The organism is Thiohalobacter thiocyanaticus, from assembly GCF_003932505.1.
Classification (GTDB): domain Bacteria; phylum Pseudomonadota; class Gammaproteobacteria; order Thiohalobacterales; family Thiohalobacteraceae; genus Thiohalobacter; species Thiohalobacter thiocyanaticus.
In genome coordinates this window covers 2053131-2168473 of record NZ_QZMU01000001.1, presented here as the reverse complement: position 1 = coordinate 2168473, position 115343 = coordinate 2053131, and the positions used below count along the sequence as shown (strand labels likewise).

The 115343-nt window shown below is 60.3% G+C and carries 96 protein-coding genes, 1 tRNA gene, 1 other RNA gene, 7 pseudogenes and 1 riboswitch (2 of these 106 cut by a window edge); of the genes and pseudogenes, 35 read left to right on the top strand and 70 right to left on the bottom strand.

Annotated elements, in window-relative coordinates:
- The 8 genes and pseudogenes from D6C00_RS10220 to D6C00_RS10185 all read right to left on the bottom strand — a co-directional run.
- A pseudogene (locus D6C00_RS10220) lies at positions 1-3186 on the bottom strand (DUF3683 domain-containing protein) (it extends 668 nt beyond the left edge of the window).
- A gap of 353 nt (positions 3187-3539) precedes the next feature.
- A complete protein-coding gene (locus D6C00_RS10215; RefSeq protein WP_125181629.1) occupies positions 3540-4541 on the bottom strand; it encodes a porin in 1002 nt (333 codons plus the stop codon).
- A 339-nt stretch (positions 4542-4880) separates the two neighbouring features.
- Positions 4881-5519, bottom strand: a complete 639-nt coding sequence (locus tag D6C00_RS10210; protein WP_125181628.1) for an OmpW/AlkL family protein — start codon at positions 5517-5519, stop codon at positions 4881-4883.
- 597 nt (positions 5520-6116) lie between these two features.
- Positions 6117-6255, bottom strand: a non-coding RNA gene (locus D6C00_RS10205) — RtT sRNA.
- A gap of 30 nt (positions 6256-6285) precedes the next feature.
- Positions 6286-6359, bottom strand: a tRNA-Gln gene (locus tag D6C00_RS10200).
- 38 nt (positions 6360-6397) lie between these two features.
- Complete coding sequence (rpsI, locus tag D6C00_RS10195; RefSeq protein WP_125181627.1) at positions 6398-6790, bottom strand: 30S ribosomal protein S9; 393 nt, start codon at positions 6788-6790, stop codon at positions 6398-6400.
- Between the two features lie 15 nt (positions 6791-6805).
- Positions 6806-7234: a 50S ribosomal protein L13 gene (gene rplM, locus D6C00_RS10190; RefSeq protein WP_125181626.1), complete on the bottom strand. Its 429-nt coding sequence runs from the start codon at positions 7232-7234 to the stop codon at positions 6806-6808.
- Positions 7235-7711: 477 nt separating this feature from the next.
- The gene (locus D6C00_RS10185) at positions 7712-8020 is read right to left on the bottom strand and encodes a (2Fe-2S) ferredoxin domain-containing protein (protein ID WP_125181625.1); all 309 of its coding nucleotides are present in this window, start codon (positions 8018-8020) and stop codon (positions 7712-7714) included.
- 113 nt (positions 8021-8133) lie between these two features.
- On the opposite strand from D6C00_RS10185, the gene coq7 reads away from it, so the two are divergent.
- Positions 8134-8781 (top strand): 2-polyprenyl-3-methyl-6-methoxy-1,4-benzoquinone monooxygenase, encoded by a 648-nt coding sequence (gene coq7 / locus D6C00_RS10180; protein WP_125181624.1) that lies wholly within the window; start codon positions 8134-8136, stop codon positions 8779-8781.
- Positions 8782-8829: 48 nt separating this feature from the next.
- Here the strand turns inward: coq7 and speD are convergent, their stop codons facing one another.
- From speD to D6C00_RS10165, 3 genes are read right to left on the bottom strand one after another with little or no spacing between them, the layout of a single operon-like run.
- Positions 8830-9630 (bottom strand): adenosylmethionine decarboxylase, encoded by an 801-nt coding sequence (gene speD / locus D6C00_RS10175; protein WP_125181623.1) that lies wholly within the window; start codon positions 9628-9630, stop codon positions 8830-8832.
- A 59-nt stretch (positions 9631-9689) separates the two neighbouring features.
- A complete protein-coding gene (locus D6C00_RS10170; RefSeq protein ID WP_125181622.1) occupies positions 9690-10091 on the bottom strand; it encodes a VOC family protein in 402 nt (133 codons plus the stop codon).
- Between the two features lie 36 nt (positions 10092-10127).
- A complete protein-coding gene (locus tag D6C00_RS10165) occupies positions 10128-10562 on the bottom strand; it encodes an OsmC family protein (protein WP_125181621.1) in 435 nt (144 codons plus the stop codon).
- Positions 10563-10689: 127 nt separating this feature from the next.
- Here D6C00_RS10165 and crp point away from each other — a divergent pair, with 127 nt between their 5' ends.
- A complete protein-coding gene (gene crp / locus D6C00_RS10160) occupies positions 10690-11334 on the top strand; it encodes a cAMP-activated global transcriptional regulator CRP (protein WP_241546847.1) in 645 nt (214 codons plus the stop codon).
- Positions 11335-11728: 394 nt separating this feature from the next.
- Here crp and trpC read toward each other — a convergent pair whose 3' ends face one another.
- The 6 genes from trpC to rpe form a co-directional block, all read right to left on the bottom strand.
- Positions 11729-12529, bottom strand: a complete 801-nt coding sequence (gene trpC, locus D6C00_RS10155; RefSeq protein ID WP_125181620.1) for an indole-3-glycerol phosphate synthase TrpC — start codon at positions 12527-12529, stop codon at positions 11729-11731.
- Entirely contained in the window at positions 12526-13557 is a 1032-nt protein-coding gene (gene trpD / locus D6C00_RS10150) for an anthranilate phosphoribosyltransferase (RefSeq protein WP_125181619.1), read from the bottom strand. Before trpD ends, trpC begins: the two co-directional genes overlap by 4 nt.
- Before the next feature lie 175 nt (positions 13558-13732).
- A complete protein-coding gene (locus D6C00_RS10145; RefSeq protein WP_125181618.1) occupies positions 13733-14311 on the bottom strand; it encodes an anthranilate synthase component II in 579 nt (192 codons plus the stop codon).
- Positions 14312-14650: 339 nt separating this feature from the next.
- The gene (gene trpE / locus D6C00_RS10140; RefSeq protein ID WP_125181617.1) at positions 14651-16135 is read right to left on the bottom strand and encodes an anthranilate synthase component I; all 1485 of its coding nucleotides are present in this window, start codon (positions 16133-16135) and stop codon (positions 14651-14653) included.
- Between the two features lie 250 nt (positions 16136-16385).
- Positions 16386-17066 carry a phosphoglycolate phosphatase gene (locus D6C00_RS10135; protein WP_125181616.1) on the bottom strand — a complete coding sequence of 227 codons (681 nt, stop codon included), beginning with the start codon at positions 17064-17066 and terminating at the stop codon, positions 16386-16388.
- Between the two features lie 125 nt (positions 17067-17191).
- Entirely contained in the window at positions 17192-17878 is a 687-nt protein-coding gene (gene rpe / locus D6C00_RS10130; RefSeq protein WP_125181615.1) for a ribulose-phosphate 3-epimerase, read from the bottom strand.
- A gap of 143 nt (positions 17879-18021) precedes the next feature.
- Here rpe and D6C00_RS10125 point away from each other — a divergent pair, with 143 nt between their 5' ends.
- The gene (locus D6C00_RS10125; RefSeq protein WP_125181614.1) at positions 18022-18828 is read left to right on the top strand and encodes a DUF3530 family protein; all 807 of its coding nucleotides are present in this window, start codon (positions 18022-18024) and stop codon (positions 18826-18828) included.
- Positions 18829-18841: 13 nt separating this feature from the next.
- The gene (locus D6C00_RS10120) at positions 18842-19297 is read left to right on the top strand and encodes a CopD family protein (RefSeq protein WP_125182437.1); all 456 of its coding nucleotides are present in this window, start codon (positions 18842-18844) and stop codon (positions 19295-19297) included.
- A gap of 217 nt (positions 19298-19514) precedes the next feature.
- Here the strand turns inward: D6C00_RS10120 and djlA are convergent, their stop codons facing one another.
- Positions 19515-20333 (bottom strand): co-chaperone DjlA, encoded by an 819-nt coding sequence (djlA, locus tag D6C00_RS10115; RefSeq protein ID WP_125181613.1) that lies wholly within the window; start codon positions 20331-20333, stop codon positions 19515-19517.
- Positions 20334-20542: 209 nt separating this feature from the next.
- On the opposite strand from djlA, the gene D6C00_RS10110 reads away from it, so the two are divergent.
- The 3 genes from D6C00_RS10110 (at position 20543) to D6C00_RS10100 (ending at position 21930) form a co-directional block, all read left to right on the top strand.
- Positions 20543-20833: a DUF6763 family protein gene (locus tag D6C00_RS10110; protein WP_125181612.1), complete on the top strand. Its 291-nt coding sequence runs from the start codon at positions 20543-20545 to the stop codon at positions 20831-20833.
- Entirely contained in the window at positions 20830-21552 is a 723-nt protein-coding gene (nfi, locus tag D6C00_RS10105; protein WP_125181611.1) for a deoxyribonuclease V, read from the top strand. Before D6C00_RS10110 ends, nfi begins: the two co-directional genes overlap by 4 nt.
- Before the next feature lie 189 nt (positions 21553-21741).
- On the top strand, positions 21742-21930 hold the full coding sequence (locus D6C00_RS10100; protein ID WP_125181610.1) for a hypothetical protein: 189 nt from the start codon (positions 21742-21744) through the stop codon (positions 21928-21930).
- A gap of 61 nt (positions 21931-21991) precedes the next feature.
- Here D6C00_RS10100 and D6C00_RS10095 read toward each other — a convergent pair whose 3' ends face one another.
- The 3 genes from D6C00_RS10095 to D6C00_RS16470 form a co-directional block, all read right to left on the bottom strand.
- A complete protein-coding gene (locus tag D6C00_RS10095) occupies positions 21992-22342 on the bottom strand; it encodes a Rieske (2Fe-2S) protein (protein ID WP_125181609.1) in 351 nt (116 codons plus the stop codon).
- Positions 22335-23210: a PfkB family carbohydrate kinase gene (locus D6C00_RS10090; protein ID WP_125181608.1), complete on the bottom strand. Its 876-nt coding sequence runs from the start codon at positions 23208-23210 to the stop codon at positions 22335-22337. Before D6C00_RS10090 ends, D6C00_RS10095 begins: the two co-directional genes overlap by 8 nt.
- A gap of 220 nt (positions 23211-23430) precedes the next feature.
- Positions 23431-27483 (bottom strand): cyclic nucleotide-binding domain-containing protein, encoded by a 4053-nt coding sequence (locus D6C00_RS16470; RefSeq protein ID WP_125181607.1) that lies wholly within the window; start codon positions 27481-27483, stop codon positions 23431-23433.
- 408 nt (positions 27484-27891) lie between these two features.
- Between D6C00_RS16470 and D6C00_RS10080 the strand changes: the two genes are divergently transcribed.
- On the top strand, positions 27892-28245 hold the full coding sequence (locus D6C00_RS10080; RefSeq protein ID WP_125181606.1) for an HU family DNA-binding protein: 354 nt from the start codon (positions 27892-27894) through the stop codon (positions 28243-28245).
- 110 nt (positions 28246-28355) lie between these two features.
- Here the strand turns inward: D6C00_RS10080 and D6C00_RS10075 are convergent, their stop codons facing one another.
- The 3 genes from D6C00_RS10075 to D6C00_RS10065 form a co-directional block, all read right to left on the bottom strand.
- On the bottom strand, positions 28356-28829 hold the full coding sequence (locus tag D6C00_RS10075; RefSeq protein ID WP_125181605.1) for a tellurite resistance TerB family protein: 474 nt from the start codon (positions 28827-28829) through the stop codon (positions 28356-28358).
- Between the two features lie 89 nt (positions 28830-28918).
- Positions 28919-29656, bottom strand: a complete 738-nt coding sequence (locus tag D6C00_RS10070) for a general secretion pathway protein GspB (protein ID WP_125181604.1) — start codon at positions 29654-29656, stop codon at positions 28919-28921.
- Between the two features lie 7 nt (positions 29657-29663).
- Positions 29664-31361 (bottom strand): ExeA family protein, encoded by a 1698-nt coding sequence (locus D6C00_RS10065; protein WP_125181603.1) that lies wholly within the window; start codon positions 31359-31361, stop codon positions 29664-29666.
- A 302-nt stretch (positions 31362-31663) separates the two neighbouring features.
- Here D6C00_RS10065 and D6C00_RS10060 point away from each other — a divergent pair, with 302 nt between their 5' ends.
- Complete coding sequence (locus D6C00_RS10060; RefSeq protein WP_125181602.1) at positions 31664-31843, top strand: hypothetical protein; 180 nt, start codon at positions 31664-31666, stop codon at positions 31841-31843.
- A 5-nt stretch (positions 31844-31848) separates the two neighbouring features.
- Here D6C00_RS10060 and D6C00_RS10055 read toward each other — a convergent pair whose 3' ends face one another.
- Positions 31849-32466 carry an alpha/beta hydrolase gene (locus D6C00_RS10055; protein WP_125181601.1) on the bottom strand — a complete coding sequence of 206 codons (618 nt, stop codon included), beginning with the start codon at positions 32464-32466 and terminating at the stop codon, positions 31849-31851.
- A 91-nt stretch (positions 32467-32557) separates the two neighbouring features.
- Positions 32558-32782: a hypothetical protein gene (locus D6C00_RS10050; RefSeq protein ID WP_125181600.1), complete on the bottom strand. Its 225-nt coding sequence runs from the start codon at positions 32780-32782 to the stop codon at positions 32558-32560.
- A gap of 517 nt (positions 32783-33299) precedes the next feature.
- Here D6C00_RS10050 and D6C00_RS10045 point away from each other — a divergent pair.
- Positions 33300-33647, top strand: a complete 348-nt coding sequence (locus tag D6C00_RS10045) for an MbcA/ParS/Xre antitoxin family protein (protein ID WP_125181599.1) — start codon at positions 33300-33302, stop codon at positions 33645-33647.
- Positions 33648-34252: 605 nt separating this feature from the next.
- Here the strand turns inward: D6C00_RS10045 and D6C00_RS10040 are convergent.
- From D6C00_RS10040 to D6C00_RS10025, 4 genes are all read right to left on the bottom strand, one after another.
- Complete coding sequence (locus D6C00_RS10040) at positions 34253-36130, bottom strand: TniQ family protein (protein WP_158675386.1); 1878 nt, start codon at positions 36128-36130, stop codon at positions 34253-34255.
- Between the two features lie 41 nt (positions 36131-36171).
- Positions 36172-37167: a TniB family NTP-binding protein gene (locus tag D6C00_RS10035; protein WP_125181597.1), complete on the bottom strand. Its 996-nt coding sequence runs from the start codon at positions 37165-37167 to the stop codon at positions 36172-36174.
- Between the two features lie 311 nt (positions 37168-37478).
- Positions 37479-39581 (bottom strand): Mu transposase C-terminal domain-containing protein, encoded by a 2103-nt coding sequence (locus D6C00_RS10030; RefSeq protein WP_125181596.1) that lies wholly within the window; start codon positions 39579-39581, stop codon positions 37479-37481.
- A gap of 10 nt (positions 39582-39591) precedes the next feature.
- On the bottom strand, positions 39592-40284 hold the full coding sequence (locus D6C00_RS10025; RefSeq protein WP_125181595.1) for a hypothetical protein: 693 nt from the start codon (positions 40282-40284) through the stop codon (positions 39592-39594).
- 182 nt (positions 40285-40466) lie between these two features.
- Between D6C00_RS10025 and D6C00_RS10020 the strand changes: the two genes are divergently transcribed.
- Entirely contained in the window at positions 40467-40727 is a 261-nt protein-coding gene (locus D6C00_RS10020) for a DUF6471 domain-containing protein (protein ID WP_125181594.1), read from the top strand.
- 340 nt (positions 40728-41067) lie between these two features.
- Here D6C00_RS10020 and D6C00_RS15775 read toward each other — a convergent pair whose 3' ends face one another.
- The 3 genes and pseudogenes from D6C00_RS15775 to D6C00_RS16100 all read right to left on the bottom strand — a co-directional run.
- On the bottom strand, positions 41068-41613 hold the full coding sequence (locus tag D6C00_RS15775; RefSeq protein WP_206609546.1) for a group II intron maturase-specific domain-containing protein: 546 nt from the start codon (positions 41611-41613) through the stop codon (positions 41068-41070).
- Complete coding sequence (locus D6C00_RS15770; RefSeq protein ID WP_206609545.1) at positions 41610-42122, bottom strand: reverse transcriptase domain-containing protein; 513 nt, start codon at positions 42120-42122, stop codon at positions 41610-41612. Before D6C00_RS15770 ends, D6C00_RS15775 begins: the two co-directional genes overlap by 4 nt.
- Before the next feature lie 899 nt (positions 42123-43021).
- Positions 43022-43561 (bottom strand): annotated as a pseudogene (locus D6C00_RS16100) (IS3 family transposase); the annotation flags it as partial.
- Between the two features lie 447 nt (positions 43562-44008).
- Here D6C00_RS16100 and D6C00_RS15765 point away from each other — a divergent pair.
- The 3 genes and pseudogenes from D6C00_RS15765 to D6C00_RS10000 all read left to right on the top strand — a co-directional run bounded on the left by D6C00_RS15765 (position 44009) and on the right by D6C00_RS10000 (position 46950).
- Positions 44009-44722 (top strand): VPLPA-CTERM sorting domain-containing protein, encoded by a 714-nt coding sequence (locus D6C00_RS15765; RefSeq protein WP_206609544.1) that lies wholly within the window; start codon positions 44009-44011, stop codon positions 44720-44722.
- 117 nt (positions 44723-44839) lie between these two features.
- Complete coding sequence (locus D6C00_RS10005) at positions 44840-45691, top strand: ice-binding family protein (RefSeq protein WP_125181593.1); 852 nt, start codon at positions 44840-44842, stop codon at positions 45689-45691.
- A 112-nt stretch (positions 45692-45803) separates the two neighbouring features.
- A pseudogene (locus D6C00_RS10000) lies at positions 45804-46950 on the top strand (IS3 family transposase).
- 203 nt (positions 46951-47153) lie between these two features.
- Here D6C00_RS10000 and D6C00_RS09995 read toward each other — a convergent pair.
- The 8 genes and pseudogenes from D6C00_RS09995 to D6C00_RS09960 form a co-directional block, all read right to left on the bottom strand.
- Positions 47154-47717, bottom strand: a complete 564-nt coding sequence (locus D6C00_RS09995) for a DUF4145 domain-containing protein (protein ID WP_125181592.1) — start codon at positions 47715-47717, stop codon at positions 47154-47156.
- A 1983-nt stretch (positions 47718-49700) separates the two neighbouring features.
- On the bottom strand, positions 49701-50354 hold the full coding sequence (locus tag D6C00_RS09990; RefSeq protein WP_125181591.1) for a Cap15 family cyclic dinucleotide receptor domain-containing protein: 654 nt from the start codon (positions 50352-50354) through the stop codon (positions 49701-49703).
- Positions 50355-50782: 428 nt separating this feature from the next.
- Positions 50783-51205 carry a Mov34/MPN/PAD-1 family protein gene (locus tag D6C00_RS16755; RefSeq protein WP_399361249.1) on the bottom strand — a complete coding sequence of 141 codons (423 nt, stop codon included), beginning with the start codon at positions 51203-51205 and terminating at the stop codon, positions 50783-50785.
- A 20-nt stretch (positions 51206-51225) separates the two neighbouring features.
- Positions 51226-52926, bottom strand: a complete 1701-nt coding sequence (locus tag D6C00_RS09980) for a ThiF family adenylyltransferase (RefSeq protein ID WP_125181589.1) — start codon at positions 52924-52926, stop codon at positions 51226-51228.
- Positions 52910-54022 (bottom strand): CBASS cGAMP synthase, encoded by a 1113-nt coding sequence (locus tag D6C00_RS09975; protein WP_305000424.1) that lies wholly within the window; start codon positions 54020-54022, stop codon positions 52910-52912. Before D6C00_RS09975 ends, D6C00_RS09980 begins: the two co-directional genes overlap by 17 nt.
- A 59-nt stretch (positions 54023-54081) precedes the next feature.
- Entirely contained in the window at positions 54082-55146 is a 1065-nt protein-coding gene (locus D6C00_RS09970; protein WP_158675383.1) for a CBASS cGAMP-activated phospholipase, read from the bottom strand.
- A gap of 200 nt (positions 55147-55346) precedes the next feature.
- A pseudogene (locus tag D6C00_RS09965) lies at positions 55347-56037 on the bottom strand (TSCPD domain-containing protein).
- 133 nt (positions 56038-56170) lie between these two features.
- Positions 56171-58280, bottom strand: a pseudogene (locus D6C00_RS09960) (adenosylcobalamin-dependent ribonucleoside-diphosphate reductase).
- Positions 58281-58883: 603 nt separating this feature from the next.
- On the opposite strand from D6C00_RS09960, the gene D6C00_RS09955 reads away from it, so the two are divergent.
- The 8 genes from D6C00_RS09955 to D6C00_RS09920 all read left to right on the top strand — a co-directional run bounded on the left by D6C00_RS09955 (position 58884) and on the right by D6C00_RS09920 (position 64884).
- A complete protein-coding gene (locus D6C00_RS09955) occupies positions 58884-59333 on the top strand; it encodes an Hsp20/alpha crystallin family protein (protein WP_125181586.1) in 450 nt (149 codons plus the stop codon).
- Between the two features lie 236 nt (positions 59334-59569).
- Positions 59570-60541: a DnaJ C-terminal domain-containing protein gene (locus D6C00_RS09950; protein ID WP_125181585.1), complete on the top strand. Its 972-nt coding sequence runs from the start codon at positions 59570-59572 to the stop codon at positions 60539-60541.
- A complete protein-coding gene (locus D6C00_RS09945; protein WP_125181584.1) occupies positions 60531-60854 on the top strand; it encodes a chaperone modulator CbpM in 324 nt (107 codons plus the stop codon). The genes D6C00_RS09950 and D6C00_RS09945 overlap by 11 nt, the downstream gene beginning before the upstream one ends.
- A gap of 33 nt (positions 60855-60887) precedes the next feature.
- Positions 60888-61388 (top strand): Hsp20/alpha crystallin family protein, encoded by a 501-nt coding sequence (locus tag D6C00_RS09940; RefSeq protein ID WP_125181583.1) that lies wholly within the window; start codon positions 60888-60890, stop codon positions 61386-61388.
- 321 nt (positions 61389-61709) lie between these two features.
- Positions 61710-62162, top strand: a complete 453-nt coding sequence (locus tag D6C00_RS09935) for a ligand-binding protein SH3 (RefSeq protein ID WP_125181582.1) — start codon at positions 61710-61712, stop codon at positions 62160-62162.
- A 184-nt stretch (positions 62163-62346) separates the two neighbouring features.
- Positions 62347-63036, top strand: a complete 690-nt coding sequence (locus tag D6C00_RS09930; protein WP_125181581.1) for a hypothetical protein — start codon at positions 62347-62349, stop codon at positions 63034-63036.
- Positions 63037-63082: 46 nt separating this feature from the next.
- Complete coding sequence (locus tag D6C00_RS09925) at positions 63083-63673, top strand: MlaC/ttg2D family ABC transporter substrate-binding protein (RefSeq protein ID WP_125181580.1); 591 nt, start codon at positions 63083-63085, stop codon at positions 63671-63673.
- A 149-nt stretch (positions 63674-63822) separates the two neighbouring features.
- Positions 63823-64884, top strand: coding sequence for an HD-GYP domain-containing protein (locus D6C00_RS09920; RefSeq protein ID WP_125181579.1), 1062 nt, complete (start codon positions 63823-63825; stop codon positions 64882-64884).
- Positions 64885-64890: 6 nt separating this feature from the next.
- Here the strand turns inward: D6C00_RS09920 and D6C00_RS09915 are convergent, their stop codons facing one another.
- Positions 64891-65238 carry a hypothetical protein gene (locus D6C00_RS09915; protein WP_125181578.1) on the bottom strand — a complete coding sequence of 116 codons (348 nt, stop codon included), beginning with the start codon at positions 65236-65238 and terminating at the stop codon, positions 64891-64893.
- 281 nt (positions 65239-65519) lie between these two features.
- Between D6C00_RS09915 and D6C00_RS09910 the strand changes: the two genes are divergently transcribed.
- On the top strand, positions 65520-67367 hold the full coding sequence (locus D6C00_RS09910; protein WP_125181577.1) for a SulP family inorganic anion transporter: 1848 nt from the start codon (positions 65520-65522) through the stop codon (positions 67365-67367).
- A gap of 25 nt (positions 67368-67392) precedes the next feature.
- On the opposite strand, the gene D6C00_RS09905 is transcribed toward D6C00_RS09910, so the two are convergent.
- Positions 67393-67641, bottom strand: coding sequence for a hypothetical protein (locus tag D6C00_RS09905; RefSeq protein ID WP_317623009.1), 249 nt, complete (start codon positions 67639-67641; stop codon positions 67393-67395).
- 83 nt (positions 67642-67724) lie between these two features.
- Between D6C00_RS09905 and modA the strand changes: the two genes are divergently transcribed.
- The 6 genes from modA (at position 67725) to hflC (ending at position 73569) form a co-directional block, all read left to right on the top strand.
- Positions 67725-68477 carry a molybdate ABC transporter substrate-binding protein gene (gene modA, locus D6C00_RS09900; RefSeq protein WP_125181576.1) on the top strand — a complete coding sequence of 251 codons (753 nt, stop codon included), beginning with the start codon at positions 67725-67727 and terminating at the stop codon, positions 68475-68477.
- Between the two features lie 7 nt (positions 68478-68484).
- Positions 68485-69165: a molybdate ABC transporter permease subunit gene (modB, locus tag D6C00_RS09895; protein ID WP_241546846.1), complete on the top strand. Its 681-nt coding sequence runs from the start codon at positions 68485-68487 to the stop codon at positions 69163-69165.
- The gene (modC, locus tag D6C00_RS09890) at positions 69162-70241 is read left to right on the top strand and encodes a molybdenum ABC transporter ATP-binding protein (RefSeq protein ID WP_125181574.1); all 1080 of its coding nucleotides are present in this window, start codon (positions 69162-69164) and stop codon (positions 70239-70241) included. Before modB ends, modC begins: the two co-directional genes overlap by 4 nt.
- Positions 70242-70285: 44 nt before the next feature.
- Complete coding sequence (locus D6C00_RS09885) at positions 70286-71272, top strand: serine/threonine protein kinase (protein WP_125181573.1); 987 nt, start codon at positions 70286-70288, stop codon at positions 71270-71272.
- Between the two features lie 306 nt (positions 71273-71578).
- On the top strand, positions 71579-72631 hold the full coding sequence (hflK, locus tag D6C00_RS09880; RefSeq protein ID WP_125181572.1) for an FtsH protease activity modulator HflK: 1053 nt from the start codon (positions 71579-71581) through the stop codon (positions 72629-72631).
- A complete protein-coding gene (hflC, locus tag D6C00_RS09875; protein WP_125181571.1) occupies positions 72628-73569 on the top strand; it encodes a protease modulator HflC in 942 nt (313 codons plus the stop codon). The genes hflK and hflC overlap by 4 nt, the downstream gene beginning before the upstream one ends.
- A 253-nt stretch (positions 73570-73822) precedes the next feature.
- Here the strand turns inward: hflC and D6C00_RS09870 are convergent, their stop codons facing one another.
- The 12 genes from D6C00_RS09870 to D6C00_RS09815 all read right to left on the bottom strand — a co-directional run bounded on the left by D6C00_RS09870 (position 73823) and on the right by D6C00_RS09815 (position 86430).
- Positions 73823-76039, bottom strand: coding sequence for a xanthine dehydrogenase family protein molybdopterin-binding subunit (locus D6C00_RS09870; RefSeq protein ID WP_125181570.1), 2217 nt, complete (start codon positions 76037-76039; stop codon positions 73823-73825).
- Complete coding sequence (locus D6C00_RS09865; protein ID WP_125181569.1) at positions 76036-76506, bottom strand: (2Fe-2S)-binding protein; 471 nt, start codon at positions 76504-76506, stop codon at positions 76036-76038. The genes D6C00_RS09870 and D6C00_RS09865 overlap by 4 nt, the downstream gene beginning before the upstream one ends.
- Before the next feature lie 476 nt (positions 76507-76982).
- Positions 76983-77387, bottom strand: a complete 405-nt coding sequence (locus D6C00_RS09860; RefSeq protein ID WP_125181568.1) for a TusE/DsrC/DsvC family sulfur relay protein — start codon at positions 77385-77387, stop codon at positions 76983-76985.
- A 536-nt stretch (positions 77388-77923) separates the two neighbouring features.
- Complete coding sequence (locus tag D6C00_RS09855; RefSeq protein WP_125181567.1) at positions 77924-78505, bottom strand: hypothetical protein; 582 nt, start codon at positions 78503-78505, stop codon at positions 77924-77926.
- A 94-nt stretch (positions 78506-78599) separates the two neighbouring features.
- Positions 78600-79337, bottom strand: a complete 738-nt coding sequence (locus tag D6C00_RS09850; RefSeq protein WP_125181566.1) for a hypothetical protein — start codon at positions 79335-79337, stop codon at positions 78600-78602.
- A 115-nt stretch (positions 79338-79452) separates the two neighbouring features.
- The gene (locus tag D6C00_RS09845) at positions 79453-79740 is read right to left on the bottom strand and encodes a DUF2695 domain-containing protein (RefSeq protein WP_125181565.1); all 288 of its coding nucleotides are present in this window, start codon (positions 79738-79740) and stop codon (positions 79453-79455) included.
- Positions 79741-80071: 331 nt separating this feature from the next.
- Complete coding sequence (locus tag D6C00_RS09840) at positions 80072-80689, bottom strand: tyrosine-type recombinase/integrase (protein ID WP_125182435.1); 618 nt, start codon at positions 80687-80689, stop codon at positions 80072-80074.
- A gap of 186 nt (positions 80690-80875) precedes the next feature.
- Positions 80876-83026, bottom strand: a complete 2151-nt coding sequence (locus tag D6C00_RS09835; RefSeq protein ID WP_125181564.1) for an AAA family ATPase — start codon at positions 83024-83026, stop codon at positions 80876-80878.
- A gap of 113 nt (positions 83027-83139) precedes the next feature.
- A complete protein-coding gene (locus D6C00_RS09830; protein ID WP_125181563.1) occupies positions 83140-83676 on the bottom strand; it encodes a lysozyme inhibitor LprI family protein in 537 nt (178 codons plus the stop codon).
- A gap of 79 nt (positions 83677-83755) precedes the next feature.
- The gene (locus D6C00_RS09825) at positions 83756-84487 is read right to left on the bottom strand and encodes a HEPN domain-containing protein (protein ID WP_125181562.1); all 732 of its coding nucleotides are present in this window, start codon (positions 84485-84487) and stop codon (positions 83756-83758) included.
- Between the two features lie 82 nt (positions 84488-84569).
- Complete coding sequence (locus D6C00_RS09820; protein WP_125181561.1) at positions 84570-84953, bottom strand: hypothetical protein; 384 nt, start codon at positions 84951-84953, stop codon at positions 84570-84572.
- Between the two features lie 283 nt (positions 84954-85236).
- Positions 85237-86430, bottom strand: a complete 1194-nt coding sequence (locus D6C00_RS09815; RefSeq protein ID WP_125181560.1) for a cation:proton antiporter — start codon at positions 86428-86430, stop codon at positions 85237-85239.
- A 29-nt stretch (positions 86431-86459) separates the two neighbouring features.
- Here D6C00_RS09815 and D6C00_RS09810 point away from each other — a divergent pair, with 29 nt between their 5' ends.
- On the top strand, positions 86460-86801 hold the full coding sequence (locus D6C00_RS09810) for a hypothetical protein (protein ID WP_125181559.1): 342 nt from the start codon (positions 86460-86462) through the stop codon (positions 86799-86801).
- 27 nt (positions 86802-86828) lie between these two features.
- Here D6C00_RS09810 and D6C00_RS09805 read toward each other — a convergent pair whose 3' ends face one another.
- From D6C00_RS09805 to D6C00_RS09770, 8 genes and pseudogenes are all read right to left on the bottom strand, one after another.
- Positions 86829-87038 carry a hypothetical protein gene (locus D6C00_RS09805; RefSeq protein ID WP_206609543.1) on the bottom strand — a complete coding sequence of 70 codons (210 nt, stop codon included), beginning with the start codon at positions 87036-87038 and terminating at the stop codon, positions 86829-86831.
- A 69-nt stretch (positions 87039-87107) separates the two neighbouring features.
- Entirely contained in the window at positions 87108-88172 is a 1065-nt protein-coding gene (gene fba, locus D6C00_RS09800) for a class II fructose-bisphosphate aldolase (protein WP_125181558.1), read from the bottom strand.
- Positions 88173-88326: 154 nt separating this feature from the next.
- Positions 88327-89773, bottom strand: a pseudogene (gene pyk / locus D6C00_RS09795) (pyruvate kinase).
- Positions 89774-89865: 92 nt separating this feature from the next.
- Complete coding sequence (locus D6C00_RS09790; protein WP_125181557.1) at positions 89866-91050, bottom strand: phosphoglycerate kinase; 1185 nt, start codon at positions 91048-91050, stop codon at positions 89866-89868.
- Positions 91051-91312: 262 nt separating this feature from the next.
- Positions 91313-92314 (bottom strand): type I glyceraldehyde-3-phosphate dehydrogenase, encoded by a 1002-nt coding sequence (gap, locus tag D6C00_RS09785; RefSeq protein ID WP_125181556.1) that lies wholly within the window; start codon positions 92312-92314, stop codon positions 91313-91315.
- A 154-nt stretch (positions 92315-92468) separates the two neighbouring features.
- Positions 92469-94457 carry a transketolase gene (gene tkt / locus D6C00_RS09780; RefSeq protein ID WP_125181555.1) on the bottom strand — a complete coding sequence of 663 codons (1989 nt, stop codon included), beginning with the start codon at positions 94455-94457 and terminating at the stop codon, positions 92469-92471.
- Between the two features lie 330 nt (positions 94458-94787).
- Positions 94788-95222, bottom strand: a complete 435-nt coding sequence (locus D6C00_RS09775; protein ID WP_125181554.1) for a hypothetical protein — start codon at positions 95220-95222, stop codon at positions 94788-94790.
- A 184-nt stretch (positions 95223-95406) separates the two neighbouring features.
- A complete protein-coding gene (locus tag D6C00_RS09770; protein WP_125181553.1) occupies positions 95407-95970 on the bottom strand; it encodes a thioredoxin family protein in 564 nt (187 codons plus the stop codon).
- 150 nt (positions 95971-96120) lie between these two features.
- Here D6C00_RS09770 and metK point away from each other — a divergent pair, with 150 nt between their 5' ends.
- The 4 genes from metK (at position 96121) to D6C00_RS09750 (ending at position 100675) form a co-directional block, all read left to right on the top strand.
- Complete coding sequence (metK, locus tag D6C00_RS09765; RefSeq protein ID WP_125181552.1) at positions 96121-97287, top strand: methionine adenosyltransferase; 1167 nt, start codon at positions 96121-96123, stop codon at positions 97285-97287.
- 39 nt (positions 97288-97326) lie between these two features.
- Positions 97327-97456: riboswitch (S-adenosyl-L-homocysteine riboswitch) on the top strand.
- Positions 97457-97471: 15 nt separating this feature from the next.
- The gene (gene ahcY / locus D6C00_RS09760; RefSeq protein WP_125181551.1) at positions 97472-98884 is read left to right on the top strand and encodes an adenosylhomocysteinase; all 1413 of its coding nucleotides are present in this window, start codon (positions 97472-97474) and stop codon (positions 98882-98884) included.
- A 103-nt stretch (positions 98885-98987) separates the two neighbouring features.
- Positions 98988-99845 carry a methylenetetrahydrofolate reductase [NAD(P)H] gene (metF, locus tag D6C00_RS09755; protein WP_125181550.1) on the top strand — a complete coding sequence of 286 codons (858 nt, stop codon included), beginning with the start codon at positions 98988-98990 and terminating at the stop codon, positions 99843-99845.
- A gap of 98 nt (positions 99846-99943) precedes the next feature.
- The gene (locus D6C00_RS09750; RefSeq protein ID WP_125181549.1) at positions 99944-100675 is read left to right on the top strand and encodes a 16S rRNA (uracil(1498)-N(3))-methyltransferase; all 732 of its coding nucleotides are present in this window, start codon (positions 99944-99946) and stop codon (positions 100673-100675) included.
- Between the two features lie 91 nt (positions 100676-100766).
- Here D6C00_RS09750 and D6C00_RS09745 read toward each other — a convergent pair whose 3' ends face one another.
- From D6C00_RS09745 to D6C00_RS09735, 3 genes and pseudogenes are all read right to left on the bottom strand, one after another.
- Positions 100767-101207 carry a DUF4168 domain-containing protein gene (locus D6C00_RS09745; RefSeq protein WP_241546844.1) on the bottom strand — a complete coding sequence of 147 codons (441 nt, stop codon included), beginning with the start codon at positions 101205-101207 and terminating at the stop codon, positions 100767-100769.
- Between the two features lie 227 nt (positions 101208-101434).
- Positions 101435-102842 (bottom strand): annotated as a pseudogene (locus D6C00_RS09740) (sigma-54-dependent transcriptional regulator).
- Positions 102839-104044 carry a sensor histidine kinase gene (locus D6C00_RS09735; protein ID WP_125181548.1) on the bottom strand — a complete coding sequence of 402 codons (1206 nt, stop codon included), beginning with the start codon at positions 104042-104044 and terminating at the stop codon, positions 102839-102841. The pseudogene D6C00_RS09740 and the gene D6C00_RS09735 overlap by 4 nt, the downstream one beginning before the upstream one ends.
- A gap of 511 nt (positions 104045-104555) precedes the next feature.
- On the opposite strand from D6C00_RS09735, the gene D6C00_RS09730 reads away from it, so the two are divergent.
- Complete coding sequence (locus D6C00_RS09730; RefSeq protein WP_125181547.1) at positions 104556-104771, top strand: hypothetical protein; 216 nt, start codon at positions 104556-104558, stop codon at positions 104769-104771.
- 4004 nt (positions 104772-108775) lie between these two features.
- Here D6C00_RS09730 and D6C00_RS09725 read toward each other — a convergent pair.
- The 4 genes in view from D6C00_RS09725 to D6C00_RS09710 are tightly spaced (at most 42 nt apart) and all read right to left on the bottom strand, a layout consistent with a single transcriptional unit that may run on beyond the window.
- The gene (locus D6C00_RS09725) at positions 108776-109213 is read right to left on the bottom strand and encodes a chemotaxis protein CheW (RefSeq protein ID WP_125181546.1); all 438 of its coding nucleotides are present in this window, start codon (positions 109211-109213) and stop codon (positions 108776-108778) included.
- A gap of 1 nt (position 109214) precedes the next feature.
- Entirely contained in the window at positions 109215-114071 is a 4857-nt protein-coding gene (locus tag D6C00_RS09720) for an Hpt domain-containing protein (RefSeq protein WP_158675382.1), read from the bottom strand.
- A 12-nt stretch (positions 114072-114083) separates the two neighbouring features.
- Positions 114084-114962 (bottom strand): CheR family methyltransferase, encoded by an 879-nt coding sequence (locus tag D6C00_RS09715; protein WP_158675381.1) that lies wholly within the window; start codon positions 114960-114962, stop codon positions 114084-114086.
- 42 nt (positions 114963-115004) lie between these two features.
- Positions 115005-115343, bottom strand: the 3' end of a protein-coding gene (locus D6C00_RS09710; protein ID WP_125181543.1) for a methyl-accepting chemotaxis protein. The gene runs 1683 nt beyond the window's last position; the window shows 339 of its 2022 coding nt (coding positions 1684-2022); its start codon lies off the right edge, out of view; the stop codon is at positions 115005-115007.

The window sequence follows — 115343 nt, the reverse complement described above, 5'->3', positions numbered from 1 at the left end:
AGCACAGGTAGCCGGGCGGCAGCACCGCCTGGGCACCGACCTCGTAGAGCATGGCCAGCGTGGCCATGCCGATCTGGCTGAACAGGCGTTCCGAGCCACAGCCGGGGAAGTAGAACACTGCATCGGAATCGTCATCGACCTTCGCCGGGTCGCGCAGGATGGGCACCAGCTTGTCGTCCTCCAGGCCGAGCTGGGCACGCATGGTCTCATGCGGGATGTCGTCCGGCATCGGCTTGCGGATGAAGTTAATCACCTGCTCGGTCACCGTCATCGGCTTGGAGGTCGCCGCCGGCGGCGCCTTGCTCTGCATCATGGGCAGGCGCTTCGCCAGCTTGTAGGCCCAGCGCTGGCCCTTGTAGCCCCACTCGATCATCAGCTTGCGGATCAGCTTGATGGTGCGCGGATCAGTGACGTTGAGATAGGTCATGGCCGCGAAGGTGGCCGGGCTGAAGCGCTTCTGGCCGCGGGCGCGCAGGATGCTGCGCATGGTGATGCTGACATCGCCGAAGTCGATGTCCACCGGGCAGGGACTGAGGCACTTGTGGCAGATGGTGCAGTGGTCGGCGACGTCGTTCATCTCGTCGAAGTGCTGCACCGACAGGCCGCGCCGGGTCTGCTCCTCGTACAGGAAGGCCTCGATGATCAGCCCGGTGCCCAGGATCTTGTTGCGCGGCGAGTACAGCAGGTTGGCGCGCGGCACATGGGTGTTGCACACCGGCTTGCACTTGCCGCAGCGCAGGCAGTTGCTGATGGAATCGTTGAGCACGCCCAGCTCGCTCTCCTCCAGCAGCAGCGCCTCCTGCTGCACCAGGCGCAGCGAGGGAGTATAGGCGTTGGCCAGCCCGGAGCCGGCCAGCAGCTTGCCGGTATTGAAGCGGCCCTCGGGGTCGACCCTGCGCTTGTAGTTGGTAAAGGCCTCGACGGCCTCCGGCTCCAGGTACTGGATCTTGGTCAGACCGATGCCATGTTCGCCGGAGATCACGCCATTGAGCGCGCGCGCCAGCTGCATCACCCGGTCGACGATCTGGTCCGCCTCGCGCAGCATCTGATAGTCATTGGAGTTGACCGGGATGTTGGTGTGCACATTGCCGTCGCCGGCGTGCATGTGGGTAGCGACGAACAGGCGGCTGGAACGGATGTCGCTGTGGATGGCGTCCAGCCGGCGCATGAGCGCATCCCATTCGCGCCCGGCGAAGATCTCGCGCAGGGGTGCTGCCACCTCATTGCGGTAGGAGATGCGCAGGTCACGGCGCAGCAGCAGGTTGAGCAGGCTGTCCGTGGAACGGCGCGCGGCGCGGGCACCTTCATCGAGCAGCGCATCCTGCTCCACGGCCGAAGCGTCCATGTGATCCAGGATGGCCAGCCAGCGCTCACGCACGGACTGCAGATGTTCGCGCGCGGCGGCCTTCTTGTCGGCCTCGATCTTGCGGTTCTCCTCGCTGTCCTCGAAGTCGGGATCGGCGCGCAGTTCCTCCAGATCGCCGGCGAGATATTCCAGCACGGCATCGATCATGCGCAGCTTGTTGCGGGTCGAGTACTCGATGTTGATGCGCTCGATGCCTTCCTGGTACTCGGCCAGGCGCTCCAGCGGTATGACCACGTCCTCGTTGATCTTGAAAGCGTTGGTGTGGGCGGCGATGGCCGCGGTGCGACTGCGGTCGGCCCAGAAGCGGCGGCGCGCCTCGGGGCTGGTGGCGATGAAGCCCTCGGCGCCACGGGCGTTGGCCATGCGCACCACCTGCGAGGCGGCCTCGGCCACCCGGTCGGCATCGTCACCGGAGACATCCACCAGCAGCACCATCTTGGGCAGCTCGCGGCGCGGCGCCTTGGTGCTGTAGTTGACCGCCTTCACATAGCGCTCATCCAGGTGTTCCAGGCCGGACAGGGTCACATCGGGATGGGCATCCAGGTAGTCCTTGGTCTCGACGATCGCCGGCACCGCCTTGTGCAGGTCACTGCCGAAGAACTCCAGGCACAGGGTGCGGGTGTGGGCCGGCATGCGGTGCAGCACGAAGCGCGCCGAGGTGATGATGCCGTCGCAGCCCTCCTTCTGCACCCCGGGCAGGCCGCCCAGGAACTTGTCGGTCACGTCCTTGCCCAGGCCTTCCTTGCGCAGGCTCCGGCCCGGCATCTCCAGCAGCTCGGGCTCGGCGATTTCGGTTTTCCCATCGGCGGCAAAACGGCGGATGCGGAATGCGACCGTCTCCTGGTCGTGGATCTTGCCCAGGTTGTGATTGAGCCGCTCGACCTCCATCCAGTTCGCATCCGGCGTGACCATGCGCCAGGACACCAGGTTGTCGAGCGTGGTGCCCCACATGACCGCCTTCTTGCCGCCGGCGTTCATGGCGACATTGCCGCCGATGGTGGAGGCGTCCTGCGAGGTGGGGTCGACCGCGAACACGAAGCCGGCCGCCTCGGCCGCCTCGGCCACGCGTCTGGTCACCACGCCGGCACCGGCGCGGATGGTGGCGACAGAACCCTCCACGCCCGCCAGTTCCATCTGCTCGACCGCGCCCAGGGCCTCGAGCTTCTCCAGGTTGATGACGGCCGCTTCGTCGACCAGCGGCACGGCGCTGCCGGTATAGCCGGTACCGCCGCCGCGCGGAATGATGGCCAGGCCCAGCTCCAGGCAGGCCTGGATGATGGGGCCGACCTCCTCTTCGGTGTCGGGATTGACCACCACGAAGGGCATCTCCACGCGCCAGTCGGTGGCGTCGGTGGCGTGCGAGACCCGGGCCAGGCCGCCGAAGTCGATATTGTCCCGGCGCGTGATGCGACCCAGCCGGCGCAGGATGCGCTTGCGCAACTCTCGGGTGCGCGGGAACCAGGCCTCGAACCGGCGCACCGCCTCGCGGGCCGCGCCGGCCAGGCGCAGGGCCTTGTCGTTGCCGTCGGCGCGCGCCTCGATCTGGTCCAGCCGGTGATGCAGCGCGTGGGTCAGCGAGCCCCAAGCGGCGGCGGTTGTCCAGCAGGTCGTCCTGGATATAGGGGTTGCGATAGACCACCCACATGTCCCCCAGCACCTCGAACAGCATGCGTGCCGAGCGCCCGGTCTGGCGCTCGCCGCGCAGGGCGTTGAGCACATCCCACATCTCCTCGCCGAGAAAGCGGATGACGATCTCGCGGTCGGAGAAGGAGGTGTAGTTGTAGGGGGATCTCGCGGATGCGAGTGGGTACATTGGTCATGGGTATCAGGGGATATCCGAGAGTTGCAAAGATTGGAAGCCGCTTATTGTAGCAAAGGGGCGAGGCGGGTTTCAGGCGGGGCGGTTAAAACCCTTCAATGCGCCACGGAATACACGGAAATCACGGAATATTATAAGTATTTCAGTAGCGTAGGCCGGGTTAGCGCAGCGTAACCCGACATGCCGGGGACAGGAGTCGGGTTACGCCCTTCGGGCCAACCCGACCTACAGAACGCAGAAGAAGCCGAAGCGATTTCACCTCGGCCCTAGAACCTGGTACCTCGCTCCTTTAACACAAAAAAAAACGGGGCCCGAGGGCCCCGTTCAAGTTCCTGCTATCGGCTTGCGCCGTTATTAGAACTTGTGCTTGATACCCACCGAGAACTGGTCGGCATCAGCGCCGCCCATGTCAGTGGTGTTCCAGCCGGTGTAGACCATGGTGCGCTTGCTCATGCTGTGAGTCGCAGCCAGGGTCCAGCTGTCGTATTCACCGGCGTTATTGCTGTTGTCGTCACCCTCGCCATAGGCCAGGTACAGCATGTTGTTACCCATGGTGAAGGTACCGCCCAGGTGCCAGACGTCACCGCCATCAACGGTGTTCGGCTTGGCAAAGCTGGAGAGCAGACCGTCATCCTTCTCGTACTGACCGAAGACCTTGAAGCTGCCCATGGTATAGGAACCACCCAGCTTCCAGGCGCTGTCTTCATCACCGTGGTCATTGGTGATGTAGGAGGCAAAGGCCAGGATCGGGCCGTTGTCGTACAGGCCGGTCAGGGCGTAGGTGTCGTCGCCATTGTCAGCGTCAGTGTCGTCGGAATCGAAGCTGTAGTCGACGATGGCCTTGAAGCCGCCCATGTTCATGGAGTCATAACGCACATGGTTGGTCATGCGGCCCTGGCCGTTCTCGCCGGCACCCAGGTGCAGACCGGACTGGATGCCGAAGCCGCGCGCCTGCAGGGCGGTGCGGTACAGCGGATCGATCATGGCGCCGGTGCTCTTGTAGCCGGTGCTGATGGTGCCGAACTTGACGGAACCGAAGCCGCCGCCAAGGCCCAGCCACTGGTCACGATCGGTAATGGAGTTAGTACCGTCAGAGGCGCGGTTGCGCTCGGTCATGTCGAACTGGAAGTCCAGCTTGAACATGGCCTTCAGGCCGTTGCCCAGGTCCTCGGAGCCCTTGACGCCGACGGAGCAGGTGGTGCAGTTCATGTTGATGTCATCACCACCGCCGGAAACGTCGGTGTAGTCCAGGCTGGTGTCGAGGTGACCGAACAGGGTGACGTCAGCGTTGGCGGCCACGCTCATGGTAGCAGCGAGGGCGCCGGCGATTGCGGTAGAAAGAAGCTTCTTTTCCATTGGTGTTTCCCCTTATCCATTACAGATGGTACGAAGGATTGAATTGAATCCGGAGTGAACTTACCCCAGTTTTCGCACTTGTGCAACAGTCTATATCAAAAAAACCACAGTGTTGTTTTTCTGTCGCAAAAACACAACACCAGATACTGTGTGTTGTCGGGTCAATAACGGCAGGGGATACAAAATATTGAGTTTTAATTATTTTTATTATTTATATGGGTATAAATAATTTCTAATACTGTAGATACAAAAAAGCCGCGGCGGACAGAGTTTGCAGGCAGAAAACGGCGATTTCCCGACTGCTTTCCGCGCCTTCCGCGGCCTTTTTAATCCCCGGTATCAGAAGCGATAGCCGATGCCTGCAAACAACACCACCGGGTCGATGGCAACCTCGAAGTTGGAATTCGTGGCGCCGCTGATGCTGGCATCGGTATTGATGTCCATGTACCAGACCGAGCCGTTCACGAACCAGCGATCATTGAGGTCGATATCCACGCCCGCCTGCAGGGCCAGGCCGATGGAATCATCCAGATCCAGGTTGCTGTTGGGCAGTACACCTGCTTCCAGGTCCTCGTCGAAGAAGGTGGTGTAGTTCACGCCGACGCCGACATAGGGACGCACTTTCGCGCTGGGCTGAAAATAGTACTGGAGCGTGAGTGTCGGCGGCAGGTGCTTGGTCTCGCCGACCTTGATGCCGTTCTCGGCCACATCGATGTTGTGCTCGAAGGGTGCCGCACCCAGCAGTTCGATGCCCATATGGTCGGTCGCCATGTAGGTCAGGGTGAAGGCGAAGCTGGCACCCGTGTCCGCCTCGACATTCAGCCCCAGGCCGGTCGGGTCGCTCTCACCGGTCGGCTGGATGTAACCGAGACCGCCGCGGACCAGGATATCACCCTGCTCCAGCGCATTTGCCGTACCCGCTCCCAGCGCCATGGCCAGTGCCGCGGTCAGTGCCGTTGTCTTGAACGTCCTGGACATTAGTCATCCCCTTAGAATATACATTTAAAATACATGTTATGCGCCTGTGCATCAGGGCATGGGAGGCAGACTATTCACAGCACGGTTTTGCAACCATGATGCACATCAACAGTTGGTGCAGGGGAATCAGGGCGTGCGGGGGTTTATTGATCTGGGGCAATTTTGAACGCGGCAGGTGCGCCGCGCAATACACGGAAGGAACGGAGCAAACGCCGGATCAGGTCAGGGGTTCACCGACACATCCTGCCGACGCACTGTCGGGTTACGCTTCAATAACACGGTCCACATGGGAACGGCCATTTACACCGCGGTCGGAAAAGTCAGCTACAACCTCGAAGATACCGTCATTCCCGCGGAGGCGGGACAAAAGCGCGAAGCGCGTTGAACGCTGGCACGGCGGCCCGTAGGGCGAGCGCAGCGAGTAACCCCCTGACCGCAACGGCACGTGGATCCCGGCCTTCGCCGGGATGACGGAATATGCGGTGATTTTCCTGTAGCCTGATATTCTGACTCTTGTGTAATAGTCATTGGCTTTAGTGGATTTCGTGGCCATCGACCCAACAAAAAAGCCCCGCCACAGGGGGCGGGGCTTCTTATTGGCTGGGGGACTAGGATTACTCGGGCCTGCGGCCCTCGCCCTCCGGGCCGTCCTCGCTTCGCTGCGGGCGTTCACCCTCGCTACCGCTCGGGTGTCGAACCTGACTAGCTTCTCACCCCTCGACCTCCAACCAATAAAAAGCCCCGCCACAGGGGCGGGGCTTCTTATTGGCTGGGGGACTAGGATTCGAACCTAGGTTGGCGGAGTCAGAGTCCGCAGTCCTGCCGCTAGACGATCCCCCAATAACAGGTCGCGGGCAGATGCCCGCAGCCGGTCGCGATCAGCGCTTGCTGAACTGGGTGGCGCGGCGGGCCTTGCGCAGACCGACCTTCTTGCGCTCCACCTCGCGGGCGTCGCGGGTGACGAAGCCGGCACGGCGCAGCGAGCTGCGGTTGTCTTCGTTGTACTTGATCAGCGCACGGGTGATGCCGTGGCGGATGGCGCCGGCCTGGCCGCTCATGCCGCCACCCTCGACATTGACGAAGATGTCGAACTGCTCGCCGGTGCCGGTGGTGTCCAGCGGCTGGCGAACCACCATGCGGGCGGTCTCGCGGCCGAAGTATTCATCCAGCGGACGCTTGTTGACGACGATGTTGCCGCTGCCCGGGCGCAGATAGACGCGGGCGGTGGAGGTCTTGCGGCGGCCGGTGGCGTAATGTTGTTCCTGCGGCATGGGCGCGTTCCTGTCTCAGAGTTCCAGTGCTTTGGGCTGCTGGGCAGCGTGGTTGTGCTCGGGGCCGGCATAGACCTTGAGCTTGCGGTACATGGCCCGGCCCAGCGGATTCTTGGGCAGCATGCCCTTGACCGCGGTCCCGATGATCTCCTGCGGCGCCTTGGCGCGCAGCTTGTCCAGGCTGATGGACTTCATGTGACCGATGTACCCGGTGTGGTGGTAGTACATCTTGTCCCATTCCTTTTTGCCGGTCACGGCGACCTTGTCGGCATTGACCACGATGATGTAGTCGCCGGTATCCACGTGCGGGGTGTATTCCGGCTTGTGCTTGCCGCGCAGGCGACGGGCGACCTCGGTGGCCAGACGCCCCAGGGTCTTACCTGCCGCATCAACCACATACCAATCACGCTTCACCGTTTCCGGCTTGGCAGTATAAGTCTTCATCGTAAGTCTTGCTCCACGGACCAGCGTTGGAAAGACGCGGAATACTACAGAAAACCGCCCTTGGATACAAGCCATGCAGGAGCGCCACGGAATACACGGAAGGCACGGAAGAAGCCGGGGCCGGCATTCACTGCCTGGCGCACAGCGCCATGGCAGTGAAAATAAGTAATTTCAGCGTCTTATGTGTATTCCGTGGCGCTCTTATCAAGAGTTTCAGGCAAAAAAAAGGCGTGGCCAAGAGGGAGGGCGCCACGCCGAAGTATAACCACCAAAGGAGGATGGAGGAGTACTGAATCGCCGGCTAATGAGGGGGATCCGGCAACTCAGTATGTGAGTAGTTTCTAATATGCCGATTCCCTTGTCAACCCCCGGTTCGGAAAATTTTCGGGCCCCTGCGGCAGACGCCGGAAACCGGCTTTCGGCCAGGATTCCGGCCTGCAGGGTGATAAATGAGACAGGGGATGGGGAGAGAAAGTTTCAGATCTTGAGGCGCTCGACCGGGCGGTCATTGAGCAGATGTTCCTCGATGATCTCGTCGATATCCTCCTGGTCCACGTAGGTGTACCAGGTCTCGTCCGGGTAGACGACCACCACCGGGCCCTCGGCGCAGCGGTCCAGACAGCCGGCGGTGTTGACCCGCACCTGGCCGGGGCCGGCAATGCCGAGCTCCTTGGTGCGCTGCTTGGCATAGTCCCGCATGGCCTGGGCGTTGAATTTCTGGCAGCAGGCCGTGCCGTCCTCGCGGAGGTTGGTGCAGAAGAATATGTGATGTTTGTAGTAGCTCATGCCAGTGCTCGCTGTTGCTACGAGGTGCTAGACTCCAGGTACCAGGCTACGAATGATCTGAACCTCGGCCCTGGCACCTGGAGCCTAGCACCTCCTATGCTATTATCGCAGACATGACGAGCGAGCGCAGTTACAGCCCCTTCGATCATCTCATCGCCAACTTCGACCAGGCGCTGCGGACCCTGTTCGGACGCCCGGACACGACCGGGCGTCCGGACCCGTCGGCGTCCGAACCGGAGGCTGAGCTGGCGGAGACCGAGCGGGTGGAATCGGCCCGGCTGATGCGGGTCAACCACACCGGCGAGGTCTGCGCCCAGGCGCTGTACCAGGGCCAGGCGCTGACGGCGAAACTCGAGGCGGTGCGGGAGAATATGGAACGGGCCGCGCGCGAGGAGAACGACCACCTGGTCTGGTGCGAGCACCGCATCGAACAGCTGGGCGGACACACCAGCTACCTCAATCCCTTCTTCTATGCCGGGGCCTTCAGCATCGGGGCCGCGGCCGGCGCGGTGGGCGACAAGTGGAGCCTGGGATTCGTCGGCGAGACCGAAAAGCAGGTCATCGCCCATCTGGACGGCCACCTGCAGCGCATCGCCTCCAATGACCACAAGAGCCGTGCCATCCTGGAACAGATGCGGGTCGATGAGGCCCAGCACGGCCACACCGCCATGGCCGCCGGCGGCGCCCCCCTGCCCGGGCCGATCCGGCTGGCCATGAGGCTGTCGTCGAAGGTGATGACGGGAACGACCTACTGGGTCTGAAACAGTAATAATGGGTTGCGCTTCGCTCCACCCATCCTGCCTCGCTCCTCACTTCAATTTGGTGATATTGCGCCCGTAGAAGATCTCCATCATCTCCTTCTGCAGCCGCAGGCGGATCTCCTTCTCCTCCTTCTGGCCGAGTTCCTCCACGCCGGTGCCGAACAGGTAATTGTCCAGGTCGAACTCCTTGAGGATCATCTTGGTGTGGAAGCTGTGCTCCTGATAGACGTTGACGTCGATCATCTGATAGCGATTGCGGGTGTCGCGCGACATGAAGTTCTGGATGGAGTTGATCTTGTGGTCGATGAAGTGCTTCTTGCCCTTCACGTCACGGGTGAAGCCGCGCACCCGGTAGTCGATGGTCAGGATGTCCGACTCGAAGCTGTGGATGAGGAAATTCAGTGCCCGCAGCGGCGAGATGCGCCCGCAGGTGGAAACGTCGATGTCCGCACGGAAGGTGCTGATGCCGCCGTCCGGGTGGCTTTCCGGGTAGGTGTGCACGGTGATATGGCTCTTGTCCAGATGCGCCACGACGGCATCGGGCAGCGGCCCGGGGCGCTCGACGTTGGCCAGTTCCTCCTCCGAGAGCACCGGCTCCTCGGAGATCAGCATGGTCACGCTCGCGCCCTGCGGCTCGTAGTCCTGGTGGGCGATGTTGAGGATATTGGCGCCGATGATGTTCGACACCTCGGTGAGTATCTGGGTCAGGCGCTCGGCGTTGTAGGCCTCGTCGATGTACTCGATGTATTCCTTGCGGTGCCGGGCGGTCTTGGCATAGCAGATGTCGTAGATGTTGAAACTGAGAGTCTTGGTGAGATTGTTGAATCCGTGCAACCGCAGCTTTCGCATCGAACCTCTCACCATGATCACACTCTCCTTGCCAGTGTCGTGCCAATAAAGGGCGCGGATTATGTCATATTCCCGGCGATGGGGGGATGGTAAATGACCTGTACCGTGTTGCCCTCGGGGTCGGCGCAGTAGAAGCTGCGGGCCCCGTCACGGTGGGTGCGGGGGGCGGCCCGGATCTTTACCCCATTTTCCACAAGGTAATCATGCCAGGCATCCACATCCTCCGCCCGGCGCAGGATGAAGCCGATGTGGTCCAGCCGGGTCTCACCGCCGCCCTTGCCGGCCTCCCGATGCAGGGCCAGATTGTCCTGGCCGGCGCTGCTGAGATAGACGTTGTCGGCATCCGGCTGCCACTCCAGTTCCATGCCCAGCAGGTCGCGGTAAAAGTGCAGGCTGGCGTCCAGGTCATTGACGTACAGGGCCACGTGGCGCAGGCCCAGGGTTGCGGGGGGTCGTTGCATGGCAGATCTCGCTCAGGGTTGCCGGGCGGCTGACGCTCAGTCCGTCTCCGCCGCGCCAAGCTCTATGATTTCATGATCATGGGTAATGGTAGCGGCCTTGCCCAGCATGATCGAGGCCGAGCAGTACTTGTCCGCCGACAGACTCACGGCACGGGCCACCTGGCGCTCGGCCAGTCCCCGACCGGAGACGATGAAATGGACATGGATGTGGGTGAACACCTTCGGCGGCTCGGCGGCCCGGTCGGCCTGCAGTTCGACCACACAGTCCTCGATCGGCTGGCGCGCCCGGCGCAGGATGTGAACCACGTCGAAGGCAGTGCAGCCGCCCATGCCCAGCAGCAGCATCTCCATCGGCCGCACGCCCAGATCGCGTCCGCCGCTGTCCGGCGGCCCATCCATGACCACGGCATGGCCGCTTCCCGACTCACCGATGAAGGTCGCCGCCTCCACCCATTTGACCCGCGCCTTCATAGCCTCCTCCGGGCATGACGATGAAAATTTCGTGAAGCCTATCACAGATCGACAGCCCACAGGACCTGCCCTAGACTGTATAGTCTCAGCCTCTCAAGGAGATAGGGCGCAAGCCCGATAAGCCGGCATGACTATGGAAAACAAGCCAATAAAATCCACCGGAAATCCGTCCATCGACAGATTCCTCGAGCACTGCCACCGGCGCCGCTATCCTTCCAAGAGCGTGATCATCTACGCCGGCGACGCCCCTGACGTGCTCTACTATATCGTGGAAGGCTCGGTGACGGTGCTCAACGAGGACGACGAGGGTCACGAAATCATCCTCGCCTACCTCAACAAGGGCGATTTCTTCGGCGAGATGGGCCTGTTCGGCGAGAATGTCACCCGCAGTGCCTGGGTGCGTACCCGCAGCGAGTGCGAACTGGCCGAGATCAGCTACGCCAAGTTCCGCCAGCTGGCCCAGGAGGACGCCGAGATCCTGTTTGCGCTCGCCACCCAGATGGCGGCCCGGCTGCGCACCACCAGCCGCAAGGTCACCGATCTGGCCTTCCTCGACGTCACCGGCCGCGTGGCCCGCACCCTGCTGGACCTGTGCAAGGAACCGGACGCCATGACCCATCCCGACGGCATGCAGATCCGGGTGACCCGCCAGGAAATCGGCCGCATCGTCGGCTGTTCGCGCGAAATGGTCGGGCGAGTACTCAAGAGCCTGGAGGAACAGGGCCTTATCACGGCCAAGGGCAAGACCATCGTGGTGTTCGGGACGCGGTAGACCCGACATCCTGGTGGCACTTCAGCCACGGATTGACACGGATGAACACCGTCTCGTAGGTCGGATTAGCCCGAAGGGCGTAATCCGACGCCGCACCCGAGCACTGTCGGGTTACGCTACGCTAACCCGACCTACAAGACTCAACACAAGAGAAACCCGCGTCAACCGGTACGTATTTCCCGTCATCCCGGCGAAGGCCGGGATCCAGATACCGCCACGGCCACTGGATTACTCGCTGCGCTCGCCCTACGGGCCGCCGTGCCGGCGTTCAACGCGCTCCGCGCTTTTGTCCCGCCTTCGCGGGAATGACGGGAAGAGGGAATAGTCGAGTTTTTCCTGGGTTTTTCTCTGCGTCTCCGCGCCTTTGCGTTCTCTGCGTTCCCTACCACCAAACTCAAGAGAACAACTCCGCCAGCTTCGCCCCAGGCTCCTCCGCCCGCATGAAGGCCTCGCCGACCAGGAAGGCGTGCACGCCGTGTTCGCGCAGGCGGGCGACGTCGGCCGGGGTGTGGATGCCGCTCTCGGTGACCACGAGGCGGTCGCCGGGGATCCCGGACAGGAGCTCCAGGGTGGTATCCAGGCTCACATCGAAGCTGCGCAGGTCGCGGTTGTTGATGCCGATCAGCCGGCAGGGCAGGTTCAGGGCGCGTTCCAGCTCGGCGGCATCATGCACCTCCACCAGCACATCCATCCCCAGTGCCTGCGCCTGCGCGGCCAGTTCCTGCATCCGCGCGTCCTCGAGCGCGGCGACGATCAGCAGGATGCAGTCGGCGCCGATCGCGCGGGCCTCGACCACCTGGTAGGGATCGAGCATGAAGTCCTTGCGCAGCACCGGCAGCGGACAGGCATTGCGCGCCTGCTGCAGGTAGTCATCCGCGCCCTGAAAGAAATCGATGTCGGTGAGCACCGACAGACAGGCCGCGCCATGGCGGGCATAGCTGGCGGCGATGGCAGCGGGATCGAAATCGGCACGCAGCACGCCCTGGCTGGGCGAGGCCTTCTTGATCTCGGCGATGACGGCGGCCCGGCCGGCCTGAATGCGCGCCTCCAGCGCCGCGGCGAAACCGCGGACCGCCGGGGCGGACGCCAGCCCGGCCTCGAGCTCGTCCAGCGGCAGCCGCTGCCGGCGCTCGGCGACCTCCTCGGCCTTGCGGGCCAGGATCCGCCGCAGGATGTCCGGCACCTCCGGGCTCATGCCGGGGTGTCCGTCAGACTGCGGCTGAACCCGGCCAGGGCGTCGAGCCGGTCGGCGGCCTGACCGGCGTCGATCACCTCGGCCGCGCGCTTCACGCCGGCTTCCAGCGAGTCGACCAGGTCGGCGGCATAGATGGCCGCCCCGGCATTGAGCAGGACGATGTCGCGGGCCGGGCCGGCCTGGCCGGCGAACACGCCGCGGATGATCGCCAGGCTCTGTTCGGCGCTGTCCACGCCCAGGACACTCACATCGCCCCGCACCAGGCCGAACTGCTCCGGCTCGATAAGGTATTCCTCGATCACGCCGTCCCTGAGTTCGGCAATGCGGGTCTCCGAGCCGATACTGATCTCGTCCATGCCGTCCCCGGCATACACCACCAGCACATGGGTGCTGCCCAGCTCCCTCAGCACCTCGGCCAGCGGCCGCAGCCAGGCGCGATCATAGACGCCCAATACCTGATGCGGTGCGCCGGCCGGGTTGGTCAGCGGCCCCAGCACGTTGAACAGGGTGCGCACGCCCATCTCCTTGCGCGGGCCGATGGCATGCTTCATGGCGCCGTGATACAGGGGCGCGAACAGAAAGCCCACCCCGACCTCTTCCACGCACGCAGCGACCTGGGCCGGGCTCAGATCCAGGTTGATCCCGGCCGCCTCCAGCACATCGGCGCTGCCCGATTTGCTGGAGACCGAACGGTTGCCGTGCTTGGCCACCCGGGCCCCGGCCGCGGCGGCGACAAAGGCGGTGGCGGTGGAGATGTTGAAGGTGCCGGCGCCGTCGCCGCCGGTGCCGCAGGTATCCAGCAGGTGCGGGCCGGCCACCTCGACCCGGGTGGCCAGTTCGCGCATCACCCGGGCCGCGGCGACGATCTCGTCGACCGTCTCGCCCTTCATGCGCAGGCCGACCAGAAAGCCGCCGATCTGGGCCGGCGTGGCCTGGCCGGTCATGATCAGGCGCATGACCGCGCTCATCTCATCGCGGCTGAGGTCGCGTTTTTCGGTCACGGCGCGGATGGCCGATTGCATGTCCATCAATTCATCCCCTTCACTCTCAGAAAACTCAAGAGCGCCACGGAATACACGGAAAAATTCATTGCTGACCCCTCTCATCGCCAGGCGCGCAGCGCCTCGGCGATGACAAACAAACATTCCGTGTTTTCCGTGTATTCCGTGGCGCTCTTCGTTTATTGCGGGTTCCAGACCACCATCAGGTTTCCAGGAAATTGCGCAGCATGGCACGGCCGTGCTCGGTCAGGATCGACTCGGGATGGAACTGCACACCCTCGATCGGCAGCTCCCGGTGGCGCACGCCCATGATCTCGTCCAGCCCGCCGGCCTCATCCAGGGTCCAGGCCGTGACTTCCAGACACTCGGGCAGGCTTTCCTTGTCGATCACCAGCGAATGGTAACGCGTCGCCTCCAGCGGGCTGGGCAGCCCCCGGAACACGCCCATATCCTTGTGATACACCTGCGAGGTCTTGCCGTGCATGATGGCCCCGGCATGAACAATGTGCCCGCCGAAGGCTTGGCCGATGCTCTGGTGCCCCAGGCACACGCCGAGGATCGGCAGCTTGCCGGCCAGGGCCTTGATCGCCTCGACCGAGATGCCCGCCTCGGTGGGCGTGCAGGGGCCCGGCGATATCACCAGGTGATCCGGTTGCAGGGCTTCGATCTCCGCCACCGTGACCTGGTCGTTGCGGAACACCCGCACGTCCTCCCCCAACTCGCCCAGGTACTGGACCAGGTTGTAGGTGAAGGAATCGTAGTTGTCGATCATTACCAGCATGGGGAAACCTGTTCAACGCAGAGGCGCAAGGGCGCAAAGAACGCAGAGAATACTATAAGGAATCCCTGATTACACAGCAGCCGGGAATACCGGCCACTATGACAAAGACGCCGTCATTCCCGCGAAGGCGGGAATCCAGTGACCGCAGCGGTGTCTGGATCCCCGCCTTCGCGGGGATGACGGAATCATCATGGCGCCCCTAAATTATTCATGACGCGCGATATTCTCTGCCGCATCAGAGGCGCATGGGAGTCTATCAACATTCGGACGAAATCCTGTTCTCATGCACGCGCATTCCTTAGCGCCTCTGCGTCTCCGCGTCCTCTGCGTTAATAACCGCTATCTGTGCCCCCCATCCAGCCCCGCCTCGGCCATGGCCACGGCGCGGAAGATGGCGCGGCCCTTGTTCATGGTCTCGTCCCATTCGTTGCGGGGAACGGAATCGTGCACGATGCCGGCGCCGGCCTGGATGTGCAGGGTGGCGTCCTTGATCACGGCGGTGCGGATGGCGATGGCGGTGTCCATATTGCCGTTCCAGGCCAGATAGCCGACCGCGCCGGCATAGACGCCGCGCTTGACCGGCTCCAGTTCGTCGATGATCTCCATGGCGCGGATCTTGGGCGCGCCGCTGACGGTGCCGGCCGGGAAGGTGGCACGCAGCACGTCCATGGCGCTCATCCCCGCGCGCAACTCGCCGGTGACGTTGGAGACGATATGCATGACATGCGAGTAGCGCTCGATGAGCATCTTCTCGGTCAGTTTCACGCTGCCGGTTTTCGCGATGCGTCCCACGTCGTTGCGGCCCAGATCGATCAGCATCAGGTGTTCGGCCAGTTCCTTGGGATCGGCCAGCAGATCGGCCTCGAGCCGCTGGTCCTCGGCCTCGTCGGCGCCGCGCGGGCGGGTCCCGGCGATGGGTCGCACGGTGACCACCCCATCCTCCAGCCGGGTCAGGATCTCCGGCGAGGAGCCCACCACATGGAAATCCCCCAGGTCCAGGTAGAACATGTAGGGCGAGGGGTTGAGGGTGCGCAGCGCCCGGTACAGATCCAGCGGCCGGGCCCTGAACGGAATGGACAGGCGCTGGGAAAGCACCACCTGCATCACGTCGCCGTCGACGATGTACTGTCGGGTGCGGTCGACCGCCGCCTCGAAGCCGGCCTGGGTGAAGCCGGAGATGAAATCGGTCTCCTCCACCGCGGTCGAGCCGGCGTTGACCGCGTGCCTGAGCGGGCGGTCCAGCTGCTGCACCAGCGCGTCCAGGCGCGCCTGGCCCTGCGCATAGGCATCCTCGCTGTCGGGCGCGACGTGGGTGATCAGAAACAGCTTGCCGCGCAGGTTGTCGAAGACCGCCACCTCCTCGGACACCATCAGCAGGATGTCCGGCACCTGCAGGATATCGGGATTGGGACACTCGGCCAGGCGCGGCTCGATGTAGCGGATGGTGTCGTAACCGAAGTAGCCGACCAGGCCGCCGGTGAAGCGCGGCAGCCCCTCGATCTCCGGCACCCGGAACTGCGCCTGGTAATCGGCGATCCAGGTCAGCGGGTCGGTCACGGTCTCGGTGGCGGCTTCCTCGCCGTCGACATATGTGGTAACGGCATGCCCCCGGATGCGGATGACGCGGGAACAGGGCAACCCGATGATGGAATAGCGGCCCCACTTCTCGCCGCCCTGCACGGACTCGAACAGATAGGAATAGGGCCCGTCGGCCAGTTTCAGATAAGTACTGAGCGGCGTGTCGAAGTCGGCCAGGATTTCCCGGGCCAGCGGGATGCGGTTATAGCCCTCGCGGGCCAGCTCGCGGAAGCGGGCAATGTCCATCAGACACCTCAAGAGACGGATTCAACGGATACAGCGGTACGGCTGACGTCTTACTTACGCCATCGCCGGGGCTGGATTGTCGAATCGGTCTTCATGGGTTGGATATTTTTATCTAAAGTTAATGTTAACTACCAGAGACACTATTTGAGCAGGTCGATCTGTGTAGGTCGGGTTAGCGCAGTGTAAACCCGACATTGAGCGACGGACCGCGTCGGGTTACGCCCTCTCGGACCAACCCGACCTACGCGACTCATGCCGCCTGTTGTTCCAGCAGGCTCCGGATCTCGGTGAGGGCGTCGATCACCGCGTCCGGGTCGGCGTCACGGATATCCTCGCCGTGATTGTAGCCGTAGCTCATGCACACGATCTGAAAGCCCGCCGCGCGCGCAGCCTTCACGTCGCTGACCGAGTCGCCCACCATCAGCGACCGCCCCGGTTTGACGCCGAAGAATTCAGCGGCGTGCAGCAGCGGCGCCGGATCCGGCTTGCTCTGCGGCAGCGTATCACCGCTGACGATGATCGCAAAATAGTCCGCCACACCCAGGTCGCGCAGCAGCGGCTCGGTGAAGCGAGCGGCCTTGTTGGTCACACAGCCGATCTTGTAGCCGGCGGCACTGAGATAATCCAGGCCCTCGAGGACCCCCGGATACAGCAGGCTGCGCTTTGATGTGTTCTCGGCGTAGAGTTTCAGGAAAATCGGGTAGGCACGCTCGAACAGGGCCGCGTCCGGTTCGCCCTCGAGCCGACCGATCAGGGCGCGGCGCACCAGCCGCTCCACGCCATTGCCGACCCAGTTGCGCACCTTCGCCTCGCCGTGGACCGGCATGTCGAGCTGCTTCATCATCTCGTCGACGCACCAGGTCAGGTCCGGCACGCTGTCCACCAGGGTGCCGTCCACGTCGATGAGGATCATTTCGGGTTTCTTAATCATGTTGTATTCATTCAAACTTCAAAAGCCTGAACCGCGAAGGCGAAGAAGGCGCGCGAAGGATTACGCAGAATAATATTCTGTCCTTGTTCGCCTTGGCGCGCCTTTGCGGTTCAGTGTTTTTTTATTCAGGCCTTGGCCAGTTCGTCACGCATCTGCTTGACGATGCCGTCGTAGCGGTTGGGGTCCGAATCCTGACCCTTGCCGAAAATCCCTGAGCCGGAGACGAAGGTATCGGCGCCGGCGGCGGCGATCTCGCGGATGTTGTCCACCTTCACCCCGCCGTCGATCTCCAGACGGATGTCGCGGCCGGATGCGTCGATCAGCTTGCGCGCCTCGCGCAGCTTGTCCAGGGCGCTGGGGATGAAGCTCTGGCCGCCGAAACCGGGGTTGACCGACATCAGCAGGATCATATCGACCTTGTCGATGACATACTTCAGATAATCCAGCGGGGTGGCGGGGTTGAACACCAGGCCGGCCTTGCAGCCCTCGGCCTTGATCAGCTGCAGGGTGCGGTCGACGTGATCGGAGGCCTCCGGATGGAAGGTGATGTAGGTGGCGCCCGCGGCGGCGAAATCCGGCACAATGCGGTCAACCGGCTTGACCATCAGGTGCACGTCGATCGGCGCGGTCACGCCATGCTTGCGCAGGGCCTCGCAGACCAGCGGACCGATGGTCAGGTTGGGCACATAGTGATTGTCCATGACATCGAAGTGCACGATGTCGGTGCCGGACTTGAGCACATTGTCCACTTCCTCGCCCAGCCGGGCGAAGTCCGCCGACAGGATGGACGGTGCGATCATGTAATCAGCCATGGTGTTAATCCCCTGAAACTTTGGTTGCAGTCAGCTCGCCTGGGCGAATAAAGTTGCGCACTGTACCGCAATACCAACCGATTTTCAGCCTTTACCCTTCAAATCAACCGGGTACGGCATCCACGGACCCTGGAGACGGCGGCATGAAGCAGTTCAAGGGATTGTTTTTATTGGCCTGCGGCCTGCTGTTGACGGCACCGGCGGCCATCGCTGCCGGCGACCGCGCCAAGGAACAGCGCTGGGCCGACCAGATCGTGGGCATGCTGATCGACGGCGAGGCGGTCTGGCTGGAAGCGGACGATGCGCAGTTTCTGGCCATCCATACTCCGGATCTGACCGGCGAGCCGAAGGGCGCGGTGATCCTGGTCCACGGTATGGGTGCCCATCCCGACTGGCAGGAGGTGATCCACCCGTTGCGGGTGCGGCTGCCGGAGCATGGCTGGGCCACCCTGTCGGTGCAGATGCCGGTACTGCCCAACGCGGCGGCCCCGACCGACTATGCCCCGCTGGTGCCAGAGGCCGCACCGCGCCTGCGCGCCGCTTTGACCTGGCTGGAGGACCGGACCGAGGGCCCGGTCTTCATTGCCGCCCACAGCCTGGGCGCCATCATGACTGCCGCCAGCCTGACCGGCGACACCGGCCTGCAGCCGGACGGGCTGGTGCTGATCGGCATGGGCGGCAGCCGCGACGACCCGCACCTGGACAGCCTCGCCCATCTGGAGCAGCTCACGCTGCCGGTGCTGGACCTGTTCGGCAGCCGCGACCTGGACAGCGTGCTGGCCGACCGCGAGGCGCGCGCCCGCGCCGCCCGCCGGGCCGGCAACACAGCCTACCGTCAGCTCGAGATCAGCGGCGCCAATCACTTCTTCACCGGCCTGGAGGATACCCTGGTGCGCCGGGTGCGCGGCTGGCTCGAGACCACCTCCGACAAACTCGAACAAGAGGAATGAGACCATGACCCTGATGCCCGTACTGATCAGCCTGCACCTGCTGGCCGCCGTAATCTGGATCGGCGGCATGTTCTTCGCCTGGATGGCGCTGCGCCCGGTGGCGGCCAGCCTGCTGGAGCCGCCGTTGCGCCTGCCATTGTGGTCGCAGACCTTTGCCAGGTTCTTCCCCTGGGTGTGGCTGGCAGTGATTCTGCTGCCGGTGACCGGCTACTGGATGCTGTTCGACGTCTTCGGAGGCATGGGCCGGGCGGGGCTGCACATTCACCTGATGCAGGGCCTGGGCTGGCTGATGATCCTGCTGTTCCTGCACGTCTTCTTCGCCCCCTACAAGCGGCTCAAACGCGCCGTGGCCGCCGGCGACTGGCCGGCCGGGGGACAGCAACTGGCCATGATCCGCAGGCTGATCGGCATCAATCTCTCGCTGGGTCTGGTGCTGGTGGTGATCGTGGCGGCGGGGCGGTATATGTAGAGTCATGCTGCCGAGGTACGCAAAAAAACCTCGAACCGCCAAGGCGACGAAGGCGCGCTAAGGAAAATAATGAGTGCAGTCCGGACGTCGTTGTGACCATAGAGTTCCCGAGATCAAGCATGACGCCCTTGTTCTTCGAGTAACGGCATCCTTGCATTGATAGGCTTTGCGCGCCTTCGTCGCCTTGACGGTTTAGGGCTCTTCGCTCCAGCCGCCCTTACTTCTTCCCGCGTGATTCCATAACAGTATCGTAGGCCGCGCGAATCTCCTGCGACTTCTCGGTCGCCATCTCGATCATCTCCTCGGGCAGACCCTTGGAGACCAGCTTGTCGGGGTGATGCTGGTTCATCAACCGCCGGTAGGCCTTCTTGACCTCGGCATCGGTGGCGGTCCTGGCGACATCCAGCACCTTGTAGGCCTCGGCCAGGCGGTTGTGCGAGGGCGGTACGCCGGCGCCGGCGCGCGCGCCTTCACCGGTAAAGAAGCGGGCGGCCTTGACCAGGTTCTCCAGGTGCTCGAATTCATGCCGGGAAAAACCCAGCCGCTGGCGAATACGATCCAGAATGCGCGTCTCGGCCGGATCGATGCTGCCGTCGGCATAGGCGGCATGCAGCTGGATCTCCAGGAACATCTGCAGCAGGTGGCGGCGCCGATGGGATTCACGCCGGAACTGCTCCAGCACCGCCTCCAGATCGAAGTCGGGCGCCTTGCCCTCATTGAACAGCCGGATGGCGGTCCGGCGCATCTCGGGCGAGAGCCGCATGCGATCCATCACCGCTTCGGCCAGCGAGATCTCGTTGGACGAGACCTGACCATCGGCCTTGGCGATATGACCCATGACGGCGAAGCTGGCGGTGAAGAAGGCGGTCTGCACCCGGGCCTGGTCGCCCGGCCCCGGGCCGTCGTAGCCGAGTTGGGCCATGCCGTGCAGGCCCTTGTCGAACTGATGCCCCAGGGCCCCGCCCAGCAACGCCCCCAGCGGTCCGCCCAGCATGAAGCCGAAGGCACCGCCGACCAGCTTCCCCCACCAGCTCATGGCATGCGGCTCCGGAAGCGGTCACGGTGGCCGGCGCGGGCCCGGCCCAGGGGGCAGGACACGAAATAAAATTCAGCCGAATCAAGCATTACGACCTTCATTGCATCAGTCTCCGGGTTGCAGCTTGCGCGCGCTGCCGGCAGGTCCTAATGTTAACGGAACCTGTGGCGAAAACGTCCTCATACTAACCCAGGCAGAGGTAAGCGAACATGGCAACCGAGTTCGATCCCCGCATCGGTGACTGGTACCAGGTGACTGAAACGGGCGATCAGTTCGAGATCGTAGCCGTCGACCCCGACGATCAGACCGTCGAGATCCAGTATTTCGACGGCACGGTCGAGGAGCTGGACATGGACGCCTGGCGGGAACTGCCCATCGTGCCGGGCGAGCCGCCGGAGGACTGGTCGGGGTCGCTGGATATCGACCGTGAGGACTATGGCGTGGACCTGGAGCTGTCCCGCCACGACGGCTGGACCAACCCCCTCGACAGTCTGGAGTGACCCCGACACCCTCCCCGGTCCACCCCTGGGCCGTCAGCCCGGCCCTGGCCCGGCAGATTCAGTCCGAACTGGCGCATGAAGTCATCCGTGAAGACCGTCTCGATCCGGTGCGCCGGGTGGCGGGCGCCGACATCGGCTTCGAGGCCGGTGGCCGCGTGACCCGCGCCGCCGTCGTCGTACTCGATTACCCCGGGCTGGACGTATGCGAGCGTCTGCTGCTCAGGCGCCCGACCCGCTTCCCCTACATCCCCGGCCTGCTGTCCTTTCGCGAGGTACCGGCGCTGCTGGAGGCACTGGACGGGCTGCACACGCCACCCGATCTGATCCTGTGCGACGGCCAGGGCCTGGCGCATCCGCGCCGCTTCGGCCTGGCCTGTCACCTGGGCGTGCTGAGCGGCATACCCACCATCGGCGTGGCCAAGTCACGCCTGATCGGCCGCCACATTGAACCCGGGCCCGCGCGCGGTGACTGGGCTCCGCTGTATGACGGCGACGAGATCATCGGCGCCGCACTGCGCACCCGTGCCCGCACCCGGCCGCTGTTCGTCTCCATCGGCCACCGCATCAGTCTGACCACTGCGATCGGGTATGTCCTGGCCTGCGCCCCCCGCTACCGCCTGCCCGAGACCACGCGCGCGGCGCACCGGCTGGCGTCGGAGGAGAAGGCCGGCGAGGGCGGGATGGGTGGAGCGCAACGCAACCCATCGCGGCGCGGCTGAATGATGGGATGCGGCGCAAATCCTTCCCCCATCCAGCATGCCTCACTCCTCACCCCTCAACAAAATACCACCCGTATTCAGCCCCTTGAGGACAACACCCTTGAAACCGCCCGTCCCCGCCTCAACCTTGATATTGTCAGGCCGCTAAACTCTACGAAGGGCAGATCCGGCCATACCAGGAGGTACATCATGCTGATACTGGACATGCAGGAAGGAACAGAGCTGGAATCCATCGCCGCGGCACGCGAGGCCGAAACGCAGGCGCCGGCATCACAGTGGCCAGCACCGGCGCTGCAGTTGCAGGAACACCTCCGGCCCGTAGCGGAACGCCCCGACCCCGAACTGGTACGCCGCACACTGGAACGCTGGTTGAGCTGAGCACAGGAATTGGATTGAATCCTCCTTCACCCGCCGTCAAGGCGGGTTTTTTTATCGTCTGTCATCGGGTTCCTGTATTTCCAACCAGACAGACCCAGCCGTCGACCACACCCAGACTAACCGGCGTCAGCCGATCCCCCACACAGGGCCCGGCCACGCATTCGCCTGCCTCGATGCTGAACAGGGCAGCATGGGTCGCGCACTGGATATGGCGCTGATCGAGGCTGAGAAACTGATCGGGCATCCAGTCCAGCGGACTACCGGCATGCGGACAGCGATTGACATAGCCGTATACCGCCCCGCCCCGGCGCACCACCAGGATGGACTCGGTCACGCCGTCCAGCTCGACCTCGAAGCCGCGGCTGTCGGGATCTTTCAGCTCCTCGAACCGGCACAGACGGGTCTCAGTCATCGCAATTCACTCCGTGCAGACCCTCGCGGCCGCACTTCGCCCCGGCCACCCGGCAGGCCCGGGTAAGGCTCGCCGACCAGTCCTCGCCGTGCAGCCGGGCGTCGATCACAGCGGCATTGAAGGTATCGCCCGCCCCCAGGGTATCGACCAGCCGCGGCGGGACAAAGGCCGGGCTGTGATGTTCGCCCCCGTCCCGATCCAGGGCCCAGGCACCGGCCTCGCCCCAGGCGCACACGAGGTCCCGCTCCGGCGCCTGCGCGGCGACGCCGCGCAGCAGTGCGGCGGCATCCGCATAGCCCTGCGCCCAGGCGTAATCGCGCGCGAACAACAGCAGATCGGCATGGGGGAACAGCCGCTCGATACCGGGACGTGGCTTCTCGATTTCGATGGACACCGCCAGGTCCGGACGCTGCGTGCGCAGGTGCCTGAGCATGCCTTCGGTCTCCTCCGGGTTGCGACCCTCGAAATGCACCCAGTCGAAGGTCTCGAGGTCGATGCGGCGGAAATGTTCCAGATCGTATTCGGGCAGGTCGCGGTAATGCACAATGCTGCGGCTGCCGGTCGCACGGCTGTGAAGGATATAGGAAGTGGGCATCTTGCCGCGCGCCAGCCGGCGGCAGTGACTGTAATCAATCCGATAGCGGTCGAGTTCAGCGAGAATGGGCGCCGCATCGGGTTCATCCACCAGCACGCCCGCCCAGGCACAGTCATGCCCGAGCTGACTCAGCACCACCAGGGAATTGGTGGCGTTGCCGCCGCGCACCCGGCGCTGGGCCAGCGCTCTCACCTCGCTGTCCTCGGGCGGATAGACGTCAACCTGATTGATGATATCGAGCGTGGCGATGCCGACGGCGAGGATGCGGGCCATGGGCGCGCAGTTTACCCAATAATTGCATAAATTGCGGCTGCAATACCCATAACCGTCATCCCGGCGAATGCCGGGATCCGGATACCGCGCGGTCGCTGGATCTCCGCCTGCGCGGGGATGACGGGAATCAGTGGTAGGTCTGAATGAGGGCCATCCGGCCCGTTTCCAGCAGTGCTGGACCACCGCGCCGGGAACGCTGCGTTTATCCCGGCCTACGGAGCTACGACTCCTCCCGGCGCCGGCGGCCACCGAACAGGCCGGCCACCAGCCCGCCGCGACGGGGTTCGGCCTCGGCAGGGTCCGTGTCGCCCTCCTGCGCGGCCTCCAGCACGATGAGCTGATCGCGCAGGCGCTCGATCTCCTCCCCGGCCGCCTGTCGGTCGGTATCGTACTGTGAACGCAGGGCCGCGAGTTCGGTCTGCAGCCGCGCGAGTTCGCCCTGGTCCGCCGCCGCACCGGCCTGCGCGGCCCGCAGCCGCTCCAGTTCGGCCTGGTACTGACCGGCCTGTTCGCGGGCCTCGTCCAGCAGCAGCTGCAGGCGTTCGACCTCCTCGCCGGGCGCGGTCCGCCCGGCGGCGGACTTGCGCGCCTGCTCCAGTTCCGCCTGCAGCGAGGCCGTGGTCTGCTGCATGGCCTGCAGGTCCTGGGTGGTGACCTCGCGCAGCTGTTCCAGCTCGGTCTGCAGGGCGGCAAGCTGATCGTCGGCGTCGGCCTGCGTCCGTTCCAGCGCTTCCCGGAGCTTGTCGCGCTCGGCTTCCAGGCCGGCCCTGTCCTGTTGCAGCTGTTCGAGCTCGCCGCTGCGCGCTTCCAGCTCCGCCTGCAGCGATTCCACTCGGGACGCCAGTTCCGCCCGTGCCGTCTCGGCCTCGCCATCGCGGCGGGCCTGGTCGGCGCTGGCGGCCTCGAGCTGTTCCCGCACTCCATTCAGTTCCTGCTCCAGCGCGGCATGGCGGGACTCGGCCGCGTCCAGCGCAGCCTGGCGAGCGGACTCGGCCGCTTCCAGTTCCGACTGCAGTTCGGCGACGCGTGCCTCGCGCTCGTCCAGGCTGCTGCGCTGCTGTTCGCGCTCGGTTTCGAGCGCCTGCAGCCGTTGCGTCTGTTCCTGCTGCGTGGATTCGAGCTGTGCACGCTCGGACTCGCGCGCCTCGAGCTGTTCCTGCACCTCGGCAAGCCGGTTTTCCAGCTCGCCGCGGCTGTCGCGCTCGGCACCCAGTTCCTGCTGCAGGCCGTCGCGTTCCGTCTCCAGGGCCTTGAGCGAGGATTGCAGCGCTTCCCGCTGTTCATCCTGCTGCGCGGCCTCGGTGGACTGCGCCTGGCGCAGTGATTCCAGCTGCGCCTGCAGTTCGTCGCGTTCCCCGGTCAGTGTCTGCAACTGTGTTTCCAGCTCAGCAGCGCGATTGCGTTCGGTCTCGAGCGTCTCGCCGGCGTTGCGCGCTTCGGCCTCGTGTTCGGCCAGGCGTGCTTCCAGGGTCCGGGTCTGTTCCTGTTGCTGCTCGAGTTGTGCCTGCAGTCCGTCACGGGCCTCGCGGGCAGTGTCGAGTTCAACCTGAAGGGCCTCCAGCCGCTGCTCCAGCTCCGCCTGGGCACGGGCGCGCCCGGCATCACTGGCCGCGGCCGCATCGCGCTCTTTCTCCAGGGCGCCCAGCTGTTGCTGCAGTTCATCCCGCGCCTGCTCGGCGGCGGCGGCCCGGGTCTCGGTGGTCTGCTGTTGCTCCTGCAGGGCCCGGTACTGCCGGCGCAGCTCGGTGAGCTGGGCGTCGCCGTCCTGCTCCAGGGACTGCACCTGGCGCTCCAGTTCCTGGCGGGCCGTCTGGCTCGCGGCCAGCTCGGAGCGGGCCGTCTCAAGCTGCGTCTGCAGCTGCGTTGCATTATCTGTCTGCGCCTGCAGCTGCGACTGCAGTTCCTCGACCCGGGCCTGCAGCTCGGCGTTGGCCTGCTGCAGCTCGGCCTGCTGCGCCTCCTGATCCTGTCTCCGGGCGCTCAGCTCAGTGCGGGCCTGCTCGAGTTCCTGCTGCAGCTGTTCACGCTGACGGTCGGCTTCCTGCTGCTCGGCCTCGAGTTGCGCCTGGGCGGCGTTGCGGGCCTGCGCCTGTTCCTCCGTCTGCGCGTGCGCGCTGTCGAGTTCGGCCTCCAGCTGCGTGATCCGGGCCCGGGCCTGTTCCAGTTCGTCGCCGGTCTCCGTGCGCTGCGCCTCCAGGGCCTGCTGCAGGCGTTCGATCTCGTCCTGCAGCTGCGCCTGCTGCGTCTCCTGCTGCTGCCTGAGCTGATCGCGTTCCTGCTCGGCGGTCCCGGCCCGAGATTCGGTCTCGGTCAGGCGCTGCTGCAGCGCCTGTTCCTGTGCACGCAGTTGCTGCAGCTGGCTGTCACCATCCTGTTCCAGTTCGGTGATACGGGTGCGGGCCTGCTCGAGCTGGGTTTCCAGGGCGCTCAGCCGCTCCTGCTGCTCGCTGGCCTGCTCCGCCTGCTGCTGCTTGAGCTGATCGCGCTCCTGCTCGGCGGCATCGGCCCGGGACTCGACTGCGGCGAGCTGCTGCTGATGCTCGCTGTCCCGCGCCTGCGCCTGGCTGCGCAGCGCTTCCAGCTCGGACTGCAGCGTGCTCATGGCCTGCCGATCCTGCTCGGCCTGTCCCGCCGTACCCTCGTATTCCTCCAGCCGCCGGGAAAAATCGTTCAGCTGCTCCTCGGCGGCGGCCTGTTCGGCGGCCAGGTTCTGCTGCGCCTCCTTGAGCCGGTTCTGCAGCTCACGGTTCTCCGCCTGCGCCGCCTCCAGTGATTTGCGCAGCTCGCCGCTGTGCTCGCTCAGCTCGTCGAGTTCGGCCTTGAGGCTGTCGATGCGTTCGTTCTGCTCCGAGGCCTGACCGGCCGCCGCATCCTGACCGTCCAGGCGTGCCTGTACGGCCGCCAGCTCCTCGCGCAGGGCGGCGACCTGGGCCTCGGCCTGTTCCCGCGCCTCACCCGCGCTCTGCGCCTGTTCGCGGGCCTGCTGGATCTTCTTCAGCGCATCCTCACGGAACTGCTTGAACCGCGCCAGTTCGCGCTCATAGGTGTTGCGGGCCTGGCCATCCGCCGCTTCGGTCTCCGCCGCCGGTTGCGCTGCGGACGCATCCGTCGGCCTGAGATCGACCACCCCGGCATCGGCCGGTGCCTCCGGTTGCGGCTCCGGCTCCGGTACCGGTTCCGGTTCCGCTGCCTGTGCCGCGGCCGTGACCGCGGTTCCGGTCATGACCTCGGCCGGCACAGTGACCAGGCCATCGTTGAGCACATAGACGTCGAAGCCACGCTGGCTCAGCAGAAAACCGGCGCTGGCGCTGCGGCTGCCGGTATCGCAGCAGACGATGTATTTCTTCTGCGGGTCGAGCTGTCCAAGCTCCAGGCGCAGGGCCGACAGCGGAATATTGCGCGCGTCCGGGACATGGGAGTTGGCGTATTCGCCGGGCAGACGGACATCCAGCCATTCGGCATCGCCCCCTTCGGCCAGGCGGGCGGCCTCGGCGTAGTCGACCTTGTTGACCAGCGGCTCCTCGAGCAGCTCGGTGAAATCCTGCTTGGACAGGCGCATCAGCATGCCGTCGGTGAGCATGGTGATGGTGGCGTTGCGTTTGGCGTTGGAGACCAGCGCGTCCTCGCCGAAGGCGTCGCCGTCGGCCAGTTCGGCCAGCTTGACTGCCTTGGCCTTGGCCGAGGGCTTGCGCGTGACCTCGCAGCGGCCGTTCTTGATGATATAGAAGTAGTCGCCTTCCTGGCCCTGCTCGATGATGGCCTCGCCGGCCTTGACCGGCACCGTCTCCATACGCATCAGCAGGCGCTGGATATTGGACGGCGGCAGCTTGAGAAAGGCCTGTGACTGCAGCAGCCGGGTCATCCAGTCCTCGCCGTCCTCGTCGTCGAGTTCGGCAACCTCGTAGCCGGAGGACTGGTCCCAGGTCAGGAAGATGTCCAGCAGGCTGGAATCGATGTAGGCGATGGTGACCTTGCTGGCCGTGCGCGCCGCGACCTGGCGCGGCTGCTGATTGGCCAGCGGATGCAGGCCCGCGTCGGTGCCGCCGACAACCGAGCCCACCACCTTGCCCTCGGCGAGCAGGTTGACCTCTCCATCCAGGACATACAGGGCGCGGTTGTCGCGGTCCTTCTCCTTGAACAGATAACGACCGGCACCGACCTCTTCGACGACTGTCTTCTGCGCCACCTCGTTGAAGTGCATGGGCGACAGGGCATTGAAGGGTACGAGGGTCTGTAAGGTCTTTTTATCTATGATTTTTTTGGCTGCTCCCATGCAGTCTGAACCGTCCTGTCAGTGACACACCAATCCGCGCCCGCCTCCTGCGGGGAGGCGACATTCCACTCTGGCTATCGGCGCCTGGGGGGTCGATCTTGAGTCCGGTGTCGGGGAGAAATTGTGGCCCGTTTGGCATCCCGGTGGCGCGGGGATGGATCACATCTGCAGGGCTCTGGCTGCCGTGATTTCTTACATGCCGAATGATGCGCTGCGCTGGGATACGTCCGACACGCCTGCGCGTGCGCTGCGCAGGCGCGTGCTGTGGAACACGGGATAACGCGGAAAATACTGCAATAAAAGCCTCAAACCCCTTCCCCTGCAGTTCAATTGTGCTATCTTATCGACGTCACCATTTCCATGCATCCCAATTAACATCGACGATGATGAACAGAGGAGCTTATATTAATGGCCGCAAAGAAGAAGACCGCGAAGAAGAAAGCCGCCGCCAAGGCAGCCACCAAAGCCACCACCAAGTCCGAAACCCTTTCCTATATTGCTGACAAAACCGGCCTGACCAAGAAAGATGTTGGTGCCGTGTTCGACGCCCTCTCGATGCTGATCAAGCGCGACCTGAAGCGCACCGGCCCCGGTTTCTACAATGTTCCCGGCCTGATGAAGATCAAGGTCGTGCGCAAGCCCGCCACCAAGGCGCGCAAGGGCATCAACCCCTTCACCGGTGAAGAGATGGTGTTCAAGGCCAAACCGGCCCGCAATGTGGTGAAGGTCACCCCGCTGAAGAACCTGAAAGACATGGTCTGACCATGAAGGCGGGATTCCGGGCCGCGCGGCCCGGAGCCCCGCGAGCCGTTGCCCGGGTTGCGCGCTGGCGAAACCCGGGCTTCGCTCGGCTCAATCCGGGCCGCCGGCCCTCAATCCCCGATCCCCAGGCGTTCCCGTACCGCGTGCTTTATGCGTATCATCTGTTTGTGCGGTATGTGCAGCAGATCGGTGAGTTTGCGCACCAGGTGCTCCTCGTACTTGTCCAGCACCCCGTCGGCGTAGGCCATTTCCCACAGCATGCCGATGACTTCCTGTTTTTCCTCGAATGACAGCTTGCCATCGATCAGGCGCGTGAACTCGTACAGCGAGGCGGCCTCGCGCACCTCCAGTTCCGCCAGGCTCATCAGCTCGTCCAGCTCCGACTGGCTCAGGTCGAAACGGCTGGCGAGCATGTCCCCGGCCAGCAGCCGTTCCTGATCGGACGCGTCGAAATCGGCCCGGGCCATCTCGATCAGCAGCGCCGCCGTGGCCAGACGGATACCGTGGGCATGGGTATCCGGGGTGCTGTCATCGACCTCGGCCTGGATGATGTCGTTGAAAAAGGACTGGATTCGATCGAGCATGCTGATTTCCTTGAAAGAGTGCCACGGAATATACGGAATGTACGCAACAGCAGGGCAAGGCGGTCAGGGCTCAGCCGGCTGTTCGCGCTTCAGGGACGTCCGATCCGGTAACGGGTACCGCGCGCCTCGATGATCACCCCTTCGGGGGTGATGGCCTCCAGCCGCCCGCCGCTGTCCAGCCGCTCGCCCTCGCGGTAGCGCCTGAGATCGATCAGCACGAAGCGCTGCGCCGGGGCCTCGGCATAGACATGCACGTCCAGCCGCGGCCGGGTCAGGCCGCTTTTCTCGGCCGCGCGCAGTTCCTCCCAGTGCGGCACATCGGCCGCGGCCGGCGCCGCGGGCTCGGAGGCGGTCGTGTCCGCGCCGGTCTCGGGCGAACGCATCCACTGCACACTGCCGCGGACCGGTTGCGGCCGGGATGACGACTCCGATTGCGGTGCTGATGGCGGCTGCGGGGCTGGCTGCGTGACCGGTGCGGCCTGTGTGTCCGCGCTCTCCGTCCCGGTCGCGGCAACGGCCGGCGGTTCCGTCCCGGTGCCGGTTGCCGCGGTCGTCGCAGGCGCGCCGGAATCGGCCGCGGACGTACCCGCGGACAGGCTTGCCGCCGACGCGCCGGCCCCGTCCTGCGTCAGCAGCGGGGACGGCGCCGGACGCAGCATCAGCCACACCAGGATACCGGCATTCAGCAACAGCACTGCGGCCAGTAGCCAGGGCCACCAGCTCCGGGACGGGCGCCCCTGTGCGGGCAGCGCCAGCTCCGGCCTTGGCACCGCGCCCAGCTGGCGTTCCTGTTCGGATTTCTTCAATGCCTCGAGAATATAGGACATGCGGTGATCACCCCTGCCCGGCGGCCCGCAGGCGCGGCGCACGGTTGTCACGGTCGGCATTGTTGAGCTGGATCAGGGTCAGGACGCCGACCACGCCATCCTGCTGCAGGCCCTGCCGGGCCTGGAACTGCTCCACGGCCTGCTGCAGCCCGGCATCGAAGCGATACCGGGCCTCGCCCGTCACCGGCCCCAGGATGCCCTGGTCGACCAGCACCCGGCGCAGCCAGGCCACGTCCTCACTGACATCGCCCTGGCGCAGCAGTTCGCCCGCGATGGGGGAACGCCACAGCAGCACATATTCACCCATCCAGTAACGGTCAAGTGTTGCCAGCGGCAGCTCCAGGCTCTGTCCGTCCAGCTGCAACCGGGCCCGGTCGGCCTCCAGGCCGTCCAGCAGCACCGGCACCCGGCGCCCGTCCCCGGCCAGCAGTTGCAGCACGGCGGGCCGGTCGAGCCGGCGCAGCTGGTTCCAGTTGCCGGTCCGCTGCAGGCATTGCAGGCCCAGGGCCTGCGCCTGCTCACAGGCCGGCTGTCCCGGCATCTGCGCCTCCATGCCCCAGCGCTGGAACAGCCGGTCCCAGGCCGCCGCGGCGGCCGCATCCCCGGCCTTCAGGTGCTGCTCCAGTGCAGCCGCGGGCGTCGCATCCGCCACCGCCCTGGACGCGACGGCGGAAACCGTTTCCACGGTCGATCCGGCCGCCGCTGACGGGTCGCCCCCGGCCGGGGCGACATCCGCGGTCTGCGCTCCCGACTCCGGCCCCAGCCAGGCCAGCGCCGGCAGGGCCTGGCGCTGCAGCGGCTGCCAGGCCAGCCAGGCCAGGGCACCCGCCGCGATCATCACCAGGCCCAGGGCGGCCGCGGCCCGCACCGGCCGGCGCGCCGGGATGCGATCGCGTCCCTGCGGCAATACCTCGCCTGCGGCGCGGCGGACAATGCGGCGGTCGATGTGGCGGCGATCCTCGACATAGCCGCCCAGCAGGGCACGGTCGCAGAGGATATTGATCAGTCGCGGCACCCCGCCGGAGAGGCGCTGCACCTCATCCATCGCCGCCGGGGTGAACAGGTCGATGGGCCCGCCGCACACGCGCAGCCGGTGCTGGATGTAGGCGCGGGTCTCGTCCCGCGTCAGAGGCTCCAGGTGATAGCGGGCGGTGATGCGCTGGGCCAGCTGGCGCAGGTCCTCACGGGCCAGCAGTCCCTTGAGCTCGGGCTGACCGATGAGAATGATCTGCAGCAGTTTCTCGTCGGCGGTCTCCAGGTTGGTCAGCAGCCGCACCTGTTCCAGTACCTCGCGGCTGAGATTCTGCGCCTCGTCGATCAGCAGTACCGTCCTGCGCCCGTCGGCGTGGCTGCGCAGCAGGTGCCGGGTGAGCGCATCGGTCAGGGCCTTGATGCTGGTGGTATTGGCGGGGTAGGCCACGCCGAGTTCATCGCACAGGGTGGCAATCAGCTCGTGCTCGTTGATCCGGGGATTGAGGATCATGGCCACGTCGACATGCGGCGGCACCTGTTCCAGCACCGCCCGGCTCAGGGTGGTCTTGCCCGTGCCCACCTCGCCGGTGAGCTGAACGAAACCGCCACCCTCGCCCAGGCCGAACAGCAGGTGCGCCAGCGCCTCCCGGTGACGCTCGCTCAGGTAGAGAAAGCGCGGATCCGGGGCGATGGAGAAAGGCTTGCTGTCCAGTCCGTAGAATTTCAGATACATCGGGTCTCGACCTGTGAGGCGCGGGACGCGCGCCTGTGCCGTGCCGGCAATGGCGGCCAAAGCATAACAAAGGCGCGCGCCCATGCCATGCTCCGGTTCTGCCGCGAGCGTATCAAGAGGTGGGGAATGGCCGTCAGCCTTTTTTACATTTTATTATCGCACTTTGAGGACGAACCCGGCCAGAATAAAAAATCTGATTTGATTTCATTATGATATAAGATCAGGCACAACAGTTGCTGTGATTTCAACTGACTCCAGCCAGAGCGGATTCTCCCGCCTGATTGCGTCAGGAGGATCGACACATGAACATGCCAGTCAACAAGAATATCCATGGCATTGAGGTGACGGCCAAGCCGGTGTTCAAGGGCGGTATACTGCCCGAGTACTGGGTCGGCACCATCAACAACCACATGCTGCCGCAGACCTTTCCCACGGCCTCGGCGGTGTTCCGCTTTGCCCGGCAGCGACCGGTCGGGTTCTGAACCGGCTAGCCAAGCCGGTCGAGCAGGGTCTGGCGCAGCAGGTTGAGGCGGCCGTGAAAGAAGTGCGAGACCCCCTCCAGGGCCACGATCTCCGGCTGCGGCCGGCAACTGCGGGCCCAGTCCAGTACCTCCTGCGCCGGCACCACCTCGTCCTCCAGACCCTGGATCAGCAGCCAGGGGCATTCCGGCAACGCCATGCCCTCGAATGAGAACACCGACACCGGCGGTGCAACCGTGATCAGCTGCGCCGGGTCGGCCTTGCGCGCCACCGCCAGGGCCACATAGGCACCGAAGGAGAAACCCGCCAGCCACAGCGGCCGGTCCGGCTGCCAGGCCCGCGCCCAGTCGATCACCGCGCGGCAGTCGTCCTGCTCGCCCCGGCCGTGGTCGTATTCGCCGGCACTCTTCTCCACCCCTCGGAAGTTGAACCGCACCGTGGCGATATCGAGCTCGTTCAGGGTCCGGGCGAGATAATGCACCACCTTGTTGTGGAGGGTCCCGCCGTAGAGCGGATGCGGATGGCAGATCACCGCGACGCCGGCGACCGTTTCGGGCCGGGCGGTGAGCGCCTGCAGTTCCCCGGCCGGGCCAGGGAGGGTTTCCCGGGTTTCAGTGACGGGCATCGGCGGACGAACCGTGGGGTAGGAGGTTGCGTGAGTGAAAACAGAACAAGCCCCGGGCGTCAGGCCCGGGGGGGTCGAGGCGGACCGTCGCCTAGAGATCCCTGACCCGCTCCCGCCGCTCCAGCCGCGGTGAATGGATGGACAGGTCCAGGTAATGCCAGCCGTCCAGATCGACGAAGTCACGCTTGCCGTTGGCGTACTCCAGGGCGATCGAACTCAACCGGGATCCGGAATAGACGATGGCCCGGACCTGGACCAGCTGGCCGACGATATTGGTATACCAGTAACCCGGTATGGGTTTGTGTTGAAGCAACATGGCAGTTCACCTGCAGATCGAACCGGGTGTGGGCTAGAGCAAAAGCCGCAAAGCCCGACCCTTTATAATCAATACGTTAGACACCCATTAGCGTGCATAACCTGCAAACCATAGCCCTCATAATTTGCAAAATTCACCAACTTTTAGCGCATATGGTGCAAAAATCGCATCAGAGGTTACTGTAGTGCACACAAAGACACAACATATTGTGTTTCATCTGCAAAAAAAGAATAGCAGGCACACTATATAGAATCCACCCTCTGCAACAAAAAACTTTCACTGATCGGCCCCTAGAGTGATTTAAGGAGAGTATGGATAAAAGGCAGATTTTGAAAAGGCCTAAGAGAGCCAATAATGGGGTTCTTTGAGCCTGGTCATCCAAATCCGGAATGGCCATAATTTTATCAATTGATACAACACATTCGGTTGGCTGCCGTGCGAGCCTCTTCAACTTCAACTAGGGGAAGGTCAAAGGGTGCGATCGCTCGAAGGACCCACCCAGCCCTAAAGACACAAAATGCCCAAAATTGACCCGAAAAGACGAATTACGCTTTCTGCGGATCAGTGCAGGCAGGCAGATTTACAATCGGCTGATGAGGTGGACTGTATCGTTATCAACGGCAGAATCACCCTTGCAAAAGCTTCCAGGCCTGGCTCCAAGGGTGGCAAATTATCGATTCAGGCGCTGTCCGTTTATGAGCACGCCGAAAAAGTATTTCATTCTAAACAGGCCGCAATCGAATGGATGACATCCCCTCAGCGCGGACTTGGTATGCGTATCCCGTCTAATCTACTTAGCACCAGTGAAGATAGACAAAAGGTGCATAATTTATTAGGAAAAATCGAGTACGGGGATGCCACTTAATAGCGACAGGATATTCGTAAGCTTCCCCACCAGGTGAACAGGTATGCGTCTTGTCAGCCTTCACCATCGAATCCGGTAACGTGATTGAGGTACGGGAGAGGTTCATGGACTTCATTTCGATTTCGCTTTTTATTAGTGACGCTCCTCGTTGACTGCCCAAGTCGCTCAAGCGGGGTTGGCTGCGGCGGAGTCAGCAATGGATATAGAAAGTCCCATTTATCCAATGCCCGCAGAACCCGAATCACAACTTCCCAGCCGACATCCTCTCCTCTAAACAGCCGTGTCAGAGTCCGTGTTGGCACTCCACATATATCGGAGAAATTAGCTATTGTATGGTGCTTTTTTACGGCAGAGCGCAAATTCTGGCCAATCAGCGGCATGAGATCGGCCAAAGGCAGGGCACGAAAGTTGGCTTCTAAATCGGCCATATTTGGCGGATATTAACACTACTCATCACTTTAAAGCCATATCTGGCTGAGCGAATCCTATTGCGCCTCCACTGGTCAGGTAGTGCATCTATAAGATGAGGTCTGATCCATAATCAACTAAGCTTACTGGGACATATTCAAAGTCATTCCACAGAAAGGAGTAACAAGCAGACTTCACTATTGATTAACACGAAAATCAGCAGTAGAAATAGATATATCGAATTTCGCCGCATCTTCTATTGCCATAAATGGCTGTGATGACTTACCACTTGCTCTCTGTGCATATAAAAGAGATATCCCCATATTATCGCATCTATGCATGATGCCACGGGTTGTAGTACTCAGTGCCTTAGCGATGTTGATTAGAAATACGTAACGACCTGAAAATCCCGCTAGTGTTTTTTCAGTTACACGCAAATGGACTCCAGACTTAGTCTGATCAAGATATTCATTCTCAACTAACCAGGATATCACCTCTATATCACACCCTAGATACTCTGCCACCTCGGAGGCGAGGCGGCCCTGCATAATATGAGATTTCATTTCCTGGATAACCGATTTAACGGCTTTTCGTTCGAGAATAATATCACCGACTTCGTTACCAACTCTGCCATGCGTAGTGAGTTCATTTGAGAGGATTGCACTAATTACTCTTGCCTTTGATTCAGGGCCTCCGGCCTTGGCCCGCATGGCATCCGTAAGGGTCATGTATTCGCTTTGATCAAAGTCCGAAAACACACAATCGCCCGAGATTTCAATTAATGACGTTTTGAACGCATCAAGATCATACTCATGATACGAGGATACTTTCGTTCCCAGGTATCTCACCCTGAAAGTGCCAGTCTTGCGAAGATTGGCAAGTACCGATACAGGTATACCAACGTATTTTCCTGCTTCACGATCTGAAATGCTTTTACCCTCTGATTTCCTTGTAGGATAGCCATTGGTGAGATCGAACAGCATTCGTTCCCTGTTTCCAGAATGAGTTACAACCGGCTTTATAAGCCCAGCTTTAACCATTTGCTTAACAGTAACTGGGCGTACCCCAATCTTTCCTGCCAACTCATCGATACCGACTATATTCCGATGTGTATCATCCGGATTTATTAAGACTCGCTTGTCCAGAATTCCCCGTTTCCAATGATTGCCACCATACTCAATAAAAGCATTCCGGATGAACTCAATTTCGTCCGAAGGAAGCCCCGACTTGAAGAATGCATGATTAAAGACCTTAAATTGACTAGTAAATGAAGCGTGTTTCTCTTCCGCAGTAAACTTCGCACTATCTCCAGCTTGATCGAGAAATGAATACAGCCCCTGCGGCCAGTCCGCGAGTGCGTTAGCGGTAAGTATTACTGCGGTTGTATCGCTGATATTTGCCTTGCCTTCAGCTTTTTGTGCCACCCGGCCGAATCGATTAATTAAGCCTAGAACTGTTCGAAATTCGACCTTTTCTAGCTCTGCCAATGGGAATTTAGCTTGTTGCAATCTTTCGCTAGCAAGAGGTTGCCCATGAAGCTTCCGGTAAAGCAGTTCTGATAAGGCAACAGTTTCATCTGCCCCCAGGATTCCAGCTGATGATTTCGATAGATTATATCCACACCTGCACTGAAGCATTCTAGGTCGACTGAACGACAGCCTACATCCACATGATGGGCAGCTTGTCAGAGGTATTTCACCGTGATGCGGACACACCACTGCATACCGAAGATCCCAATATGCATCAATATATCCAGACTCAAGTATGCATTTCGCACAAATCTTAGATTTTTTTATACTCAAATCCTGTGCATAAAGTGAATGCCCCAATATCGTAAACTTTTTACCGTATCGACTGCCTTCTGTATTTGTATATGCAAATTGTTCAAGCTCATGCGAATTACAACCATACAGCTTGGCCAACTTATCGACCGGCAGCCTAACGGAACGAGCCTCGTTTTCATTCATTCCTGCGTACCTAAGGATATGCCCAGGGGTATCGTACCTATTCAAATCAGACGTCCTGAGAACAAAACCCAAAAAGCTTTCGCCTTCATAGGGAGCAGGCGTGATCATCAAGGGGACTACATCATCATGCGCAGGATTCATAGATACCATTAACTTGTTACATGCGACATTGTTTTTGGTTTACGCCTACGCTTAGGCTTTTCAGGTGGGAGATCCTGCTCAGCGCCAATCTTCATCACCTCAGTAATCAGCTCTTCTGATGGCAACACCTTGAAGGACCGACTAAACGGCTCCTTTATTTCCGAAGGAAGGTCATAGCTTGCCTGCAATGCTGCTACCGCAAGGTCTTCTAATGAGATTTCCGTACGCCCAGTATCATACGAATTTGCGATAACCTCTTTGAACAGATTAGCTACTCTGCCGATAAGACCCCCTGTCGCACAGTAAACACGAAACGCCATCTCGTACTCAGAGAGGCAAGGAAAAGAATACGATGAAAGTCCCTCTTGCATCGCGTCGAGGATGCTACGAAACTCTACCTGATCATCATGAACCGCCCAATTGAAACGGGGCATAATGGCAGGAGCCTGAAAACGTCGTTCAAGCTGCTCATTTGACTTGATTACATAGCTGAGTCGCGGCAGACCCGCTACAACCAAACTCACACCGGTTTTCTCCACTAGTATTTTCAGCCAGTCCGCGACTTCGTGTTGGATCTTGTGACTTGACTGGTCAACGAAATGTTGGAACTCATCTAGGGCAAGAATCCTTGTTTCTGCACTTCTAAGAAATTTCCTTAAGCGTTTCGTTTTTTGTGCCTCCGTACCTTTATGATACAGATTGTCTCCTATCTCATATAGAAGCTCCTCGACAAGATTCATAACTGTAGGTTTCGATGGAACACTAGCGAGCAGTACAGGTACTTTTCGACCATCTGCGTCGCGATGGGGTGAGTGGATTTTCTTTGAATATTTGAGTATTTTTGATTTACCTGAACCAGATTCACCGATAACCGCTAAGCCACGTGCATCACCCCCTTCTAGCGCCCCCCTATAGCAGCGCTCCATCAGATGCATGGCACGGTCCACATGTGAATGACAAACCATTATTTTATTGATTATATTGGCATTTTGTTCGGTAGTCATAGGTTTCCCCTTTTTTATACTAGTTGTAGTTTGTTAACAGCAACAAGTGCTGCGTGGCGAACTGTTTTCACGCATGATCGATGAATTGGAACACTGGATGTCATCTTGTTCATGGCAAAAACATTAATAACTCGTATACCCGCTCAACACTTCTGGGGTGATATCAATATGATCAACGCCCAGTGCCTGTGTGACGTTTATTTGATCGATATTGACCATCGCGCCCTTCTATAATGTAGATATAAGTTATATATTGACTGGCACGCCTTTATGCAACAGATGAGCCTTGTTCTTCGCCAATAACGCATTCGTCAACTGTCGTCTACGATTATGTTGAGTTTACGCGGCGTATCGCTGCTCTGATGGCTAATCTCCACCGACTTACCAGCTGTTTGCGATTTATGAGTCGCACCCGATGGCACATGCTCTTCTTGCCCCGTTTCTGGTATAGCGAAATCATTGACAGATTCCGACTCGTGATTATTCGAAACTGGACTGTCATCTGAACCAGATTCTGTCTTAACGAATCTGTATGCAGTTGACCGTGTTTTGACCCGTTTACCCATCAAATCCCTCTGTGCCAACTCGCGAATCTCCTCCTTAGCCTGCGCGACCGCCTCGATATCAGCACGATCGAGATACTCCCTTGCATATTTCTTGCAGAGTTTGTGTTGCCACTCGGAAAGCCCAGTTGAGTAATCTTTTCGCAGCGCATCCACGCGTAGAGGCTGGTTTGTTTCTGGATCTATTACGTAGATATGCCCCAAATCGCACGGGTTGTACCTTACGGTAGCCCGAAATGTACTCCCCCACTTCAGCCGCATTTCTGCCAGCTCTTTAGAGTTATAGAATAGTCCAGACATCTCTACACCCTTATGTGTCACGCTTCGATATCGGACACCGCCGATTAATGCGTCAAAGTCATTAGGGTCAGCAGGCAAAGGTACCGGGTAGTCAGCCGCGTGTTCTTTCCACATTGTCGCCGGCCTTTTCAAGAGACTGTCGTGTTCTTCTTGGTGGTAGACATCGGCCACCCACTTATGGACCATTTCCTTAAACGTTGAGAGTGTAACAACAGCATTCTTCGCCGCGTCGTAATCGCCTTTTTCCAGTATGTTGGAGAATGTCGTACCTGGTATACCGTGGGCTGTGTCTCGATTTAGAGTCCCAATGACACGCTCGACGTACGGCTTGAACCATGATTTCTTTCTAGGAACATAAAGGAAGGAAATCCCAAGGCTGCCCCCAAGAGCCTCAAGGTTCGCCGAATGGTTTTCAAGCGCATTGTCAAGGACAATCATGTCCATAACTCCATGCGGCTCCCATTCGTTAATGATGTCTGGATATTTCGACCTGAGGTCGGTCTTTGGGAGGATGGCGTGTTTAAGGCACTGCGCCACCGTATGGTAGCTCGGCGGCTCAAAGCCAATATACAGCCCAAGAATGCTTCGAGTGAATACATCCAATGCAACTGCAACCGTTGGTCTTCCCAGTGGCATGTATGTATTGTCATCCAGGACCATTAAATCGAACTTTGAATGATCCAGTTCAACGCGCTCCAAAGGGCGGGATGTAACGATTTCATGTAATACTGATCTGAATTCCCGGAGTGCCGCTTCGCGACCGTTTCGAGCCACCGATCGGTCGAATGCGGGTATCTCTTCAATCACGGATTTCACTAGTGATTTCGTCGGCAACGGGAGTTGCGTACCGCTCGGACGCAACCGGTTTTCTTTTCTGACCAAATCAATTGCAAGATTTAGGGTATCGGTGATTGTATTTTTTTCACGCTGAAGATAACGATTTTTAACTGCCACACGGATAAAGTCGATAAATTCATTACTGTAGCGACGCTTACGATTTCCTTTCATGCAGTCTTTTGAAAGTAGCGTGCGAATATCACGACCGCCGTCCAGGTATCTTTTGTACCAACGATACACGGTAACCCAATTGGGCTGGACGTTTGGTTTACACAGACTTTCCCATACCGTTTTGATGACGGGCGCCAATGTAGCTTCCGTAAGGCAATCAAGGCGTGCTGCTTCTACTGCTTTTACGTACGCATAACGCACTTTCGCATCGGCTACTCGACGCCGGTTTTTAGCGAGGCGCTTCTTATCACTTTTCGTGAGCTTCACCTCTTTATCTTCCTCGCCACCGTATTCAAGAATATCCAGAGCGGCGAGCTGGCGATCTACTGTAGATGACGACGAAAGGCGAATACCCTCTATACCGACAAATGTGAGCTCACAGCTCACATACTTCCGGTGAAGCTCGTCGATTGGGTATGTAACGTATTGCCCATTGGATTTTTTCTCTAGTTGCCATTCGCGATCTGATACTTGGCGATGCAACTCGTATGTTTCACCATCCAACTGGATCAGTCTTTGGGGTTCTAGATACGCAAGCGCCATATCGACCAACCTATCGCGTCTTCATCGTAATCAATGTTTGGGAATCCCAAGCATTGTGAATGTCAATGTGGACTTTTCCTTCAATATATAGGCGGCATACGTTGGTTATTCCCCGAACACCACCATATGCCTTTATGATCTCGCCCCAAGGCATACCGTCATCCGTTGGAATGAGGCGACGAAACCGCTCTTCCTCTATAAAGGTGACTGGAATGCGACCGTATTTTTGCAGGTACATGGCGTTGCTAATACGGGGTTCAAGATTTATTTCATCCTCGACTAGTAATTCACACCCGTAGCCCTGAAGAGCTAGTACTGACGCGAGATAATCCGTTCGCTCACGAATAAATGGGTCATTGGCGTCAGCCATACTTTTAACTTCCTTAAATACAAACCCCTGCGCGGTCTCTACCAGGAGGTCTGGAACGTGCATCCTACTCTGCCCATTCATTCTGAATCTGAGGGTCGCGGGCTGCTCGCCAAATGTAAATACGCGGGGGGCCACGTCATGGAGGATCGCTGAGAAATATTCTGGCTTCGACTCACAATGGACAGGTCGTCTGAGCTTGATACTGGGATACTTGTAGGTGACATTGGGGTTCGACCTTCTTACCACCTTCCTGGCACGCAAGGCAGGCTGTTCCGGCCATTCAATCCGACACAGCGGTTCACTCGCCAAATCTTCAGATACAAAGCTGTCCATGAGGTCTCCTCCAGTCGATTCGAGACGTGGAACTTTTGGATTCCAGATGTATATGCACTGAGCAATCCCAAATTCATCAGTAATAATGAATACTCTACATAATCCGTGTTTTTTCATCAAATATGTCATATACTCTTTACGTAAATAGTATTCACACGGCAGTAGGAATGGGTTCATACGCCATGGCATTAGATCTGGAAGAGTGGCAGAAAGGAGCGAGCAAGATGCTCAAGGCTGAGCTGCTTGATAATGACTGTAGTTACAAAGAGTTATCGCGGAAGCTGGAGAGAATTGGCGTGAAGTACGATTATCGGGCTCTGGCGAACAGAATTAATCGCGGGACTTTCTCCGCCGCATTCTTGCTACAGTGCTTGGTTGCCCTAGGGGTAAGGAGGCTGGATGTTCCTGAGGCGCTGATCTATCACTTTAAAGAACAGCAGTAACCTGGCAACCTAATATTTTGCAGTTGCTGTAAGCGACAGATGACAAAACGTTAATCCGTAGCTGAATGAAAAACAATTCTATTCTGGATATTGTCATGCTCAGCACCCTGAGCGACATACGTCGGCGATCTGGCACTAGCCGGGAGAAGGGTGCACCTTACAGATCTGTAGTCACCTTTCGGTAGAGTAAGGATGTGACGCGGTGGCCTAAGGTCCGGCCTATCTGTTGCCGCCCCTTTCGTCTGGCGGTGCCTCAATAGCCGAACCATCACTCCGTTTCCACACCCTCCTCATCGAACCGGACATGCAGATTTCCCGCATCCGGCTCTCGGACAAGACCTCATGCCTTCACCCACGACTCGCCGCGCCCAAGTTGGGTCAGGCGCACGAGACCGAAGAACCCGTAGAGGTGCGAGGGGGGGGGAAAGGCCCCGCCCCTGCGTCGCCTGACCCTGTACTTGTTGCGCAGCCACCGGCGTAACCGCATAGCGGTGTAGCTGTCGAGCGCACGATATGCCTGGCTGTGCGTGCCTACACTGAAGTAGTTCGCCCATCCCCGTAGCGTACGATTTAACCGCTTCACCATCTCTGTGGTATCGAGCCACACCAGAGAGAGCGTCGTCATTGCATGTATCCGTTGGACCATGCGCTTGATGCTCTTCTTCGAGGGCCGCATCCCGAGGTAGGCTTTACCCGTCCTCGGTGAATACTGCCGCCCAAACGTGTACCCCAGAAAGTCAAACACCCCGTCCGGGACTGTGCAGACCCGCGTCTTTTCCTCATTCACCGTGAGCTTCAGCCGTTCCATGATCGCGCGCATCCACCGCAGGGCCTCATCGGCCTTGCCGCGTTTGCACAAGACCACAAGGTCATCGGCGTAGATCACGATGCCGACTCCCGAGGCGTTGATCCAACTTGAGCCTCTTCCATGCCAGCACGAACCGGCTCATATACAGATTGGCCAGCAGTGGCGAGATGGGGAGCGCCTTGCGGGATCCCGCGCCGGGTGTCCTTGGCCTCCGTCGTTCTGTGGTTCTGCCCACGCTTGTCGGTCTCTTCGACCGGGCACTCCAGCCATTGCTTGAGCAGATGCAGGACACGTCGATCAACGATACGACGCGCCAGCGATTGCAGCAGCTCTGCATGGGGAATGCTGCCGAAGTAGTCCGACAGGTCGGCGTCCACCACCTCCGGATGCCCTCGGAACATCGCCTCTTGCACCTCGACCACCGCCTGCTGCGCATTGCGCTTCGGGCGGTAGGCGTACATCTCCGGTGGAAGATCCGCTTCGATGATCGGTTCGAGCACCAGCATTGCTGCTGTCATGCAGACCCGGTCCCGTAGCGTCGAGATGCCCAATGGCCGGAGTTTGCCGTTGGCTTTGGGAATGTACACTCGTCTGATGGCCTCCGGACGGTAGCGCTCTTCCCGGAGTTCTTCCGCCAGTTCCGCCAGCCACCGCTCTACCCCGTACGCCTCGACGTCCGCAAAGTCCTGACCGTCTATCCCCGGCGCGCCCCGATTGGAGCGGCACAGCGCATAGGCATGCGCCAGGATGTCTTAGCGGAGCACCTTGTCGTACAGGGCATAGAAGCGATAGCCGACTTCAGCCTTCGCTTTCGCATGCAATGCCCTCTGTAGTTTCTGAACACTAACCGGAGTTGATAGGTTGCCCAATCTCCACGTCCCTCACTACGTCATGCATTCGTCTTGAACCAGGGCCCCTTCCCTCCATCGGCATTACCCGACTTCCTCGGTACTACGAGCCCTTCCGCCAGCCCAAGGCGCCCGGCCTGTCCCTCACGGGCGTCCGGTTGGTCTTCCCGTACCACGCCAAGGGGCTTCCCGTGTTGCGTGCGCTTCCCTTGTGTACATGCTGTCGCCACTACCCCGGCGCAGCGACTGGGGTACTACTTCGCTCGATATTACCCACTCGTATCGGCCTTCCCCGATATGGTCGCCGGGTCGGCCTGTGCAACGTCCTTTTCGAGGCTTGCTCGACGTTCACTCACGTTACGGCCTGCACACTCGCGCTGCCACCGTATGTCGTGGCACGCTTCACCGGAGGCTTCAACCATTTCGTTGCCTCCACAGTTGCTCCGGTTGCTTCCGGCTGGAGTGGTCGCCGGGTGGGACTTTCACCCACGGGGAAAGCGCCGCCTTTGCACGGCGCACACCAGAAACGGACCCTCAAACAGCGCCTGCTACTGGACCTCAAGTGAAATTTGCCATACTTGTTCATGGCTCCTTTATCTTACATGTTGTAATCCTCCTCAAAACCCGGGGCGGTTCAACTCGATGATGTGCAACAGGGTCCGGATCACCCGCTCGGCAGGAAGCGAGAAGTCCACTTCGATTCCGAGCCCCCCTCGCGGTTGAAGTTGTCGAGGACGTTGAACAGGCAGATGACCCGGCCATCCTTCAGGCGGTCGTGCATGAAGTCCATCGCCTGCGGCACGGACAGCACCTCCGGTATTTCCCGCACCAGGCGCTTCTTCGGCTTGATGCGCAGAAACAGAAAACACAGAGCAAATCCCCAGTTACGCTGATTATGAGTCAGCCGGATCAGCCAGTCGGCAATCTCGGCGTTCTCATCGGACGATTTTGGCTGGTAGCGGTAGCATGTCTCGCTGATCCGAAACGCCTGGCTGGCCAGCCGGACACTGAGCCCCTCTGTACTACCACCTGCTTGGCCAACTCCCGGCGGGAGGACGACCGCACGACTTTTTTGTCATCGCCTCTTGGACGATCTCAGTCTTGTGCCGCTCCTCGGCGTACATCTTCTTCAGCCATAGGCTCTTCTCCTCCAGCTCCTTCATATAAGCCATCAGAGATGGCACCCATGCCTCACCCTACTAAATTTATTCGGCGCGTAACCGGACACTAGTGCTGTCACCTTTTTCATTGTGTGCGTTGGTCGAATGTTAGATACCGCACAGACCTCTGATTTATTGTCCGTACCATATTCAAATATAAATTATGGAGGGGTTTCATGAAAGCGCGTTAAATAGATGTCATGTATATGACTATATGTTAGATACCGCACAGACCTCTGATTTATTGTCCGTACCATATTCAAATATAAATTATGGAGGGGTTTCATGAAAGCGCGTTAAATAGATGTCATGTATATGACTATATGTTAGATACCGCACAGACCTCTGATTTATTGTCCGTACCATATTCAATAATTAATTATGGAGGGATTTCATGAAAGGGCGTTAAATAGATGTAATGTATATGACTATACGTCAGGTTCGACTTTAGAAGGGAGAAGAATTATGAAATTCAGTCCAATCAGTCTACCTGTGTTGGCAGCATTAGTGCTGGTGTGTCCAGTCTCTCAGGCGGCAATGATCACAAAGCATGGAACAGATGTCAGCTTTACTTTCGATGATTCGACCCTGTTCGGTGATGGCACCGTTGTCGGAAGCAGTATCTTTTTCACCCCTGAGAATATTCTGGCCGAGTCGTACGATGGCGCAGGAATCGATGCGGCAACCGATACCCTGAATTTAATCGTCGAATCGACTAATTCGGCGTTCATCATGGACACCTTTGGTCTGGAAGAACAAGGCGATTACAGGCTGCGCGGGGCACCATCAGCCGATGTGGATGCAAGCGCCTATTTTAACATCATCAGTCATACAACCATGTGCGGATTATTCGCTTGCTCAAGCGATTCGATCTGGTCAGCCGGACCTTTGGGCGACACCAGTGGTGCCCTGACGAACTGGTCACTGGGTGGTTTGATTGATCTTAACAACACCTCGGACTGGGGTGCTGATACCAAGGTGACCGTGACACTACAGAATAATCTGTTGGCAAGTACGACCACCTCTGGTGACATTGCCTTTATCCAGAAGAAAGAAGGTACGCTCGGGATTATGGTTAACCAGGCGCCGGTGGAGGCGGTGCCGGTGCCGGCGGCAGTCTGGTTATTCGGATCCGGCCTGTTTGGTCTCGTTGGTATTGCACGGCGCAAGGCATGCTAAAGATTCACCCGCATTAGAGACAGCAGAGTCGTAGTGTGAGCAACTTATTTTTCGAGCAAGTGAAACAAACCCTGTCCTTTCCAGGAAAGGACACCACCATTATCAAGGAGATGTAAAATGAGTGAATTCAATAACCCCGGCCGCTCAATATTTAAGGCAGCGTTTTTTATAGTGTTTTCCATCGGGACCATTTCTGCCCATGCAGCATCAATCCTCGGCTCGGCAAAGGATTTCGCTGTCATCGGCGCAGAGTCGGTGACCAATACCGGATCGACCACGATACACGGAGATCTCGGAGTATATCCCGGAAGCTCGATCACAGGTCTGAGTAGCATCAGTCTTACCGGAACGGTTCATCAAACGGATGCAGTTGCGCAGCAGGCTCAGCAAGATGCTCTCAATGCATTCAATGCTCTGGGGGGAATGGCCTCTTCCAGTGACCTGACAGGGCAGGACCTGGGCACCATAGGTACGCTTTCACCTGGGGTATATAATTTTGACTCGACTGCGCAACTGACAGGCACACTTACTCTCGACGCTATGAACGATACCAACGCGCTGTTTATCTTCCAGATAGGCAGCACTCTCACGACGGCCAGCAACTCGGTGGTTGACGTGCTCAACGGCGGTACGGATACAGGCGTATTCTGGCAGGTTGGTAGTTCAGCTACCCTCGGTACTGACACAATGTTTGCAGGCAACATTATCGCGGACCAGTCCATCACCCTGAACACCAGTGCCAAAATCCTGTGTGGTCGAGCTCTGGCGCTAAATGCAAGTGTTACGATGGATACCAATACTATTTCCAATGATTGTAATGCCTTCGATGGCGGTACTTCACGTAGTGACTTCGGTAGCGCTGGTTTCAGCGCGGTGCCCCTACCGCCTGCGCTGTGGTTGTTTGGTTCCGGTCTGCTGGGTATGGTCGGTATTTCACGTCGTAAGATTACTAATGAGAACGCAAGTTAGATGACACTCAGCCGTTGTGTGCTCACGTAGGCCAAGGGCAATCCCCCTGAATCGCCCTGGTTCTGGTAGACACCTCCGAGCCATATTATGATGGCTGAAAACGAGGTGAACAATGAGTGGAAAACGATACACAGATGAGTTTAAGCAAGAGGCGGTGCGCCAGGTCACGGATCGGGGTTATCCGGTTGCCTAGGTGGCTCAGCGGCTGGGTGCGACCATGCACAGTCTGTACGCCTGGTTGTTGAAACAGTTCGGGCCCAAGCAGGCCAAAGACGAGGAGTTGGATGAAGCGCAGCGCGAGCTGCGGTGCCTGAAGGCTGAGCTGCGCCGCGTTACGGAGGAGCGTGACATCCTAAAAATGGCCGCAACGTACTTCGCCAAGGAGTCCGGGTGAAATATGACTTTATTCGAAGCGACAAGCAGGAATTCCGTGTACGCACGATGTGTCGGGTGCTGGACGTGCACCGCAGTGGCTTCTATGCATGGCTCAAGGAGCCGCTGTCGCCTCGGGCGCAAGAGGATCGACGACAGACGGGACTGGTGAAGCAGTCGTGGCTGGAAAGCGGCTGCGTGTATGGTTACCGCAAGCGACCTGCGAGAGCTGGGTGAGTGCTGCGGTAAGCATCGTGCTTACCGCCTTATGCGACTGGCAGGCATTAAGGCCGAGGTCGGCTACAACAAGCGCCGCAGCCACTATGCCGGCATAGCCTGCCATGGACGCCGCGAATACGTTGGATCGGCAGTTCGACCCGGAGAGACCGAACCAGGATTGGGTGACCGATATCACCATGATCCGGACCTATGAGGGATGGCTATATCTGGCAGTGGTAGTGGATCTCTACTCGCGCCAAGTGGTGGGTTGGTCGATGCAGTCGCGGATCTACGCCGACCTAGTGCTCAAGGCACTGCTGATAGCGGTGTGGCGGCGCAAGCCCAAGCCGGGCTTGATCATCCATTCCGACCAGGGAAGCCAGTACACCGGCCACGAGTGACAGCACTTCATCAAGGAGCATGGCTTGATCTGCTCAATGAGTCTGCGTGGCAACTGCCACGACAACGCAGTGGCCGAGAGCTTCTTCCAGCTGCTGAAGCGGAGACGGATCAAGCGGCGGATCTATGCCACGCGTGATGAGGCGCGAGCCGATATCTTTGATTACATTGAGCTGTTTTACAACACCCGGCGGCGCCACGGTTACAACGAGGAGTTATCGCCGGTCCAGTTCGAACAGCAGACTACCGAACGGCTCGGGAGTGTCTAGGAAATCCGGGGCGATTCAATTTGCCTGATTTTCTCTCAGGCGGCGGTTCTCGACCATTTGCGGTCATGGCGAATTTGTAATTCCAGGCGGGCATAGCGACCCGCCTCAATTTTATATTTAAAACCTCGAAAGCAGACATTCAACGATTAGGGTAAGTGGTGCGTAGCGTCCCAGCGACCAACGGGATCGATTTGACCCACTTGTTATGTCTTCATTTTCTTCTGCTTTCGCTGTTCATAGGCATCGAATTTCTCCGCCATTACGTAGACGTACTCAGCAATGGCTTTCGCGAAATCGAATATGTCTTGGGCATCTTGCTTTGATACCGTATCTTCAGACGCGTGAGCCCCAATATTCCTTTCTTTCCTAAGGGCTTCGCCCCAACTGTAAAGCCGATCATCTATAACGGCATCGACTTTTAATTTCTTCAAGCCCTTGTGAAGAGTTTTCTCATTAGTCTTATCTTTGCAGATCGCTTCAATGGCTCTCCCGCACATTACCGCACTTGCTGTATAGACTCGGGCTTGGAAGCATTTTCGCGCATCTTCCAGAGACCTTCTCACTAAACTAGGAATGCAAATATCAAAGTATTCACGTGGTTCCGGCCAAAGCCTGGACGGATCAGCCCACCCTTCCTCGGTTGGGCTAAACATCGCATATTCCGAATATCCCAGAAGGATTCCGCTACAACCTGGACACTCCATAAAAACGTACTTGTGCGGCTCAACGTAATCGTTTGGGGGGCACTCTTTCTCAGCGAGTACCATGGCATGAACCTTTGCTTCACAGGTGGGACATTCAATCAGCACTGGACATCCTTTGGCTTTGGGGAAACACAGCGTCTGAGGCCAGCGACGGCGAAGCCGTCCGGCTGGGGTGATATGTTATGCCTACACACGATCTAGCCAAGCCAAATCAAATAGACATGGTTGTGCGTTAGTTTGCGCAACCTCAAATATCGAGAACGCACTCTCGGGACAAAAAATAAACTTAACTTCATCCCAGCTAAACTGAAGATCACCTGGATATCTCCATTCTCTTTCATGAGTGGCATCGAATGAGTCAGTGATAATGTTTACAAAAGGTTGTAGTCTAGTTGGGATAAAGTTATAGATAGACCTTGGATATGGATCACCATTAAAAGTAGTGGTTGATCTCATAATAGATTCTCGTATATTCAGGCATGGGTTAGCGCCCTTGTTGAAAAGGAGATCACGATCAAATGCTAGCCCATACTTGACTTTAAATAGGTCCCTGTGTGCTTTTAGGCCAGATAGAGTGCTTTCGGTAAAGCAAACAGCGCGATTATTTATTGCACCGTCAAGAGCGCCGGTATTCGGATTAAAAATATATGCAGAGGATGCGCTCCCATACCACCCAGTCGCTGAAGCGTTTAGTGTAGGACTTGATGGCGCATGGGATATATCAAGTATAGACTCAAGTATTTCTCTAGCCTCTTTATTAGTACGCCCATCGTCTTGACGAACAAGGTGAGTAAGCAAAAACGAACAGTCGGTACTGTTTTTCGCTAATAATCTTGCTTGCTCTGCATTAGTTGGCATATTAATTATCAGTAGGTATAACGATCTGAATGAGGCGTGCGCAAATGAGCGAAGCGAATTTGTGAGTCGTGCTCGACACACTGGTTAGCTTTCATAATGCAGTATTTCCCCTATTGGCTCCAAGTAGGTAACCTTCAGCTTATGGGAAAGCCTCTTCTCTTCAAGCGTAGCGAGGAACCCCTTTCTAGGTCACCATCCTTGAGGCGGACTTGAATATTCAATTGACCGGTATCCTTGTGAACCAAGGGAATACCCAATAGCTCGCCTTGATTTGCCAGAAAAAGAAGGTTCACACCTTTTTCTACTTGAGAACGGAATTTCGCCCAAGAACGGCCGCAAGGTTGCGAACGACTCCTCGGGAAATGAAGATAATCCCCGACCCGACTAGCAATATCTTGGAGTGTTTTAGATACTGGGGTGTACATTAGCGTGCAGCTTTGTTCTAGTTCGGAACATTCAACTTCTACAGCTAGTATTTTGTCCCCAGTTCGAAACGCCGCTTCTATGCTCTTCCCTAGGTTTGCGATTCTCCAATCAGTTTTTTTTTGCTTTCGACACGTGGGCCTGTGCACCCAGATAATCCTTAAGGCGCGCTTCTACCCCCAACCTCAGCTCTAAAGCTGCATATAACACTTCATCCGGCCTTCCGCTCCCCAACAGATCCTTGGCGCGGGCGTGATGCGCGTCCGAACTATAAATGTATGCGGGCTCATCCATCATGAAAGCAAACACGTGCTTTAACGAGATCTTCTGCCTCGTTATACATTTTCAGAAAAGCCTCTTTATATCACCGATTCTATCGATTAATCAATCACCTAAGAATCTTCCGCCTAGAGATACTTTCCAGACTTTCGTGACACCTCCGAATAGCCTATGGGGTTTCAGTTAAAGCTCCCCAGATTTGGGTGGCTTAATGTCTGCTATCGGGAGTCTACTGTTAAGATCCGGCTGTTACACTGATCGCCAAGGACCGCTGTGGGCTGAAACAGCCCTTTTCGCTGACTTCCGCTTTGTGCTGGAAGCTGACTGTTTCAGGCGTTGTTCACATTCCCTATGCGCAACAGCGTATCAGGTACGACTAAGCTATCAGGTTCCGTTGAAAGAAAGTCTAAGGGCGGGCAATCTTGCAGGTCAGAATGCAGCGTATTTATCCATTCAATTGTGCAACTCTAACTCTGACCAACAATATTATTCATGGCACTTATTTAGCTCAAAATGCCCTTTCGTAGATCGGTTTGTAAAATAATTCCCATAGAGCTTTCCATTATCAAGATGATGTATTTTTAAGATTGCCGCACCATCGAATGTCTGCGTATCAGTTCCATTACCATGTTTCGGAATACTTCTATACATGTAGAATAACATCGGACGACCTGACTCTGGATCCTTTTTTGGTTTAGCCATTAGCGTCTCTGATTCCGAATCCTGTGCAACCACCTCCATACTAAGCCTGAGGAAGTTCTGTTTGATATGGGCAGTACCAACAGATTCACCTGTTTTATCTCCCCACTGCCAGTATATCTTCATCTCCCAAACACCATTCAAGTTTGGGTACAATATCTGATTTAGTATGGGAAACCGCCTCCATAAGTATTCCCAACCAACATACACGAACCCAATAAGAAAAATATTTATGATTCCAGACCAACCTAGTGATGCCCTAATAGCACTCCATATTTCATTATCATTTGCATCATATGATAGCAACAGAATCATCCCTGTTATACTAGCGTACAGGGTTGCGATAACCACAACGACCCTACCAACCGGCAATAGGCTAATCATACCTTCCCTCGTAATACACTTCCTCCCCCTCAGCAAATACACTGAGACCCGTTTCATTGCTGACTATACCAGTCATAATCACATCAGGTATTTTGGAGCCCAGTAGTGCCGCCACGTACCGCCCGCCGACTAATCGGGAGCGATCCAAGTGTATGCCCGTCACAATGGGCGGTGAGAAATATTGCGCCACATGAGTTAGCTTCCAATCAGTATTTATAAAATGAAATCCATCATGATAAGGGCTATTAATGGAAGATATACATACGAGACTTTCCACCAGACTCCTTCCCTGAATATTTGGCTCATCCACCCTAAGCGGCAGGATGGGAATCTCCTTTATACGCTTATAAAACACCACACCAATTCCTGAAAATTCGTGGTTGGCGCGGCATTTCACTTCCTGCAATATGTGTATTAGTGTTTGCTTCAACTTCTCGTTTCTCAGAGACTAAGGCATCCTAATGCCGACTATAGATTTATATGATTCATGTTGACTTATGCCGACTAATCAGTCGCGTATGACCCCACTGGACATACCATTCCACCCGACCAACTATCAGAAATACAGCTTCTGGAGTCTTTTGCTCACTGTAAAGCTTATTCCACTCCCTCTTGTCAAATTGAGATGGCGTCGGAACGTCAACAGGATGTGTATGCCAGTCGCCAACATAATAAGCTAGCCCTGATGTTCTATTCCAATACTCAAACGCTGTTTGCGCATGCCTAGGATCGCGCCTGAAAAATCTATGCCGCGACCTCAAGTCATGCGAATAAGGGAAAGTGCAGGCGACAATATGGACATGGGGAGGTCGCTTATACCCTATTAAGACCCCCCCCGCCTCCTGGCTATTGCCTACTTGCTTCCATTCGTTGATAGATTGAACGACGCTTTTTTCAAAAAGCACCATCCGCTCCCCATTATAGAAGATCAATTCTTCCTGCATGCAGGGCATGATTTCATTGGGGTTAGCACTTGATCCTTATGTCGCCGCGCTTTCTTATGAAACGCACGATTCCTGAATGTAAATCCAACACTCCCCCCAGCCCAATCCAGCATTAACTCAAGCGCTAACCCTGCCACTTGTACCGATGCACTTGGCGGAAATGGGATATATGATTCACCACATGAATACGTCATCGGAGAAAGGTCCTCAGAATTAATTAATGGTTCAAAACGCTCTTCTCCATCACGGGTTTGTAAACAGCGGTAACATCCACCAGTACCATCATAGTAGAGAGTACGACCGCAAAGACCATTTCCATCGAGCCATACATGCAATATCGGCGGAGTACTCCATTCATTCGAGCATCGCCAGTTCATTTCCTCGTTTAATGCTAAAGAGAATGGCTCTCGCCCAGTCGCATCAATTATGATGTCAGCATTGTCGGATTCAGCACCCCACATATATTCCTTAGACAGAGCCCTAATGTTCACCCAAGGGTACTCTATACCCAGTTTATGCTGACACGCTTCGGCCTTATTTTCGTACGTATATGCACCGTCAAGATAGTGCCGGCCAACATTACCTGGCAGAAACCACTGGCCATCATATAAGACGAGCTCGCCGCCCAAACCAGCTCCGCACTGAACCAATAAACGCGACAAATACCCACCGATTGTTCCGCACCCAATTAGTACGATTCGTTTTCCGGATAAGCCACTACCTTGTAGACTTCTCGCTGTCTGATACTTTGGGCTCAAATCGTCAAATTTACCACGAATAAGGGTTGTTCCGTGACTACCATCATCTCGCATCAACATCTTCCTAAAGCGCCCCGGTGCTTGTGTAGCAGTAGATAGGGACGGCGGCAAGATGACTTCAATACTGACCAGTCCACCTTTGGTATTAATAACTACAATGAAATGGGAATTGCAGCCTGCCTTGGTCCCCATTATCCTATGCAGGGTGCGTGCGGCGCTCTTATCGACTATATCTAACCAATCATAAAACGCCCTAAAATTATTAGGCGGCCAGCCCCCTTCTCTTGGAAGCAGCGTTGTAGAATTCACATCGAGCCAGATAGCGTTGAGATTCCGGCCATATCGAACCTTAGCCTTTCGCCACTGCACATATTCAGCTATCTCCTCTCGTGTCCCTACAACAACGAGATTGCGCTCATTTCCGAGTGGACTAAAATATCTGATTCGGTTAAATTCTGTGAGCGCACCTGAAGGCTGCCTTGATAAGGCAACCCCAAAATCCTTGAATCCCCAATACGCACTTAATTCATAACCAACATCATCAGCGTTGGCGCCTGTTAAACAATCCACCAACACTCGACGCGCCTGCTCAATAAGAGTCGCGAGTGTTTTTACAGGGTGATACGGATCAGCACGATAACTTTCTGCCTCTAAGTAACAAAGCTTATTTTCATTATCGACATGAGAAAGAGGGAGACACAGCTCTCTCGGTCTAGGGTGCCTAAGATAGATTTCCGGAAGCGACTTGAATGTTAAATCGTAGAATTCCAAACGAATCGGAACTTCAACGGCGTTACACTGGAGCACACCATCGTATGCGTAACGACGCGTCTCTTGGGGCAAATGCACAAATCCATTTTCAGTCAACCAATTATGCACAAGAGGCAGGCAATGCCTTTCGTAACCCCTCTCACCCAGACCTTGCATTAGGAATCCGCTCCGGCTTAACAGAAACGGCTGGCGTGCTTCGTACGATTTCTGCACTGGTAATTACATCGATCCATTCTGGCCGACACGGCAGTCTTCTTCCGAATTGCGTAATACATGCATCAACCACAGCGGCTTTATCGAGAGAGCCGCTCACTGCGCTCTGCAAGGCATTGAGCATCTGATTTGAGCATGCGACGATTTCAGCTTGATCGCTATTCCCTCGGGGGTAGACGACCTCGGGATATTTACAAGCTGGATTATATATTTTCCCAGAAAGCCGGGTCGGCAGTGTTTTTACAACCTCAAGAAGTGCATAATCGTCTCGTCCTCGGTCATCCAACGGATATGCCTCAGCCGCACAAATCATCAATGCGAGTGACGAAGGTCCTCCCGCTTCCCAGCAATAGTCACGCCACGCTTTTAGAAAGCAACAGATGCGGCGTAATCTTTGACCCTTTATTCCAATTTGTTGCTTAAACCAATTTGCGATCAAAAGGGGATCCGACTTCCTCCAACCTTCATCGCGGGTCGCTAGATAAATTTCGTTTTCATCAAGCAAGAAAGTCTTTAATTCTGGACCATCTCTTTCAAATAGCAACTCGCCCAGCTTTACATTCAGGTCTCCTATCGCCTCAACCATGTGAGCGTGCCTGGAGTCTGGAACTGCATACAAGGGGATATCTATGTGAGCTTGTTTGCCCGGTATGATTATGCGAGCACACGTGTTCTTTTCATTACTAAATTCCCAATTCTCCTTTTCAGCTAACTCTCTCAATGCCCCATCAACAATTGCGAAGAACCAGTCCTTGTTAGCTTCGGGTGCCGTGTTCATTATTGACATCGGAAGATAAACACCATCGTCCAAGTCAATCTCCTGCGACTTATAGCAAGGCGCATTCAACGTCTTATAGGCATAAGACCCTTGCGTCATAAATTTAGGCCGAATCTTTGACAGCCATTCAATGTCGTATTCGGAAGCATCCTCTACGCCCTTCAAGTAGCTCCTTGCTTGTGTAAATGCCGTGCGAATCGCTTGGCGAGCTTTCTTCCTAGCCGCTCTCAACATCGCGTCTTGATCGTCAGAGATTGAAATATTATCCGAAAATTACCGCTGGACATGAACTTATATAGGAGCGGACTAATATTGTACATTTACACTGCCTCCCTTTGAGACCTGAAGTCGAGTTCTGGCGCTGCATTACCCATGAATTTCCACAGCCCTTCTTCCCCTATCTCCTTCTGGAAAGTGGCTTGGGCAAGTCCAAGTAATGTCTTCGTCGCTCCTTTGTTTGCTTTATCCAAGGAGATGACCTTATCTTGTTCAGTACTGACGTGCTCATCAATCATATAGTATTGATCGCCCATTTTATGCTGCAACATAAAATGGGAGGTCTGCTCTTGGCACGCAATCATAAAGTCGAATATTTTGCCGCCCCATTGGGCAATACCACGATCTAAATCTTCGCTCTGGTTCGCGGTCGTTCGCGACGAAAGAGCACCAACTGCAAGAAGACGTATGTTGTTTATATCGATATCGTCGTCAATCAGATGCTCCGCCTCGTGAACACCAAAGATTCCAGGCGCATTACCGACCAACCCACCGTCCACGAATACTTGGCTGTCGATTTCGTAGTTTGGCAGATATATCGGTGCCGCACTTGTCGCCATTGCCACGTCCACCAACCGGCGTTTTGGATCAACCATAATCTTTGAGTTGTGTGGCGTCTTGAAGAATTGCGGCTTACCTTTTGTCCAATTCGCCGCTGGGATTAATACACGAGTTTTAAGATCTTCAACCTTCAAGTCTTGAAATATTTGTTCAAGGCCTTGCTTCAATGCCGTATTATCATGCTTTGCTTTGGCAATCCCGCGATCCAATGTGAAGCCAAACATCTCATATGCTTTTCGATCAATATACTTACGCGGCAACCGCTCAGGAGAGCCCCAAAAGCCCGGTAATTCTATTTCTGTAAATAGAATTGGTCCGAATTCTTGCAGCTTTTCTACGATCGTGCTGGCCTTAATCTCCCTCGTTGCAAGGGCAAGTGCCAGTATACCGCCAACACTGGTGCCACATATCAAGTCGAAATGTACACCAATGGGTTTACCTGTATGCTCTTCGACATAGTCGATAAACTTTGCCGTATATAGACCTTTGTAGCCCCCACCGGACAGCGACAATATCTGAAAAGGCTTTACGTCAAAATCTGAACTCAAGCTATTCACCGCAACACCAAACAAAAACGCCGCAGGGCTTTAGCCCAAGCGGCGCGTGAATAATCACTCTTCGAAATTAGCAATTGAGATAACCATCACTATTTGCACTTATTACTCTCACGATTTGCAACTTATCCTGTCTCGTTTGCAGCTTATGCTCAAACCCACACCGGGCCCTCAGTCGGACCCTGTTGTGTAGCTTAGCCGCATTTTGACTCGCCGCAATTGAGACAGGTCATGCAGCCGTCCATCTGGATCATCGCCTTGGTGTGGCACTTGCCGCACAACTGGGCGCCTTCGGGAAAATCGTCCGGATCCCGGGTCTCCGCGGACTTGACCGCGGCCTCGTACTGGGCCCGTTTCTCCTCGACCAGCGCCTGCTGGTGTGCATCCAGGCCCTCATCCTTGAGCATGCCGATCATGCGCAGGTGGCATTCAATGGCATCCCCGATTTCGGCGACCAGCGAGGGCATGTACTTGCCGCCTTTCTTGAAGTAACCGCCGCGCGGGTCGAACACCGAGCGCAGCTCCTCGACCAGGAAGGTCACATCACCGCCCTTCCTGAACACGGCGGAGATGATCCGGGGTCATGCCGACGATCCACTGGAAGTGATCCATGTTCTTCGAGTTGATGAAGATCTCGAAGGGCCGGCGCAGTTCGTGCTCGGTGCCCGGATTGAGGATGATGTCATTGATGGTGACATACAGCGCGTGTTCGGACAGCGGCGTCTTGATCTTGTAGGTCGAGCCCAGCAGCATCTCCGGGCGCTCGAGCTTCTCGGTGAGATGGACGACCTTGTCCTCCTCCTTCCCCACGGCAGCGGCCTCGTCGGGCGCGTTCTCCTTTACCACACCGTAGTCCACGATCTTCTTGTCGATCTTGACAGTCATTGCTTGGTCTCCGTGAGGCGTGAAGTGTGAAGAATGAAGCGGAAACCCGCTCCAGCTGCCACGATCACGCCGGCAATTCGTTCAATCCTTATCCCGTTCCCGGTTTCGTCTCACGCTTTAACGGTTCACGCCATCAGAACTTCCCGTAATACCCTTCCTTGAGGGCGTCGTAGAGGTTGGCGGCGGTATGCATCTCGCCGTCGTATTCGACCTCCTCGTTGCCCTTGAGTTCGACCTGGCTGCCGTCTTCCAGTTTGAACACGTAGGTGGTGTTCTCCAGGTCCTTTTCCTTGACCAGCACACCCTGGAAGGCCTCGGGGTTGAAGCGGAAGGTGGTGCAGCCCTTCAGCCCCTTCTCGTAGGCGTACATGTAGATGTCCTTGAAGTCCTCGTAGGGATAGTCGGTCGGGACATTGGCCGTCTTGGAGATACTGGAATCCACCCACTTCTGCGCCGCGGCCTGAATGTCCACATGTTCCTTGGGCGAGATGTCCTCGGCAGTGATGAAGTAATCCGGCAGTTGCTCTGCCGGATCCTCGGAATAGGGCATGGCCCGCTCATTGACCAGATAGCGGTAGGCCAGCAGCTCGCAGGAAAAGACCGAAACCTTCTCCTTGGTCTTGCGGCCCTCGCGGATCACATTGCGGTAATAATGATGGGCAAAGGAGGGCTCGATGCCGTTGCTGGCATTGTTGGCCAGCGACAGGGAGATGGTCCCGGTCGGGGCGATCGAGGAATGATGGGTGAAGCGCGCGCCCACCTCGCCGAGTTCCCGCACCAGTTCCGGCTCGTACTCGGCGATCTGCTGCATGTAATGACTGTATCTGGCGTGGAACACCCGACCGGGCAGGCGGTCGCCGACCTTGAATCCGTCGCGCTTGAGGTCGGGACGGATATCCAGCATGGCCTCGGTAACGGCGAACTCCTCGTCCATGATCGGGGCCGGGCCCTTCTCCTTCGCCAGATCCAGCGCCTGGCGCCAGCCCTCCAGGGCCAGTTCGCGCGCCACCCGCTCGGTGAACTCGAGCGAATCCGGCGCGCCGTATTTCATCCGCAGCATGGTGAGCGTCGAGCCCAGGCCCAGGAAGCCCATGCCGTGACGGCGCTTGCGCAGGATCTCGTCGCGCTGACCTTCCAGCGGCAGGCCGTTGATCTCGACCACATTGTCCAGCATGCGGGTGAACACCCCGACCACCTTGCGGAACTCCTCCCAGTCGAAGCGGGCATGCTCGGTGAAGGGATCGACCACGAACTTGGTCAGATTGACCGAACCCAGCAGGCAGGAACCGTAGGGCGGCAGCGGCTGTTCGCCGCAGGGGTTGGTGGCCCGGATGTCCTCGCAGAACCAGTTGTTGTTCATCTGGTTGACCTTGTCGATCAGGATGAAGCCCGGTTCGGCGAAATCATAGGTAGACGCCATGATCATGTCCCACAGGCGGCGTGCCTTGAGACTGCGGTAGACCCGGCAGGCCACCTTGCCGGCATCGTTGGTGATATAGCCGTTCTTGACCGGCCAGTGACGCCAGACCACCTGCTCGGGATCGTGGAGATCGATCCCGCCGGCCTCAGCCTCATCCTCGGTCAGCGGGAAGGCCGGGCGCCATTCGGCGTCCTGCTTGACCGCCTCCATGAAGTCCTCGGTGATCAGCAGGCTGAGATTGAACTGGCGCAGGCGGCCGTGCTCGCGCTTGGCGCGGATGAAGTCCAGCGCGTCCGGATGACCGACATCGAAGGTGGCCATCTGAGCGCCGCGCCGGCCGCCGGCGCTGGAGACCGTGAAGCACATCTTGTCGTAGATATCCATGAACGACAGCGGCCCGGAGGTGTAGGCGCCGGCCCCGGCCACATAGGCGCCCTTGGGCCGCAGGGTGGAGAACTCGTAGCCGATGCCGCAGCCGGCCTTCAGGGTCAGGCCGGCCTCGTGGACCTTCTCCAGGATGTCGTCCATGGAATCGCGGACGGGAACCGGAGACGGTGCAGTTGATGGTCGAGGTGGCCGGCTTGTGCTCCCAGGCCCCGGCATTGGAAATGATGCGCCCGGCCGGAATCGCGCCCCGGCGCAGGGCCCAGAGGAAGTTCCCGTACCACTCTTCGCGCTTCTCGGGGGTCGATTCCACCTCGGCCAGTGCCTGGGCCACGCGCTGGTAGGTCCCGTCGATGTCGGCATCGACCGGAGTACCGTCCTTGGTCTTGAGACGGTATTTCTTATCCCAGATATCCTGGGACGCTTCCTGCAGCGGCATGTCCACGGCGTTCTTCGACACGGCTTGAGGTGTGCTGTCTTCATCGAGCCTCCTGGGTTCCCTGACATCGGGCGCCGGCGCCTGGCCTGCGGCGTCGCCCGGGGGTGCGGTTGTCGCGGATGATCGTGCGGTCTGCCGGGACGCCTTTCCCCGGGCATTCAAGTCGCTGTCGACGGCCGCCGATACCTGTTTTTCTGAGACACAATATCTTGTGTCTGTCGGAGAAGAGTAAGCGGCCCTGCCGGAGCTGTCAAGCATCCGGGGCAAAATGATCATTTCATCATATATACAACAAGTTAACAGGTTTTCCACCTTTATCGCCCCACTGCGCACAGGTTATCCACAGATCGATTCACCGGCCAGGAAAAACACAATATATTGTGTTTCTAATATTAGCCGCCGCCCCCCCGGCATGACCGCACCGCCTGTTGGCGAACATAGCCCAACCCCGGTGCCTGGCAAGACGGACATGACCGTCCATGCCCCGCTGTTGAGCCAGATCATGTTCCCACCAACCCCTGGACGCCGGCCCTTGAAGCCGACGCCTCCGGTTCCTATATAGCTGACAGGCAACACCAACCGGACATCAGCAGGAGGAACGCCATGACACTGGTACGTTATGAACCCTGGAACATGCTGGATCAGCTGCACCGTGAGATGAACCAGCTTTTCGACAACCGTCTGAACAAAAGCTCGCCGGACGACTCCCAGGTCGCCACCGCGGACTGGGTGCCGGCCGTGGACATCCGCGAGGAGGACAAGCGCTTCGTGATCCACGCCGACATCCCGGGCGTCGACCCCAAGGATATCGAGGTGCACATGGAAAACGGCATCCTCACCATCAAGGGCGAGCGCAGGCAGGAAAGCGAGGAGGAACGCGAAGGCTACAAGCGCATCGAACGCGTGCGCGGCAGCTTCTTCCGCCGCTTCTGCAGTCTGCCGGACACCGCCGATGCCGAGGCCATCAGCGCCAAGGCCAGGGATGGAGTGCTGGAGGTCATCATTCCCAAGCACGAGCAGCAGCAGCCCCGGCGGATCCAGGTCGAGAGCTGAGGGCAACCCGTACTGCGACCCCGGACGCACGCGCGTCCGGGCGCGTTTCTGGTATGGAGCTGCGCATAACTGCCTGAGAGTCCGCAGGTCAGGCCGATCAACGCGAAGCCCGACAAAACTCTGCGGCCAGATGCCGGGCTGCATTGCGTTCAGTCCACCCTGCGCGATCCCGAAACTGGATACGGAACTATTGAGCCTAACCCGACCACCGCGGCCTTATACAGTTAGAAGTCAATATGGAATTCAAGGATTATTACAAAATCCTGGGTCTGGAACGCGACGCCAGTCAGGACGAGATCAAGCGCGCCTACCGCAAGCTGGCGCGCAAGTACCATCCTGATGTGAGCAGCGAGGCCGACGCCGAGGCCAGGTTCAAGGAGGTCAACGAGGCCTACGAGGTACTCAAGGACCCGGAAAAGCGCGCGGCCTACGACCAGTTAGGAAAGAACTGGCAGGCTGGCCAGGATTTCCGGCCGCCGCCTGACTGGGATGCCGGCTTCGAGTTCTCCGGCGGGGGCTTCACCGAGGCCGATGCGCGCCACTTCAGCGACTTCTTCGAAAGCCTGTTCGGCACCGGCGGGCCCTTCGGCCGGCACGCCCGTTATGAACGCGGCCGCGGCGGCGGCCTGCGCGGCGAGGATCATCACGCCAGGATCCTCATCAGCCTGGAGGACGCCTACCAGGGCGCGAGCCGGCGCATTCAACTACAGACGCCGGTGATGGACGCCCAGGGCCGGCCCGCGGTCAAGCCGCGTTCGCTGGACGTACGCATCCCGCGCGGCATCACCGCCGGCCAGCAGATCCGTCTGGCCGGCCAGGGCGGCGGCGGCATGGGCGGCGGCCCGGCCGGCGACCTGTATCTGGAGATCGAGTTCGAACCCCATCCCCTGTACCAGATCGAGGGCCGCGACCTGTACCTGACCCTGCCGGTCACGCCCTGGGAGGCCGCGCTCGGCGCCCGGGTCGAGGTGCCCACCCTGGCCGGGCGGGTGAACCTCACCCTGCCGGCCGGCTCGCAGAGCGGCAAGAAGCTGCGCCTGAAGGGCAAGGGCCTGCCCGGCAAACCGCCGGGTGACCAGTACGTGGTGCTGCGCATCGTCAATCCGCCGCTGGACGCCGGCCGGGCGCGCGAGCTGTACCAGCGCCTGGCGCAGGAAATCCCCTTCAATCCGCGACAGCAGCTGGAGGACTATCAGGGTGCCGCATGAAACGGATGCATTGACCGGTCTGCTGCTGGACGAGGCCGCCGAACTCGGCCTGGCTGAGCTGTGCCATGCCTGCCAGGTACATGCCGATTTCGTCATCCGCATGGTCGAGGAGGGCCTGCTCGTACCGCGCGGCCGCAACCCGGCGCAATGGCGCTTTCCCGCCGTAGCCCTGCACCATGCCCGCCTGGCCCTGCGGCTGGAACAGGACCTGGACGTCAACCTGGCCGGCAGCGCCCTGGTCATCGACCTGCTGGAGCAGCTGCGTCAGGCCAATCAGCGCATCGCCATACTGGAACGTCAGCTGGACTGGTAAGTGTCGATCGAGACTCACAGGAGAGAACACGCCATGAGCACACTGCAGCAACTCAAACAGGGACTGGGTCGGTTCTGGGACAGCCTCAGCGAAGGCTGGCAGCAACTGCAGCAGCGCGCCGGCCACGCCCTGACCCGGTTCCAGCCCGGCGCCAAGCGCGGCGAACTGCAGACCCGCGAGGAGCAGATCGAACAGCAGGCCTCACGCTGGGGACTGCTGGCCGCCGAACTCCAGGAGGACGAAGACAGCATCAGCGTGCGCCTGGAAGCCCCCGGCCTGGACAGGGAGCACCTCGACATCAGCGTGATCGACCATCACCTGGTCATCCGCGGCGAGAAGCATGTCCAGCGGGAGCAGACTCAGGGCCGCTATCACATCATGGAGTGCGCCTACGGCCAGTTCGAGCGGGCCCTGCCCCTGCCCGCCGAGGTCGATGACAGCGGCGCCCGCGCCCGCTATCGCGACGGCATCCTGACCGTCACCCTGCCCAAGGCGCCGCATTCGCGGAGCCGCCGTATCGAGGTACAGGGCTGACCCTGCGTCAGACGCGGGCCCGGCGCTGAGCCGCCGCGTCAACGGCAAGGACCTGCTGCTGAACCCCCAGCGCGGCCGGGGGGCGATGTTCTTATTGTTGAGATAATAAGTGATCGAAAGATAATTTTTGATGTCAGCTATAGATATTATCGATTTAATATCGATAAATATAATATAAATAATGATTTAAAATAAAATAACCGTATAATACCTCCTGCTTATAAATCGGATTGATTCATGCCCTAATACTTGACTGAAACTGTCAGGTTAAATATATTAGATAACCGTAATACACCGAATCTCTAACGCAGGAGGTGAACCATGAGTGGCTTTATCCCGAATTTTCCGCATGACGGCGTGATCACTGTGAACCGCGTGATCCTCAAACCCGAGTACAGCCTGGATGATCTGCAGGAGCGCGTGGCGATGCTGTGCGAGAACGTCAAGACCTATCACTCCGACACCGGCTTCGTAGGTGGCTTCGTCTGCGTGAACAGCGGCCAGGTCTCCAACGAAGGGTCTTCCATCGGCCAGGCCGTGGAAAGCCCGCTGGCCGGCAAGGAAGCCCTGATCGTCACCTTCTGGAACTCCTTCGAGGAGCACGAGGCCTCGCACCGTTCCGACAGCTTCCAGCCGCTGTTCCAGGAGGTGCTGGAGCTGTGCGAGAACGGCAATGAGGAGATCGCCTACGAAATGATGTGGTCCGGCAAGGCCTACAGCGAGGAAGAGGCCCGCGCCGCCCGCGAGGCCAAGGAGAAGTACCAGGCCGCCTGACCCTACCGGAACCCCCTACTACTCTCCTCCAAGCCTGGGGGCGCAATATGCGCCCCCTTTTTTGTGCGTGCGCGGTAACGGCGCCACGGATGAGTGCGTACAGACACGAACGGGCTTCACGGTGTTCGCCCCGCCAATGGGGCTGAATTTGACCCGGGGACTCACGCATGACTAGGCTGGACCGATGAAGCAATTGCTCAGCCACCGCCGCACCAGTCTGATTCTGAAAGCCATCCTGCTCGTCGGCGCCGCCGGCGCCCTGTGGGAGCAGCAGTGGCTCACCGCGGCCGCCACCATCGGCATTCTGCTGATCACCTTCCTGCCGCTGCTGCTGGCCCGACGCTTCCAGGTCGTCATACCGGCGATATTCGAGCTGCTCGCCATCGCCTTCGTCTTCGCTTCGCTGTTCCTGGGCGAGGTACGCGGCTTCTACACCCGGTTCTGGTGGTGGGACATCGTGCTGCACACCGCCTCCGGGTTTCTGCTCGGGATCATCGGTTTCCTACTGGTGCATGTGCTCAACGAAATCAAGGAAGTCGGCCTGCATCTCAAGCCCGGTTTTGTGGCCCTGTTCGCTTTTCTGTTCGCCCTGGGCATGGGTACACTCTGGGAGATCTTCGAGTTCAGCATGGACAGCCTGTTCCGCATGGACATGCAGAAAGCCATGTTCGCCGACGCCTCCGGACTGACCGATACCATGTGGGACCTGATCGTCGATGCGATCGGGGCCTTCGTTATCTCCATGCTGGGCTATATTTATCTGAAAACGGCCAGACGGCGTTCCTTCCTGCAGCGCTGGATTCTGTCCTTCATCCGCCACAATCCGCGCCTGTTTCCCCGTCAGGCCCGGCCCCGGACGCGACGGAACTATTGACAGGCGGCTCTGTCACACCGGGAAACAATGCTGGAGCATCCCTGTCATGATCAACCAACAGATGCGGCGACTGATATTGCTTCCCCTGCTCTGGCTGCTGTCGATGCCGGCCCTGGCCGGGGAGTCGCCGATGGAAGTCGTGCGGACAACCTCGGAAGAGGTATTCAACGAGCTGCGCGGGAATGAGGAACTGAGCCGGGAGCAGATCAACCGCCTGATCGAGAGCGTCATCCTGCCGCGGGTGGACTTCGAGGCCTTCTCCCGGCTCACGCTGGCCCGTCACTGGCGTCAGGCCAGCGACGAGCAGCGCCAGGCCTTCACCCGCGAATTCCGTGAGCTACTGATCCGCACCTACGCCACTTCACTGGCCGAGTATTCCGGGGAGAAGATCGAATATCTCAAGGAACGCATGGAAGAGGACGACCGCGCCCTGGTCAATACCCGCATCGTGCGCCCCGACGGCCCGGCCATCCCGGTGGACTACCGCCTGCGTCTGAACGACGACAAGTGGCAGGTATACGACATCGTGATCGACGGCGTCAGCCTGATCATCAACTACCGCAGCAGCTTCCAGCAGACCATCCGCCAGCAGGGCCTGGATGCGCTGATCCGCCAGCTTTCCGAACGGCGCGCCTAGTGAAAAAGCCCGCGGTCTGCCGGATCCCGCCGAACGTCCGCTAAAGAAGCCGCCGGCAGCGCCCGATAGCTGAAAAGACATGCTTTCATCCATATGTGGCGGCGCCCGGGCAATCCCACGACCGGGGCGGCGGTGTATACCCTGGCGAAATGACAAAGAAAATACAAAACGACCCGTCGCTCAGGCAGGTCCATGCCCTGATCAACCGGATCACGCCCGACCTGTCCGCGCTGTGGAAACCCTCCGTGCAGTCGGAATCGGCACCGATCAGGCCGGCATCCGGATGCTCGGTGATTGAACAGCTGGATGCCGTACACGCCAACATCCGATTCGCCCTGCTCGCCGCCCACGGCGGCCAGGGTGCCGGCGGTTATCTGGAAAGCCTGGCCGAGGCGGTCGAAGACTGTGTCAGCCTGGACCCGGATGCCGCACTGGCCTACCTGTTCATCCGCAACGGCAATGACTATCCGCTGCTGCATGTCATCCACTGCGCGGTGGTCGTCCACCTGTGCGGCGAGGCCGCCGGCCTGGACCGGGGCGGACGTCACCCCCTGCTGTGCGCGGCCCTGAGTCAGAACATTTCAATGATCGCCCTGCAGGCCGAGCTGTATCACCTGCAGGGTCCGCTTCCCACGCTGGAACAGCTCCTGATCCGCCGGCACCCGCTGACAGCCGTGGGCATTCTCAAGGCCCTGGGCGTGGAGCAGCCGCAATGGCTGGAGGCCGTGGCGCTGCATCACGAACATCACGACGGTTCGGGTTACCCCTTCGGCCTGCAGGCAGAGGCAATCCCGCTCGGCGCCCGCCTGATCAGCGCCGCGGATGTCTTTTGCGCAGCCGTCTCCCCGCGCGGCTACCGACCCGGGCGGCCGCCGCACGAAGCCATGCGGCTACTGTTCATGGGTACCAACAGGATAGTGGACGAGGATCTGGGCCGCCTGCTGACCAGGACGCTGGGCATCTATCCGCCCGCGACCCTGGTCGAGCTGCGCACCCGCGAGCCTGCACTGGTGGTCGAACGCGGAGAACGGATGGACCAGCCCCGGGTCATGCGGCTCAATCAACAGGGCAACCCCGGACTGATCACCGCCACCGGCGAGCACTCGCCCGCGCGGGTACTGAGCCCCGAGTTGCTGCCGGAGGGATTCGACCTGGAACGGACCTGGCGCGAGGCCGAGGGCCTGCGTCAGGGGATGGCGGCCAGCGCCTGAATCCGCTCAGTTGAACGGCAGCGCGACCCGGTCGGGTGCGCCGGTCACGACGGCCTGCGGCCGCAACAGCTCCAGGATATCGTTGAACTCTTCGGCCTCGACCATCAATCCGAACCCACCGGCATCCCGGTGCACGATCAGTCCACGCAGGGCCTGGCGCCAGGTGCGGCCGTCCCGGTTCAGGGTGAGTTCGAAGTCGATGCAGTGCTCATGGTTCCCGGGCTGATAGCAGGTTTCGATATAGACCCCGGTCCGGTTGCAGTTGAGCACCACGCCGATGGCGACCGGCACGGCATGATGATAGATGACAGTCACCACCCGGGTGGCGAAACGTCGGGAATAACGATGATCCATGGTTCCATCCTGTGAGTATTGTTCGTTTTATAGATTATCCCTGTTACAGCCGTATGACGCGTTGACTGGCATCAACCCGCCGGGCATTCACGGCAGCAACCGGTCACAGCGTAGCGGCCGGACCCGCCAAGGCTTTACACCTTCCTGTTAGAAACCTCCACCCGGCGCCCCCGACAAGGCTGCTGTTTTCGGGTATAATGCGCGGCTGCGCCCCGCAGCGTCCTGCACCGAGAGGCGCCAAATCATCCTAACTTATTGATTTTAGGTCTTACCTGTCGTCCATGTCAGACTCTTTCAGATCTTCCCGCCCGGCGCCGGACTGGCTGCTGCACTGGCTGCCCTTCCTGGCCTGGATGCCGCAACTGACCCCCCGGACCATCCGCGCCGACATCATGGCCGGCCTGACCGGCGCCATCGTGGTCCTGCCCCAGGGCGTGGCCTTCGCCACCATCGCCGGCATGCCGCCGGAATACGGCCTCTATGCCGGTATGGTGCCGGCCATCATCGCCGCCCTGTTCGGCTCCTCCTGGCATCTGGTCTCGGGACCGACCACTGCCGCCTCCATCGTGGTCTTCTCCGGCCTGTCCGCCTTCGCCGAACCGGCCACCGCGGACTATGTCCAGCTGGCCCTGACCCTGACCTGCATGGTCGGTGTGATCCAGCTGATCATGGGCATCGCCAGGCTGGGCACCCTGGTCAATTTCATCTCCCACTCGGTGATCATCGGCTTCACCGCGGGCGCGGCCCTGCTGATCGCCAGCAGTCAGCTCAAGCATTTCTTCGGCATCGAGCTGCCGCGCGGCGGCCACTTTCACGACACCCTGATCGGGCTGTACCGGAACTTCGACGACATCAACCTGTGGATCACCACGGTCGGCGCGGTCACCCTGGCGAGCGGCATCCTGGTCAAGCGCTACCTGCCGCGCGCCCCTTACATGATCGTCGCCATGCTCATCGGCAGCCTGGTCTCGGTGCTGTTCAACCGCAGTTTCGGGCCCGAGGTCACCGGCATCGTCACCGTCGGCGCCCTGCCGCGCTCGCTGCCGCCGCTGTCGGCGCCGGCCTTCGATCTGGGCACCATCAAGGAACTGGCCCCCACGGCCCTGGCGGTGACCCTGTTCGCGCTCACCGAGGCGGTCTCCATCGCCCGCTCGATCGCGGCCCGCTCCGGCCAGCTGGTCAACGGTAACCAGGAATTCGTCGGCCAGGGCCTGTCCAACATCGCCGGCAGCTTCTTCTCGGCCTATGTCGCCACCGGCTCCTTCAACCGCAGCGGCCTGAACTACCAGTCCGGCGCCCGCACCCCGCTGGCGGCGATCTCGGCCGGCGTGCTGCTGATGCTGGTGGTGCTGCTGGTCGCGCCCTATGCCGCCTATCTGCCCAACGCGGCCATGGCCGGCATCCTGCTGCTGGTCGCCTGGGGGTTGATCGACTTCCACCACATCCGCACCATCTTGGGCGCCAGCCGCTCCGACAGCAGCATCCTGATCGTGACCTTCCTGGCCACCCTGTTCCTGGAGCTGGAGTTCGCCATCTTCCTGGGCGTGATCCTGTCGCTGGTGATCTACCTGGGACGGACCTCGCGGCCGCGCATCGTGCCCCGGGTACCGGACCCGCGCCTGCCCAAGCGCAAGTTCAACACCGACCCCACCCTGCCCGAATGCCCGCAGGCCAAGATCCTGCGCATCGACGGCTCGCTGTTCTTCGGCGCGGTGAACCATGTGCAGGAGACGCTGCGCGGGATCCGCGACAGCCACCCCGAGCAGAAACACCTGATGATCGTCGCCACCGGCATCAACTTCATCGATGTGGCCGGCGCCGAGCTACTGGCCCAGGAGGCCGAGGCACGTCGCAGAATGGGCGGCGGACTGTACCTGATCCGGATCAAGGCGGGGGTGTGCGAGCCACTGGAGCGCGGCCCCTATCTGGACTCGATCGGAGCGGAGAATATCTTCGAGGGCAAGGGCGAGGCGATCCGGACCGTGTTCGACAAGCTCGATCCGGACATCTGCCGCAGGTGTACGGCACGCATCTTCAATGAATGCGCCAGCCGGGAACCGTCGCCGGCGGACCAGCGCCGCCGCGTCGATTCCCAGCAACCGCTGTTCGATGCCGGCGCCTCGCAGTGACGGATTGTTCAGGGGCTTCTCAGGCTCAGGCGAGCCACTGGACCAGGTAGAAGATGTACTGGCCTTCTGAAGACTTGGACGGCCCGATCACCTGGGCCGGATGCAGGTTGCGCTCGGGATCGGCCTGGGCGCGCGCCGTCTCGCCGTCCTCCACCAGTTGCACACAGCCGGCCGGGAAGCGCTTGCGGTTCCGGCGCGGGCTCTGGATAACGGCATAGCGGACCTCGGAGACCGAAGTCTGCGGATCGGGTGGAACATAACCGCGCAGGCTCATGACGGCTCAGGCTCATTCAGGGACAGGAATTCAACCATAGCGCGCCGTCCGGGCGACGGCAAATCCGCACCAGGATGAAAACCATGCTCAACCGCTCCCGCTTCCTGCTGTTCCCGGTTTGCCTGCTGGTGTCCGCCGCACTTGCCGCCGAGCCCCTGACCATTGCCGTGGCCTCCAATTTCGCCCGTCCCATGGAGGCACTGATCGAGGCCTTCGAAACAGACAGCCCTCACCGGGTCCGACTCAGCATCGGCTCCACCGGCAAACTCTACGCCCAGATCCGCCACGGCGCGCCCTTCGACGCCTTCTTCGCCGCCGATACGCAACGGCCGCAAAGGCTCGAGGCCGAAGGCGCGGCTGCCGCCGGTAGCCGCTTCACCTACGCCATCGGCCGACTGGTACTGTGGAGCCCGGAACCCGGTCGGGTGGAAGCCGGCGGCCGGGTCCTGGGCCGGGACGATTTCGCCCACCTGGCCATCGCCAACCCACGTCTGGCGCCCTATGGCCTGGCCGCCCGCCAGACGCTGGAGGCGCTCGGGCTGTGGGAGACACTGCAGCCACGGCTGGTGCGGGGCGAGAACATCGGCCAGGCCTTCCACTTCGTGCGTTCCGGTCACGCCGAGCTGGGCCTGGTGGCCTGGTCCCAACTGCCCCACGACAATGGCCGCATCCGCGGCAGTCACTGGGTGGTTCCGGCTTCACTGTACGCGCCGATCGAGCAGCAGGCCGTGCGTCTGAGCGATTCGGATGCGGCCCGCGACTTCATGCGCTTCATGCGCAGCGACCGGGCGCGCGCCCTCATCCACGGTTTCGGCTACACCACACCTGGACACTGAAAACCCGGTGTTCAGCCCCGCCGACATCGCCAGCCTGTGGGTCACACTGAAACTGGCCAGTGTGACCACCCTGATCCTGCTGCTGCTCGGCACGCCTCTGGCCTGGTGGCTGGCCCGCACCCGCCGGCGCGGCAAGGTCGTCATCGAGGCCCTGGTCGCCCTGCCGCTGGTGCTGCCGCCGACCGTGCTGGGCTTCTATCTGCTGGTCGCGCTCGGCCCCCACGGCCCGGTGGGCGGCCTGCTGGCCTGGCTCGGCGGCCCGAGTCTGGTGTTTTCCTTCACCGGTCTGGTGATCGGCTCGGTGATCTATTCCCTGCCCTTCGTGGTCCAGCCGCTGCAAGCGAGCTTCAGCGCCATACCCGCCGGCCTGCTGGACGCCGCCGCCACCCTGCGCGCCGCACCCCTGGACCGTTTCTTCAGCCTGGTGCTGCCGTTGGCCCGGCCCGGCGTGCTGACCGCCGTGGTGCTGGGCTTCGCCCATACCGTGGGTGAGTTCGGTGTGGTGCTGATGATCGGCGGCAACATCCCGGGCCAGACCCAGGTGCTGTCGATCAGCATCTACGATCATGTCGAGGCGCTGGAATACGGCCAGGCCCACTGGCTGGCCGGCAGCCTGCTGGCGTTCTCCTTCCTGATGCTGCTGCTGGTCTATCGCTTCAACCGCCGCTTCGGGCTGGGCCGGCCGTGAGACTGCACTTTCGTTTCGATCACCGCCGGGACGGCTTTCACCTGCAGGCTGCGGGCGAGGTGCCGACTGCCGGCATCACCGCCCTGTTCGGTCCCTCCGGCTGCGGCAAATCCACCCTGCTGCGGCTGATCGCCGGACTGGAGCGCTGTAACAACGGCGAGGTGCGGATGGAACAGGATATCTGGCAGAACGAACAGACCTTCCTGCCGCCCCATCATCGCCCCATCGGCTATGTCATCCAGGAAGGTCAGCTGTTCCCCCATCTGAACGTGCGCGACAATCTGCGCTATGGCTGGAAGCGCGCCGGTCGCAGCACAGAGGCCGCCGCCGGACCGGACTTCGATACCGTGATCGCACTGCTGGGCCTGACCGAACTGCTCGCCCGCCGGCCCGAACAGCTTTCCGGCGGCCAGCGCCAGCGCGTGGCCATCGGCCGCGCCCTGCTCACCCGGCCGCGGGTGCTGCTGCTGGACGAACCCCTGGCCGCGCTGGACCGCGAGGCCAAACACGCCATCCTGCCCTACCTGGAACGGCTGCACCGCGAACTGGCCCTGCCCGTGCTCTATGTCAGCCACGACACCGACGAGGTGGCGCGCATCGCCGACCGGCTGCTGCTGATGGAAGCCGGCCGCATCCAGGCCGCGGGCGAACTGACCGGGATGCTGACCCACCCCGACCTGCCGCTGGCCCGCTCCGAGCAGGCCGAAACCGTACTTGAAGCGACGATCAGCAGCCACGACACCGACTATCACCTCACCCGGCTGCGTTTTGCCGGCGGCGAACTGAGCCTGGCCACCCCGGCCGAACTGGCCACGGGCGAACCGGTGCGCATCCGCATCCTGGCCCGCGATGTCAGCCTGGCGCTGAGCCCGGCCACCGACAGCAGCATCCTCAACATTCTGCCCGCCCGGGTCAGCGAAATCCGCCCACTCAACCCGGCCCAGGCCCTGGTGTGCCTGGATCTGGGCGGCACCCCGCTGCTGGCGCACATCACCCACCGCTCGGTCGACGCCCTGGGGCTCGCGCCGGGCTCGCCGGTGTACGCACAGATCAAGAGTGTGGCGCTGCTGGTCTGAGCCCGGCTCTATCGCCGGTCGACCCTGCCCCGTATGATGCCGACATGGACGCACCCCAGCATGCCTATGCCGACCTCGGCCCGGCCACGGTACTCAATGCCGTCGATGCCCTGGGCTATCGCGCCAGCGGCCACCTGCTGGCACTGAACAGCTACGAGAATCGCGTCTATCAGGTCGGGCTGGAGGATGCCGGTTTCATCGTGGCCAAGTTCTATCGTCCCGGACGCTGGTCGCGTGAGGCCATCCTGGAGGAACACGCCTTCTGCAATGAACTGGTCGCGGCCGAGATCCCGGTGGTCGGGCCGCTCGCCGACGACCAGGGCGAGACCCTGTTCGAGTTCGAGGGCTTTCGCTTTGCACTCTACCCGCGCCGCGGCGGCCGCTGGCCGGACCTGGAAAACCCCGACAACCTGGAATGGCTGGGCCGCTACCTGGGCCGGGTCCACAATGTCGGCCAGACCCGGGCATTCGCCCACCGCCCGCGGCTGGACGCACAGAGCTTCGGGATCGAGTCCTGTCAGTTCATCCTCGAAGGCGGCTTCATCCCCTCGCACCTGGATGTCGCCTACCGCAGCCTGGTCGAGGACCTGCTCAAGCAGATCGAGGCCGCCTATGCCTCCGCCGGCAGGGTCGAGACCCTGCGTCTGCACGGCGACTTCCACCCCGGCAACATCCTCTGGACCGAGGCCGGCCCGCACTTCGTCGACCTGGATGACTGCCGCACCGGCCCCGCCGTGCAGGACATCTGGATGCTGCTTTCGGGTGAGCGCAGTGAAATGGCCCTGGCGCTGAGTGAACTCATCGAAGGCTACGAACTGTTCCGGGACTTCAACCGCCGCGAACTGACCCTGATCGAGCCCCTGCGCACCCTGCGCATGATCCACTACGCCGCCTGGCTGGCCCGGCGCTGGGACGACCCTGCCTTCCACCAGGCCTTCCCCTGGTTCAACACCGACCGCTACTGGGAAGAGCACATCCTCAGCCTGCGCGAGCAGGCTGCGGCGATGAACGAACCGCCGCTGTCAGTCTGAACGGAATCCGCTTATCTTCCTCCCCCTTGATGGGGCATGACCGAGGAGGGGGTGAGTTTGCCGGGCCGGGCAACCTACAATACATGCCGCAAACCCTTCATCCCGTCTATCCGTTTTTTTTCTTCCACGTCCAGCCTGCTTCGCCCGTGACCGCAACGCTGCATTCCAGTGTACTGAATCGGTGTCGAACAGGCGCCCAGCGCCAGCTATCGGTGCACACGGATTAATCAGAGGTTTTTCGCTCAAATTGCGTACAAAACCGACCCTGCAGAGTAGACTGTTGATTCCAGTCAAGGGAGACCAGGCATGATCCAATCCGTAAAAGGCAATGGTCACGGGCCGCCGGGCCCGCCCGACCTGTTTGAGGTGATGAAGAAATTCGGTGGCGGAGGCTCTCCGGGCAGACGGGCCGGCGGCGTCATCGGCGTCGTTGTACTCATCCTGCTGGCCTGGGCGGGCCTGTCGTCTTTTTACACTGTCCAGCCCGAGGAACGGGCGGTGGTGAAGCGATTCGGTTCCGTCACGGGTATTACCGATCCCGGCCTGCACTTCAAGATTCCCTTCGGCATCGACCAGATTCAGCTGGTGGCGACCGAGCGTGTGCTCAAGCAGGAATTCGGCTTCCGCACCCAGGGCACCCGCCAGGGCGAACGCTCGACCTACAGCGCCGCTCAATTCGAAGACGAGTCATTGATGCTCACCGGCGATCTCAACATGATCGACGTGGAGTGGGTGGTCCAGTACCGCATCGAAGACCCCATCAAGTTCCTGTACCGGATGCGCGAGCCCACCCGGACCCTGCGCGACATTTCCGAGTCGGTCATGCGCCGTATCGTCGGCAACATGCTTGGTTCCGAGGTGCTGACCATCGGCCGGGTGGAGATTCAGCGGAAGGCGGGCGACGAAATTCAGGAAATACTCAACCGGTACGATGCCGGCATTCGCATCAGCACCGTTGAAATGCAGGATGTGGTGCCGCCCCCGGCCGTGCAGCCGGCATTCAACGAAGTCAACGAGGCACGCCAGGAACGGGAACGGATGATCAACGAAGCCCAGAAACGCGTTAACCAGGAGATCCCCAACGCCGAGGGTGCCGCCCTGCGCACCGTGGCCGAAGCCGAAGGTTACGCCACGGAACGGGTGAACCGGGCCGACGGCGAGAGCATACGGTTCAGTGCCGTCCTGCTCGAATACCAGCAGGCACCCGAGGTCACGCGCTCACGCCTGTATCTGGAAACCCTGAATGAGATCCTGCCCAATATAGGACAGATACTGGTCGTACAGGACGGGCAGGTGGGGCCGCTCCCCTTGCTCGATGTCAACCGTGAAGGCACGCGTGCCGCCGGAGGTGAGCGATGAAAACCACAGTACTTGCCATCGTGGCCGTGATTGTCCTCACCCTCGGCTACTTCACCCTCTACACCGTGGATGAAGCCGAACAGGCCATCGTGGTCCAGTTCGGTGAACCGATCGGCGATGTCATCAACGAGCCGGGCCTGAAGTTCAAGCTGCCCTGGCAGAATGTGCGATATTTCGACAAACGCCTGCTGGTCTGGGATGGCGACGTTACCCAGATCCCCACACTGGGCCGTGAGTTCATTCTCGTGGATACCACGGCGCGTTGGCGGATAACCGATCCGCTGCTATTCCTGACCAGCGTCCGGGATGAAGCCGGCGCACGCACCCGACTCGACGACATCATCGACTCGGTGGTGCGCGACATGGTCTCGTCCACCGAACTGGAAGAGATCGTTCGCTCGAAGGACTGGGAAGTGGATGTCGATGACCTGGAGGATCCCGCGCTGGCTGAACGCAGTGACGTCAACCTGGAGAAACAACCCAAACTGGGGCGTGAACTGCTGGAAACCGGAATTCTGGAACGGGCCCGGGATTCCATGCCCGCTCTCGGGATCGAGCTGGACGATGTGCGCATCAAGCGGGTCAACTACATTGAATCCGTGCGCCGCCAGGTGGAAAGCCGCATGACCGCCGAACGCCAGTCCATCGCGGAACGTTTTCGCTCAGAAGGTCGGGGCCGCAGCCAGGAAATCCTCGGCAACATGGAACGCGACCTGAGGCGCATCCGCTCCGAGGCCGCGCGTGACGCCGAGAAGATCCGGGGCGAGGCAGACGCCGAAGCGACCCGGATCTACGGTGAGGCATTCGGTGCCGACGCGGAGTTCTATTCCTTCTTCCGCACGCTGGAAAGCTACCGGGCCCTGGGCGAGAACAGCACCCTCATGATCAGAGCCGACTCCGACTTCTTCCGCTACCTGGAACAGTCTCAGGCAGAGTAACCCCCTGCCTGCCATGGTGCCGACCATCTCCGACATCAGGAAAATATCGTAATGCGCCTGACCGGGCAGGATCGCCAGACAGTTCTGCGACATATGCTCGCGCAGAAGGCGTCGAAACGGCGCGTCAGATCACCGGCGACGACTGGACGGGACGCCAATAGTCGCATTGCGACCAGAAGCTGAAGTTCTTAGCAGGTTCTCCGCTGTCAATTATTTCGGGCCAGGGTCATTCCCTGCAAAGGCTCGCTTTATACTAAGCCGGCCTCAGATCCGCGTTCCTGAGCGGGAATTCACGGATGCGTTTACCGGTGGCGGCGTAGATCGCATTTAGGACCGCGGGGGCCGCAACGGCGATGGTGGGCTCGCCGATACCGCCCCAGAAGCCGCCGGAGGGCATGACGATGGTCTCCACCTCGGGCATCTCGTCGATGCGCATGGAGGGGTAGTCGTGGAAGTTGGTCTCCTGCACGGTGCCATCCTTGACGGTGCACCCGCCGTAGAGCAGGGCTGAGAGGCCATACACAAACGAGCCTTCCACCTGGGCCTCGATCTGTTGCGGATTGACGGCGTAGCCGGGATCGGTGGCGGCGACGATGCGGTGGATACTGAGTTTGCCCTCCTGGCTCACCGAGACCTCGGCGCAGGCGGCCACGTATGAAGCGAAGGTCTTCACCACCGCCAGGCCGCGGTGGATGCCCCCGCCGGCCGGTTTGCCCCAGCCGGCCCTCTCCGCCACGGCGTTCAACACCGCCAGGGATTTGGGATGATCAGCCATGAGCCTGCGGCGAAACTCCAATGGATCCTTGCCGGCAGCATGGGCCAATTCATCGACGAAGCACTCCATATAAATCGCGTTCTGATTGATGTTGACCCCCCGCCAGAAGCCCGGCGGCACATGGGGGTTGCGCATGGCGTGCTCCACCAGCAGGTTGGGCACGGTGTAGCTGATGGCGTGATCCCCGTCCTTGTGAAAACCCTGGAAGGTGATCGGATCTGAGCCGTCCTCCCCCATCCACTGGGGTCTCACCGCGGCGAGGATGGACTGACCGGAGATGCGCGCATGCAAACCGGTGAGGTTGCCGTCTTCATCCAGTGCGCCGGTGAGCCTGCACTTGGTAACGGGATGGTAGTGGCCGTGGGTCATATCCTCTTCGCGTGACCACAGCAGTTTGATGGGCGTGCCCGGCATCTGTCTGGCGATGAGCACGGCCTGGGTCACGTAGTCATGGAAGGCGCCGCGCCGGCCGAAGCCGCCGCCCAGGTGGATCTTGTATACATCACATTTGGAGATGGGCAGGTCCGCGGCCTCAGCCGCCGCCTCCAGGGCCGCGGTGCCGTTCTGGGTGGGGCACCACACCTCGCACTTGTCCTCGCTCCACACGGCGGTGGCGTTCATGGGCTCCATGGTGGCATGGTTCTGGTAGGGGTAGCTGTAGGTGGCCTCGACAGTCTGAGCCGCGCTCTTCAGGGCGCTTTGTACATCGCCGTTGCTGTTGCCGACGAAGACCTTGTCATCGGAACTGAGACCCGCCTCAAGCATCCTGTCGATATCGGCGCTGCCCACCGTGGCGTTGGGGCCCTTGTCCCAGACGATGGGCAGCTTCTGCAGGGCGGTGTGAGCCTGCCACCAGGTGTCGGCAATGACGGCCACGGCATCGTCGCCCACCTGGACCACCTTGCGCACGCCGGGCATGCCCTCGATCTTGGCCGCGTCGTACGATTCGAGCTTGCCACCGAACACCGGGCAGGCGCGGATGGCCGCATTGAGCATGCCCTCGAGCTGCAGATCAGCGCCGAAGACCTGTTTGCCGTTGGTCTTGTCCGCGGTATCCAGGCGCGCGACCGGCTTGCCGATGAGCTTCCAGTCCTTTGGATCCTTGAGCTCCACGTGCAGCGGCGGGAACAGTTCGGCGGCAGCGGCGGCCACCTTACCGTAGGTGGTTGTGCGACCGCTGGGTGCGTGGATAATCACGCTGTTGGCGGCCCTGCACTCCCCCTTGGGCACGTCCCATTCGTCCGCGGCCGCCTGCAGCAGCATCTCGCGGGCAACGGCCCCGCCCTTGCGCACATAGGAATGACTCCCGCGGATCCCCTGGCTGCCGCCGGTGGAGAAGCTGCGCCATACCTCGTCGCGGGCGATGTTCTCGCCTGGGGTGGGGTATTCGGTGATGACTTTGTCCCAGTCGCATTCCAGCTCCTCGGCCACCATCTGCGCCAGGCCGGTGAGCGTGCCCTGGCCCATCTCCGAGCGAGCGATGCGGATGATGACGGTATCGTCAGGCTCGATGACCACCCAGGCGTTGACCTCGGGCAGACCGTCGGAGGGTTGTTCATCGCCCCAGCCTCGACTTCTAGCCGTGGCGGTGAGCGGCAGGTGCAGTCCCAGGGAGAAGGCGGTACCCAGTCCGGCCACCTTGCAGGTGCTGATCAGAAACTCGCGGCGCCCGACGTCAATGCGTTCCCGGCTCATGCTGACCTCCCGCCTTTCATGTGCTTCACCGCCTGGTGGATACCGCGGCGTACCCGATTGAAGGTGCCGCAGCGGCAGATGTTGTCGACCCTGGCGTCGATATCGGCATCACTGGGATCGGGGTTTTCGTTGAGCAGTGCCGCCGCGGCCATGATGATGCCCGGCTGGCAGTAGCCGCACTGGGGCACGTCAAGCGCTTTCCAGGCTGCCTGCAGCGGATGGGAGTTGTCGGGAGACAGGCCCTCGATGGTGGTGATGGATTGGCCGGCCTCAATGCTGGAAACCGGCAGGGTGCACGAGCGCACCGCCTTGCCATCCACATGCACCGTGCATGAGCCGCAGATGCCGATACCGCAGGCATACTTGGTGCCCGTCAGTCCCAGTTGCTCGCGCAGCACCCATAACAGCGGCGTGCTGCCGTCGACCTCGACCTCGTGTTCCTGTCCATTAACTTTGAGCTTGGCCATCGATAAGACTCCCTGGATAAACCTAAAAAAAGTCTAACGCCGCCAGCCAGGCAACACAATTCAGTCAAGCCATTGTAATGTAGATTGTTATTTTAACTTAACGAGCTCAATGCTGGTTCCAGGGATACCGCATCCAGGCCGATCGATTCTCTGTCTCGTGTCGGAAACGGTTCCCAGACACCACCGTTTCCCCGCCTGGCCTCCCGGGCAGCTCCGGCCCTTCTCCAGAAAGGTCGCTGCGCGACCAGAAGCGAAAATAGACGATAGTTTATTCGGCCACCTGGATCTCCTGCCACCGCCCTACAGAAGACCTGAGGCTATTTTGCCGAGTCTTTATAAAGCAGACATACAAACCCAAGCAACGCAGATTTTCAATGCGGCTAATTCGCGTCGACCCGCCCTACCGGACGGGCACGCAGGGGAAAGTCTCTCCCTGCACCCGCTCAGTGGAAAGGAGTCAGGTCTAGTGAAAAAGACTAACGGGCAGTACCGAACCCTTCATCCTCACTATACGCTGGAACTGGCAGGCCGGCAAAACGCGTACCCTGAGTAACCGGGCCTTCCGGGAACAACTTATGCAGATATTTAACCCCGCCCTGGCTGGAAAATTTATTATCAAGCATTTCTTCGAGTGTGCGGCCACTTTCAGGTAAACCGTTTTCCAGGTAGTAGTCGCGTAATAAATGAATGACCTTAAAATGGTCTTCGCTTAGCTCCACACCCTGCTCGCTGGCCAGGCGCCGTGCCTGGTCTTCATCCCAGCGTTGTAATTCCTGTTCCCGCTGTGTGTGACTCTGGCTATCGATATCAGTATCAACACTGACATCCATTGATTCTATAGAATCTCTATATTGATCAGCGTTTGATTTTTTATCAACCATTTTGGATTCCTCATTTTATATTACAGTTTAAGGTGCTTTTATGCAGCTTAACTGGTGGCGTGAGTGAAAAGGGCCTGGTGACAACATATAGCGACAGTGCGAACGATTCTCAGTTGTCACTGGCCCCTTTTTCCATAACACTGCTCCCGTCAGATCAACCTTCCGTGAGTCTAGAACAGATTTCCGAGGTCTCCATGCCAGCCAGGCGGAAGCATGACATGGGGGCCATGCCTTTAATTTAAATACAACAAAAAGGGATTGACTGCCAGGTTTTACCCGGCCTCCGCACCTGCGCGACCATCGCGCCCCCCATCGACCTGGACGCGCGGGGACAGGACTTTCGGGGCGAGAGAGTATCACGATGTAATGTACCCGCCGGACGCCTCTACTCGCAGTGGCTGCATGACGCAATCCGGCTCAAATTACAGCGAACCGTTCAACTTACCTTGGCGGGAAGGACGCCAGCTTTCGACCAGAACCGGACTTTAACGCATAGCTAACCGGCACGAAGTGCAAGCGTCCGGTTGAGCGCCGTGTTAAGTATGTTTGTGATACTGTTCATAGTAGTATCCTTCCTCTGGCTCATTGCCAAGAGCAATATCCAGCATCAGCTGAAGGCTCCATACGGGGCCCGCCACAACTTCGTCGACATCGACGGAATCCGGATAAATCTCCGGATTAATCGCCATTTCGAAGTTTTGGAACCACCATTTCTCGATCTTGTCCAGCAGCGCAAACAAACGCTGAAACATTTCTGGATCAAAATTACTATCGGCATCAGATACAAATCGGACGATCTCGTGTGTTACGTCGTTCCGGTGTTTACGGATCGAATGATACGCTTCTATATCATCTCCGGTGATCGCACCCATTTCCTGGAACCAAAGCAACGACGCGGTAAGCTTTCGTTTCGATTTGGAAAGCACTTCCTCTTTGTACTTGTCATCGAGGATCAGACCATCTTCGTCAAAACCGTTTGAGAAAAACGTCTTCGGCTTGCTGACAACGGCTTCTCTGAAAATCTCAAAGGCCGATATGAATAGCCCGATAATGACCAGATTCCCCTTAAGGGTTTCAGGATGGAGGAACTTTTCCCATGAATCGTCTACATCAGCCATGGCTATCTACATTTAACGATTGATATCACCCGCGAGCAGCGTGTAATTGCTGCGAGTCAGGTGTAGCGAGTTGTTGGGCGGTAACGAGCACACACTACGGACCTATTAGATGCGGCGGCGGCTCAGCAACCCCCTTTGCCGGCAGCCCATACTTCGCAATCGCTCTAACGTCCATATCAATCACAGTGTTCTCTACGAACTGCCTCTCCTCTCGCAATTCATCATGAGTAATCGAAAGAGGCCGCCCAACCAAAGGCTCGAGCGAACGGAACCGCCGCGCTGAAACTGTACCCACCACCCCACGGTTATGCACAAAGATGTTCCGCATTTCGACGAGGAGTGATGCACGCTCAATGTCGGCGTTGCCGTTTATCAGGTCGAACCCCATGTGTTCTCGAACATAATCTGCTAAGTCGCGGAATCCCATGAAGGACAGCTTCTCCACTCTCTTTTCGGCCAGAGCAGCTCTGAGCTCATCCATGTCTTCGAAACGAAGGATAAAGTCAAGTCGTTCTTGCTCACCAGATTTCATCATTTCTGGACGAAACTTGAACACCAAACCTAAGAGGTCGCTTACATAGCATAGGAGATTGTCGATCGTGCGCGTTAGTACAACCTCACGCATCAATGACTCGTGACGACCAATCTCAACAAGTTGCTTCTTAAGACCGGACTCATCGTGCGCGACAGTCTTAGCGTCCTGCAAGATGGCTTGCGTAAAGAGCGCGTTAAAGTCGAGCAAACGTGAATGCTCGGAAGCAAACCGCAATGCAGCTTCAGTCAGGTGTGGAACAGGCTTCTCACCACCCGCTAGCCAATAGCGATCCGTCATAGATAACGTCTCGTTCCAGCCGCCCAACGACAAAGCTCAAGCGAGGCCTGGACGAAGCGAAGCGTAGTCCAGGACGTCGCTTGGAGCGCCTTGTTGGGCATTGCCTTTCGACTCTTCACCTGTTCTGCTCCCAGTGATCGCGGGCGTTTGCAACAACCTCACAGTCGCAAAACCCACCGTTCTCTTCTAGCCAATGGATTAGCGGTTCTTTGGGTTGTTGGTTCGCTGTAATCCATTGCCCGGTGAACCGCAAAGTATGATCACAGCCGCTGTCGCTCACGCTGCTTTCCACCGAATCGAAGAATGCCTCCATGAGTGCGTCAGACATAGGGAACGAGGCGCGAGCGACTTCCCGCTGCTGTGCTTTCCACTGCCGTTTACGCTCTCGATCGGACTCGTCCATTAGTGCCCCTTTTGTGCTGCCCAACAGTTTTGTTATACGGAATCCGTATTATTAGTAATAGTGAGGATTCTGCCTATCATGCAATACTCCCGATTCCGCGAATTGTGGCGCATCCTTATAGGAATATTCACCTAAATTCGTATATTAATCAATAGCATTCCCTTGACTGGCTGAAGTCATTCGCATCGTAATAGGCCGCCAATTCTTACCCTCAAAGCGGGAAAACAGTGACTTATTGATGATATGCTGAATTCCGCTTAGCCAAGCGCGAAAGTCCACTATGTGCCGGAAAACGACCGCCTCGACGGCGGCCGTCTCCGGCTAGGGTCCATTAGACCTCGGTCTGCTCCGCCATCTCAAGGGCGTCGTCAACCTCGATACACAGATATCTGACCGTACTCTCCAGTTTGGTGTGCCCCAGCAGGAGCTGTATCGCCCTGAGGTTCCTCGTCCGACGGTAGATCAGAGTGACCTTGGTCTGCCTCAGCGAGTGGGTCCCGTAGTCGGTCGGGGCCAGCCCGATCTCAGCGATCCATGAATGGACTATCCTCGCATACTGGCGAGTCGTGATATGAGGGGAGCCTCGACGACGGCTGGGAAACAGGAAATCGTCCGTCCTCAGCCCTCGTTCGGCAATCCACCTGGTCAGGGCATCCCGAGTCACTTCGGTGATCTCGAATCGGACCGGCTGCTGGGTCTTCTGCTGCATGATAATCGCTCGGGCGGCTATGTGGCCACCGTGAGAGACATCCCGGACGCGTAGCCGGATCAGGTCACAGCCCCGCAATTTACTGTCGATCGCCAAATTGAATAGTGCCAGGTCGCAGTGTCGGTTCGATATTTGCAGGCGGATGCGAATTGCCCAGATATCCCTGATTTTCAGAGGAGCCTTCTGGCCTACGAGCTTGCCCTTGTTCCAGGGAGCTGACTGAGGATTGTAAGGGAGCATTTCCATGGCCGTTCCTCCTATCATAGATGGGTGGAACGGGAGTATGGCTCAACTCCTCAGTGGTCGCTTCGCGACCATGAGCGGACATTACGCCAGCCTTAACCGGCGCATTTGTAGCGAGTAGAGAGAACGAAGAATGCGTCCGCGTTTACGGCCTTCTTATTTGCGGCTCTCAGGTGAAAATTATTAGCATTTTGACATCGCTTTAAAGTGGTCGAGATATTCAGTTTTCTCAAACACCAACTTCAGACCTTCTTTGAATATTGCATAGTCGAACTCTTTCATGTCGATGATGTTTTGGCCCAGCGAATGTGATTCCCGGTTTATATATCGGCAAAAGGCTTGATATTTCATGTCCTGAAGCTCAGGCATCTGAAAAACGTTGTTCAAATCCTTCTTCCGCACAAAACTGAAAAAGTACTCGACTATGTTGCGCATACAGTTCGCAATCAGCGCCGGTGGCTGACTAGGGTCATTTACCACAGACCAATATGCCTGATAATCATTCTGAATCTCCTCGTACTTCATTTCTTGAATGACGCTACCGGATGAAGGCTTCGCGATTCTGAACAGCTTCTGCGTGCTCTCCCTGCGGTCGTGATTTGGATCAGTCAACTCATAGAAAAAGTAAAGGCTGTGCGTTAACACGATCACCTGACAGAATCGCTCTCCTCTGAAGAACACAGACCGAATCAACCGCCCAACATTGAAAATGAACACGTGAGACAGGCTAGATATTGGGTCATCTATAACGACAATACGTTGAGCATGAGTGTCGTCGGCGCTTGATTTACCTTTGCATAGCTCACAAAAGTATAAGAAGCTGATCATCATCTTCTCGCCTTCGCTTAGGGAGTGAAACGCATCCTTGGAGTCGCCCGAACGCACTATGCGATAGAGATTTTCTGAGTGCTTCTTTACGCTAAAACCGTCGATACCCAGGTCCAAAAGTCCTGCATTGATTGCAGCAACCGCCGCGTCCACGTTTACGGTTTTCTTCTGCGCTTCTGTTATCTGACCCCTAACCTTAATCAGATCGGAGTTAACGTTTCCGATCTCTGCATCCAAGTCTTTGAGCTTTTGGTTTGCGGCTTTTCGATCTTGCTCAAATCTCGATATTGTTTGATCATACTGCCATCGCATTAATTGCCAAAACTCACCATTTAACTTTTCGAGCGTAGCTTCGCGATTCTGTAGTCTTTGGTTGTACTCATCTATTGAGTTATTAATCGCAGCAACCTCTCGATTAAAGTCCGCCAATACTTCTCTTGTGTTGGACAGTGTAACCGGGGATTTTGGACTTTTAATTTTATCTTCGATCTGCCCGATGTTGCTTCGTAGGCCAGCAATGACCAGCTGATATTTGTTGGCGATTTCGTTTTTGCGTTCCTGTGCGAAAGCGTGATCTGTGAAGGCCGCAAGTGCGGGTAGTCCATCAATGGCCGCTCTATATCTCTTCAAGAGTTCATCTAGCGCATCCAGTTGTTTCTGATAGCTCACGTCGAAATACGACTTCACGCTATCAACAAATTGCGCGGAAATAGTGCTCTCTTGGCAGAAGGGGCATTGCACCTGACTTTCTCCCAACCCGCCTGGTAGATATTCAAGCCCCTGCTTTACCCAGTCTGAGTTTCCGAGCTGCTCAATGAGAGCTGCAACTTCACTATCTGTGTTGCCTAGTATGGATTTACCGAAAATTGGATCAGACTCAACATCATGAGCTTGGAATGCTAGCGCCGCCATCCGTTGTTGTGGCTGAGCATCATCTCCTTTAAGCGCCTCCACTTCTTTGCGGAGTACTTGGATATTCTTTTCTGGTTCTTCGGTTGGCTTGACGATGCCTTGCAGGTGGGCGAACAATTTTTCCTTCTGTCCCTTCAGGCCTTCAAGACAATACTCAAGGACGCGATCTCCGCCCGTATAGGTCTTCTTGATATTCCAGCTTTCCTCCGCAGCACGCTGTTTCTGCTTTGAAAACTCCTGGGTGACACGTTCTTTTGCGCTTCGCTTTGATTGCAGTGACTGCTCCAGTGCTGATTGTCTTTTTGTTGCTTCGGCAATCGCTTTTTCGGCTGCCGCATTCTCTTTTGAGAGGCTGAATATCCCTTTGAGGCTGTCTGCAACGAAAAAGTTGTCTCGAATAAACTTCTGGTTGTAGACGAGAATAGGGGCTGACTGTTCCGGTGTTTTTCTGCACTGAACAAAAGCAAGGTCATACGGCTCATAAAGGAAGTTCGAGATTGTCGATTTGCCAGTTCCGTTTAGGCCATAGACCAGATTGATTTTTTTGTCTGTCACAAGCGATGTTGCATGCCTAAAACTAGCAACCGCATCCATCTGTATTTCGGTTATCACTTATCGCAACCTCGTCCTTCTTTGCACATAACGTTCAGCGCTTATTAGGGCATTAATTACCCAATCTGCGCAATTCATCTAATTGTGCCTGTAGTCTAGCTGCACGCTCTACTGTAAAGTGACTCCAATTCAGATAAATATATTAAAGGGTATATGGAACCACCCCTATAACTAATCGAAGCAGCCTCTGCTTGTTCTACGCTATAGCTTTCCCATGCCTTTTGGGACTGCATCAGTTTTTCTCTCTCAATTTCATCTATTTTAAAAGTAAGCTCGTTAACTATTTGTTCTAATTGGGCTTTAGCAACCTTTAGATTACTATCAGCACGTATATTTAGCTCTGCTTGCGATAAGAACTCACCCTGTTCTTTTTCTATTAATGACTGAGTATTTTTTTCGATTTCCTGAGTATGTTTTATAATTGATTCCGCCTTTCCTGTAAGGATTGCTTCAAGCTTATTTAGGTCTTCTATAGTCAATCCCTGTTCATTTAACTGTTTGTTTATATCAAGCAGTTGTTTGCGCTTATCCAGAGCTTCTACCTCAGGTTTTCCTTCAATTCTACGCTTAAACATATACACTACGATAGAGAGAACAATACCTAATACTGTGAAGCCAATTTTTTCTAGCATTTATCCCGTTCCGATTTCTTTTATCCCTAATGTCTCGCCTCAATCGCGCGGCGGAACCGCGTCGATTTGGAGACGCTTGTTAGCTCTGGCCTGAATATGCTTCGATAATTTCCTTAGATACATATACATATTCCTTCAATTCATCCAGCATCTCAGGATGTAATGACAATGGTGAATTTTTACCTTGGCGCGGAATACGCATTGTGACCGTCTTGCGGTGCTTCTTACCAAAAAAACCGTTTTGCCATACGAGCGACCCTCGGGCTGCATCATCTTTCTTATCAAGAATCTTCTCGAGAGCCCCTCCTATAATCCGTAATTTATGAGGATGCACATACTTTGATTTCTCGATTCTCTCTAACTCAATAGGCAACATTTGCGTGACACTGCCGTCTGGATTATTGATTTTGTAGTTCAGTACTCGACAGTACCTACGAATCTCCCAGACGGTTCGGTCTAACTCAACAAGCTTTGGACCATGAATATAGTATGAAGCCTCTAAATACCGAAAACGCCCAAATTTATCTAAATGCTCGATAAGTTGAAGAGCAGGAGTAGTCAGCTCTAGCTCGAATGGAAGTTGTTTTGCTTTCTCAAGGGCTTTTGTAAGGTCATGACCAATTCTCTTCGCTTTGACACGGTTGTATAGAAGTATGGCTTTAAGATATTTCTCAAGCGCTTGGAGTCCCTGCCAATGGAATTGCTCTACCAACCCTGCTCGGTACGACATCCGTGCCGCAATGTAATCCATATCAGCCGTATCTCGGAAGCTACGGGTAGCAAAGTCATTTAGGAGAGCATCGATTTCCATAGAAGAGCTAGCGATAAGCTTCAGCCGGCGCGGCGCGTTAGCGCCGACGTAGGCTGAAAGCGTTTGTTAGATTTTCGATGCTTTAATGACATAATCCGGAAACAAAACCAATTCCTCGAGAAAGCAGAATGGAGCAGACGCCAAGTGCAAAAGACCATTTAGAAAAGCCATAAGTTGATGATATTTTCGTATGAACTGATCCTTGGTCTTTTTTATCAACAGAAACACCTTCTTTGGTGGCGGCCTCATATCTAAGAGCAACCGGCACCAACTGAAGCCGATACAACTGAACTAAGCCTGAAATAAGTAACGATACCCAGCCAATAATCTCTGCTACACCCGCTACAATTCCTGATGATGAATCGGCGCTTTGAATTACGAGCGCCAATAACGCAAAGGTTAAGCTTACAAAATAAAGCTCGAATTTTTCTTGGAAGTCTAGAGCTTTTCGGTAAGTGTCTGACATGGCGTTTATAGACAATCTAGCAATGTATTAGACGGAATTCGTATTATTAGTAATAGTGCGGTTTCGACCTATCATGTAATACTCCCGACTCCGCGTATTGCGGCGCATCCTGTTGGTCATATTTACTTAAAATCACATATGAATCAATAGTATTGCCTTGTTTGGCCTACGAAGCCCCGAATCGTAATTGGCCGCCAAATCTACCTTCCAAGCGGCAAATTCAGCGATATATTGGTGATAGGCGGAATTCTGCCTCCAGAAGTGGAAAGTCCGCTATGTGCCGTTAGTTGACATTACCCCCTACCTTCACGCTTTGCCCCCTCCCCACCTGACCAAGCGCATAGCGCGTTATCACCGGACCGATCAGCTCGAAGAATACCGTCGCGCCAATGGCAATGGCGAGGATGCTTTCCGACAGCTCCGGGAAGCGCTGGGAGGCAACCAGCGCCATCCCCAGGGCCACCCCGGCCTGGGGTAGCAGGGCCGGGCCCAGCCAGCGGCGCACTGACCGATCAGCGCCGCCGAACCAGCCACCGGTTGCAGCGCCGGCGAGTTTGCCTAGAGTACGCAGCAGGATGTAAGCGGCGGCGATGTAGCCGGCGCTCAGCAGGGCATCCAGATGCAGGGAGGCGCCTGCGAGGATGAAGAACAGGATCTTGAAGGGCCAGTCGATGTGTTCGATTTCGTGGAAGGGGCGCTGGTGGTGGCTGGCCAGGCGGTAGACGGCCGCGCCCATTACCATGGCGGCGAGCAGAAAGGATACCTCCAGCCATTCCGCCAGCCCGCCGCACAGGAACACGAAGCCCAGCGCCTCGGCCAGGGTCGGCTGGCCCGGCCGGATGCGGCCGGTGAGATAGGCCATGGGCACGCCCAGGGCCAGGCCCAGCAACAGGGCACCGCCGACGTCGCGCAGCCCCAGCCACAGGCCGTCCAGACCGCTGCCGTCTCCGCCCAGGACCAGTGCGGTGGCGAGCAGCAGGCTGAACAGGATCATGCCCCAGGCGTCGTCGATGGCCACCACCCCGACCAGCACCGAGGTGAAGGGTCCCTTGGCACCGGATTCTTCGATCACGTCGGTGGTCGCGGCCGGCGCGGTGGCCGCGGCAATGCCGGCGAGCAGCAGGGACGTGACCAGCGGGACGTCCAGCAGCCACAGGCCGATCAGCACAACCAGCGCGGTCACCACGACATCGAAAATGGAAACGGTGAGAATCACCCGGCCCAGTTTTCCGGCGAGCAGCCGCACCAGCTGCTCACCCAACAGAAAGCCGATCATCAGCAGCGCCATGTCGGCCACCAGCGGAAACCAGCGACCGTGCAGATCCGGCAGCAGATCCCACCCGGCGGGGCCGATGCCAAAACCGAAGGCCAACAGCAGGGTCACGCGGGGCAGCGGGGTGTGGCGACCGACGGCTTCCACCGCCAGGCCTGCCAGAAGCAGGCCGCCCAGGGTGATCATGAAGGTGCTGATCTGCATGTCATCTCCCTTCGCGTTACACTGGGGTGATGAGTGAAACCATACTACTCGAACGCATCGCCGAACAGCTCGACGCTCATCCGGACGATCACGCGGCCTGGATGCGGGAAGTGATTGCGCTGTTCGAGGCCGATGCCGATGAAGGCTGGCGGCGGCTCAACTCGAAGCGCATGTGGGGCGGGGCCGGGTCGGTGGCCAATGCGGCCATGGACGACAACCCCGGGATGGACGCAACGCTGTGGGACCTGCATGTGCGGGAACTGCGCAGCCTGCTGATCGAGCTGGCCGAGCAGCTCAAGGCACGGGGGCAGGCCTATCCGGATATCGATTTCTGGTTGTCGGCTTTTACCAGCTGGAATCAGTCATTGTAGGTTGAGCTGAACAAAGCTCGGCCCGATCTATACACTCCCCAGCTTACGTACCTGGCGGAGAGTGGCTTCCCAGTCGGGGTTGGGATCGGTGCGGGTGATGCGCAGGCTGCGCCCGATCTCGTTCTCGTACCAGCCGCAGTGGTGCCGGTGGGGCTCGGCCTCGTAGGCCCACCAGGTACCGTCGCGGTCCTGGGCCAGCCAGGCCACCCATTCAGGCAGCTTTCCGGTTTCGATCATCGAGAATCGTTCATCCGACACAAAAAAGGGCGGCCGAAGCCGCCCTTCATCCCGAGTGGGAGCCGTCGATCAGTTGACCTTGGGATCCAGCTCGCCGGTTTCGTAGCGCTTGAACATCGCCTCGAGGCTGAGTGGCTTGATCTTGCTGGCGTGACCGGCGCAGCCGAAGGCTTCATAGCGGGCCTTGCAGATTTCCTTCATGGCCGCGGTGGAGGCCTTGAGGAACTTGCGCGGATCGAAGTTCTTCGGGTTCTCGGCCAAGTGCTTGCGGATGGCACCGGTGGAGGCCATGCGCAGGTCGGTATCGATGTTGACCTTGCGCACACCGTGCTTGATGCCTTCCTGGATCTCCTCGACCGGCACGCCGTAGGTCTCGCCCATGTCGCCGCCGAACTGGTCGATGATCTTCAGCCACTCCTGCGGCACCGAGGAGGAGCCGTGCATCACCAGGTGGGTGTTGGGGATGCGGGCGTGGATCTCCTTGATGCGCTCGATGGCCAGGATGTCACCGGTCGGCGGACGGGTGAACTTGTAGGCGCCGTGGGAGGTGCCGATGGCGATGGCGAGTGCGTCGACATGGGTCTCCTTGACGAACTGGGCGGCCTCTTCCGGGTCGGTCAGCAGCTGGGAATGATCCAGCACGCCCTCGGCGCCGGAGCCGTCTTCCTCGCCGGCCATGCCGGTCTCCAGCGAGCCCAGGCAGCCCAGTTCACCCTCGACGGACACGCCGCCGGCATGGGCCATCTCGACCACGCGGCGGGTGACGTCGACATTGTATTCATAGGTCGCGGGGGTCTTCATGTCCTCCATCAGCGAGCCGTCCATCATCACCGAGCTGAAGCCGGACTGAATGGAGCGCAGGCAGACGGAAGGGGCAGAGCCGTGGTCCTGGTGCATGACGACCGGGATGTGCGGATACATCTCCAGCGCGGCGGTGATCAGGTGGCGCAGGAAGGGCTCGCCCGCGTAGGAGCGCGCACCGGCCGAACCCTGCATGATGACCGGGCTGTTGGTTTCATCGGCCGCCTGCATGATGGCGTGGACCTGCTCCATGTTGTTGACGTTGAAGGCAGGCATGCCGAAATCGTTCTCGGCGGCGTAATCGAGCAATTGACGCAGGGATATCAAGGCCATGACGTTCTCCTTGGGATTTGAGTTTTAAAGGTTTTCAGAAACTTCTGCCGGCGCCCGGAGACACAATGGCCCATTGTAATCAGGACGTCGGCCGCGGTTCAGCTACATAAAAAATCCGGTTATTGCGAGTCAGGTCCGATCCCGGCACAGGGAATCACAGTTCCCGGGTCTCGTGTTCGCCGACCTGCAGTATCTTCATGGCGTTGGTACCGCCCAGCACGCCGGCCAGGTCACCCTTGGTGATGATCACCAGGTCACCGTCGCGCACCGCCCCGCGGCGCATCAACTCGTCGATGGCCTCCCGGTTGACCTCGGCATGATCGGTGGTGGTGACGTCGAAGCTGACCGGGTAGACGCCACGGTAAAGGGTTACCTTTCTACGCGTCTCCACATGGCGGGTCAAGGCATAGATCGGGATCCCGGAGCTGATGCGCGACATCCACAGCGGCGTGGCGCCGGACTCGGTCAGGGCCGCGATCGCCTTGACGCCCAGGTGGTTGGCGGTATACATGGCGGCCTTGGCGATGGCCTCGTCGATGCGGTTGAAACGCACCTTCTGGCGCCGTTCCTGGGCCAGGGCGGTGCGCTGGCGCTCGGCGCCCTTGCAGATACGGTCCATGGCGGAGACGGCCTTGGCCGGGTAGCGCCCGGTGGCGGTCTCGGCCGAGAGCATGACGGCGTCGGTGCCATCGATGACGGCGTTGGCCACGTCGAAGACCTCGGCCCGGGTCGGGATCTGGCTCTCGACCATGGACTTGCATCATCTGGGTGGCGGTGATCACAACGCGGTCCATGTTCCGGGCCGCGGAGATGATGCGCTTCTGCACCGCCGGCAGCTCGGCATCGCCGATCTCCACACCCAGATCGCCGCGGGCGATCATGACGGCGTCGGCGGCCTCGATGATCTCTTCCAGGTTGTGGATCGCCTCGGCCCGCTCGATCTTGGCCACCAGCCCGCCGTGGCCGCCGGCCTGGCGCAGCAGTTCACGCGCCTCGTTGACGTCCTCGGCCGAGCGCGGGAAGGAAATGGCGACATAATCGGCCTGCATGTCGGCCGCCACCCGGATGTCGATCCGGTCCTTGTCGGTCAGCGCCTTGGCCGACAGGCCGCCGCCCTGGCGGTTGATCCCCTTGCTGTTGGACAGCGGGCCGCCGAGCACCACCCGGCATTCGATCTCGGTCTCGCGCACGTCCTCGACCCAGAGCACGATCTGGCCGTCATCGAGCAGCAGGGTGTCGCCGCGATTGACGTCGTCGGGCAGTTGCTTGTAGGTCAGGCCCACCCGCTGCTTGTCGCCGGCATCCGGCGCCAGCCTGGCATCAAGGGTGAACTTCTCACCCTCCTCCAGCAACACACTGCCTTCCTGGAAACGCTCGATGCGGATCTTCGGCCCCTGCAGGTCCACCAACACCCCGACCTGACGGCCGTGGGCCCGCGCGCGGTTGCGTACCGTCTCGCCGCGGTTGCGATGTTCGTCATGGGTGCCGTGGGAGAAGTTCAGCCGGACCACGTCCACGCCCGCCTGAATCAGCTCATCGAGCGCCTTGGGGTCATCGGTCGCCGGCCCGAGCGTGGCAATAATCTTGGTACGTCGCAGCATGTGTATTCCTGTTGGAAGTAAGGAGTGAGGAGTAAGGAGTGAGATGCCCGAGACCGGGTTTTACTTCTCACTCCTCACCCCCTCACTGAAAATCACCCCTTCGCACGTTCCTCCAGCATCGCCACTGCCGGCAGGGTCTTGCCTTCCAGGAACTCCAGGAAGGCGCCGCCGGCGGTGGAGATGTAGGAAACCTTGTCGTAGATGTCGTACTTCTGAATGGCCGCAATGGTGTCGCCGCCGCCGGCAATGGAGAAACCGTTGGACTCGGCGATGGCCAGCCCCAGGGCCCGGGTGCCTTCACCGAACTGATCGAACTCGAATACACCGACCGGACCGTTCCAGACGATGGTGCCGGCGTTCTTGAGCATCTCGGCATAGCGGCCGGCCGTTTCGGGACCGACGTCGAAGATCATATCGTCGTCGGCGACCTCGTCGACCTTCTTGGTCACGGCCTCGGCAGTCTCGGAAAATTCCTTGCCGACCACCACGTCCACCGGCACCGGAATCTCGCCGCCCTTGGCGGTAGCAGCATCCATCAGGCGCTTGGCCTCGGCCACCAGGTCCTGCTCGTAGAGGGACTTGCCGACATTGTAGCCGGCGGCCTTGATGAAGGTGTTGGCGATGCCGCCACCGACGATGAGCTGATCCACCTTGGTGGACAGGGACTCGAGCACGGTCAGTTTGGTGGAGACCTTGGAGCCGCCGACGATGGCGACCATGGGCCGGTTGGGCTTGGCCAGGGCCTTCTGCAGGGCCTCCAACTCCTCGGCCAGCAGCAGGCCGGCGCAGGCGGCCGGGGCGAACTTGCCGGCGCCGTGGGTCGAGGCCTGGGCGCGGTGGGCGGTGCCGAAGGCATCCATCACGAAGATATCGCACAGGCTGGCGTATTTCTTGGCCAGGGTCTCGTCGTCCTTCTTCTCGCCCTTGTTGAAGCGCACGTTCTCCAGCAGCACCACTTCGCCGTCGCCGAGCTCGGGGGCCTGTTCCAGATAGCCCTTGACCAGTCGCACCTCACTGCCCAGCTTGGCCGACATGTCCTCGGCGATGGGCTGCATGGAATTCTCTTCATCGACCACGCCCTCCTCCGGACGACCGCGGTGCGACATCACCATGACCTTCGCACCCGCCTTCACGCAGTGTTCGATGGTGGGCATGGAGGCGGTGATGCGGGCGTCGGAGGTCACCTTGCCGTCTTTCACCGGCACATTCAGATCGGCGCGGATAAGCACCCGCTTGCCGGCCAGGTCGAGATCAGTCAGCTTGGTAAAGGAAGCCATGCACAACTCCTGTATTTAATATGTTGAAAGCGATTTGCGATGCCCGCAGGCATGACAAATCGTTTTCCACCCACCTCGTCATTCCGGCGGAGGCCGGAATCCAGCGGTTTGAAAACCGACTGCGGCTTCTGGATCCCGGCCTTCGCCGGGATGACGGCATAAATTAACCACCGTTCATCCGAAGCCGCAGAAGGCTCAGGTTTCAGGGGCCGGGAACAGCTTGTCGCTGATCCCTGACCCCTGGCCCCTGATACCTGCGGCATCAGTTCTTCGCGACGTGCTCCACGAAGCGCATCATGTTGCAGGTGTAGCCGTACTCGTTGTCGTACCAGGCCACGACCTTGACGAAGGTGTCGTCCAGGGCGATGCCGGCCTCGGCGTCGAAGGTGGACGGGGCGCTGTTGCCGCGGAAGTCGGTGGAGACCACCTTCTCCTCGGTGTAGCCCATGACACCCTTCAGCTCGCCTTCGGCGGCGGCCTTCATGGCGGCGCAGATGTCGTCGTAGCTCGCGTCCTTGTTCAGCTCAACGGTCAGATCGACCACGGAGACATCAGAGGTCGGCACACGGAAGGCCATACCGGTCAGCTTGCCGTTCAGATCCGGCAGCACCTTGCCCACGGCCTTGGCCGCACCGGTGGAGGACGGAATGATGTTCTCCAGGATGCCGCGGCCGCCGCGCCAGTCCTTGGCGGAAGGACCGTCGACGGTCTTCTGGGTGGCGGTGGCGGCGTGGACGGTGGTCATCAGGCCGCGCTTGATGCCGTACTTGTCGTGCAGCACCTTGGCCACCGGGGCCAGGCAGTTGGTGGTGCAGGAGGCGGCGGAGACGATGGTCTCGCCGGCATAGACGCTGTGGTTGACGCCATAGACGAACATGGGGGTGGCGTCCTTGGACGGGGCCGACATGACCACCTTCTTGGCGCCGGCATCGATGTGCTTCTGCGCGGTCTCTTCGGTCAGGAACAGGCCGGTGGACTCGACCACCACCTCCGCGCCCACGTCACCCCACTTGAGGGCGGCCGGATCGCGCTCGGCGGTCAGACGGATCTTCTTGCCGTTGACGACCAGATTGTTGCCCTCGACGGAGATGTCACCGTCGAAGCGACCGTGCACGGAGTCGTACTTCAGCATGTAGGCCAGATATTCAGGCTCCAGCAGGTCGTTGATGCCGACGATCTCGATGTCCTTGAAGTCCTTCGCCACGGCGCGGAAGACCATGCGGCCGATGCGGCCGAAACCATTGATACCGATCTTAATTGCCATTGTCTGTCTCCATTTTCTGAGTATCTACTTTAAGTCACGAAATCTTTGTACCGTCATTGCGAGGAACGAAGTGACGAAGCAATCTCTTGCTGTTCCTGCCGCATTACGAGATTGCCGCGCTACGCTCGCAATGACGGTTGCTGGGCAGAAGTCCTTACAGAATGCCTTCCACTGCCTTGGCAACGTTCTCCGCGGTGAAGCCGAACTCCTTGAACAGCTCACCGGCCGGCGCGGACTCGCCGAAGCGATCCAGGCCGACCACGGCGCCGTCCAGGCCGACGTACTTGCGCCAGTAATCAGTGACACCGGCCTCGACGGCCACCCGTTTGGTGCAGGACTTCGGCAGGACCGATTCCCTGTAAGCCTCGTCCTGGGCGTCGAAGGTGTCGGTCGAGGGCATGGAGACCACGCGGATCTTCTTGCCGGAGAGGCTCTCGGCGGCCTTGACCGCGATCTCGACCTCGGAACCGGTGGCGATGATGATGGCATCCGGAGCACCGTCGCAGTCGCGCAGCACGTAGCCGCCGCGGGCGATATTGGCGATCTGATCGGCGCTGCGCTCCATGTGAGCCAGGTTCTGGCGCGAGAACACCAGGCAGGAGGGACCGTCGGTCCGCTCAATGGCGGCTTTCCAGGCCACGGCGGTCTCGACCGTGTCACAGGGGCGCCACAGCGACATGTTGGGCATCAGGCGCAGGGTGGATATCTGCTCGACCGGCTGGTGGGTGGGGCCGTCTTCGCCCAGACCGATGGAGTCGTGGGTGTAGACGAACAGGCTCGGCACCTTCATCAGCGCGGCCATGCGCAGGGCGTTGCGGGCGTATTCGGAGAACATCAGGAAGGTGCCGCCGAAGGGCTTCACACCGCCGTGCAGCGTCATGCCGTTGATGATGGCGGACATGCCGAACTCGCGCACGCCGTAGGAGATGTAGTTGCCGTCAGCCACCGTGTTGGTGATCTGCTTGCACTCCGGCCAGGAGGTATTGTTGGACGGGGTGAGGTCGGCAGAGCCACCGATGAATTCCGGCAGTACCTTGGCGAAGGCCTTGATGGCGTTGCCGGAGGCCTTGCGGGTCGGGTCGGAGGCACCGGCCTCGTCGCAGCTCTTGATCAGTGCCTCGGCGGTCTCCTGCCAGTTGGCCGGCAGCTCGCCCTTCATGCGGCGCTCGAACTCGGCGGCCAGATCAGGGAAGGCGGCACGGTAGGCGGCGAATTTCTCGTTCCACTCGGCCTCGGTCTTCGTACCCTTGTCCCTGGCGTCCCAGCCGGCGTAGATCTCGTCCGGGATCACGAAGGGCTCGTGCTTCCAGTCGATGTTCTCACGGGTGGCCTTGATCTCGTCGTCACCCAGCGGGGCGCCGTGGCAGTCGTGGCTGCCGCACAGGTTCGGGGCACCGTAGCCGATGACGGTCTTGGTGCAGATCAGGGTGGGCTTGTCGTTGACCGACTTGGCCTCATGGATGGCCTTGGCCACGGCTTCCGGGTCGTGGCCGTCCACACCGCGCACCACGTGCCAGCCATAGGCCTCGAAGCGCTTGGGGGTGTCGTCGGTGAACCAGGTGTCGACGTGGCCGTCGATGGAGATGCCGTTGTCGTCCCAGAAGGCGATCAGCTTGCCCAGGCCCAGGGTGCCGGCCAGGGCGCAGGACTCGTGGGAGATGCCTTCCATCATGCAGCCGTCACCCATGAATACGTAGGTGTAATGGTCGACAATGTGGTGGCCGTCACGGTTGAACTGCGCGGCCAGGGAGCGCTCGGCCAGCGCCATGCCCACGGCGTTGCTGATGCCCTGACCCAGCGGCCCGGTGGTGGTCTCGACACCGGGGGTGTAGCCGTACTCGGGGTGACCCGGGGTCCTGGAGTGCAGCTGACGGAAGTTCTTCAGCTCTGCCATCGGCAGGTCATAGCCGGTGAGATGCAGCAGGGAGTAGATCAGCATGGAGCCGTGACCGTTGGACAGCACGAAACGGTCGCGGTCCCACCAGTGCGGGTTGGCCGGGTTGTGCTTGAGGAAATCGTTCCACAGCACCTCGGCGATGTCCGCCATGCCCATGGGGGCGCCGGGATGACCGGACTTGGCCTTCTGAACGGCATCCATGCTCAGTGCACGAATGGCATTGGCAAGCTCTCTGCGAGAAGGCATAGCTCTCTCCTGTAAACGCTTTATTTAAGAAATCTTGTGAAGGCGCGCCGCCGTCCGCTACAGGCGGCCCCGCCGCAAAACCTGATGTTTTTCTTCCCGGTAAAACGAAAATGCACCCTCGACCGCCGTACCTGCTCGGAGGGCGCATGAAATGTCACGCATCCGGCCGTTCTGGGAGCCGGCCGTGTCTACGGCCTCATTCAGCCACGGGGTGCACTGGGAAAGGCATCACCCGGGCCCGGGAGAGCGGCGTATTTTCCCCTAGTTGGTGCGGTGTCGCAATAGCGGGGGCAGGCCGGGGATTTTATACGGGCATTAGCCCGGTACGGCTCAGGTGCGGCGGGGGGATCTGCCGGGCAGAGGGAGCACCTCGCCGGCGTGCTCGGAATGCTGCCGGTCGAGATGACGTTTTTCCATTTCTTCCAAGGCCTTGGCGAACTCGCCCTGGAGCCGCCTGGCGCTCTCCCGGCCCTTTTCCAGGTAGACCTCCACCCGGTAGGGAACGGGCTCGTCCAGGGACTGGCGAACCTGGGGGCGGAAATGCGTCCAGGCGACTTCGACCAGGTGCTTGGCCTGGATGTCGACGAAGATGATCTCCTCGGCGTCGATCACGCCCATGAACTGCATGCTGCGGATGGGCACGAACACGCACTCCCGGCCCGAGCGCTGCAGGACGACGTGGGCCAGATTGTAGACCCGGGCCGGGAGGGTCAGCTCCCGGACCTCAATCGGCTCATCCCGAAAGAAGGTCTCGAACCCGTTCATATACCTTATTATGATCCCCAACCGGCCCGGGGAGGCAAGCCCGTTTGGCAAACCCCCTTCAACGCAGAGGCGCAAAGGCGCAGAGACCGCAGAGTATTATATATATTTCAATAAATTAGTCTTTGCGTCCTTTGCACCTCCGCGCCTTTGCGTTGAGGTCTTTGTGTCCAGTCCAGCGCCCCCTTCAGGCCTCTTCCTTCCACTTGATGGAGCAGCCCATGCTGGGGATCTGCTCGGCCGGACCCTGACCGGTCTCGGCGACCTGGACCATGGCCTCGAACAGGTCGCGCTTCACGTCGGGCGCGGCGGCCTCCTTGCGGCTTTCATCCAGCCGGCCACGGTACTGCAGTTCCAGATCGGCGTTGTAGCCGAAGAAATCCGGGGTGCAGACCGCCCCATAGGCCTTGGCCACTTCCTGGGTCTCGTCCATCAGGTAGGGGAAGGGGAAATCGAATTCCCCGGCCACCTGCTTCATGTTCTCGAAGCTGTCCTCGGGATAGTCGCTCGGATCATTGGACATGATGGCCACGCTGTTGATGCCGTATTTCTCCTTCAACTCCCGGGCATCACGCACGATACGGTCGCGCACGGCCTTGACGTAGGGGCAGTGGTTGCAGATGAACATCACCAGCAGGCCCTTCTCACCGCGGCAGTCCTGCAGGGTCCAGGTCCGGCCGTCCACGCCGGGCAGAGAGAAGTCGACGGCCGGCCGGCCGAAGTCGCATACGGGGGTTTCCAACGACACCATGGCGCTAATTCCTCGCTTTCATTAGGGTTTCGGTCGATTCCTGTTGCCTTTCATTATACCCGGCACCCGCGCTCACGAAAGGACCCGGCTATATATTTGTGCAAATATTTGTTAAGATGACCGGCTCTTTGAGGCTGTAACCCAAAATACATGTCAAACGACTTCCTGTTCACCTCCGAGTCCGTCTCGGAGGGGCACCCGGACAAGATGTGCGACCAGATCTCGGACGCCGTGCTGGACGCCATCATCGCCCAGGATCCGCACGCCCGCGTGGCCTGCGAGACCCTGGTCAAGACCGGCATGGTGGTCCTGGCCGGCGAGATCACCACCGGCGCCACCATCAGATACGAAGAGCTGGTGCGCCGCACCGTCAATGACATCGGCTACACCAGCTCGGACATCGGCTTCGACGGCCACACCTGCGCCGTGATCAACGCCCTGGGCGAGCAGTCCGCCGACATCCGCCAGGGCGTGGACCGCGCCAGCCGCGAACAGCAGGGCGCGGGCGACCAGGGCCTGATGTTCGGCTACGCCACCAACGAGACAGACGTGCTGATGCCGGCGCCGATCACCTATGCGCACCGCCTGGTCCGCCGCCAGGCCGAACTGCGCAGGAACGGCGAACTGCCCTGGCTGCGGCCGGACGCCAAGAGCCAGGTCACGTTCTGCTACGAGAATCTGAAACCGGTGGGCGTGGATGCCGTCGTGCTGTCCACCCAGCATGCTCCGGAGATCGCGCTGCCCGAGCTGCGGGAAGCCGTCTTCGAGATGATCATAAAACCGGTGATCCCGGAACAGTGGCTGGCCGGGTGCGATGAGGACAAGATCCACATCAACCCGACCGGCAAATTCGTCATCGGCGGGCCGATGGGCGACTGCGGCCTGACCGGGCGCAAGATCATCGTCGACACCTACGGCGGTATGTCCCGCCATGGCGGCGGCGCCTTCTCGGGCAAGGACCCGTCCAAGGTGGACCGCTCGGCGGCCTATGCCTGCCGCTATGTGGCTAAGAACATCGTCGCAGCCGGCCTTGCCGACCGCTGCGAACTGCAGGTGTCCTACGCCATCGGCGTGGCGGAGCCGACCTCCATCACGGTGGAGACCTTCGGTACCCATCACGTCGAGGAGAGCAGGATCACCGCCCTGGTGCGCGAGCATTTCGACCTGCGCCCCTGGGGCATCATCACCATGCTGGATCTGCTCCAGCCGCTGTATCAGCAGACCGCCGCCTACGGGCATCTGGGTCGGGACGACATCGACCTGCCCTGGGAACGGACTGACAAGGCCGAACTGCTGCGTGACGGCGCCGGCCTGTAACTTTTTTGTAAGCAACGACTGTTAGATAACGGTCATCCGCACTTCGAGGAGCGTTGCAACAGGAGCGCGGAGTTTATCGACCAGGGTCCGCCCCGATCGATAAACTCCGCCGCCTCCTGCCAGGCTCGGAGATAAGCGGGTTCAGGATGAACAACTGCGCTCGGTAACTTGGGAGACCAACTACATGAACGCCGTGATGGACAAGAACTTCACTGACTTCAAGGTTGCCGACATCAATCTCGCCGATTGGGGTCGCAAGGAAATCGAAATCGCCGAGACCGAAATGCCCGGTCTGATCGCCACCCGCGAGAAATACCGTGACGAGCAGCCGCTCAAGGGCGCCCGGATCGCCGGCAGCCTGCACATGACCATCCAGACCGCCGTGCTGATCGAGACGCTGGTCGCACTCGGCGCCGAGGTGCGCTGGGTGTCATGCAACATCTTCTCCACTCAGGACCACGCCGCCGCGGCCATCGCCGCCAGTGGCGTTCCGGTCTATGCCTACAAGGGCGAGAGCCTGGAAGAGTACTGGGACTTCACCCATAAGCTGATGGAGTTCGGCGACGAGACCCCGAACATGATCCTGGATGACGGCGGCGACGCCACCATGCTGATCATGCTGGGCACCAAGGCCGAATCCGACCTCTCCGTGCTGGACAACCCGAGCAGCGAAGAGGAAGTGGCCCTGTTCAACGCCATCAAGGCCAAGCTCAAGGAGTCCCCTAACTGGTACTCCAATATCAAGAAGAACATCCAGGGCGTGACCGAGGAGACCACCACCGGCGTGCATCGTCTGTATGAGATGTCCAGGAATGGCGAACTGGCCTTCCCCGCCATCAACGTCAACGACTCGGTAACCAAGTCCAAGTTCGACAACCTGTACGGCTGCCGCGAGTCGCTGGTCGACGGCATCAAGCGCGCCACCGACACCATGATCGCCGGCAAGATCGGCGTGGTCTGCGGCTACGGCGACGTCGGCAAGGGCTCGGCCCAGTCGCTGCGCGGCCTGGGTGCGACCGTATGGGTCACCGAGATCGACCCGATCTGCGCCCTGCAGGCGGCGATGGAAGGCTATCGCGTGGTCACCATGGAAGATGCCGCACCGCTGGGCGATATCTTCGTCACCACCACCGGTAACAAGGACATCATCACCTATGACCACATGGCCGCGATGAAGGATCAGGCCATCGTGTGCAACATCGGTCACTTTGACAACGAGATCCAGATCGAGCAGACCCGCAAGCACGAGTGGATCAACATCAAGCCGCAGGTCGACCAGATCGTCTTCCCCGACGGCCACCGCGTGACCATGCTGGCCGAAGGCCGTCTGGTGAACCTGGGCTGCGGCACCGGTCACCCAAGCTTCGTGATGTCCAACTCCTTTACCAACCAGGTACTGGCGCAGATCGAGCTGTTCAGCAAGGGCGACCAGTACGACAACGACGTCTACATCCTGCCCAAGCACCTGGATGAGGAGGTCGCGCGTCTGCACCTGGACAAGATCGGTGCGAAGCTGACCAAGCTGAGCAAGGAGCAGGCCGACTACATCGGCGTTCCGGTCGAGGGCCCCTACAAGCCCGAGCACTACCGCTACTGATCAGGCAGCACAATGAAACACCGGCGACGGGCAGCGGCAGCCGCCGCTGCCCGCGCGCCGGCCTTTTCATCACTCACCTGCCAACAGATCATGAAGCCTGCCTATGAAAACTCAGCAAAAGTACGATAAATCATTCAGTTTTGAGTTCTTCCCGCCCAAGACGGAGGAAGGCGCGAAGAAGCTGCGCCTGGCCCGCTCGCGGCTGGACAAACTCAACCCCAATTTCTATTCCGTGACCTTCGGTGCCGGCGGCAGCACCCAGGAAGGCACTTTCGAAACCGTCGCCGAAATCATCAAGTCCGGCACCGATGCCGCACCGCACCTGTCCTGCATCGGCTCGACCAGGGACAATATCCGCACCCTGTTGCAACGCTACAAAGACGCGGGCGTACGCCGTATCGTCACCCTCCGGGGCGACATGCCCTCCGGTATGCGCGACACCGGCGAGTTCAAGTACGCCAACGAACTGGTGGAATTCATTCGCGCCGAGACCGGCGACAGCTTCAAGCTCGAGGTCGCGGCCTATCCGGAGTTCCATCCCCAGGCGCCGACTGCCTTCGAGGATCTGAACAACTTCAAGCGCAAGGTCGACGCGGGCGCCAATACCGCGATCACCCAGTACTTCTTCAACGCCGACGCCTATTTCCGCTTCGTCGATGATTGCGAGAAGATGGGGATCGATCTGCCGATCGTGCCGGGCATCATGCCCATCACCAACTACAAGCAGCTGGCCCGCTTCTCCGATGCCTGCGGGGCGGAGATCCCGCGCTGGATCCGCCAGCGCCTGATCGCCTATGGCGACGACATGGAATCGCTCGGAAAATTCGGCGAAGAGGTCGTCACCGACCTGTGTCAGCGCCTGCTGGACGCCGGCGTGCCGGGCATTCACTTCTATGTGATGAACCGTTCGGCGCCGACCATCGCGATCTGGAAGAACCTGGGCCTGCCGGTTCGGGAATAAGCGGTCACCCGGGCCATCCGGTCCACGGCCGATGAATGACGGGAAGCATTGTTTTATGCTTCCCGTCATTCTTTTCAGCCATCGGAAATCCCCAGCGCATGCCCACGCCCCGCATCTACCTGCCCCAGCCTCTCACCAGTGGCAGCACTGTCCAGCTCGATCCACGCGCCCAGCGTCACGCCGTCAAGGTACTGCGCCTGCAGGTCGGCGACAGCCTGATCCTGTTCAACGGCGAGGGCGGCGAATATTGCGCCACCCTCGAGGACACCCGACGCGAGGGGGCGCAGGTTAGCATTAGGGAATTCATCGATCAGAAACGCGAATCCCCGCTGGATATCGCGCTGCTGCAGGGTATCGCGCGCGGCGAGAAGATGGACCTGATCCTGCAGAAGGCGGTGGAACTGGGCGTGAGCCGCGTCGTACCCCTGGCCACCGAACGCAGCCAGGTCAAACTCAGCGGCGAACGGCTGAACAAACGCATGCAGCACTGGCGCGGCGTGATCATCCACGCCTGCGAGCAGTGCGGGCGCAACCGCCTGCCGGAACTGGCCGACATGCAGAACCTGAGCGCCGCCCTGGCCGCGCATACCCCGGACCGACTCGGGCTGCTGCTGGACCCGACCGCGGAACGCGGCCCGCACGACCTGGCGGCGACGCGGGCCCTCAGCCTGCTGATCGGTCCCGAAGGCGGTCTCAGCGCGTCGGAACGCGGCCAGGCCCGCAACGCCGGTTTTCAGGGCGTACGCCTGGGCCCGCGCATCCTGCGTACCGAGACCGCCGGCCTGGCCGCCCTGGCCGCCCTGCAGTGCCTGTACGGCGACCTCACCTGATACCCTCACGCCTCACGCCTCACGCCTCACGCCAGAACAAAAAAACCCCGCAATGCGGGGCAATCAAGAGGGAGGAGGCAGAACCTGAGGTTCAGTTGGTACCCAGCACCTGGCTGCGCAGCTCGGGGTCCTGCTGGATGGCGCCGGCAATGCGGTTATAGTCCTGCACGGACAGACCGGAATCCTCGACGGCTTCCACCATCTCGGACTGCGCCTGCTGCTGCAGTTCGCGCGCCTTGTTCGGATCCTCGGCATTCTGCAGTTCATCGGCATAGGCCTGGCGAATGGTGCTGATCTCGTCGAAGGCCGCCTTGAACTGGCTGACCTGCTGATCGCTGAGATCCACCTGGGGCGCGGCAGCCCCACCCGGCTGCTGAGCGGCGGGCGGCTGCCCCTGCTGTTGGCCGGCGGGCGGCTGACCCTGCTGCTGATAACCACCCTGGCCCTGCCCGTATTCCTGGGCGTGGGCGGCAACGGACAATCCCAGGCCAAGGGCGGCCAGTACCAGAGGTTTGAGTGCGGATTTCATCATCGTTCAACTCCTGTAATTCATGAAAAGGCACTGCTACAGGAGCAACCACTATGCCAGGCCCCGGTGGAAGCCCCGGCACAACCGACCGGCCGCTTGCGAAAATCACGCAATATCAGTTTATTGAAAGGTCCGGACCGCCATCCGCCGGAGCCGCGGAGCCGTGTGCAGCAGGGCGCGTAAAACATCCTCTGCTGTGACAATACGGCACATGTGCCGGATGCGCCGGTTCAATCGCTGTCATCCTCGCCCAGCCGGCGATACAGGGTACGGCGCCCGATGCCCAGTATCTGCGCGGCCTGGCGCTTGTTCCCCTCCACCTGCTCGAGGACATGATCGATATAACGCCGCTCCACCTGGGCCAGCGTGGGCAGTGCCTGCGGGCTCCCGAACCAGGGCGGCACACCGGAACCGGCGGGCTCGAGCATATCGGCACTGGCCAGTCGCTCCGGCAGATGCCCCGTATCGATCTGACTTTCATGGCAGAAGGTCACGGCCCATTCGATGATGTTGGCCAGCTCCCGCACATTGCCCGGAAAGCTGTAGGCCTGGAGCCGACGCAGGGCCGCCTGGGTGATGCCCTGCACCGGATGATCCTGGCGGGCGCTGAACTGATCGATGAAACGCGCCGTCAGCAGTTCCAGATCCTCGGCCCGCTCGCGCAGCGGCGGCACCTGCAGGGCAAAGGTGTTGAGCCGGTAGTACAGGTCTCCCGGGAAACCGCCCTCGCCCACCTCGCGTGCCAGATCACTGTTGTGTGGCGGCCAGGATACGGACATCGACCCGTTCCTCGCGGTTGCTGCCCACCGGGCGCAGTGACTGTTCCTGCAGCACCCGCAGCAACTTGGCCTGCATCGCCTGCGGCAGCTCGCCGATCTCGTCCAGCAGCAGACTGCCGCCGCTGGCCTCCAGGAACAGGCCACGGCGGGCCTTCTGCGCCCCGGAGAAGGCGCCGGCGGCATGCCCGAACAGTTCGCTTTCCAGCAGCTCGGCGGGGATGGCGGCGCAGTTGACCGCGACAAAGGGCCCGCCCGCCCGGTCGCTTTCCCGGTGCAGGGCCCGGGCGACCAGCTCCTTGCCGGTACCGCTTTCACCCTCGATCAGCACCGGGCCGGTGGCCCGGGCGATCTGGCGGATCTGGGCATACAGGCGCTGCATGGGTGTGCTGCGCCCCACCATGCCGTGAAAATCCGCCTCCCCGAGCAGGGCCCGGTAGCGGGCCAGTTCCAGACGCAGCCGCCGGGTCTCACTCACCCGCCGCACACTCATCAGCAGATGTTCCAGGTCCACGGGCTTGGTCAGGAAGTCGTCCGCGCCCTGCTTGAGCGCTGCCACGGCCTGGGAGACCGTACCGAAGGCGGTGATGATGATGAAGCCGGGCGCGACCGGCAGCTGGCGCACCTGCGCGAGCAGGGCCATGGCATCGGCGCCGGGCAGCCGCAGGTCACTGATGACCAGCGCCGGTTCCTGTTCCTGCTGCAGCCGTTGCCAGGCCTGCTCGGCGTCGCCGACTGCCTCGGCGGCATAGCCGGCATCCTGCAATTCCTCGACCAGCAGGGCGCGCAGGGCGGCATCGTCCTCCACCACCAGGATCCGCTGCGCCTCGGCCGTTTCCGCTGCCTCCCGTTCTGTGCTCATGCCGGCGTCTCCAGCGCCGGGGAGTCCAGCAGGATGCGGAACCTCGCCCCGCCGAGGGGGCTGGTGTCGATCTCGATGCTGCCCCCGTGATCCTTGACCGCAGCCGCGGCGACGGCCAGGCCCAAACCGGTCCCCTCCGCCACCCCCTTGGTGGTGTAGAAGGGTTCGAATACCTTCCCGCGTTCGGCCTCGGGGATACCCGGGCCGTCGTCCTCGATCACGAAGCCGGCCTGTCCGCCCCCGCCGAACCAGCCCAGGCGCACTCGCGTGCTCGCCGCGTGCAGGGCATTGCGCGCCAGGTTCGACAGTGCCTGCTCCATTCGCAGCCGGTCCAGCGACAGCACCGGCACCGGTTCGTCTCCTGTCACCTCCAGGGCGATGCCGCGTCTCCCGGCCTCGTCCCCGAACTGGGCCTGGACCGCGCGCACCAGCCGGTCGGCCCGCTCCGGCTGACACTGCAGCGGGTTGCTGCGGCCGAAATCCATCAGCTGCCGGACAATGAAATTCATCCGTCTGACCTCATGCCGGATGTCCTCCAGCCCCTGCGCCAACCCGGGCTCGAGTCCGGGCTGGCGCAGGGCGCGCTGCGCCTTGCCGTCCACCACATTGAGCGGGGCGCCCAACTCGTGCGCCACGCCTGCGGCCAGCCGACCGATGGCGGCCATGCGCTCGGACTGATGCAGACGGTCCTCCAGTCGGGCCTGCTCGCGCCGGTGCCGATCCAGCACCTCGCGCTGGGTGGTCAGGCTTTCCAGCATCCGGTTGATGCCCACCGCCAGCTGGCTCAGCTCGCGCGGGCCGCGGGTAGGCAGGCGCCGGTCACGCTGGCCGCGGCTGACCTGGCGCATCACTGTCAGCATGGCGCGCACATGCGAACCCACGGCCTTGTGGTGGCCGACATAGATGACGGCGGTCAGCAGTAGCGTGGTCACAATCAACACCGCCAGGCCCTGATAGCGCAGTCGGGCGATATAGTCACTGAACTCGCTGGTGCGTCGCGTGACCTGCAGCAGGCCGCTGATCCGCCCGCCGCTGTCGGCCAGGGGCAGGAAATAGGAATAAACATCCTCGCCGCCCTCCACCCGCTGGAACTCGTCCTGGCGATCACCCTCGGAGACGAGTTCGGCCGCCCGCCTCGAGCCGGCCGCAGGCGCCGTCGGACCGCTGGTACCGATGCGGTTGCCGTCGGCGTCATAGAACATAGACGCCGTACACGCGCCTGATGCGGTGCCCGATCCGCGCCTGGTCCCAGGCTGCCTCGCGTCCCTGCTCGATGGATGACACAGGGTCTGGCGGATAGCACCGGGCACAGATCGATTTCAAATCCCGCATGCGGCTTTTCGCCCTGCGCCTCCAGCAGCTGTAACGTATACCAGCCGGCCAGGCCGGCCAGCACCAGCAGGGGCAGCAGCACAAAGACCAGCAGGGCACTGCGCAGGTTGTAGTGTTGGATCTCCATACTGTCCTCAGGAAAACATCCGGAGTGCGCCATTTTGACACATGAACACCCGTGTCCCCACCCCCTGTAACATTCCGGCCACCGATCCCAAAGCCGTGCCATAAACCGTATACACGCATTCAATTAATTGAAATACATGCTATTATCAATGATCGGCCAGTCCTGTAGAGACGGTTTCAGCCCCGGCTCACCGAACGCGCACAGTGGCACGGAAGGTGCAATCACCGGGCCAGATTCAATCGAATGGAGTGGTCATGAAATCCGAACTTTTCCTGGCGCTGGCCCTGCTCGCCGGCGCGGTCGCCCCGGCTCTGGCCGGAGAGGACTGCGTGGAGCTTGTCGAGCACAGCATCGGCGAGCCGGATGAAGGCTATGGCATCGGCGAGATCCGAGTGGGGAAGCCCGGGTCAGAAAACTTTTCCAGTATGCGCTATTTACTCCACCCTTACCCTGATTGTCCGCGTGCGTAGGCTAAACCCTGCATCAGTCACCCAGACCCGCTCGGGTTCGAACCGGTCCCTGCCGTGGTGCGTCACCAAGCGGCCATTCTGGACCGAGGACCAGGCCAGGCTCTTCAAGACACGCTTCTCACCATCGGCGTCAGGCAACGCCCTGAGTCCAGGCTTACCCCAGCACGACTCAACCAGAACAAGGACCACTAGAACCACCCCCTTGTTGCCCGCGCAGCAGGCTCAGCTGCCCAAGCCGGGCCCGAACCATGTCGGGCCACCGTAGGCAGGGCCGCTGCCGAACACGATGGGCATTGGGGAGGGGGTGGCCACCGGGCAGCCATGAAGGGCGCAGGCGGGGAGGGCCGGCGAGCGCCACCCCGGGGCACGGCCAAGGCCAAGCAAACGGCGATAAGTGCCCCCAGGGTAGCGCCAGGGCCGCGGGCCAGCGGCAGTAAGGTCGCGGCAAGTGCGGTGGTAATTGCTGGTTGGGGACATGCTGAGCAGGCCATCGCCACCAGGGCCACCAGCCAATACCCAGAGGCCACAGCGGCCAGCCGCCCAGATTCCCCCAGGGGCAGGCCACCACGTTCACCAAGGCCGCTTGCCGTGATCCGGCCACGGGGGGGGGCCCAGGCTTCATGCACCGCCGCCGACCCCAGCACCAGCACCCCCAGGCAAGCTCGCGGGTCGGCCTCCCACTGCCGCAAGCCCGCCCGGTGGGCCGCAAACCGGCGGGTATCATGGAACAGCAGCAATTGGCCCCCAGCACGGCGATGGGCCGGGGTCGCTTCAGTCCGAGGGGCCCGGGCAGCAGCAGTTCCAGCAGCGGGCCGGGCCGAGTGCCAGGCCAGGGCCCACGGCGACGAACACCAAGTGCTTACCGGGCCTTCGGTACGGAACATCCTGCCCAGGGCCGCCCGCTGGGTGATCTATCAGTTGGACTCGATCCCCTTCGATATGCCCCGTGGGCCGACGGCAGGGGAAAATGAACGCGGGCGGCACAGTATCCAACAGCCACGGGGCCAGCAAGCAGGGCAGGGACGCGGGCAGGCCCCACGCCCATCCATGGTACGAGCCGACCTGTAAAAAACCGTGCTGCTCGGCAGATAACCGGCAGCAGGGCATTGGGCGTGGAGTACCGATGAGGGTGGGCAATGCCGCCGATTATTGCACCGAAGGCGATCCCCAGCAGGCAGGGCCAGGGGCGAAAGTTGCGGCTGTGTAACCGGGAAGCGACATCCCACGTCCTGCTCTTCCAGGCAGCACCAGTACCGAGATCCCGCATTCGGCAGCATCCAGCGGCAGCTGTGGGCGGTTATTGGCTCAACCCACATGCTCAGAGGCCGTGTCGCAGCATTGACGGCCGGGCCACCAGCCGGCCCAGGCTGTGGCCCCGCCAGCCCCAGGAATGCGCAGGGCGATTGGCCGCAGGTGCAAGGTCCAGCGCTGAAGGGCGGCCCCCGCGATCATGAAGGCGCGGGCCCAGGCGAAAACAGAAAAGATCAGCGGGGATTGGCAATAGGGCCGCCGGCCGGCGTGGTGATACCATCACGGCCCAGCAAGGTAGGCAAGCCAAGGGCCCCCGGCAGGCCGCGCCGTCACCGGAATGGGCCACGGGCCTCGGTCACCCACCAGACCGGCCATCAGCGCGGTTCAGTGCCGCCACCTGCCAGGGCGCCCGCCGTCCCATTGCCCCGGGCGCCTTCCATGAACAACCAGGCTAGAAACCAGAAAAGCGGACCCAGAACAGGCCCAGGGCGGTGGGCGCCATGGTTGAGGGGGAAGGACCCCCTCATTTCAGAAAACCCCGGGGCGTGATCACGATCCGGGAAGGAAAAATCTACGCGGATGTCACTAGGAACAGCACTGCGGTACAGGAAAGGAAAAACAGGCAGACGCCGGCTTTCCTGATCCCGTGTTTCATTCCGGGCTTGAAAAACAACCGAACGCGGGAAAATCAAGGCCACCTGGCGGACGTAATTTCCCGCGGCCAGCGTTCTCCATGCGCAATTCCAGGGTCGGGGATGATGGGCGCCTGATCCTCGAATCTTGCACCCCGTGCCAGTTCGCCGCTGGCCGCGGCCCGCTGGTCGAAGGCGGCCGGTTATTCTGCAAGTGATCGGGGCCCTCGGCCCAGGGCGCGCCGGATGCGGGATGACGGCAAGTTGCCCAGGGGCATTTAGAAGGGGCACGCCCGCTCGGCCCTTGACCCGAATTCATCAAACGCGATGTTGCGGCCTGCCGTCGGCGGTCGGCCGGTCGTCACCGCGACGGCTTCGAAAGGAGATCACCGGCAGCTCGTACCCGGCGCCAGGTCAGCATTTTCCCCATTCAACAGCCGTCCGGTGCATATTTTCGACCGGCGCAGCGGGCTGCCAGGGGAATCAGCTCGGCGGATTTGGCGATATTGGGTACCAGGAAGATGGGCGGTCCCGGGAGGGGGCGGGGAACCAGCCAGGAATGTCGAACCTTGGTCTGCACAAGGCTTCCATGCGTGGTGGGGCCTCTATACCTATAAGTTGGCGGGACTGGGCCTGCGCTCGGCGATCCATTTGAGGCATGCGTCCGGGCAAGCTCATTCGGGGGGGTGGGCGGGGCCTGAGTCGCTGAAACCGTGGTGCCCCGCGCTCCGCACCGGCGTCCGGCATGGCTGCTTATGACACAAGGGTGTCGGCGGACTTGGGGCGAAAACTTGTACCGCCGGCGCGCACGACGGGCAGGGCCGCGCGCCGCTGGCTGCCGTCCATCGGCCATGCCGCTGAAGATTGGACGGGGCCACAGTTGAGATTGGCCCTGATAAAGCCACCCTCTCCATGACATCCGTCGATGGCTGGGCCGGTCACCCCGGGGATGGACTTCGGCCCGTCAGGGGCGATCAGGCCCTGCTCGGTCAGGGTAAAGCCGCCGTGGGGGGGGGGGGGGGGGGGGGACCCACGGCCACCATGGGCGTGACCTGGTCCGAGAATTCGGGGCTTACCCTTCGGCAGGCGGGGGGCGGACGGTCTGCCGGGTTCATGCGCTGGCAGCTGTTCGGGGCCCAGCCAGCGGGCACGAAAGGCATCGCCGAGTGTGCTGCGCCAGCGCCACCCAGCCCCACCGGCGGCGGGCCTGGCCATCCAGGGCGGCCGGAAAAGGTGCGCGCCCAACTGCCTGCGGGCCCACCAACGAAGGGCGCCCAGCACCCAGACCGCCCCCCGGCGGCCGCGGCCGGGGCGGCCGCTCCTGGGAGGCGGACGATCTGCACAGCGGCGCGGCCGGGGGCGGGTTGACCGCCGCCCGTCCTCGGCCGGGGAACGGGCTTGAGTACGGTTCCGGATTGCGGCGGCCGCGGGCTCGCCCGGCCAGACCCAGGCGGCTTCGAGGGCTTGGGGGGCGGCCGCCAAGGCTTGGCGCCCCAAGGGGCCCGGGTCGCGGCGGCCACCGGCGGCCCTCGTGAAAACCAGCAAACGGCCCCTCGACCTCCTCGACAACAAGCTCGAGTTTCGTCGATTGGCCTGCTCGGGCTTCGCCGTCCCGCAGTATGGACCAGGGGGTCATCCTCGGCAGGGGCTGGGCGCGGACCCGCCTCGATGTCGATTTCGGCAACACCCGGCTTGAAAAACCGGTCACCACGCTCAGGACCACTGGCTTCGGAGCGCAGCTTGCGCAGGTATTGCCTCCTGTTCCTTCCATGGCCGTGATTCAGGGCCCGGGACCCGCTAGCCCGGGAGAACCCTGTTCCGCATTTGGCCTCTGCGATCCTGATCACCTGCTGGATGGGTATCGAGCAGCTGCTGCTCCTGATACGGCTTGCCCAGGTAGTAATCCACCCCGATGTCCATGGCCCGCTGGCGATGCTTTCTCGCCGGTTACGCGAGGGTGATATGATGAATTGGGGAGTTTCCTTGCCGTGGCCGTTGGCTGGATGTGGGTCGCCAGCTCTGAAGCCATCCATGCGCGGCAATCCGATATCGGCAGCATTCAAGTCCGGGAATGTGTTACTGCAGATTGGCCACGGGGGGGGGGGGGGGGGTCGGAAGCAATTAATGGAGGTCTTTTTGCCGGTTGTTCACATCCATCCCGTTGCGCTCCAGCAGACGGGTGGTGACCTTGCGCACGGTGATGGAGTCGTCGACCACCATCACGTGCAGGGCCCGGTCGGCCTCCGCCACCGGCGCCGGTGCCCCCGACTCGCCGCCGAGGTGAGTGGTGATCTCGCCGGCGCGCAGCAGCCCGCCCAGATCCAGGATCAGCACCACCCGGCCGTCACCGAGGATGGTCGCGCCGGAGATGCCGCGCACCGTGCTGATCTGGGGGCCGACCGACTTGACCACCGTCTCACGGCTGCCCAGCAGGGTATCCACCTGCAGCGCCATGTGGTGATCGCCGGTGCGCACCAGCAGCACCGGCAGGCGCTTGGGCTGACCGGCGACGCCGAGCGTCGGCTCGCCGAGGCCGAGCATGCTGCCCAGGTAACGCACGTCATAGTATTACCCGGCGTAGCTGAACTTCTTCTCGGGATCGGCGTAATGGGCTTCCAGCTGCTCCTGCGGCATGCGCACGATGCCCTCGATGCCGGTCAGCGGGATGGCGTAGGTCTCCTCGTGCACCTGCACCAGCAGGGCCTGGCCTCATAGCCAGGGTGAAGGGCAGGCGGATGGTGAAACTGGTACCCTGACCGGCGGCGGAATCGATGTGCAGCGAGCCACCGAGCTGCTTGACCTCGCTGTTGACCACGTCCATGCCCACGCCACGACCTGCGACCTGGGTGACCTCGCTGGCGGTGGAAAAGCCGGTCTCCAGCACGAACTGCATGATCTCGTTGTCGGTGAAATCGGTGTCGTCGGTGATGAAACCACGCTCGCGGGCCTTGGCGCGGATAGCCTCGATGTCCATGCCGGCGCCATCGTCGGCGATGCGTACCACCACTTCGGAGCCTTCACGGCGCAGTGTCAGGCGGATGCTCCCGGTCTCCGGCTTGCCCTGTTCGAGCCGCCGCTCCGGCGTCTCGATGCCATGGGCAATGGCGTTACGCAGCATGTGCTCGAGCGGGGCGATGATGCGATCGATGACGGTACGGTCCATCTCGCTCTCCGCACCCTCGATCTCCAGCTCGGCCCGCTTGCCCACCTCCTGGCAGACCTGGCGCACGATGCGCCGCAGGCGCGGGGCCAGGCCGGAGAAGGGCACCATGCGGGTACGCATCAACCCCTCGGACAGGTCGGTGTTCACGCGCGACTGCTGCAGCAGCAGGGTCTCGGACTCGCGGGTGATATTGTCCAGCAGGGTCTGCAGGCTGCCCATGTCGCTGATGGATTCCATCATGGAGCGCGACAGGGTCTGCAGGGTGGAGTAGCGGTCCATCTCCAGGGGGTCGAAGTCCTCGTCCTGTTCCGCGGCCTCGGCGTATTCGCGCTCGTAGCGCGACAGCACCTGCGCCTCGGTCTCGATCTCCATCTTGCGCAGCTGCTCGCGCATGCGCGCGACCGTCTGGCCCAGCTCGGTAAGATTGAAGCGGAAGGCGCCGACCTGCTGCTCCAGGCGCGAGCGGTAGATGCTGATCTCGCCGGCATGGTTGACCATGGCATCGAGCAGGTCGGCGCGGATGCGCACCAGCTCCTGCTGGGTGCGTTCCTGGCGTTCGGGCTGGGCCCGGGGAATCTCCTCGACCGGCGGGATCGGTACGGCCTCGACGTCATCCGCTGCCGCGGCCGCGGGTGCCTCTGTCGGCGCCGGCGCAGCGCCCGGATCGGGAGCCGGCGGCTCGCCCTTGCGAATGCGCTCGATGCGCGGGATCAGATCCCCGGCCGCAGGCAGACCCTGTCCGGCCTTGACCGCCTCCAGCATCTGCACCAGGCGGTCCTGCGCCAGCTGCATCAGATCGAACAGCTCCTGCGAGGGCGCGACCTGGCCGTCGCCGGCGGCGATCATGAGGGATTCCAGGTGATGGGTCAGGTCGCCGATGGGCGCCAGATTCGCCATCCGCGCGCCGCCCTTGAGGGTGTGCAGGTCGCGCTGCATGGCGGCCATCAGCTCGGCGTCGTCAGGCTGGCGGATCCACTGCTGCAGTACCTGTTCGGCATTGTCCAGGATCTCGTCGCCCTCCTCCAGGAAGATGTCGATGAGTTCCTGGTCGGCCTCGGCTTCAACCCCGGCTGCCGGCGCGGGTTCCGGTTCGGCTTCGGCCGGGGAACCGGCGTCGAGTTCGATTTCGGGTTCGGGCCCGGCTGTCGCCTCCGGCGCCGGGCCGGCCGCCTCGATCTCGATGACCTCGTCCGCCTCCAGCGCGTCGGCCCCGGCTGCCGGGACTTCCTCTTCCTGCTCGGGCGACCAGGGATGGCTGCTGCCCGGCGTGGCTTCCGGCACGCCCTGTTCCAGCAGCATCTCCGCCTCCCGCGGCAGGGCGCGCAGGCGCTGGATCAGCTCATCGCTGTCGGGCAGGTCGGCGTCACCCTGCTGCAGCAGTGGAATCAGGGTCTCGACCATGTCCACCGCGCGGGCCAGGCACTGGCGGCCGGACCCGGGGATCTGCACCCCCGCCTGCAGCAACGCCTTGGTGTAGCGTTCCATCTCGGCGGCGATTGCGGCCACCCGGGCCGCACCGGCCATGTGGGCACTGCCATGCAGGGTATGCACGGCGCGGATCAGTGCGTCGGTGACGCTGCTGTCGCCGCTTGCCTCGGCCGCGTCGAGATACTCACGGATGCTGCCGATATGCTCGCGTGCCTCGTTGTCGAAGATCTCGAACAGCACCGGGTCTATGACCGGTTCGGCCGGTTCGGTTTCGACCCCGGCCCCGGCAGTAGGTGCCGCTTCCGCCTCGACCGGTTCCTGTTCCACCGGCTCAGGCTCAGCCGCCGGTTCCGGCGCTGCAGCGACCGGCGCCTCGAAGCCCGCCGGCTCCGGGGTCTCGCCGCGGGCCAGGGCCTCGGCGGCCTGCATCATGGCGCTGACGTCCCGGCTCAGCCCCTCCTGGCCCTGGATCTGAGCGACCAGTTCGGGAAGGACATCGGCCGCGGCCTGCAGCAGCCGGCACATCACATCGCCACGCTCGATGGTGCCGTCGATCAGACGGTTGAGCATGTTCTCGAAGGTCCAGGCGAATTCGCCGATCAGCATGGCACCGACCAGCCGGCCGCTGCCCTTGAGGGTATGGAAGGAGCGGCGGATCTCGTTCATGGCCTCCTGGTCGCCGGCATCGTCCAGCCAGCGCGGCAGCCGCTCACGGATGGCGGCGACCTCCTCGGTCGCCTCCTCGATAAAGATTTCCAGGATCTCGTCGTCGACGTCCCCGCCTTCCAGCACGGGATAGGGCAGTTCCTGCGCCAGCGGTGCGGGTGCCGCTTCCGTGGCGGGCGCTTCCGCCCCGGCTGCGGACGCGTCCTCGGACAGATCGATCTCGATGGACTCCAGCGTGTCGGTATCGACCAGATCGGCGTCGAAGGCCTCGACCTCGGGACCCTCCGAGGACTCAAGCTCGATCACCTCGAAGGCATCCGACGGCGCGGCCGTCTCCTCCGGCTCCTCCGTTTCCAGTGCCGGGATCTCGATCACCTCGTCGTCACCGGCCTCGATCGCGGTCTCGCCGCTGTCGGGCCCGCCCTCGGGCATGGCGGTTTGCGCCGGGGCGCCCGCATCCGCCTGCACCGCGGATCCGGCGGCCTCGGCACCGGTCAGCCGGTTCAGACTGTCGCGGGCCACGTCCAGGATAGAGCCGCTGAAGACCTTGCGCTCCTGCAGATTCTCGAGGAAGTACTCGATACTGGAGATGGCATCGGCGAGCAGGTCCAGCTCGGATTCGGAAAGCCGGCGCTGCCGGCCCAGCATCTGTTCGTCGACGAACTCCGCCAGCTGCGCCAGCAGCTCGGCGGCAGGGTTTTCATTGAGCAGCAGCAGACTGCCCTTGATCTGGCTGAACAGGGCCGGAACGGGCTCGAGCAGGGCGAAGTTGTCCGGTGTTTCGATGTACTGCAGGATGCTGTCCTTGGCGCGGGCGATGTCGCGGATCGCCTCGTCGGCCACCACGCCGCGGACCTGGTTGAATTCGCTCTCCGGCACGATGGCCTCGATCTGCCGGGACTCGTCGGCGAAATCCGCCTGACGCACGTCACCATGCAGCAGGCCGTCAAGCGAGGACTCCACATAGAGCACGGCACTGGCGGTCTGCATCAGCTGATCGTCCTCGATGCCGCGCTCACCGTCGACCATGGCGTGCATCATGCCGGCCTGTTCGACGATCTGCTTGCGCAGCGCGCCCATGCCCAGCATACCGAGGGTGTCGCCGACCCGGTCGAGCGTCTCGGCAGCCGGCGCCAGGGCGGCCGGATCGCGCTCGCTGCTGCGCAGGCAGACATCCAGCGCATCCTTGATCCGGCCCAGATCCTCCTTGATGGCGGCCGTGACCGTGGCCATCAATTCCATGTTATGACCGCTCAGGCTCTGGCGGGCCTGTTCCATCTGCTCCTCATCCGGCAGCAGCTCGGCCAGCCGGTAGGTGGCCTGGATCTCGGCCGCCAGGCCCGCGGCGTCCTGGGCGCGGGCGACGTAGAACAGCAGGTTCTTCAGCAGCTCGACCGGCGGCTCCTGCTGCAGCGCGGCTTCGTCGGCGTCGATCACCCGCTTGATCTGGCGGTCGACCTGGCCCAGCAGCAGCTTGGTGGCCATGCTGACCTCGATCCGGTCCGCACGCAGGGCCTGGACCAGGCCGCGGGCGATCCACCACAGGCGGCGGGCCTGCGCAGAGGCACTGGCTGCCTGCAGCCGGCCCAGCACGGTCTCCATCTGTTCCAGGCTGGCGGCAACATCACGTCCGCGGAACCAGCCCAGCAGGGCGACCTGATAGGCATGGCGCTGACCGCGCGCCAGCTCGATGAGCGTGGCATCCCCGGTCTCGGCCAGGGCCGATTGCGGCAGGAGAGCATCGATGTTGGGCGAGAACAGGGCGTTTTCCGAAACCAGGCTCTCGCCCTGCACGGCGCGCAGGTCGTTGAGCAGGGGCAGCAGCACCAGGGGGATATCCTGGTAGCCGGCGATCAGGCGGTCCAGGTAATCCGGCAGCTGCAGGATGCCGCGCATGAGCAGCTCCAGGGCCTCGTCCTTCTGGGCGATGCCGCCCTTCTGCAGGGCCAGCAGCAGCTTTTCCATCTCCTCGGCCAGCATGCTGGCGCCGTAGAGCTCGACCATCTGCAGGGTGCCGGAGACCTGATGCAGGTGCGCCGAACAGAAGCGCAGCTGCGAATCGTCCTCGGGATCCTCGACGAAGGCCTCCAGTGCCTGGCGGGCCTGCTTGAGGGTCTCGTCCAGTTCCGACTTCACCCACTTGAGCGTACTGAAATCCATGGCTCCACTCATTTAATCCCTTGCCTCCGGGTCAACCCGGCGTTGATAGGCCAGCGTGCCCGCGCAGCGGATGCGTTCCAGTGCCGGATGCGTCCAGCTCAGGACATCCCCCGGCGCGAGCACCAGCAGCCCGCCCGGCGCCAGCCGTCCGGCCAGTCGATCGAGGAGGCCGTGGCGCTCGCCGCGGTCGAAGTAGATCAGCACGTTCTGGCAATAGATGAGATCGAATCCGTCCAGCGGGAACCGCTCCAGCTCAGAGAGATTGAGCGGCGAGAAACAGATCCGCCGGCGCAACCGTTCGCTGATGCGGAAACGCTGTGGTGACAGCGTCTCGCAGTATGTCTGCCGGTACTCCTGCGGGATGCCGGCCAGGCGGCGCTGGGCATACTCGCCCTGGCGGGCGGTATCGAGGGCCGGACGGCTGATGTCGGTGGCGGTGATGCCGAAGCGCGGGACCGTATCCGGGCCGGTCGTGAGCGCCCGATCCAGCAGCATGGCCAGGGTATAGGCCTCTTCGCCACTGGCACAGCCCAGGCTCCAGGCCTGCAGGCTGCGTCCGCCGGGGCCGGCGAATCCGGGCAGCAATACCCTCTCGACCAGATCCAGGGCATCGGGATCGCGGAAAAAACGCGTCTCGTGCACCGTCAGCCGGTCGATGAGGATGGCCCATTCCGGCATGCTGTGAGGTGCGCGCAGGCGCTGATAGTAGGCCTGGTAGTCCTCGCAGCCGATCTCGCGCATCCGGGCGCGCAGCCCGGAGACGAACAGCGGCTTGCGCTGCTCGCTCAGGCTGATTCCCATCCGCGTCTCCAGCAGCTCGCGCCACTGGCCGAACTGGGCGTCACTGAGCTCCGGCAGACCTGTCCGGGACGGCAGTTTCCGGTTTGCCATCTGCAGCGTCATTGCCCCGCATCCCTCGGCATCGGACGCCGGTTATTCCGGCAGCTTGAAGCCGGCCACCGACCGCTGCAGATCGGATGCCAGTTCGGTGAGGTTGCCGATGGAGGCCGCCGTCTCGTTGGTGCCGGTATTGGTCTGGGTGGTGATCTCCTGGATGACGTTCATGGTGTCGGTGATGTTGCTGGCCGCCTTGGACTGCTGGGCCGCGGAGTTCGAGATGTTCTCGATCAGGCCGGCCAGGTTCTCGGACACGCTGACGATTTCCTCCAGTGCGTCGCCCGCGTCCTCGGCCAGGTGGGCACCCGTGACCACGCCCGAGGTGCTCTGCTCCATGGAGATCACGGCCTCGTTGGTGTCGGTCTGGATGGTCTT

What these genes read in the sequence shown, in the direction of transcription:
- D6C00_RS10215 (WP_125181629.1), bottom strand. Translation starts at nt 4,541, where the DNA reads ATGGAAAAGAAGCTTCTTTCTACCGCAATCGCCGGCGCCCTCGCTGCT.
- D6C00_RS10210 (WP_125181628.1), bottom strand. Translation starts at nt 5,519, where the DNA reads ATGTCCAGGACGTTCAAGACAACGGCACTGACCGCGGCACTGGCCATG.
- rpsI (WP_125181627.1), bottom strand. Translation starts at nt 6,790, where the DNA reads ATGCCGCAGGAACAACATTACGCCACCGGCCGCCGCAAGACCTCCACC.
- rplM (WP_125181626.1), bottom strand. Translation starts at nt 7,234, where the DNA reads ATGAAGACTTATACTGCCAAGCCGGAAACGGTGAAGCGTGATTGGTAT.
- D6C00_RS10185 (WP_125181625.1), bottom strand. Translation starts at nt 8,020, where the DNA reads ATGAGCTACTACAAACATCACATATTCTTCTGCACCAACCTCCGCGAG.
- coq7 (WP_125181624.1), top strand. Translation starts at nt 8,134, where the DNA reads ATGACGAGCGAGCGCAGTTACAGCCCCTTCGATCATCTCATCGCCAAC.
- speD (WP_125181623.1), bottom strand. Translation starts at nt 9,630, where the DNA reads ATGCGAAAGCTGCGGTTGCACGGATTCAACAATCTCACCAAGACTCTC.
- D6C00_RS10170 (WP_125181622.1), bottom strand. Translation starts at nt 10,091, where the DNA reads ATGCAACGACCCCCCGCAACCCTGGGCCTGCGCCACGTGGCCCTGTAC.
- D6C00_RS10165 (WP_125181621.1), bottom strand. Translation starts at nt 10,562, where the DNA reads ATGAAGGCGCGGGTCAAATGGGTGGAGGCGGCGACCTTCATCGGTGAG.
- crp (WP_241546847.1), top strand. Translation starts at nt 10,690, where the DNA reads ATGACTATGGAAAACAAGCCAATAAAATCCACCGGAAATCCGTCCATC.
- trpC (WP_125181620.1), bottom strand. Translation starts at nt 12,529, where the DNA reads ATGAGCCCGGAGGTGCCGGACATCCTGCGGCGGATCCTGGCCCGCAAG.
- trpD (WP_125181619.1), bottom strand. Translation starts at nt 13,557, where the DNA reads ATGGACATGCAATCGGCCATCCGCGCCGTGACCGAAAAACGCGACCTC.
- D6C00_RS10145 (WP_125181618.1), bottom strand. Translation starts at nt 14,311, where the DNA reads ATGCTGGTAATGATCGACAACTACGATTCCTTCACCTACAACCTGGTC.
- trpE (WP_125181617.1), bottom strand. Translation starts at nt 16,135, where the DNA reads ATGGACATTGCCCGCTTCCGCGAGCTGGCCCGCGAGGGCTATAACCGC.
- D6C00_RS10135 (WP_125181616.1), bottom strand. Translation starts at nt 17,066, where the DNA reads ATGATTAAGAAACCCGAAATGATCCTCATCGACGTGGACGGCACCCTG.
- rpe (WP_125181615.1), bottom strand. Translation starts at nt 17,878, where the DNA reads ATGGCTGATTACATGATCGCACCGTCCATCCTGTCGGCGGACTTCGCC.
- D6C00_RS10125 (WP_125181614.1), top strand. Translation starts at nt 18,022, where the DNA reads ATGAAGCAGTTCAAGGGATTGTTTTTATTGGCCTGCGGCCTGCTGTTG.
- D6C00_RS10120 (WP_125182437.1), top strand. Translation starts at nt 18,842, where the DNA reads ATGCCCGTACTGATCAGCCTGCACCTGCTGGCCGCCGTAATCTGGATC.
- djlA (WP_125181613.1), bottom strand. Translation starts at nt 20,333, where the DNA reads ATGAGCTGGTGGGGGAAGCTGGTCGGCGGTGCCTTCGGCTTCATGCTG.
- D6C00_RS10110 (WP_125181612.1), top strand. Translation starts at nt 20,543, where the DNA reads ATGGCAACCGAGTTCGATCCCCGCATCGGTGACTGGTACCAGGTGACT.
- D6C00_RS10100 (WP_125181610.1), top strand. Translation starts at nt 21,742, where the DNA reads ATGCTGATACTGGACATGCAGGAAGGAACAGAGCTGGAATCCATCGCC.
- D6C00_RS10095 (WP_125181609.1), bottom strand. Translation starts at nt 22,342, where the DNA reads ATGACTGAGACCCGTCTGTGCCGGTTCGAGGAGCTGAAAGATCCCGAC.
- D6C00_RS10090 (WP_125181608.1), bottom strand. Translation starts at nt 23,210, where the DNA reads ATGGCCCGCATCCTCGCCGTCGGCATCGCCACGCTCGATATCATCAAT.
- D6C00_RS16470 (WP_125181607.1), bottom strand. Translation starts at nt 27,483, where the DNA reads ATGGGAGCAGCCAAAAAAATCATAGATAAAAAGACCTTACAGACCCTC.
- D6C00_RS10080 (WP_125181606.1), top strand. Translation starts at nt 27,892, where the DNA reads ATGGCCGCAAAGAAGAAGACCGCGAAGAAGAAAGCCGCCGCCAAGGCA.
- D6C00_RS10075 (WP_125181605.1), bottom strand. Translation starts at nt 28,829, where the DNA reads ATGCTCGATCGAATCCAGTCCTTTTTCAACGACATCATCCAGGCCGAG.
- D6C00_RS10070 (WP_125181604.1), bottom strand. Translation starts at nt 29,656, where the DNA reads ATGTCCTATATTCTCGAGGCATTGAAGAAATCCGAACAGGAACGCCAG.
- D6C00_RS10065 (WP_125181603.1), bottom strand. Translation starts at nt 31,361, where the DNA reads ATGTATCTGAAATTCTACGGACTGGACAGCAAGCCTTTCTCCATCGCC.
- D6C00_RS10060 (WP_125181602.1), top strand. Translation starts at nt 31,664, where the DNA reads ATGAACATGCCAGTCAACAAGAATATCCATGGCATTGAGGTGACGGCC.
- D6C00_RS10055 (WP_125181601.1), bottom strand. Translation starts at nt 32,466, where the DNA reads ATGCCCGTCACTGAAACCCGGGAAACCCTCCCTGGCCCGGCCGGGGAA.
- D6C00_RS10050 (WP_125181600.1), bottom strand. Translation starts at nt 32,782, where the DNA reads ATGTTGCTTCAACACAAACCCATACCGGGTTACTGGTATACCAATATC.
- D6C00_RS10045 (WP_125181599.1), top strand. Translation starts at nt 33,300, where the DNA reads ATGCCCAAAATTGACCCGAAAAGACGAATTACGCTTTCTGCGGATCAG.
- D6C00_RS10040 (WP_158675386.1), bottom strand. Translation starts at nt 36,130, where the DNA reads ATGATCACGCCTGCTCCCTATGAAGGCGAAAGCTTTTTGGGTTTTGTT.
- D6C00_RS10035 (WP_125181597.1), bottom strand. Translation starts at nt 37,167, where the DNA reads ATGACTACCGAACAAAATGCCAATATAATCAATAAAATAATGGTTTGT.
- D6C00_RS10030 (WP_125181596.1), bottom strand. Translation starts at nt 39,581, where the DNA reads ATGGCGCTTGCGTATCTAGAACCCCAAAGACTGATCCAGTTGGATGGT.
- D6C00_RS10025 (WP_125181595.1), bottom strand. Translation starts at nt 40,284, where the DNA reads ATGGACAGCTTTGTATCTGAAGATTTGGCGAGTGAACCGCTGTGTCGG.
- D6C00_RS10020 (WP_125181594.1), top strand. Translation starts at nt 40,467, where the DNA reads ATGGCATTAGATCTGGAAGAGTGGCAGAAAGGAGCGAGCAAGATGCTC.
- D6C00_RS15765 (WP_206609544.1), top strand. Translation starts at nt 44,009, where the DNA reads ATGAAATTCAGTCCAATCAGTCTACCTGTGTTGGCAGCATTAGTGCTG.
- D6C00_RS10005 (WP_125181593.1), top strand. Translation starts at nt 44,840, where the DNA reads ATGAGTGAATTCAATAACCCCGGCCGCTCAATATTTAAGGCAGCGTTT.
- D6C00_RS09995 (WP_125181592.1), bottom strand. Translation starts at nt 47,717, where the DNA reads ATGGTACTCGCTGAGAAAGAGTGCCCCCCAAACGATTACGTTGAGCCG.
- D6C00_RS09990 (WP_125181591.1), bottom strand. Translation starts at nt 50,354, where the DNA reads ATGAAACGGGTCTCAGTGTATTTGCTGAGGGGGAGGAAGTGTATTACG.
- D6C00_RS16755 (WP_399361249.1), bottom strand. Translation starts at nt 51,205, where the DNA reads ATGGTGCTTTTTGAAAAAAGCGTCGTTCAATCTATCAACGAATGGAAG.
- D6C00_RS09980 (WP_125181589.1), bottom strand. Translation starts at nt 52,926, where the DNA reads ATGCAAGGTCTGGGTGAGAGGGGTTACGAAAGGCATTGCCTGCCTCTT.
- D6C00_RS09955 (WP_125181586.1), top strand. Translation starts at nt 58,884, where the DNA reads ATGACACTGGTACGTTATGAACCCTGGAACATGCTGGATCAGCTGCAC.
- D6C00_RS09950 (WP_125181585.1), top strand. Translation starts at nt 59,570, where the DNA reads ATGGAATTCAAGGATTATTACAAAATCCTGGGTCTGGAACGCGACGCC.
- D6C00_RS09940 (WP_125181583.1), top strand. Translation starts at nt 60,888, where the DNA reads ATGAGCACACTGCAGCAACTCAAACAGGGACTGGGTCGGTTCTGGGAC.
- D6C00_RS09935 (WP_125181582.1), top strand. Translation starts at nt 61,710, where the DNA reads ATGAGTGGCTTTATCCCGAATTTTCCGCATGACGGCGTGATCACTGTG.
- D6C00_RS09930 (WP_125181581.1), top strand. Translation starts at nt 62,347, where the DNA reads ATGAAGCAATTGCTCAGCCACCGCCGCACCAGTCTGATTCTGAAAGCC.
- D6C00_RS09925 (WP_125181580.1), top strand. Translation starts at nt 63,083, where the DNA reads ATGATCAACCAACAGATGCGGCGACTGATATTGCTTCCCCTGCTCTGG.
- D6C00_RS09920 (WP_125181579.1), top strand. Translation starts at nt 63,823, where the DNA reads ATGACAAAGAAAATACAAAACGACCCGTCGCTCAGGCAGGTCCATGCC.
- D6C00_RS09915 (WP_125181578.1), bottom strand. Translation starts at nt 65,238, where the DNA reads ATGGATCATCGTTATTCCCGACGTTTCGCCACCCGGGTGGTGACTGTC.
- D6C00_RS09910 (WP_125181577.1), top strand. Translation starts at nt 65,520, where the DNA reads ATGTCAGACTCTTTCAGATCTTCCCGCCCGGCGCCGGACTGGCTGCTG.
- D6C00_RS09905 (WP_317623009.1), bottom strand. Translation starts at nt 67,641, where the DNA reads ATGAGCCTGCGCGGTTATGTTCCACCCGATCCGCAGACTTCGGTCTCC.
- modA (WP_125181576.1), top strand. Translation starts at nt 67,725, where the DNA reads ATGCTCAACCGCTCCCGCTTCCTGCTGTTCCCGGTTTGCCTGCTGGTG.
- D6C00_RS09885 (WP_125181573.1), top strand. Translation starts at nt 70,286, where the DNA reads ATGGACGCACCCCAGCATGCCTATGCCGACCTCGGCCCGGCCACGGTA.
- hflK (WP_125181572.1), top strand. Translation starts at nt 71,579, where the DNA reads ATGATCCAATCCGTAAAAGGCAATGGTCACGGGCCGCCGGGCCCGCCC.
- hflC (WP_125181571.1), top strand. Translation starts at nt 72,628, where the DNA reads ATGAAAACCACAGTACTTGCCATCGTGGCCGTGATTGTCCTCACCCTC.
- D6C00_RS09870 (WP_125181570.1), bottom strand. Translation starts at nt 76,039, where the DNA reads ATGAGCCGGGAACGCATTGACGTCGGGCGCCGCGAGTTTCTGATCAGC.
- D6C00_RS09865 (WP_125181569.1), bottom strand. Translation starts at nt 76,506, where the DNA reads ATGGCCAAGCTCAAAGTTAATGGACAGGAACACGAGGTCGAGGTCGAC.
- D6C00_RS09860 (WP_125181568.1), bottom strand. Translation starts at nt 77,387, where the DNA reads ATGGTTGATAAAAAATCAAACGCTGATCAATATAGAGATTCTATAGAA.
- D6C00_RS09855 (WP_125181567.1), bottom strand. Translation starts at nt 78,505, where the DNA reads ATGGCTGATGTAGACGATTCATGGGAAAAGTTCCTCCATCCTGAAACC.
- D6C00_RS09850 (WP_125181566.1), bottom strand. Translation starts at nt 79,337, where the DNA reads ATGACGGATCGCTATTGGCTAGCGGGTGGTGAGAAGCCTGTTCCACAC.
- D6C00_RS09845 (WP_125181565.1), bottom strand. Translation starts at nt 79,740, where the DNA reads ATGGACGAGTCCGATCGAGAGCGTAAACGGCAGTGGAAAGCACAGCAG.
- D6C00_RS09840 (WP_125182435.1), bottom strand. Translation starts at nt 80,689, where the DNA reads ATGCTCCCTTACAATCCTCAGTCAGCTCCCTGGAACAAGGGCAAGCTC.
- D6C00_RS09835 (WP_125181564.1), bottom strand. Translation starts at nt 83,026, where the DNA reads ATGGATGCGGTTGCTAGTTTTAGGCATGCAACATCGCTTGTGACAGAC.
- D6C00_RS09830 (WP_125181563.1), bottom strand. Translation starts at nt 83,676, where the DNA reads ATGCTAGAAAAAATTGGCTTCACAGTATTAGGTATTGTTCTCTCTATC.
- D6C00_RS09825 (WP_125181562.1), bottom strand. Translation starts at nt 84,487, where the DNA reads ATGGAAATCGATGCTCTCCTAAATGACTTTGCTACCCGTAGCTTCCGA.
- D6C00_RS09820 (WP_125181561.1), bottom strand. Translation starts at nt 84,953, where the DNA reads ATGTCAGACACTTACCGAAAAGCTCTAGACTTCCAAGAAAAATTCGAG.
- D6C00_RS09815 (WP_125181560.1), bottom strand. Translation starts at nt 86,430, where the DNA reads ATGCAGATCAGCACCTTCATGATCACCCTGGGCGGCCTGCTTCTGGCA.
- D6C00_RS09810 (WP_125181559.1), top strand. Translation starts at nt 86,460, where the DNA reads ATGAGTGAAACCATACTACTCGAACGCATCGCCGAACAGCTCGACGCT.
- D6C00_RS09805 (WP_206609543.1), bottom strand. Translation starts at nt 87,038, where the DNA reads ATGATCGAAACCGGAAAGCTGCCTGAATGGGTGGCCTGGCTGGCCCAG.
- fba (WP_125181558.1), bottom strand. Translation starts at nt 88,172, where the DNA reads ATGGCCTTGATATCCCTGCGTCAATTGCTCGATTACGCCGCCGAGAAC.
- D6C00_RS09790 (WP_125181557.1), bottom strand. Translation starts at nt 91,050, where the DNA reads ATGGCTTCCTTTACCAAGCTGACTGATCTCGACCTGGCCGGCAAGCGG.
- gap (WP_125181556.1), bottom strand. Translation starts at nt 92,314, where the DNA reads ATGGCAATTAAGATCGGTATCAATGGTTTCGGCCGCATCGGCCGCATG.
- tkt (WP_125181555.1), bottom strand. Translation starts at nt 94,457, where the DNA reads ATGCCTTCTCGCAGAGAGCTTGCCAATGCCATTCGTGCACTGAGCATG.
- D6C00_RS09775 (WP_125181554.1), bottom strand. Translation starts at nt 95,222, where the DNA reads ATGAACGGGTTCGAGACCTTCTTTCGGGATGAGCCGATTGAGGTCCGG.
- D6C00_RS09770 (WP_125181553.1), bottom strand. Translation starts at nt 95,970, where the DNA reads ATGGTGTCGTTGGAAACCCCCGTATGCGACTTCGGCCGGCCGGCCGTC.
- metK (WP_125181552.1), top strand. Translation starts at nt 96,121, where the DNA reads ATGTCAAACGACTTCCTGTTCACCTCCGAGTCCGTCTCGGAGGGGCAC.
- ahcY (WP_125181551.1), top strand. Translation starts at nt 97,472, where the DNA reads ATGAACGCCGTGATGGACAAGAACTTCACTGACTTCAAGGTTGCCGAC.
- metF (WP_125181550.1), top strand. Translation starts at nt 98,988, where the DNA reads ATGAAAACTCAGCAAAAGTACGATAAATCATTCAGTTTTGAGTTCTTC.
- D6C00_RS09750 (WP_125181549.1), top strand. Translation starts at nt 99,944, where the DNA reads ATGCCCACGCCCCGCATCTACCTGCCCCAGCCTCTCACCAGTGGCAGC.
- D6C00_RS09745 (WP_241546844.1), bottom strand. Translation starts at nt 101,207, where the DNA reads ATGATGAAATCCGCACTCAAACCTCTGGTACTGGCCGCCCTTGGCCTG.
- D6C00_RS09735 (WP_125181548.1), bottom strand. Translation starts at nt 104,044, where the DNA reads ATGTTCTATGACGCCGACGGCAACCGCATCGGTACCAGCGGTCCGACG.
- D6C00_RS09730 (WP_125181547.1), top strand. Translation starts at nt 104,556, where the DNA reads ATGAAATCCGAACTTTTCCTGGCGCTGGCCCTGCTCGCCGGCGCGGTC.
- D6C00_RS09720 (WP_158675382.1), bottom strand. Translation starts at nt 114,071, where the DNA reads ATGGATTTCAGTACGCTCAAGTGGGTGAAGTCGGAACTGGACGAGACC.
- D6C00_RS09715 (WP_158675381.1), bottom strand. Translation starts at nt 114,962, where the DNA reads ATGGCAAACCGGAAACTGCCGTCCCGGACAGGTCTGCCGGAGCTCAGT.